We start from the raw sequence: 115,343 nt of genomic DNA on the forward strand, positions 1-115,343 counted from the left end.
TCTGCTGCTTAACGGGATGGGAAAATATTTCAAATCCGTTAAAATGCTCTCATACGCATTTTTCAGTTTCCGGTATTCAATGGGTTTTCTCGCCAATACCCTGCTGTTTTCATAAGTAAGGCTCTCCTGGTCCCTCAGATCATATTCATGATCCAGCATCAAGGTTGTGAGCGCATCATAGTCGATGGAAGTCTGGGACGCAATCAGTTCACCCAGCTCCATAGAGCGGAAGTCATCGGTTTCCCAGGTATAGGAATCCAGCTGGTAATAATTGGGGTTATTGACCAGATAATCCACCATGGTCACTTGAAAAACTGCCAGCAGGCAGATCAGGATTATAATCATAGTTCCACAGCCTTCACATATATTTGTATAAACCATTCTATTCAGGCTGTTATGAAAAAATCCATGATCCGAGTTATTCCGATTGTAGTGCTGCTTCTTCTCTTATGGAATCCGGTGCTGTCCTCCCGCGGAGCCAGAAATGGTCTGGTGCTGTGGGCCGATGTGGTGCTGCCTGCGCTGATGCCGTTTATGGTGTGTTCCAGCATCATCGTTTCCTTAGATGCAATCCATATTCTCACCCGGCCCTTTAAGCCGCTGTGGCATTCCGTGTTTAAGCTGTCTGATGCGGGAAGTTATGTTCTGATGTCAGGCCTTCTCTGCGGCTATCCGCTGGGAGCCAAAAACTGCAGCGAATTTATGGACGACGGCAGAATCACGGCAAAAGAAGGGAAATATCTGCTGGCCATCTGCAATCACCCGAGCCCCATGTTCTTACTGGGCTATACGGTACAGAAACTTCCACCGGGAATTCCTCTGTGGAGATTCCTTGCGGCCGTCTACCTTCCCGTATTCGTCATCTCCTGGATGGCGCGTTCCATGTACGGTATTCAAAAACCCTCCTTCGGGGAATCCGGGAACCACGAAAACAGGCAGTCCTTTGATGAAAGCCTGATGAGCGCATTCGACGTAATGACAAAAATCGGCGGCTATATTATGCTGTTTTCCATTTTAGTGGAATTCGTTAAAGAACTATCCATAGATCCGGTCATAAAGGCAATGTTTTTAGGCCTGATCGAAATGACCACCGGCATCCATGCCATATCCACCCAGATGAAAGGCATTGTCTGCACAGTTTTAATCATTATGTCCGTCACATTTGGCGGAATATCCGGCATCTTTCAGACAAAGAGCGTTATAAAAAATGCCGGATTATCCATCCGGCATTATATCTTCTGGAAGCTGGTGCACAGTTTCCTATCCTGTATTATCTTTCTTCTGTTGGCGCGGCTGGTTCCGGTTCACTAGGAGCCATTCCGCCGGAAAGTTCGTTGCGGTTAGCGGTCACGATATCCAGACTGGATTTCATGGAAGAGAAAAATGCATCAAATCTGCCCTGTGCGCCTTCCATAGAATGAGAAATAATGGCCTGAAGGCTCTTTAACATATCGTCCGTATACTGAACGGCGCTCTGGCGGATATTGTTGGCATCATTCACCGCGCTGTCCACGATGGCCTGTCCCTGCGCATTGGCCTGTTCAACCACCTGATTAGCGGCTTCATAAGCACGCTGCATAATCTCGTGCTCGTTAACCAGTTCATTGGTGTGAGCGGTGGCTTCCTTCAGCATGCTGTCCGCCTGAAGGCGGGCTTCATTGAGAATTGCATCCTGGTTGCTGATAATCTTCTGGTACTGTTTAATCTCATCCGGAATGCGAAGGCGCAGTTCCACTAAAAGCTCCTCCAGTTCTTCCTTATTGACAAGGATTTTTGTATTGGATAACGGCTGGAATTTGCAGCCATCGATGTACTCTTCAATTTCGCTGATTAATTGTTCAATTCTACTCATAATATGTACTCCTCACCTTCTATGCTTGATTTTAAGCAAATTTTTTCTTAACCAATTCTGCAATTTCAGGATGAAGAAATGCGCTGATATCACCGTGATACATAGCAATCTCTTTCACGATACTGGAACTGAGATAGGAATATTTTAAGTTTGTAGTCAGGAATAACGTATCGATCTCAGGGGCAATTACCCGGTTGGTTTGGGACAGCTGTAACTCATATTCAAAATCTGTAATAGCCCTTAAACCTCTTACTATAACATTGGCGTTATTCTTTCTGACGAAGTCGATTAATAAACCATCAAATGACTGAACTTCTACATTCGGCAATTGATTGGTAACACTCTTTAACATATTAACACGTTCTTCCACAGAAAACAACGGAGATTTTGAATTATTATTCAAAACTCCGAGAATTACGCGGTCCATAATTTTAGAGGTGCGTTCAATAATATCATAATGCCCCAAAGTAACGGGGTCAAAGCTTCCCGGATACACAGCTACTGCCATCTTAACAATCTCCTTTGTACACAAATAAATGTTTATTGGTCTTATAGTTTTTAACTTTTTCAACCGTAAAACCCAAAGAGTCCAGATAATCAAGGTTTGTGTTAAGAGAGGCTTCAATGATAATCGTGGTTTCTTCATTAATAAGAGCGGATTTTGACAGGTATTCCATCACATACCGCTCATGCTCATGGTCATATGGGGGGTCCATGAAAATATAATCAAATACATATTCTTTGCCTTCCAGCCGTTTTAAACCGGTCAGCACATCGCAGGACATCACGATTCCACGTTCTTCCAGCTTTGTCGTGGCTAAATTGGATTTAATACAATCCACTGCCTTGGGATTATTCTCGATAAATACGGACAGCCTGGCTCCGCGGCTCAATGCTTCGATTCCGATTCCGCCGCTCCCGCTGAATAAATCCAGGAACTGACAGTCAGCCAATCCGGGCTGGAGCATATTAAATAAGGTTTCTTTAATTCGGTCTGTGGTCGGTCTTGTATCCAAACCATCTATTGTTTTTAAAAGTAAGCGCCTGGCGCTTCCTGCTATTACACGCATAATTTTCTCCCAGTTAAATTTCTTTACTATTATAATATGGATTTTCTTCAGATACAAGGATTATTTCGTACATTTTTCGATACATAGCATTCGTTTGTTACTGTTCACGGCTCCTTGGGCCTCTGCCGTCTGGTCTGGCTCCGCGCGGTATATACAGCCTTTCCTGTGACTTTGCAGGGCATTAGCAATTCTTAACGTGCAGAATTTTTCGTTCAAGGGAAATGTCCACCTGTTTGAGCAGAGCGAGTTTGGACATTTCCCTTGGTTTTTAGAAAAATCCTGCACGTTTAGAAGTGCTTATGCCCGAAACCGGAACAGGAAAGGCTGTATATACCGCGCGGAGCCAGACCAGACGGCAGAGGCCCAAGGAGCCGTGAACAATAACATTCGTTTTTCAGAAAAAAAGAACCCTTAGCTGCCTAAGCAGCTAAGGGACTTTTTTTCAATTCAGACGGTTTTATTTACCTGCCATCTGTCTTTCCTGTGCTTCGATCATTTTCTTAACCATATATCCACCTACAGAACCATTCTGTGCGGATGTCAGATTTCCGTTGTAACCGTTGCTTAACGGTACACCGATTTCGTTTGCTACTTCCATTTTGAAACGATCCATTGCTTCTCTTGCCTCTGGTACATTTGTAGTATTAGAAGATCTGCTTGCCATAATAAAATGCCTCCTTGTTCAACTAATTGTCACTTGTTTGTGACTTGTTTTTTGCTACACTCCTATTATGTGCCTTATGAGAATTAATACACTAGAAGGTTTTTCGTAAAATGTAAAAAACTAGCAAATGTTAAGCCAAACAAAGAAAAGCGGCCAGATTACCGCGTTCATTCCCTGCTTTTCTATGGGAAAACAACAGATCCGAATTGCATCTGGTACATAAATTGGTGGTATGAATATGTTCTGTCCTGACTCCGGCTTCCCGGAATATGATCTCATTCGCTTTCCAGAGGTTCAGCTGATACTTATCCGGGCGGCTGCCGGGAGCCAGAATCTCATCCCATTGGTCTTTTTTAAAATTTTCTTTAAATTCCACGGCCGTTTCTTCTCCGATCTCATAACAGGACTGGCAGATGCTGGGGCCGATGGCAGCGATCATATCTTCAGGCTTAGAACCGTATGCCTGTGTCATCGCATCAATTGTAATTTTTCCCATGCGCCCTGCCGTTCCCCGCCAGCCGGAATGAGACAGGCCGATGGCTTTATGCACAGGATCAACCAGATACAGCGGAACGCAGTCCGCATAAAAAGTCACCAAAGTGATGCCGGGAACATCGGTAATCATTCCGTCCACGTCCTGATAATCCCGTTCTCTTAAAATTCCTTTCCCTGCATCTTCTTCCGTTATCCGCCGCACATTGGTGGTATGAGTCTGCCAGGACAATACCATCCGGTTTAAATCAACCTCTATGGCATCCGCCATTCTTCTATAATTTTCCATCACATGTTCCGGATTGTCTCCCCTGGTAAAGGTAAAATTCAACGTAGAAAACTTTCCCTGGCTGACGCCGCCTATTCTGGTGGAAAAGGCATGTTTAACAATTCCTGTGGCTTCTAACGCCGGAAATGACAGATAGAGCAGCTGGTCTTTGTGTTTTACTTCCAACTCATTGGAATCAGAAGCAGTTATCCATTCTGTTTTCATATCTTCCTCCATTAAAATGCATTTTTAAACAATTGTATCTCTTCTTTTAATATGGAAACCACGTCAAACCGACAGGGCATATCTTCGCTTATACGGTGTTCATACATATAATAGCGGGCGCTCTTCCTGATTCTTTGCTGTTTTTGATAGGTGACCGCTTCTGCAGGATGACCTTTTTTTAAATTGTTCCGGTATTTCACCTCTATAAATACCAGGTATTCCCCATCCCTTGCAACGATATCGATCTCTCCCTGCCGGGTATAATAGTTTCTCTCTATTATATGATACCCTTCTTTTTCTAAATAAGCGGCTGCCATCTCTTCATAGCAGCCGCCTGTTTCCCGTTTGTTCATATGAGTGCTCCAAAATCACACAAAATTTTTAATAAAAGAACGCCTGTGAATCGGACAAGGCCCATATTCTTTAATGGCTTTAATATGTACTGCAGTTCCATATCCTTTATGTTTGGCAAATCCATATTCGGGATAGAGCTCATCGTATTCGACCATCATATGATCCCTGGTAACCTTCGCCAGAATACTGGCTGCAGCGATGGATATGCTCTTTGCATCGCCCTTAACAATCGGAATCTGCATGATATCGATACCTGGTATGGTAACCGCATCGTTAAGCAGAATGTCAGGCGTCACCTTTAATTTGGATACCGCAATCCGCATCGCCTCATAAGTGGCCTGCAGAATGTTAATTTCATCGATTCTGGCAGGACTTACGATTCCTACACCGTAAGCCACGGCTTTTTCCTGGATTTCAGTAAAAAGCAGTTCCCGCTTCTTCTCCGATAACTTCTTCGAATCATTTAAAAAAAGGATCTCACAGTCTTTAGGAAGAATGACCGCCCCAGCCACAACCGGGCCTGAAAGCGGTCCCCGGCCTGCCTCATCGATACCGCAGATATTCGGACAGGCGGCATAGGTCAATTCGTATTCCTTCATGCCTTCTAAGCGCTGCCGCTCCAATAATAGTTTTTCTTCTGTTAATGCTTTTGCCATACTTTTATCCACACTTTTCCAAGTATCTGACTCATCTTCACATTTCCCACATCAGAATCTCTGCTGTCCGAACTAAATCCCCGGTTATCACCTAAGACAAAATATTCGTCGTTGCCCAATAATATGGGATTTTCCGCACGTTTGGGCTTTTCAATTAAATCGCCGTAAGGATCTTCCAGACACTTTCCGTCAATGTAGATTCTGCCGTCTGTTATCTGTACCGTTTCTCCGGGAAGGCCGACCACACGTTTTATATAATGACTGTCATCATCATAACGATACCGGAATACAATCATGTCAAAGCGTTCCGGTTTATGCAGCCGGTAAGACAGCTTCTCCATCAGATAAATTTCACCGTCCGATAAAGAAGGTTCCATAGAATCGCCATGGACGTCTACCCGCTCAACGACATATGTTTTTGTAAGGTGGGCTGAAAAGATTATAATAGTAAAGAAAATCAGATATTTTAATAATTTTTTCTTTTGCATCTCTGCATGCTACTCCTGTTTTGTCTTAGGAGGAAATTCAACCGTAATTCTTCCAAGCTTTCCGCTTCTGAAATCATCAATCAGAATATTCGCCGCTTTCTTTGTATCCGGCTCATTCCCCTTCGCAAGACAGGAACGGACTTTTGCGATATGCTCTAAGGGAGTGTCCAAAGAATCGGCAGTGAATTGATACCGTTCTTCCAGAACCGGAAGATAATGACTGCGCAGAAACTTAAAAAGTTCCAATGCCAATTCTTCCTTGTTCAGAATCTCATCATTGATGGAACCGATAAATGCCAGATGAAGGCCAACTCTCTGGTCTTCAAATTTGGGCCAAAGTATGCCCGGAGTGTCTAAAAGCTCCAGCGATTTATTCAGACGAATCCACTGATTCCCCTTGGTCACGCCCGGCTTGTTGCCCGTTTTGGTACAGGCCTTTCCGGCAAAGGAATTGATAAATGTGGATTTCCCCACGTTGGGAATTCCCACCACCATAGCCCGCACCGGGCGGTTTAATATGCCCCGGCGTCTGTCTCGTTCGATCTTTTCCTTACAAGCTTCCTGAACCACGCCGTTGATCTGTTTTAATCCGGCGCCTGTTCTGGAATTTACCTTTACCACGTGATAGCCAAGCGACTTAAAATAAACGGACCAGGCTTCATTATAAAACTCACTTGCCAGATCCGATTTGTTGAGCAGCACCAAACGGGCCTTATTGGCGCCCAGCTTATCAATCTCGGGATTGCGGCTGCTGACCGGAACACGGGCATCCACCAATTCAATAATCAGATCAATCAGTTTGATGTCTTCCTGCATCGCCCTTTTGGCTTTGGTCATGTGTCCGGGATACCATTGTATATTCATAATAACTCCTTACTTAACGAATTCTATTTCAATCAGGGGATAAAGCTTTAACCATACCTTCCCCAGGATTTGTTTCTTCTTCACATTGCCAATATTGGTAAAACGGCTGTCTTCACTGCCCTCTCTGTTATCTCCGAGGACAAAATATTCATTATCCGCCAGTTTAACCGGATTCTCGGCGAGGCCCGCCAAAGAAACGCGGTTCAAATCATTCTCAGCCTCTAACGGCCGGTCATCAATATAAACAATACCATTCTTTATCTGTACGGTTTCACCGGGAAGCCCGATGACCCTTTTTACATTAATCTTATCGTCATCCCTTTGAAATGCGATGACATCCAATCGTTTTGGACTGCCGAAATCATAGATAAGCCGGTCCATCAAAACCACATCTTCGGATTTTAAAGACGGAAGCATGGAATGGCCTGAAATTGTGATCTGCGAGCCCACCCCATATATCAGAAAACGGGCAATAAAGATCACAACAATAATATCTACAATCCAGCAAACAGCCCTTCTAAGCAGATTTGTCTCTTCATTTTGATAAAAGTCCAATTCAACACATCCTATTCCGGTAAAGAAAAAGGACAACTGCATCAATTTTTGAAAGATACATTGTCCCTTTGTCATGTTTCAGAATTATTTTACTAACTCTTTTACTTTTGCAGCTTTACCAACTCTGTCTCTTAAGTAGTAAAGTTTTGCTCTTCTTACTTTACCTTTTCTTACAACTTCAATATTGTCTACTGAAGGGGAATGTAATGGCCAGGTTTTTTCAACACCGATTCCGTTGGAGTTCTTTCTCACTGTGAAAGTTTCTCTAGCTCCGCCGTTCTGTCTTTTGATAACAGTTCCTTCGAAGATCTGGATTCTTTCGCGGGTACCCTCTTTGATCTTGTTGTATACTTTTACAGTATCACCAACGTGAAATTCCGGTACGGATGTCTTTAACTGTGCAGCTTCAATGTTCTTAATAATATCGTTCATGTGTGAACCTCCTTAATATGTTTGATGTTCTTACATACTGTTTCACGCCTTGGCGCACCGTATCAGCGGACCATCTCTTATTTTTCACAACAATTTATACTATCATGGAAATATGAAAAAAGCAAGTCCTTTTACTCGGTTTTTTCCATATTTCCCAACAGTTCTTTTAAAAATTCCTGCTCCTTTTTGGTAAGGCAGGCATCCTTCAGAAGATCCGGTCTGCGCTCCGCCGTCCTTTGGATGGACTGCTGGCGGCGCCACTCTTCGATCTTTTTATGATGGCCGGATAAAAGGATATCAGGAACCTTTTTATCACGGTAAACTTCCGGACGGGTATATTGGGGATATTCCAGCAGATTATCATGAAAGGATTCGATCTCGGCTGAAGTATCGTTGCTTAAAACCCCGGGAACCAGTCTGGAAATGCAGTCGATCATGACCATGGCCGGAAGTTCCCCTCCGGTAAGAACATAATCGCCTACCGACAGATAATCGGTAGCCACCAGTTCCAACGCCCTCTCATCCACTCCTTCATAGTGGCCGCAGAGAAATACGAGATCCTCTTCCTTCGCCAGTTCTTCGGCAATCCTTTGGTTGAATACTCTGCCCTGCGGTGTCATATAGATGACTCTTGGACGTTTTCCCGTCTTCTCGCACAGCGCTTCATAAGCGTCGCAGATAGGCCCCGGCTGCATCACCATGCCGGCTCCGCCTCCGTAAGGATAATCATCCACATGATTGTGCTTATCCGTGGAATAATCTCTGATATTGACCGCCTCAATGGAGATCAGCTGCTTTTCAACCGCCCGGCCGATAATGCTGGTATTCAAACCTTGAAGCACCATCTCCGGAAATAGAGTTAAAATATGAAAATTCATCGTGCACAGCCTTTCTTACAGGTCTAAAAGTCCGTCGAGGACATGAACCAGCATCGTTTGTTTATCTAAATCCACATCCAGAATGCAGGAAGGGATTGCGGGAAGCAGAATCTTTTTGGAACCGGTATCCACTTCATAAACGTCATTGGCTCCCGTCAGCAGAACATCGGTCAGTGTCCCCAGTTCTTCATTCTCATCCGTAATCACCTTGATTCCAATCAGATCCACAATAAAGTTTTCATTGGCTTCCAGCTTTACGGCATTGTCTCTGGTTACTAAGAGATCTTTCCCTTTGTATTTTTCAATGTCTTCTATATTATCATACCCTTTAAATTTCAGGATAACCATATTCTTGAAAAATTTTACATGTTCGATTTCCAAATCCAGCGTTTCTTTTCCGGTATCTAAAATGACCTTTTTTAACTTTTTAAACCGGTTGGGATCATCGGTGGTCGGGAATACTTTTACCTCTCCGCGCACACCGTGTGTAGACGAGATAACGCCTACTCTTAATGTTTGTTCCATCATACACCTCTCATAGCGAGAATAAAGACCGTCTTCCTTAAAGGCCGGCGGTCTGGAATGTTATTGAATCTCTACAATAACCTTTTTTTCTTCTTTAGAAGCTGCTGCTTTGACAACAGAGCGGATCGCTTTGGCAATTCTGCCTTGTTTCCCGATTACCTTTCCCATATCAGAAGGAGCTACTTTTAATTCTAAAAGTATTTCTCCTCCTTTTACAGCTTCTGTAACGACAACTTCATCTGGATTGTCAACTAGCGCTTTTGCTATTACTTCTACTAACTCTCTCATAGCACTCACCTCTTATTACTGGATGCCAGCGGTTTTCAAAAGCTTACTAACGCGGTCAGTCGGCTGCGCACCTGTTGATAACCATTTCTTAGTTGCCTCTTCGTCAAATTTGATTACACTTGGTTCTACGTTTGGATCATAGTAACCAACTTCCTCGATGAATCTTCCGTCTCTAGGAGATCTGGAATCTGCAACAACGATTCTATAGAAAGGAGCTTTCTTCTGTCCCATTCTTTTTAATCTCATCTTTACTGCCATGTCAATTTCACCTCCTTAACAAATAAACTGATCTATAGTCAAAGGCAGATATCTGCTTTGCTAACTTAATTAAAACGGCAGCTTGAACTTTCCAAGCATTCCGCCGAGGCCGCCCTTTTTCCCGCCGCCCATCATACCAGGAAGCTGTTTCATCATCTTCTTCATCTGGTCGAACTGTTTGACGATACGGTTGACTTCACTAATATCAACACCGGCGCCTTTTGCGATTCTCTGTTTTCTGGATGGATTCAAAATAGCCGGATTGGCCCGTTCCTGCTGGGTCATGGATAAAATAATCGCTTCTACCCGGTCCATGGCGCCTTCGTCAATCTCTGCGCCGCCCTTTATCTGTCCCATACCCGGCATCATATTCATGATTCCGGCCATGCCGCCCATCTTCTTGATCTGGCGCATCTGGTCCAAAAAGTCATTGAAATCAAATTCTGCTTTGCGGATCTTCTGGCTCAGCTCTTTCGCTTTCGCCTCATCAACTTCCAGCTCCGCTTTCTCAATCAGGGAAAGGATATCTCCCATACCGAGAATTCTGGAAGCCATGCGGTCCGGGTAAAATTGTTCCAAATCGGACAACTTCTCTCCCATACCTATATATAAAATTGGCTTTCCTGTTACGGAACGGATGGATAAAGCCGCACCGCCTCTGGTATCGCCATCCAGCTTTGTCAGGATGACACCATCGATTCCAATCTTATCATTAAACATTCCTGCTACATTCACAGCATCCTGTCCTGTCATGGCATCCACAACCAAAATGGTCTGATCCACCGTAACATTCTCTTTAATCTCGACAAGTTCGTTCATCATATCTTCATCAATATGTAAACGGCCTGCCGTATCCAGGATCACCACGTTATACCCATTCTTCTGAGCGTGTTCAACCGCAGCCTTTGCAATGTTCACCGGCTTGTGGTTGTCTCCCATGGAAAATACGGGGACTCCCTGTTTATCACCGTTGATCTGCAGCTGCTGAATTGCGGCCGGACGGTAAACGTCACAAGCAACCAGCAACGGTTTTCTGCCCTTTGCCTTTAACTTGCCGGCAATCTTGGCAGTGGTTGTGGTTTTACCGGCACCCTGAAGGCCGGCCATCATGATGATGGAAATCTCATTGGAAGGTTTGAGAGCAATCTCAGTCGTCTCGGAACCCATAAGGGAAACCAGTTCTTCATTAACGATCTTGATTACCATCTGGCCCGGAGTCAGACTGTTTAAAACATCCTGTCCAATCGCCCGTTCCTGAACGGTACTGATGAACTGTTTTACAACCTTAAAACTAACATCCGCTTCCAGTAAAGCCATCTTGACTTCCTTTAGTGCTGCTTTTACATCGGCTTCTGTTAAACGGCCTTTTCCTCTCAAGTTTTTGAATACATTCTGTAATTTATCGGATAAGCTTTCAAAAGCCATGAAAAACCTCCTAATCTAAGTCTATAGATCGATGATCTCGTCGGAAATCTTCTCTATTCTATGAATCAGTGAAATATCTTTATGTTCCAAATACTCTTTTGTCAGGCAGTGGATCTCCTGCACCATCTTCTTGGTTTCCAGGAATTTATGAACCAGCTGTAGTTTCTCTTCGTATTCAGCCAGAGCCTTGTCACATCGTTTGATAATATCATGGACTCCCTGGCGGCTGATTCCCCGTTCCTGGGCAATCTCGCTTAAAGACAAATCATTGAATACGGCATCTTCGTAAATCTGTTTCTGGTGATCTGTCAGAAGCTCACCGTAAAAATCATATAGCAGTCCTTGCTGGACAATTTTTTCCATACTTAATCACCTGTGTTATCTTACACTAAAACGAGTTGGGTGTCAAGTGTTTTTTCTTGACACCCAAAAAAATATTTTTAAGGCTGTTACTGTTTACAGTCCCGGAGCCTGGCCTGACAGCAGCGGACACCGGGACTGTGAACAGTATTACTGCTGTTTTCCCATTAAATCATATACAATTACAGAGAATGTTTCGATGGCATCCACTAAAACTTTTTCATCAAAATCAAAAGCCGTGGTATGCTGTGCGGAGGCCATATCTGTCACAGAACGCATATAAGTAGCTTTACCGCCATGAGCCTGCACCCGGTTCATCATCAGGGAAATGTCTTCGCTTCCCCAATTCAGTGCATTGGCGACGCTGCTGACGCTAAGGCGCGGCAGATGTTCTTTGACCACATCAGCAATGTGATACAGAAAATCCTCATCGCTGTGCTGGGATTCGGAACCGCCCATCATTACCAGCTCACACTCACATCCGGTCATATCCGCAGCCGCCCGGCAAATTCTTTGGGCCTGCTCGTCCATATATTGATTGATTTCCGTGGTCTCCCCTCTCACCTCGATCCGGATCATCGCTTCATCCGGAATCACATTCCGTCCGGTTCCTCCGCAGATCGTTCCCACATTGACCCTGGTAATGCCGTCGCTGTGGCGCGGAATCGCAGTCAGGTTGATTACCGCATTGGCGGCCGCCACAATGGCGCTCCGTCCATTTTCCGGAAATCCGCCTGCATGAGCGGCTTGTCCGTGAAAGTAAACATCATATTTGGAAGTTGCCAGTGAACCGTAGGTACCGGGCGTAACGTCTCCATCATCCGGACCTTTGCTTGGCGCAATATGCGTTCCTACAAAATAATCCACATCATCCAAATGGCCGTGCGCCACGATTGGCCGCGCTCCTTTGGCCCCCTCTTCTCCAGGCTGGAATATGAGCTTAACCGTTCCATGAAGCTGGTCTTTTATCTTCATAAGCACTTCCGCAGTTCCCAAACCGATAGTTGCATGGGCATCATGGCCGCAGGCATGCATCATGCCGTGATTCTTGGAAGAAAACCCTTCTTTATAAGGACGGTGATCCGGATTCTCATCCTCCACCAGTCCCAACGCATCAATATCAAAGCGGAGGGCTACAACAGGACCTTCTCCACATCTTAAAATGCCGATCACTCCGGTAAACCCCTGTTTGATCTCTTCTGTCAGGTAATCACAGGGCGCCCCCTGCTCCAATGCCCGCCCGGCGTGTTCCATCAATTCTTCTGCAGAAGGAACTCCGATTCTGGCTTCCTCAAGGCAGACCTGCCTTCCTGTCAGGACCTCATATCCCAATTCATCCAAAGTCTTTGCGATAATTGCAGAGGTACGCATCTCAAACCATGCTGTCTCCGGGTATTTGTGAAAATCTCTCCTTCTGGCTCTGCTTTTCTCGTCCAGCGCTTCTGAATATTCGATTATCTTCTGATACATGATAGTTCCTCATTTCTTAAAAAAGTTCCTCAAACGGGACATACAAAAATTTTACCATAAGTATTATGAAAAAACAATTGAAGAAGACGCCTTTCCGGCGTATAATTTAAAGGCTAAGTTACTGTTCAGATATTACCTGGGCTGTAGACAATAGTTTAAACAAACAAATGAATTTTAAAAAGAAAATAGGAGAAAGATATGAAACCTGCACTTATTATCGGATCTACCTGCGTGGATGTGATTATTAATATTGACCACCTGCCAAAAACTGCGGAGAACCTGCGTCCCACTTCGCAAACCATGGCTTTAGGCGGCTGCGCCTTTAATGTTTCCTATATTATGCGTCTTCTCGGCGGCCATCATACGTTTATCAGCCCGGTGGGCGGCGGTACATACGGAGACTATGTCGCAAAACAATTAAAATCAAAAGGAATCCCAGTGGCAATCCGAGTTCCCGAACAAGAAAACGGCTGCTGTTACTGCCTGGTGGAAGCCAATGGAGAACGGACCTTCCTCTCCTATCACGGAGTCGAGTATACCTTCCAAAAAGACTGGATGCTGCCGTACCACGCGGAAAATTATTCAATCGCCTACGTCTGCGGCCTGGAAATCGAAGAATCCACGGGCATTAATCTGATCGAATATTTAGAAGAACATCCGCAGCTGGAAGTCTGTTTCGCTCCCGGCCCAAGAGGCGTCCGGATTAAAGACGGAAAACTGGAGCGGATGATGGACCTTAACCCCATTCTCCATATCAATGAGCAGGAAGCCTATGAACTCAGCGGCAAATCGAATTACAGAGAAGCCGCAAAAGCGCTCTGGCAGATCACCAAAAACACGGTTATCATCACGCTGGGTGAAAAAGGAACTTACTGCCTGGAAAAAAACAAGACTTCCTATCTGGTTCCCGGCACTCCGGCCGAAAACGTGGTGGACACAATCGGCGCCGGTGATTCCCATATCGGAACCATCCTCGCCTGCCTGACCAAAGACATCCCGCTAAGAAAAGCAATCGGCTATGCCAACCAGGTTGCCAGCGCTGTGGTAAGCGTCAAAGGCTCCTCCCTCCCCGAAGACCTGGTTCCGATTCAGATATAGAAAATTGTTATTTAACGGGGTTGGCGAAGGGGGGACGCACAGAATCGGGATACGGAACCGGAAGTCAAAGGTCGGCGGAGCTGTCCGGGCCGGGGAAGGAAGATGCAGCCGGAGGGGATTCGGGATTCGCCCCTAAGAACTACTAAGGCCCGTAAGGACAGAACGAGGCAGGCCAGCGCCATTCGCAGTGAACTCTTGATGACTTCGCTGCTCAGCGGCGCTTTAGAACCTGATTCGGAATTCAGTTTCTACCTGCCTCGTTCTGCCCTTACGGGCCTAAGTAGTTCTAAAGGGGTTCCATACGATCCCCTCCAGCTGCATCTTCCTTCCCCGGCCCGGACAGCTCCGCCGACCTTTGACTTCCGGTTCCGCATCCCGATTCCGTGCTGGTTTTCGCTAGCCTGGTTAAAAACAATATTGGTGCATGGATATTTATGTGGCATCACATTTATATTGATCGTTAAGGGATTTTCAGAAATGCCTTCAGATTTTACTTTAAACGTTAAGGCATTTCGCAAAATGACCTCACCCTTTACATTAAATGGTGAAGGCATTTCTGAAAAAGCCTTCACCCTTGATGTAAATCTTACTACTCCACCAAATCTTTTTTACCCTCAGCGAGCCAAGCAACAGCCGGAAAGAAGGGGAAGCCCAGGCGGGCGGCGGAAGTAATCGGCAAAATGGGATCGTATGGAACCCCTTAGATGTACTTAGATCCGCAAGGATAAAAAGAGACAGGTAGAAACTGAATTCCGAATCAGGTTCTAAGCGCCCCTTGAGCAGTGAAGTCATAAGGAGTTCACTGCGAATGGGCGCGATCCTGTCTCTTTTTGTCCTTGCGGGTCTTAGTACATCTTAGGGGCGAATCCCGAATCCCATTTTGCCGATTACTTCCGCCGCCCGCCTGGGCTTCCCCTTCTTTCCGGCGTACCTTAGTCCACTAAATAAAGATTACCTCACCCTAAAAGGTGAGGGTTCTGGGTTTGCTGGTGAAGGAGGAGAAAGTTGCTGTCGCATCTTTCAGGTAGAATACCTGTGTATTTCCGTCAGTTGGGGAATACATGGACTTTAAGTTGGGATAGGCATCCAGCATGCTGGTTTTGGGCTCTATGCGGTCATCTTCCACGGCTAAAGCCTGAATGCGCAGCCATTCCTTTCCATCAAAGGCACAGATTTCAATTTTGGGATTTTCAATCATTTGTTTTGAAACATCTTTTACTTTACCGGTCTGTATGTAGAGTTTTCCCTCAAACAGGTGAATGGTTCCGAAGGGACGGACTCTGGGCTGGTCTTTGTCCATAGTTGCCAGAAAATACGTGTTGCATTTCTTTAAAAAATCATAAACTTCCTGCATCATAATTCCTCCTTTTGTAAACGTTAAACAGTTTCTAATACTATTATTGTAACACTTGAAACCGGAGAAGCAATAGAAAAAGCAGAAAGTCAGCGCCATTAACATAAAGGGTGGAAGCATTTTTCAAAATGACTTCACCCTTTATGTTAATGGCGCTGACTTTCACCGGATATTCAATTACAAATTATACAACACTCTTCAAACCGAGAGTCTTTTCAATTAACAGCATGACGCCAAGTGTGATCGCCATCAGCAAAGAAGCTAAAGCTGCAATCGTCGGGTCAAAATGATATTCCACATAGGCCATCATCTCGATCGGAAGAACCGTAACGCCTGCGCTGGTTAAAAAGGCGGACAGGGATACGTTGTTAAAGGAATTGATGATTGCCATAATGCATGCGGATACAATTCCTGATTTAATGTTCGGCAAAAGGATATGGAAAAATGTGTAGAGATTTCCGGCTCCTAAGATCCTGGCTGCTTCCTCCATGGAAAAATCAAAATTGGCCAGACTGGAAGTAACCACCCTCATAACATAAGGGATTGACAATATGGTGTGGCCGATTAAAAGGCTTGGCAGCGCCGGGAGTTTAAAGCGGTTTACTACATAACGGAGCATTACGAAACCGAGTACAATCACTGGAATCAGAACCGGTGATAAAAACAGCCCTTTAATCATCTCTTTTCCTTTAAAACGGTACCGGTTTAACGCATACGCGGCCGGAAGGCCCAGAAGCAAGGCGATACCTGTGGCTGCAAATGCAATGATAATGCTGTATTTAGCTGCATTTCCAAATGATTTGACTTTTAATATCTGTTCATACCAGCGCAAGGTAAAACCTTCCCCCGGGAACTTCAGGTATGTGGTGTCGCTGAATGACGATGCCACAATTACCAAAAGAGGTCCTATGAGGAAAATATATACCAAAATGGTTATGATAAGCAGTGATTTACTCTTTTTCATGAAAAACTCCTTTGTTTTGGCAGATTACTGAACGGAGAATAACTCGTTCCAACGAGTTGTCCAGTCTGCTTTATTCTTGTTGATCACAGACCAGTCAGGAAGCAGAAGGCTGTCGATCATTTCTTTTCCATAAGTGAAGTTTGCAGACTGTTCCGGGGTCAGTTCCACGTCTGTTCTGACTGGTGAATCTACGCCGTCTAAAGCTTCTGCGAGCTGAACTTCTTTTGAAATATAGAAATCGATAAATGCCTGTGCAAGCTCTTTATTTTCACAGCCTTTGATGATGTTGATGGTGTTGTAACCACTGAAGGTTCCTTCCGTAGGATCTACCCATACATAATCTTCAGAAGCTGATTTAGCTGCGGTGTAGGAGAAGTCAAGAAGCACGGCTACGGAGATCTCTCCCTGGTTTAACATGGTAATGGTATCGTTTGCGCTTGTGTAGGTCTTCATAACGTTTGGCTTTAACTCTTCCATCTTTTTGAAGATTGCGTCATCATCTGTACCCGGTGTCAGGTTTGCCATCTTCGCTACAGAGTAATAGAATAATGGGCCGGAAGTCGTTGTGATATCAGGGATTGCTACGGAACCTTCCAGTTCAGGATTCCATAAGTCTTCCCAGGAGTTGATTTCGATCGGGCAGGTTGCCTTATCATAAACGATGCCTAAACGGTTAAATGTGTAGGCCGGGCCGTATTCCTCTCCAAAAGGAGCTTTTGCAATATCGTATAAAGAATCTAAATTGGAAAGCTTTGTGGAATCAACCGTATCAATTAAATCTTCATCGATCAGGTCTGCGATAAATGCATCTCCGATAATTACTACATCATAGTTCTTAGGCGTTTCTTTGATCTTTGTAACACGCTCAGCGTTCTTGCCGCCTTCTACGATCAGTTTGCAGCCGGTCGCTTCCATAAATGGATCATATACATTTTTCTGAAGTAATTCTGCGTTAAATGAGAATGTGGAAATCTTCAGCTCCTGTCCTTCAAAAGAAGGCATCTCAGACGCTTTCGCTTTTTCACCTGCTTCGGTGGCTGCCTCGTCTTTTGCATCTGCCGCTGTCGTTGCAGACTGTGCTGCTGTCGTTGGTTCCTCTTTTGCAGAACCACCGCAGGCGGTCAGAGAAGCCATCATAGCAGCTGCCAGAATTACAGATAACATTTTCTTTTTCATAATACGTCTCTCCTTTACTGCTTAAAGCAATATGATTTTATTAGGTGTTAAAGATAAGGTAACCTTATCACCCGTATTGTAAACACTCTCCTGGTCCGTGCTGACCTCAAACTCTCCGATTGAAGTGCGGACATTGTATTGGTTGCGCTTTCCAAGGAATGTATTCACCATAACTTCTCCGGCAATTCCATTAATCACCTGTGCGCCTGCCGGCTGAATCTGAATATCTTCCGGGCGGATACATGCTTTTAACGCATCGCCTGTTGGTTGGTTCTCCACATGGATCACACTGTTGTCGGCAGCCAGATATTTACCGGCCGTATCCGTCTTCTTCAAATCCATAAAGTTTTCAAATCCCACAAAACGGGCGATAAATTCCGTTTTGGGATGGTTGTAGATAACCGACGGTTTGTCCAGCTGCTCGATCACCCCATGATTCATAATAGCTACCTTATCGGAAATCGCAAAACATTCTTCCTGATCGTGTGTGACATAAATGGCGGTAAATCCAAATTTCTGCTGAAGGCGTCTGATCTCAACGCGCATCTTCACCCGCAGTTTGGCATCCAGATTGCTGAGCGGCTCATCCAGAAGAAGGAGGTCCGGTTTAATCACCAACGCTCTGGCTAGGGCAACCCTCTGTCTCTGCCCGCCTGACATCTCTTTCGGGAAACGGTTTTCAAATCCCTTTAAATCCACCGTCTCAAGCATATCCATTACTTCTTTTTTTATCTGGTCCTGCGGCAGTTTTCTCATCTTTAAGCCAAAAGCCACATTGTCGAAAATCGTCATATGAGGGAATAACGCATAGCTTTGAAATACGAATCCAAAATTCCTTTTATGAAGGGGAACCTGGGTATAATCCTTCCCGTCGAAAATAAACTTTCCTGACATAGGATTGGAAAAACCTGCGATCAGGCGCAGTGTGGTGGTTTTTCCGCAGCCGCTGGAGCCCAAAAGGGATACCAGTTCTCCTTTTTCCACCTGAAAGTCCAAATCTTTTAATATTACATTATTGTCATATCCTGCAGTGATATTCTGCAATTCTAAAAGTGCCATTCTTGTCTCCTCTTCTATATGGTTGGATTAAATTTCCTGCTGATTCCGTTAATGACGCTGGATACTAAGATCGTAACCACAATCATAACCACTGCTACTACGGAAGCCTGGGTCCAGTCGCCTAAGGACATGGCCTGCTGATAGATCATGGTAGCCAGCACTCTGGTATCAGTTCCGCCCAGCAGCTGAGGCGTGGTATATGCAGTCAGACAGCCGGTGAAAACCAGCACGCTGCCGGTCACAAGGCCCGGAATGCTTAAAGGCAGTACGATATGTCGGAAAGCTCCCAACTTGGTCGCTCCCAAATTACACGCTGCCAGATTCAAATCCTCTGATATATTATCCATAATTCCGATGAGTGACAAAATCATAAGAGGCAGAAACAACTGGATAAATCCCACAATCATGGAAAATTCATTGTATAACAGGCCGATGGGTTTGGAAACAATGCCAAGGCTCACAAGCGCGGTATTGATAAATCCCTTTTTACCGAGGATTACCATCCAGCTGAAGGAACGGATAACCGGGCTGGTAAACATGGGGAATACGGCCAACGCCATGAGCATTCCCTTATTCTTTGAGTACTTGGAAATGTAATAGGCGGTTGGAAATCCAAGCAGAGCGCATACCACCGTGCTCAACAGGCTCAGGCGGATACTTCTCCAGAAAACCTGCTGGAAATAGATGCTTCCGAATAAGGAAAAATAGCTTTCCAGGGAAAAACTTCCTCCCTCGTCAAAAAAAGTCTTAAATATCAGGGAAAACAAGGGAATCATCATAAAGAACACGATAAACAGACACCCCGGAAGTATAAACAGCCAATAAATCTTCGTCTTTTTCTCAATCAATGGTTCATCCAGCCTTTCTATCACCGTACATTCTAAAAAGAGCTGTTTATTAGGATATTCACTATTATTAAACAGCTCAGCTTATAAATGCAATATTTTTTATCTGTAAAACTAATAAAAATAAAATACCATCCCCAGCGGAAAAAGTCAACCCTTATTTCGACAAAATCAAATCATATCCGCATACTTTGCAGCCTGTTCATTAAACGGAACCATCGCTTCCGACAATTCATTTTTAATGGCATTAAAATCCGCTTTCACCAGTTTTTTTCCGCTGACTAACAGCTCTCCGTTTACAAAAACGGTATCCACATTGGACGCATTGGCAGAATAAACGAGGGCGGAATAAGGATTATAAAGGGGGAACATGTTGGCAGAATCCGTTTCCACCAGCACTAAATCAGCTTTTTTGCCCGCTTCGATTGATCCGATCTCCTTCTCTGCTCCCAATACTTTGGCGCCTCCCATCGTTCCAAGGCCGATAATTTCTTTGGCCGGGAATAAACTTCTGTCTGCGTACCGAGTTTTTTGAAATGATGCGAACAGGCGAAACTGAGTAAACAGATCCAGTGTATTTCCTGAAGACGGACCGTCGGTTCCAAGGCCCACGCAGATACCTGCCTTTACCATATCTCTGACCGGAGTGACTCCCTTTCCTGCCTTCGTATTGGAACCGATGCAGTGGGCTGCTTTTGTCCCGGTTTCCGAAAGAAGTTCTAAGTCGTGGTCAGTCATATGGATACAGTGAGCTGCAATGGTCTTTTCTCCCAAAACACCAAGGCTGTATAAAAATTCAGTGGGTGTTTTATCATAGTGTTCCCTGAAATAACTGATTTCATAATCCATTTCGCTGACGTGAAGGGTATAAAATGTATCGTACTCCCGGGCCAGTTCATAGGCCTTTTTCAGCATCTCGGGGGAATTAGTATTGGTTGCGTGCGGCGCGATAAGCGGAGTAATGAGTTCGTGTCCCTTCCATTTTTCCAGGAATGTTTTTCCGTATTCGAGGCCGCCGTAAGGAGTTTTGCTGTCGCAGGTTTCCATATTTATCACGGTTTCACCCAGATAGCCTCTCATTCCCAGTTCTTCACATGCGTTTGCCACTTCATTTTCAAAATAATACATGTCTAAAACCGTGGTGACGCCGGCTAAAAGCATCTCACATATGGCGTACCGTGCGCCAAGGAACACCAGTTTTGGTGTCATCGCCTCCAATTCCAAGGGGAACAGAAATCTCCTTAAACGGTCGGGACAGTCGTCTCCCATCGAACGGAATGGGATCATGGGAATATGGCTGTGGGTATTGATCATTCCCGGCATCAGTATCTTGTTGGTTCCGTCGATTTTTTTATCATACGGAAGGCCGCAGGAGCCGGTTCCTGTTTTTTCAATCACGGTATCCTTTATTAAAACATAGCCATGATCGAAAACGGTGTATTCGGAATCCATGGTCAGCACAGTTGCATTTTCTATTAATGTTCTCATAATTAATCGACACATACCTTTCTTAAATTTCTTTTTACGGATCTATAATCCGGCGGGCTTTTTTTAGAAACGGGAAAAGAATCCTGCCCCTGGGTTCTTCGCCGCAATAAAAAAATAAGATAAAACAGATATTAATACCATTATATCAGACCGGTATTCATCTGTCCTATCCTATTTTTGTAATATGATCTGACAAGCGCAGATTCAGGAACTGCTATGACTGCCGTTCCTGCATGCGCTGGCAGTTTTCTTCAATCGTCTTATATACATCCGGCGCATCCGTCTCATCACAAATCAGCAGGATGTGGTCTCCTGCCCTCAGTCTTGTATCGCCTTTTGGAATAAATTCCTCTTCTCCTCTTGTTATGGACACGATTAAAGACGCTTTCGGCCAGGTGATCGCGGATACAATCTTTCCTTCCGCCGCAGAACCGTGATAGATCATTCCCTCCACCAAAACCTTTTCTCCTGACGGCTGATGAGGCTTTTTCCATTTCCGGTTGGCTAAAAGGCGGTGAAGCAGCTGGTCATAGATAGGAGCGCACTTCATAATATCAGGAATCAGATAAGCCATCAAAGCTGCCATGGATAAGGTCAGCAGGTGGTTAAACGTACCGGTCATCTCCGTAATCAGGATAATTCCCGTGATAGGAGCTCGGACAATAGCCGAGAAATATCCGGTCATTCCAAGAATCACGAAATTGCTCATATATCCGTTCAGCGATGGGAAGAAACTGCCCATCAGTTCATTGTAAGATCCTCCGATGATCGCCCCCAGCACGAGAAGGGGAAGGAAAATACCGCCCGGCGCTCCCGAACCAAAGCTGACCATGGAAAATATAAATTTCACTCCAAATAAAAGAAGCAAAGCTCCTACTGCCATCTGTCCTTCGGAAATCGTATCCACCAGAGTGTGACCTCCGCCCAGCACTGCCGGATATAAAAATCCCATGGCTCCGGCCACTAAAAACGGAATCAGCACCCGGAAATAAACTTTCGGGATCTTCTGGTACAGCTTTTGAGACTGAATCAGGCAGGTATTGTAAAGTACACCTAAAAGCCCCAGCAGTATGCCTACAATAATCACGTGGCCATAACTGTTGAGCGGCAGCATATTAGGAACATTGAAAGAAAAAATCGGCTGCAGCCCGAATATGTTGCGGGTAATAAAGTTGGCTGTTATGGAAGATGCCATGGTGGAAAGCAGAACTTCCGGAGAAAAGTTTTTATGTACTTCCTCCAAAGAGAACAATACGCCCGCAATGGGAGCGTTAAACGCTGCGGAAAGGCCTGCGCTGGCGCCGCAGGTCATCAGCATCCTCTCTTCCATCCTCATCCGCTTTGTAAGCCTTGAAAATCCCTTTCCCACCATGGAACCCAGCTGAATGCTGGGGCCCTCGCGTCCCAGGGATAATCCGCAGCCGATACACAGCAGAGCGCCTGCAAACTTGGCGGATAAAACCCTCCACCAGGTCTGCTTAATCTCTCCCTGCATCTCCCCTTCCATCTGGGGAATACCGCTTCCCGAGATATAAGGCTCCCAGGTTAACAGCGCCGATACAACGAGAGAAACTGCGATCAGGATTATAAACCAGACGGGGATAAACCAGGTATGGGCTTTTCCGTAGGCAAGTATAAAATTAAGCAGATCAGACGCCCGGTCCAGCAGAATTCGGAAAAGCACAATGGTAAATCCTGCCAGGACGCCTACAATCATTCCTTCCAAAATCAAAAAATATCTGAGTTTCCGAAACCGTTTTAACGAATTAGATATAGTAAAATTGGCTTGCTGCATCATTCTCATCCCCCTGAGGCACTAATCGCTGTATGTGCCTTTTGACTTCACAAGCTTCGGACGGTAACCAGCCTCATTCAGAGCTTTTACGATTGCATTTTTATGCTCCGTACCATAGGCTTCCAGTGTAATTCTCAGTTCCACTGCCGCATTGCGGTTGATGCTGATGAACTGGTTGTGCTCCAGTTTGATTACATTTCCTTTTTCTTTTGCAAGAAGGGTGGAAACCTTAGCCAGCTCGCCTGGTTTATCGGGAAGCAGAACGGAAACAGTGAATACACGGTCACGCTGGATCAGTCCATGCTGAACGATGGAAGCCATGGTGATCACATCCATATTGCCTCCGCTGAGGATGGAGACGATTTTCTTCTTTTCCACATTCATATGCTTTAAGGCGGCTACGGTAAGGAGACCGGAGTTCTCCACGATCATTTTATGGTTTTCTACCATATCCAGGAATGCGACGATTAATTCGCTGTCTTCAATGGTGATGATATCGTCCACATTTTCCTGAATATATGGGAACAGCTTTTCGCCCGGACGTTTTACGGCAGTACCGTCTGCAATCGTATTGATGGACGGAAGGCTGACCACCTGGTTCTGGCGGAGGGATTCCTGCATGCAGTTTGCGCCTGCAGGCTCTACGCCGATCACTTTGATCTTAGGATTTAACAGTTTTGCAAGGGTTGCAACGCCGGTGCAGAGTCCGCCGCCGCCAATCGGCACCAGAATATAGTCCACGGTCGGAAGCTCTTTAATAATTTCCATCGCGATGGTGCCCTGTCCGGTGGCCACATCCAGATCGTCAAACGGATGCACAAATGTATATCCATGCTCGTCCGCTAATTTATATGCATGCTCTAAGGCTTCGTCGAATACGTCGCCTTCCAGAACCACATCCGCGCCGTATCCTTTGGTGCGGTTTACTTTCATAAGAGGGGTTGTATTGGGCATTACAATGGTCGCTTTGATTCCTGCCAGCTTGGCGGCATAGGCAACGCCCTGCGCATGATTTCCGGCGGATGCGGTGATCAGTCCTCTCTCCTTTTCTTCTTCTGTAAGTGTACTGATTTTGTAGTAGGCTCCACGCACCTTGTAGGCGCCGGTGTACTGCATGTTTTCCGGTTTAAAATAAACCTTATTTCCTGTCTGAGATGAAAAATATTCACTGTAAACCAGCTTGGTTTCCTGAGTGACTTTATTTACAACCTCTGTAGCCTCTTCAAATTTCTCCAATGTTAACATAATACATATCCCCTTTGATTTATTTTAGTCATTATGAAACAACGCGTTCACAAATTCTTCCGCATTAAATTTCTGCAGGTCGTCGATCTTCTCTCCGATTCCCACATATTTAACCGGAATTCCCAGCTCGGACTGAATCGCCACCGCAATTCCGCCTTTCGCCGTTCCATCCAGTTTTGTCAGGATAATTCCTGTTATATCGGCAACTTCCATAAACTGTCTGGCTTGTGACAGGGCATTCTGGCCTGTGGTTCCGTCTAAAACAACCAGTGTTTCACGGTAAGCGTCGGGATATTCTTTGTCAATGATCCGGTTAATCTTTTTTAATTCTTCCATCAGGTTCTTTTTATTGTGAAGCCGTCCGGCCGTATCACAGATCAGCACATCCGCGTGTCTGGACTTGGCTGCGGATACCGCATCGTAGATCACGGCCGCCGGGTCTGAACCCTCCTGCTGGGAGATAATATCCACTCCTGCACGGTTGGCCCATTCGGTCAGCTGTTCAATGGCCGCGGCACGGAAGGTATCGGCTGCGGCAAGAACTACTTTTTTTCCGCTGTCCTTTAACTGTCCGGCCAATTTTCCCACGGATGTGGTTTTTCCTACGCCGTTGACCCCGATCACCAGGACTACGGAAGTTCTATGCTCGAATTCATAGGCATTTTCCCCCAGATCCATCTGCTCCTTAATGCTGTTTATCAAGAGTTCTTTGCATTCGGACGGGTCTTTAATATGCTGGGCTTTTACTTTAGATCTCAAATCCTCCACGATAGACATGGTGGTCTGGATTCCAAGATCTCCCATAATCAGGGTTTCTTCAATTTCCTCATAAAAATCGTCATCAATCGCTGAGAATCCGCTGAAAATTGAATCCATTCCTGCAACAATATTATTGCGGGTCTTGGCAAGTCCCTGAACAAGACGTCCAAAAAAGCCTTTTTTTTGTTCTTCCATCTTCTTCTCCTTTACTTGTCTAAGTCATCTTCTATCAGGTTAACAGAAACAAGGGTAGAAACGCCCTTTTCCTGCATGGTAATACCGTATAAACGGTCCGATGCTACCATTGTACCACGTCTATGGGTAATTACAATAAACTGCGTATGTTTGGTCAGTTTATGCAGATAGCCTGCAAAACGGTCGACGTTGGAGTCGTCCAAAGCCGCTTCAATCTCGTCCAAAAGACAGAATGGCGACGGCTTCAGATTCTGAATGGCAAATAACAGAGCGATGGCCGTAAGGGCCTTTTCTCCACCGGAAAGCTGCATCATATTCTGCAGTTTTTTTCCGGGCGGCTGGGAAATAATCTGGATTCCCGCCTCCAGGATATCTTCGTCTTCCATCAGTTCCAGCGTACCGTGTCCGCCTCCGAACATCTCTTTAAACACCTTGTCGAACTCTTCTTTAATCTCCCGGAACTTTTCTTCAAACTGGCGGCGCATTCCCGTATCCAGCTCTTCAATGATCTTTAACAGAGTTTCCTCCGCCTGGATCAGATCATCGTGCTGGGTTTTCATGAACTCATAGCGCTCAGAAATCTCCTTATAGTCCTCAATGGCATTGACATTGACATTGCCCAGAGAACGGATGGAATTTTTTAATGAATCAATCTGTTTCCTGATCTCCGTAAGTATTGTTAATTCTGGATTGCGCAATCGTTCCGCTGAGGAAAATGTCAGTTCATATTCATTCCACATATAGTTTACATGGTTTTCCATCTTTTCATCCAGCTTTTCTTTCTGGCTTTGCAGACGGAACATCTCTTTATCCAGCTGACTGATCCGTTCCGTGATCTCTTCCCGTTTCCGGAAAAAGCTTTTTTGTTTGATCCCTTTTTCTTCTTTTTCCTTTACCTTGGCATTTACCTGGGCTTCCAGGCTTTCCATCTCGTGTACGGTCTCTTCAATCAGTCCTTTTAACCGTTCTATCTCTTTCTGTTTATCGCCGATTATCACATTGGCATCATCCGTGCCGGCCGACAGTCCGGATAATTCTTCTTCCAGCTTATGAATTTCATCTTTTACACGGCGTATATTCTCGGATGAGAAATTCCGCTTTTGGAGAAGTCCTGCCGTAGCTAACTGGGCATTGGCCAGATCCGCCGCATACCGTTCCCTCTCCGTCTTCGCCGCTTCCAGCTGTTTTCCCAATTCTTCCAAAAGCTCTGTGATCTGGCTGTTTCTGTTTTCCAGCTCTTCCAGCTCTGCTAAAATGTCTTTCTGGCTGGCTGTTATATCAGTTACCTGTTCTTCCAGCTGCAGGTTCTCCTTCACCAGATCCTCTGCGGATTCGGCGATTTCATTCTTTTTGTCTTCCAATTGGCTGATATTCATCTGGATGGTATTCTGTTTCAGATAAGACTGCTGCTTCTCGCCTTTGATTCGTTCCAGTTCTTCCCTTTTTTCAGTCAACAGGCCTTCATTTAAGTTTAAGTCGGCCTGGATCTTATCCACATCCACCAAAGCTTTCTTACACAGGCCTTCCAGCTCATCAATCTCGCGCTTACGCCCCAGCAGGTTGCTGGAATTCTTAAACGCACCGCCGGTCATGGAACCTCCCGCATTTAAAAGCTCTCCTTCCAGGGTAACGATCCTGAGAGAATACTGGAATTTTTTCGCTAAAGCGATGGCATAATCGATGTTTTCCGCCACCACAACGCGGCCTAAAAGGTATTTGGCAAGCCCCTCATACTCGGGAGCCATCTTAACCAGATTGCTGGCAAGGCCGATAATTCCGGGCTCTTTCAATGCCTTTTCCTGGGTAAATGTATTCTTATTGCCGATGCTGGTTAACGGAAGGAAGGTCGCGCGGCCGTATTTATTCTTCTTCAGATATTCGATTAACTGCTTGGCTGTCTGTTCCGAATCCGTAACCACATTCTGAATGCTTCCTCCGAGGGCGGTTTCAATTGCCGTCTCATATTTTTTGTCCGTTGTGATTAAGTCCGCAACAACGCCGTGGATTCCTCTCACACGGTCTTTCACTTCCATCACACGCCGGATGCTGTTTCCGTAACCCTCATACCGTTCAGCCAAATTACGCAGGGATTCCAGCTTTGTATAGTTCGTGTGGTATTCCTGCTGTTTATTGTTTAAATTGCGGGTCAGCCTGTGCACTTCCTGGTCAAGCTCCTGAGCTTTGGCTTCCGCAGCTTCCTGGGCAAGGCTTAATTCATTGATCACATCATTGATTTCCGACAATGATTTCTGTTCAATCTTTAACTGTTCTTCCTGAACGGATTCATCGCTTTTAACCTTTAAAATCCTTTGGCAGACTTCCGCTTTTCTGACATTCACCTGTTCCAGCATGGCCTCATACCGCTGCTGCCTGGCTGTCATCGCCGACTTTTCATTCAGCGTATCGATAATGCTGCTTTTTCCGGATTCTATCTTCTGATCCAGAAGCATGATATGTTCATCTTCGTTGCGGAGCGTCTCTTCCGCCTTGGACTGGCTTTCAAGAGCGCTTTGGGACTGGGCTTCAATGGCAGCTTTTTCTTCTTCAAAAACCTGAATCTGGCCTTTTTTCTCCCCGATCTCCGCTTCAATTGTATGTACACGGGCGCTGATGTGTTCCGCATTCATCTTCTCCGTGTTGATCTGTTCGTTCAGCACGTTTATCTGACCCTGAAAATTGCCCTTCATAATATTGGCATTACTCAGGTCTTCCCGGGCTGTTGTAAGCGTTTCATCTAATTCGGTCAGATAAGTGTCAAGCGCATCGTATTCCGCCTTCATCCGGTCCGAATTCTGTCTTGTTTCATCCAGATCCTTGGAAACGATCGTCTCTTTTTTCTCCAGCTCGTTCTGCTGCAGGCGGATCTGCTCTGTTTCCATCAGGAACAGATTCACATCATATGTTTTTAATTCCTCTTTTAACCGGAGATACTCTTTCGCCGCCTCTGACTGGCGTGCAAGAGGCCCTACCTGCTTTTCAAGTTCCGACAGAATATCGCTGACACGAACCAGGTTTTGTTTTTCATCATCCAGTTTTTTCTGTGCGATCACTTTCCGGCGTTTGAACTTAACGATACCGGCGGCTTCGTCAAAAAGTTCCCGCCGTTCTTCCGGTTTCCCGCTTAATATCTTGTCAATCTGGCCCTGTCCGATAATGGAATATCCCTCTTTACCAATACCGGTATCATAAAATAATTCGTTGATATCCTTTAAGCGGCAGGCGCTTCCGTTAATCATGTATTCACTTTCACCGGAACGGTAAATTCTTCTGGATACCGTCACTTCATCGTAATCGATGGAAAGCTGGTGGTCTGAATTATCAAGAGTGATCGCAACGTATGCAAATCCCTGGGGTTTACGCATCTCGGTTCCGGCAAATATGACGTCCTGCATGCTGGCGCCCCTCAGCTGCTTGATACGCTGCTCTCCAAGCACCCAGCGGACCGCATCCGCAACATTGCTCTTGCCGCTTCCATTCGGACCTACAATACCGGTAATTCCGTTATGAAATTCGAATAAAATTTTATTGGCAAAGGATTTGAAACCTTGTATCTCTATGCTCTTTAAATACATGTTTTCTCCCACATACTTTTTAGTTTTAAGATTCCGTTATAGGCGGCTACCTGTTCCGCAGCCTTTTTCGTCCGCCCCTCGCCGTGGCCGATCTCTTCCCCGCCGATTCTGGCGCAAACCTCAAAAATCTTATCATGGTCCGGTCCTTCTTCTCTTAACAGTTCATAGGACAGCGGAGTTTCATATCTGCTTTGAACCATTTCCTGTAAAATAGTCTTGCTATCATAAAAGAGCTGTTTATGTTCGATATCATTGAGTATAAAGCGATGTATAAACTCTTTTGCATTAGCAAAACCACCGTCCAGGTAAATTGCGCCGATCAGAGCTTCCATAGCATCTGATACAATGGAACTGCGGTGCCTTCCTCCGGTCGCATCTTCTCCTTTGCCTAATAACAGATATTCCCCTAAATCAATATCTGCGGCACAATAAGCCAGAGTCGATTCACATACAATACTTGCGCGGATTTTAGTGAGATCCCCTTCGGGTGATTTGGCATAGTTGTGAAATAAAAAGTCGCTGGAAACGACTTCCAGAACTGCGTCACCGAGAAATTCCAGACGTTCATTGCATCTGAGCTTGCTCCATCTGTGTTCATTGGCATAAGAACTGTGGGTCAATGCCTGTGAAAAAAGAGACTTGTCCTTAAACTGGTATTGGATTTTTTCTTCCAGTTTATATAATTTACTCTTCATATATACCTCCTTTTCCTTATTTTATCCATAAAATTGCCGAAATCCGGGAAAACCGGATATTAGTATGCCGACAAGCATCAACTTGCCGGCATATCTGGACTTATTATACTGCTTAGTTTAATGCATTCTTAATCTGGTCTACAGCATCTCCTACGGAAACGATCTTCTCCGCCGCCTCGGTTGGGATCTCGATATCGAATTCCTCTTCAATTCCCATAACGATCTGGAAAATATCCAGTGAGTCAGCGCCTAAATCATCCACAAATGTGGTTGACAGACTGATCTCATCCGCCTCAACGTTTAATACCTCTGCAATAATCCCTTTTAACTTCTCAAATTCCATACCTTACCTTCCTCTCTTAAACTAAACTTTCTTTTATTTTTTCGTTTATTTTTTGTTTTTTAAATGCAACGCACTGAAGTACGGCATTGCACACTTCCGTAGCTTTCGAATTGCCGTGAACTTTTACAACAAGACCGTTCAATCCCAGCAGCGGAGCGCCCCCATATTGACTGGCATCAAAACTCTTGAGAGTAGTTTTTAAAGCGGGTTTCACAAGCAGTGCGCCGATCTTGCTTCTTAAAGTGGCCATCATGCCGTCTTTTACTTTGCTGATCAGTACAGCGCCTACTCCTTCATATAATTTAAGAATGACATTTCCAACAAAAGCTTCGCAAACGATCACATCTGCTGCTCCATGCGGGATTTCTCTGGCTTCTATACTGCCGATAAAATTAATATCCCTGCATTCCTTTAACAGCGGAAATGTTTCCTTTACCAGGGCATTGCCCTTTTCCTCTTCCGCACCGATGTTGACAATCGCAACCCTTGGTTTCGGAATATTCATTACGTGTTCCATGTAAATCGATCCCATCTTAGCAAACTGAACCAGATGGGAAGCTCTTGCATCTACATTGGCTCCACAGTCGATTAATAAAGATACTCCTGTTTCCGTGGGTATTAACGGTGCTAACGGAGGCCGTTCCACGCCTTTAATCCTGCCCACAATCACCTGACCGCCTACAAGAATTGCGCCGGAACTTCCAGCCGATACAAATGCATCCGCTTCCTGGCTCTTCACCATGTTCATTCCAACCACAATAGACGAATCCTTTTTCTTTCGTATTGCGTTCACAGGAGGTTCTTCCGTTGCAATCACTTCGGAAGCATGACGGACCGAGATCTGATCCTTATTATACGTATGCTTCTCCAGTTCCTTTGATACAACATCTTCCTGCCCTACCAGGATTACTTTTACCTCCTGGCTTAAAGAAACCGCCTTTACAGCTCCTGCTATAATATCAGCCGGTGCATAGTCACCACCCATAGCATCTACAACTACATTAATCATCTATGATTCTCCCTTCGGTAATAGACTCATGATAATCTATTACTTAATATACTAGATATCATTCTATAAATCAACAATATTTTATAGAAAAACAATCCTGTATTTTTCATGCCCAAAAGCAGCCGTTTTGATGAAACATTTCAGTTCTACCCGAAGATATTTCAAATTCGGTTCATTTGTAATCAGAATATAACCCTGCCTGCAAAATAAAAAGCAAAAAGAGCCTGATGAGGCTCCTTTCGGATTTTATAAATATGTAAAATTCTTTTTCTTTTAACGTTCTGCCCTGCGGATGCAGTCCGTAAGAATCCTGCATAGCTGCGCCACGTCTAACGGCTTGCTGACATGAGCATTCATTCCGGCCGCCAGCGCAGCAGAGATATCATCGTTGAACGCATTGGCTGTTGTCGCGATGATAGGAATTGTAACTGCCTGAGGATGGCCGGAAGCGCGGATATGCCTCGCAGCCTCATGCCCGTCCATAACCGGCATCTGTATATCCATCAGAATGGCGTTATAATCACCGGGTGATGAAGCGAGGAACGTATCCAACGCCTGTTTCCCATCCTCCACACAATCCACTGCCGCGCCATTCATACGCAGCAGTGTTGCTGCAATTTCCCGGTTAAGCGCGTTATCCTCCGCCATCAATAACGTAAAGCCTTCCAAAGGTCTGCCGGCAGTTTTTCCTTTCCCGTCGGCAGAAGGCTGTCCTTTGTACTCTAAAGCCGCTTTGATGGCAGAATAGACGGAAGAACGGTAAAGCGGTTTTGGTAAAAATCCATTGACGCCGGCCGCCCGCGCTTCTTCCTCCACTTCAGAAATATCATAAGCAGAGATCATCACGATAGGGACTTCATTTCCAACCTCTCTGCGGATACGGCGGGTCACTTCAATGCCATCCATATCCGGCATCTTCCAGTCAATGAGGCACAGATCGATATCACGCCCTTCTCGGTGCGTCTCTTTCACCTGCTCCACGGCCTCGGCTCCGGACATACGCCATTCCGCTCTGATTTTAATTTTTTCCAGAAGAACAGCCGTCTGTTCACAAACCTGCTGTTCATCGTCCACAATCAGCGCCTGCAGTCCCTGCTGTGCGAAATCGGGTTCCGGAAGACAGCTCTCTTCCCCTTTTTTAAATGGCAGGTCTACAATGCATGTGGTTCCTGCTCCCGGTTCACTTTCTATCTGTATCTGGCCTCCCATCAGTGTAATCAGATTTCTGGTGATGGACATTCCAAGACCGGTTCCGCCATAGCGTTTTGCAATGGATGCGTCGGCCTGTTCAAATGGCTGGAAGATTTTCTCGACGGCCTCTTTTGTCATGCCAATACCGGTGTCCGAGAGAATAAATCGGATAACATCAGCCGTATTTCCATTCCTGTGACGTGAGACACTGAGGTGGATACTTCCCCCGGGTGCGGTAAACTTTACCGCATTGGAACTTAAATTTAAAAGAATTTGATTAAGCCGCAGTGAATCCCCAATGAATACATCAGCATCCCCAAAGCCTTCCATCGTTTCTGTAAATTCGATTCCCTTCTCTTTCGTCTGGGCGTATACGGTGGATACGAATCCATTAACAAGCTCAAACATATCGAACGGTTCATTCAATAGTGCCATCTTACTGCTCTCAATCTTTGACATATCCAAAACATCATTGATCAGCATCAGCAGGTGCTTGGAAGAAAAGTTAATCTTTGAAAGACAGTCTTCTACCCTGGACGGCTCTTTAACAGATGCCGCAGCAATTGTAGTCATACCGATGATGGCATTTAAAGGGGTACGGATTTCATGGCTCATCCTGGACAGAAACTCGCTTTTTGCCTGATTGGCGCGTTCTGCAGTCATCATGGCATCCTGTAATGCCTGACGTGAACGAACCTCTTCGGTGCGGTCAGAAAATACTGTAATCAGCTGTGATGTTTTCAGCTCGTCCGCCTGATAGACTCGGATCAGCATCCAGCATTTTTCCCTGTTTGGTTTGGTATACTCCACCAGCTTTTCAAACGGTGAAGTGAACTTGTGATCCCTGGCAGCCTTTCGAAATGCCCGGGCATCTTCTTCTTTCATTCCGTCATAAAGGTTTTCCATATCCGTCATTGGAACGCCTAAAATGCGCTCTAAATTAAGCCCGCGGTAGCCAATAACGCCTGTGTCCGCATTCTGGATAATAAATGCGTCGTCAATGCTCAGCGACAGATTATCGAAAAGCTTGCTGCGGTAAATCAGCTCTTTTCGCTGACGGTGCAGCACATACTGGGAAATCAAAAGAACCGCCAGCATCAGCACCATCAGGACGACGGATCCGATCAAATTCGTGGTCCGCAGCATCTCCGCGGTAACACCATATCCCACTTTTTTGGCTTGGGCAATCCCAATGATTCCCTCTGTCTGTTGAAGCGCCAGGTCATAAAGGGGCTGCAGGTGTTTCTGGGCATAAGCCTCGATATCCGTCTCTGTCAGATCCGGCTGTTCACAAAACACCAGATAATCGTCCTGTTCTGCCTTTAATAGCTCCAAAGTACTCTTGAGTGCCTGTACATCTTTTGCATCCCCAAGGTACAGGTCTTCCATCTGCGTGACCGGTTTTTCCAGAGAGAGAATCAGTTCTTCCAGCTTGCCGCCTGCAATTTCCACATCATCTCTGCTGTGGTGGCGCTTCAGCCGTTCGGTACGCAGACTCATCTCCGATACATACAGCTTTACATCACCAGCGGAAATCACCACCTCAAAAGGGTGATTTGATATTATCTCTGCCTGTGCCGCCAGCTTGGTGGAGATACTGATGGTCAAAACCAGAAAGCAAAACATCAGCAAAATGAGAATTGCCGTGCTGATGACGCTTATCTGCTGGCTTAGCTCTATAGAGCCCGCCTTATTTTTCACAAGTTTTCGCATCTATTTGACTCCTCGCTTTTCTGGCCGCACTCGAATCACTTCCGGATATCTGCGCCCAATCTTTTTCTTCCCCGTCCCACCCATGTCTTATGAGAATTTATATAGAATTACCACATTGATTATGATTTTCAATTGTTCATATACAGATTTATTAGAGTATAGCAAAGAAAAAGGAAAATATCAACCTCTCACTAAGAGCAGGAAGGCCAAACTGTTACAAATTGTGGAAATGCAGCAAAAAAAATGATATACTGAATTATTATAGGTAAAATTACCATTGAAAATGGAGGGATCCGATTGAATAATAATACAGATCTGCGCAAGGTCGTTTACAGCGTCCTTCTGACACAAATACAGTTTGGCATCTATCATTATGAAGAAAAACTCCCCACCATCGAAGAGACCAGCATGCAGCTTTGCGTATCGGTCGATACGGCGCGTGCCGCATACTTAAAACTTAAAGAGGAGGGATATATCACTCTTTTGAAAAATGTGGGCGCTACGGTAAAAGTTAAATACAGCCCTGCGGAAACAGAGGCGTTTATCCAAACCTTCTTTTCCGCGCGCAAGAGCGCAATGCTGGATTTAGTTCACTCTATGCTGCCTCTATTTGGCAGCGCTCAATGGATCGGGCTGAGGAATGCGTCCCATGAGTCCCTGCATATGATGGAACAGCTTTTTCGTCAAGAAAAGCCTGCGGCCCCATATGCGATACTGGACTACCTCAATCAAAAATACATTCCTCTTGGAAATACTCTTCTCATGCGTCTCGTCTGGCAGATCTTCATGTTTTTACATGACCCCTTTTTCTGTATCGAAGAAAATCTTCAGTACTTTGACAATTCTGAAGATTATACGCCTAAAATTCTGTCACTTTGGAGAAATAAAGACTGGTCCATGCTGCGAATTGAGGTGGATCATTCCATAGAGAGGCTGTCTTTCGCCCTTTCCCAGTTTTATGAGAATAAAATCGACGGGATTCCGGAGGGAAAAGAGATTGCATTTACATGGAGCTCCTACAAAAAAAGCCATCAGCTCTGTTACTCTTTAGCTATGGAACTGCTCATATCCATCAGCCGCGGAGTATATCAGGCTGGAAGTCTGCTTCCTTCCCAAAAGGAACTTGCAGAGCAAAAGGGCGTTTCTCTCAGTACGGTACGCAGAGCGCTTGACCTGCTAAGCAGTGTCGGGGCGATAAAATCCGCCAAATATGTGGGCACGGTAGTTCTTCCTTTTGATAAAGCCACAGAGAACAGCGATTTTACCAAACCGGTTCTTCAGAGACGTCTTTTGGATATGGTGGAAAGTCTTCAAATTTTCGCATTGTCCTGTAAAGACGTATCCCTGATCACCCTCAATTCTCTTGATTCCGGTTCCGTTGAACTGCTGTGTCAAAAACTATATGTTGTTAAAAAATGTCAGCGGGGTGAAATTTTATCTTATTTCATACTGGACAGGATTGCAGAATTGGCTCCCTATCAGGCAATCCGCACCATTTATTCTGAGCTGTTACGTCAATTCTTTTGGGCCTATGCGCTCCGCGGAATGAATAGAAGCCAGGAAACCATTCATACGATCTACGCGCCTCACTTTGATGCGCTGATCAGACCTTTGGAAAAGGGGGATTTTGCCCAATTCTCCGCCAATTTGGAAGTGTTCATGATTGATGAACTCAGCAGGACCGTAGACACTTTGTCACAGCTTGGCATTACAGGAGTGGAAAACATTTTAATTCCTGACAGCATATAATTAATCCGGCAGGAACCTGAACGGCCTCGACAGAGTTTCTTTTGTATGCTATGATTAGTGCAAATAATTTAGGATATGGAGGTGCGTACCATGCAGGAGGATTTATGCCGGGCAGCCTGTCAGCTAATACAGGATTTGATGGAGGCGTACATTTCAGGAGATCCGGAAAGAATAGCGGGAATATTTCCGTATCTGTCCCACGATATCCTGGTAGTTGGTACGGGAAAGCATGAATTTTATAAAAACTTTAATCAGTTGATTCAAGGCTTGGAGAAAGATCAGGAGGAGGCCAAAGGGATCGAATTTAACATAGCGAATGAGTGGTTTAATGCAAAGCTGGTGAGCGAGGATACATGCATTGTTTTCGGAGAATTTGAGGCATATGAAACCAATACCGGAGACAAACAGTTTATCATCAATATGGAAACCCGTATCACTTCTACTGTTCACCGGGAACCGGGCGGAAAACTTATAATCGACAGCCTTCATCAGTCGGTCCCATACATTTACCAGGAGGAAGGCGAATACTACCCTAAAACATTTGCCAATCGGGCGGAAGAAGCGCTTCGCCGCAGCGCAGCCTTAGAACGAGACGTTCAGCTGGATTCCATGACTGGATTGTTCAACCGTAAATATACGGAATACCATATTAACCGTTTACTAATTGAAGAAAAAGTAGACGGTTTTTTATTTTTACTGGATTTGGATGAATTTAAGAAAGTCAACGACATGCACGGACATCAGGCCGGTGATGCACTTTTAAAGAAGATTTCCGCAGTTCTTGCTGAGAATATCCGGGTCAGCGATATCGGAGGCCGTATGGGCGGAGATGAATTCATGCTCTTCTTCCCCAATCAGCGGGGAAGAAAAGAGGGCGATCGGATTGCCCAAAGGCTGATCGGGGAGACAAGGCAGGTCTTTGCAGAGATGAATTTGGGTCAAAGCTGCTCGATCGGGATTGCCGCCATTCAGAAAGGAAATCTGACCTTCGAAGAAGCATACCGCAGGGCTGACGAAGCGCTGTATGAAGCGAAGGGAAAAGGAAAAGGTACCTATTGCTGGTATGAAGAAGAGAAAATGATGTGAGCTGTCAATGAACAATAAGCCCAAAATTGTAAAGCTGCAAAAAACAAAATTCTTCCTTTTGGAAAGAGCCTTGATTTTTGCAGCTTACAAATCCGTTTTCTATACCGTTTGTTTTTCCTGTCTCAGCAGTTCCTCTACCCGATCAGCAGAAATTCCCGCCTGCGCCGCATAATCCAGAATACAGGAAAGCTGCTCTCTGAGATAGTTTTCCGGCTCTTCTTTTGCAATGCCGATAACAATCTTATATTTCTGATACAGCTTAGGTGATTTTATTGACATTTCCTCTACAAATTGCTCCAATGGAATATCGGCAATCATAACTTCCCCGGCTCCTGCCTGATGCATCACATCCTCTGCCGCTCTTTTTTCCACTTCTGATATACCTTTTGGCACACAGACGGCAACCGCCGGCTTTCTAAACGTTTTTTTCCCAAAAGCCTTATTGAGCAAATAAGAAAATAGCTTAACCGCCACCATATAATCCGCTACAATACCCTGACGCAACGGAGAGGATACCAGAATATTCTCTTGTGGATTTTCTACCAGCCGCTCCGCCTCTGTTCCTACTGACACGATTTTTCCAAATTCTTTATGATACGCTACAAGAGATTTCTCTTTTAACACAACTCCCCTGTCCTGCACATAAATTAAAATATCGGCCGGTTCATACATTCTAAAATTTTCCTCAAACATTTCTTCTTCACCTCGATGGTTTATGACATCTAAATTGTTGCTTTCAAAACGAATGACATAATATGTCTTCCATCTTTAACAGATAGTTGAGAATAACTATTTCTCTTTTTCGTCCCACACCCCATTTTCATCAACATGGAACCCGTCCGGTGTAATCGTGTTTCGGTACAGCTTTCCTCTCGTGCTGTCCGGTTCATAATTGAAATAGTAATGGAACTACTGCCTAAACCACCACTCGATCCTCCGCCTGAACTACTGGAGCTGCCGCCTGCATAATTGGCGGTCACCACCATACCGATGCGTTCAAAGTTTTCGCCTTCCATATAAATGGTTTTCGTTGGCCCAGTTGTTATCTCACGCAACTATCCTATCACAGGAACCGTAATCCGTAAATATGGAGACCAGATTCTTTCGCCAAAAAACAAGGCTCTTCCAAAAAGGAAGAACCTTGTTTTTACGCGGCTAACAAAGTCAATCTGCGTTAATTACTGTAATTAGTCAACACAAATGATTTCTTTCTTATTATAAATGACCGCCACTTTGATTATTTCATATCCCTCATCCCACATCTGTTCTCCCTACTGTCGATAGATTGCAGGCTATTGACATAGAAACTATATTATGATATGTATTTTTCTAAGAGACTCTAATTAAGGAAACAGGAAAGAGCCGAAACCGGCAGATTGCCGTACATATAAGAACAGATACAGATATACTTAAGTCGGAAGGACAAGGGAGGGGTTTTATGACAAGCCAGATAATGACAATGGAATGCTATTTTTCAGAATCCATGGCTACCATTGACATGCGATACACCTCCCATGCCCAGTATGAGATGTTCCTGCTGTTAGACGGTGATGTGACCATGCTCATTAATTCCTGTAAATACAGGATTACTCATGGAGCACTGGTGCTGCTTACTTCCAAGGATTTGCACATTTCACTCAACAATATCTCCACTTGCTACAAACGCATCACCATCATGTTCGACCCCAAAGGGATGCAAATGCTCTGCTCCCCTTGCACCAATCTTTTTAACTGCTTCAACAGCAGTCCGTCGAAGGAGGGCAATATATTTTACCTGAATGAGGCGCAGATTGATACCTTCGTCCGCTATGCCGAGATCATCAACACCTATCAGGCCTCCATTGCCTACGGCGACGACCTGAACTGTTTGTCTGCGTTAATTTCCCTAATGATATTCGTAAACAAGGCATACCCAGACAAGGCATCCCTTAAGCCTATGCCCTGCCCTCCTCTGATCAGGGATATGGTGGATTACATTGATGCACACATTGCCCTTCCTCTGACCGTGGAAAATTTGTGCAGGGAGTTTTCCTATTCCGAAAGTTATGTCAGCCAGCTGTTTTCCAATCATATGGGCATCCCGCCTAAGCGTTTTATCCTCACCAAAAAAATCGCCTATGCCATGGAACTGATTAAAGCAAATCTATCCATGACACAGGTTTGTGAAAAATGCGGCTTTTCCGACTATAGCAATTTTAGCCGTACATTCAAGCAAATTGCAGGATGCTCCCCCCGGCAATGGAAGAACCTTAGCTGATTTACTCTACTCCCTGCCAAGAATCCTGCTGCCTGAGTCGCTGTCCGTATACATCCGGGCATGGGCATGCTCACGCAGGATGGATGCAGGACATGCCTCAGAAATCTCTCCGCAGATCATCCGTTCCACAGCCTCCGCTTTCGTTATGCCGGGTACAGTACAAAATAGATATTTCGCCGCCATCAGTCCTGGAATCGTAATGGTAAGCGCCTGCTTGGGTACTTCGTCAATGTGGGCGAAGCATCCATCATGTACCTGCTGGTTTCGGCATTCCTCATCCAGCGTGACCGCCTTGACCATGGCATCATCTCTAAAGCTCGCCACGCCGGGATCATTAAAAGCAATGTGACCGTTCTCCCCTATGCCCAGCAAACAGACATCCGGGGGATATTGCCGCAGAAGAGCACTGTAACGGTCTGCCTCACCAGGATTATTGCCGTCCAGCAGATTCACCCTGCAAAAGGGCTTGTGATCAAACAGGGCAGCCTTTAGGAAATTGCGGAATCCTGCGGGGTGAGTCTCCTTCAGTCCCACATACTCGTCCATATGGAAAGCATTGATGCGGTTCCAGTCTATATCCGGTTCGGAGGCAAAAGCGCCCAATACTTCATTTTGCGAGGGTGCCGCCGCAAATATAATGTTTACCTCCTTCTGCCCTTCCAATAGCTTCCTCACACAGGCGGCTGCCTCCCTACCTGCGCAGCATCCCATAGCATCACGGGTGTCAAAAATGCGTACATATAACTTGTCACAGTAAAAATCCTTAATAACAGACATATTCTATCTCCTTCATAAAACACAGTATATCAGCCTTTTTCTGCGCCTATCGTCACTCCTCTGGTAAAGTATTTCTGGAAACAAAGAAACACAATCAACATGGGCACCGCTCCCACAAAAGCCCCGGCCAGCTTATAAGCAATATTGGGATTGGACTCGGTAAACAATGTAGAGACACCTACCGGAAGGGTATAGGACACTTTCCTGGTAGCTGTGAGCATCTGCCACAGATAGTTGTTCCAGCCCCTCACGAAAGACAAGATGAACAATGCACCCATGCCGGATTTACATAACGGCAGAATAATGGACAAGAAAATACGCAGTTCTCCGGCGCCATCAATTCTTGCAGATTCCCGGATGCTGGAGGGCAAGGCATCGATAAAGCCCTTCATCATAAACAGGCCTATGGCGGAGGCAATGGACGGAACGGCCATACCTAAGCTGGTATCCATCAGGTTCAGGCTTTTGGTAATATTGAACAAGGGCACGATCAGAATCTCCGTGGGCACCATAATGGAAAGGATGAACAGGCCATAAAGCCATTTTTTTCCATAAAACTGCAGTTTGGAGAAGGCATACGCTGCCATTGTGCCGGTAACTGCGGTGAAACCGGCAGTAAGCAGGGATGTGACCATAGAATTTTTAATCCAGAGCCAGGCCGGATTTTGCAGGAATATCTTCTGGAAATTCTCCACGGTAAAGTACTCCGGGAAGAAAGTGGGCGGCAGCCGGTACACCTCGGTCTGGGTCTTAAAGGAATTTAACCCCAGCCAGACGATGGGATAGACAAATACCAATGCCAGAAGGGTAACCAGCACAAGGTTAACAATCTGATAAGCACCCAAGGACTTGGCTTTTTTTAATATATGTCTCATCATACACGCTCCTTACATTTCTTGAATCATCTTCTTCATGCGGGGAATGGAAATAACCACCGCAACAATAAACATGATGACGCCACAGGCACTGGCAACGCCCATCTCATTATAGTTGAAGGCATTGAGATATAGATAATACATCATGGTGGTGGTTCTGTAATTGGGTCCGCCGGCGGTAAGCAGCCGGATAATGGCAAAAATCTTCAGCACAGCCACTACATTGGTGACAAAAATATAATCTGTGGTACCCCGTACGCTTGGCAGCAGAATATAGCGGATTTTCTGAAACCGGGTGGCTCCATCGATTTCCGCAGCCTCCAGCATCTCTGTGGAAACCCCCATCATGGCTGCCAGATACAGCACGATGGCCGTACCAAGATTCGTAAAGACCACCGCCACGCATACCGTGCCAAAGGCCAGATTGGGATCTCCCAGAAAGTTTACCGTGCCAAATCCCATTTTCCGCAGGAGCCAGGGAACCACCCCTGAGGTGGTATTTAAAAGACAGGCCCAGACCACGCTCATGACTACCATGCTGCAAATATTGGGAATGTAATATGCGGCACGGACAAAGGACATATACCGAATGGATTTGTCAAAAATCGTACTGGAAATCCAAATGGAAAAGATAAATGTCAAGGAAACGATGATAATGACGAATCCCAGGGTATTCAATACGGAGAGGATGAAAGTGCTGTCTGAAAACAGCTCTATGTAATTATCAAGACCGCAAAAATAGGATGTACGAAAGGTTTTATGCTGCAGGCTGGTCCAAATTCCGTTAACCAGGGCATATGCCATAAACACCCCGAAAAAAATGGCATAGGGGAGGATAAACCCATAACCGATAAGCGCCTCCCCTACCCGTATGCCTCGAAATCTTTTCTTTTTCATGATAATCCTCAACTTTCTAAAGAACAACAATACATTTATTTACTATGCCAAGAAGGAGAAACGGGTATGGTACTTTGAAAGCGGCGCCAGGAAAGCCGAAGCCTCCCCGGCGCCATACTTTCAAAAATTTGGTTTTTAGGAAACCCGCCTTACCGGAAGATGGAATCCTTCTGGGCTTTCTCAATAATCTGATTGGCTTCCGCAGCATAATCGTTCAATGCTTCCTTAGGAGTCTTGTCCCCGGCGTATACCGCCTGCAGCTGAGGATACAAGGCATTGCGCAGTTGGGTATAGGCGATGGTGTTGTTGTTGAAGTTCACAATGTACTGCATGGCATCCAGATACGCCTCCTTCCGTGAATCCGTATCTGCATCGGAAGAGATCATAGACTCCCGGACAAATCCCATACGAGACGCTTCCTTCATCAGGTTCGGCTCGGTATTCAGCCATGTCAGATAATCCTTTACCACCTGCTGGGCGGTTTCATTGCCCGTATCAATCACACAGAATCCGTAGACATAGGAGAAAACCTGGGGGTTCTCCTCACCGGGGATATATGCCACCCTTAAATCATACTCCGGACTAGAGCCGGCGTTCATGGCATCCTCAGCAACGAGCACAGTGCCCTGCTGGAAAGGAGCGATGGCTGTAAGCAGATTATTCATATTGGCCCGCACCTCGCTGGACTTGACGGTAGAGGGGTCGGCATTGGTATAACCGGCATCGTAGATATCCTTGAGGTATTGCAGTGCCTGAACGGCCCGCTCGTCCTCGTTAACTATCACTTTGCCATTCTCATCAAACCATTCGGCCCCGAACATGCGCAAGAAAAGCTGATTCCAAGTGTCACCGTCAGTTCCTTTGCACCATACATTGGTGGGGACAATCCCTTCGTCCAGGTTCTCTTTCAATGTCTTGATGATAGACAGGTAGTCATCGGGACTCCAGTTTGCAAAGCTGTATTTATCACCGATGTAATCATCCAGTCCTGCCTGCCGGAACATATCCGCATTGTAAGCCAGAAATCCCAGCCCCTGTGCGAAAGGATAGCAATACACATTGCCATTCACTGTCACCAGATCCCAAACAGTATCGGCAATGTCGGACTGCACCTCCTCCGGTATCGCATCGTCCACAGGTACATACAGGCCGTCATAGGTACGGGAACCGACGGAGAAGAAAGAGCCAAAAATAACATCCGGCAGCTCCCCTGTCTGCATAGCAGTGGAAATCTTTTCATCCCTTTCGGCGCTGGGATAGGTCAGGGTACTTACATCGTTGATGGCTGCTCCTGGGTAGGAAGCGGCGAACCTGGCCCAGGTCTCTTGGAAGAACTCCTCCTGGGTGTAGGTGTTGCCGTTATCAGCAGTGAATTCCCAGTTGGGGTCGGACCAGATGGTAATATCAACCCGTTCGGAAGGGTCGGTGTTCACCACGGAAGGCGCCTCGGTGGGACCACCGTACTGGAAAACATAATGACCGAAATCGGTGGCAACGGACTCAGCGGATACAGCAGCCGGAGAAGCCGATTCTTCAGCCGAAGCCATCTCTTTACTGGCAGTGTCGCCGGAACCGGAGCATCCGCAAGTCAGAATCATAACTGACGCAATCAGGAAAGACAATGTTCTTTTCATTTTCTAATCTCCTCTTTTTTATTTTTTATCACTGCTAATTTATAGTACCATTCATTAGAGAGCGGACCAGCGCTTCAGTGGCGTCTGGCTGGCAGGCATTTTGAAAAAAATCCCTTACTTTGACAAGTACATTACCCAGTGCCTGCAGCTGTGCCTCATAACAGGCTCCGCCGATATGGGGAGTAAGAAGAAGGTTTTCATGTTTTTTTGCATATTGCACCAGCAGATTATCCCCCACATTCCCCCATTCCCCGGCGATGACATCCCCTGCAAAGCCCCGGACAATGCCGCTGTCCATGGCATGGATCAAATCAGGTTCGTTGATAATTCCTCCCCGTGAAGTGTTGATGACGATCATGCCGGGTTTCATCTGATGGAAGACATCTCTGTTCAGTAAATTATGGGTACTTTCGTTTAAATGAATATGCAAAGAGATTACATCACTTTGGGAGAGCAGTTCCTCCTGGCTTACCCACTCCACATCCGGACTGTCTGAAGGGCAGGTATCATAGGCTATGACCCGCATACGCAGTGCCTGGGCGTATTGCCTCATAATAGTACCCAGACGGCCATATCCCCAGATGCCCATGGTCTTGCCATTAAGCTGATGGCCCTTATAGGCCTCTCTGTCCCAGATTCCCTGCTTCACGGCATCAAAAGCCCAGGGGAGCCTGCGCTCCAGAGCCAGGAGAAGTCCCAGGGCAAGCTCGGCAGTTGCTGTCACATTGTCCAGGAATTCCCGGTCATTCTTCATGCCGTAAACGGCAATGCCCTTTTCCCGGGCGATATCCAAATCGATATGATCCAGCCCGGTGGTGACAGTAAAAACTGCCTTTAATTTTTTCCCCTGCTCTAAAATTTCCCGGTCGGTGCGAACCTCCAGCGGGCATATATAGCCATCGTATTCGGATATACAGGACATAATCTCCTCCCGCCGGGCAGGCACCACATCAATATGCACCAGGTCTTTTAGCTCATCAAAGAGCGTTTCCATTCCAACGATATTCGTTGCCGCTAATAATTTGTACATATGTTTCTCCTATATCATCATTCAGCCTTATTGCGCTGTTTCCGTATTTTTCTGTACTATTGCACGCTCGTAATGCTGCATACATTAGGCAGTACACGAAGGAACTCCCCGTCACTCATTTGTTCGATCCCTTCCAACTCAGGATGGGCGAGGAGACGGGCGGCTTTTGCCGTATCCAGAAAAACTTCCAGTTTTTGTGCTACCAGCTCCGGCGTCAAAACATCCGGATCCACTCCTTTTAAAATCAGGTCAAAACCAGCAGCAGTAAGCACATCCCCTGCTACATACACCTCTTCCATACGGTCAGGACTAATCCCTCCGGTAATAAATGTGGGACAGTAATTAAATGTGGGCGCGGCGTGAAGTTTCCTGGTGAAATCCGTCCCCGGTCCGGAATGCTTGATAAATGTGGCGCCCGAACGCATCTGCCGCAGCGCTTCACCGCTGCTTTCAGCAGAAGGTATCATCAAATGGGTATCCCGGTAGCCGCGAATCGTCCCATCACAAAAGGGCAGCATGGACACAAAGCCATCCACAAAGGGCGCAAGCTCCTCCAATGTCATCAGTTGAGGGAAACGGGGCTTCATAGCCCGTACAATGTTGGGAGCGTCTATGGTACTTCCCGCAAGTACGGCGCATTCCGGGAATTTTTTCTTTAGCCCTGGCAATACCCTGTGGGCATCTTCCCGCCGCAGGGTATATTCCATAGCCCGGACTCCCGCCAGCCGCACCCCCGCCAGTAAAGTTTCCGTGTCAAAGTCATCTTTGACAAAAATAGGGATAAAAGCCTGTTGGTATACCAGACGGTAATTTCTTAACAACGGATAATTGTCCTTTTTTAATTCCATGTTCAAGCCCTCTTTTTTCTACACTATTTTCTCGATTGCTTCCTTAGCCTCTTCTCCAACAGTTCCACGCACAGCAGGGTGTTTCGCAAAATGTGATAGGGATCCTTCACCGGCAGGGCCACCACCTTCTCCTGGGGCCTGCCGTCCCTCATGCGGATCTGGATCCACTCCCGGATTTCCCGGTCCGGATTCGGGAAAACATCATAGGTGTAATCAAAAATCCTATAGAACCATTGAAGCAGCTCAGGATCTCCGGTACGGTCATACAAAAGCAAGGTGGTGTAAAGCGCTTCGGAATGCACCCACCAAAGCTTGCTTCCCCAGTCATCCCGCACCAGATGCATTTGCGGCTCATTCTTTGCATCGCCCACATCACCCTCCATGCCCGGCTTCCCATCACAGGTGATAAAGTGGTACAGCCCTCCAAACTCCTTGTCCCAGCCAGTTTCCAGGGTCTTTTTGGTGATGGCTGCAAGCTTATCAAAATAGCGGCTGTCGCCCCGCTGATCCATAGCCTCCAACTGGAACCACATATCCTCCAGAGTATGTCCCGGATTAATATGCTGTCCAAAGAGATTCTGCGAAAAACCTCCCTGGGCATACTTGAATTCATGCACCAGGTTATTTTCATCGGTAAATTCCTCAAACACGGAAGAGGCGCAGTGATCGATGCAGGAGAGAATCTTTCCGCAGTAATCCACATCGAATACCTTTGCTGCCTCCAAAAGCTCGGTGCTCACATTAGTCAATCCCATGGGCTTGCCGTGATCCTGATAGTCAGTGGAAAGAGGATAGGGCATGGAATGGTAACTGCCTTTTTCATATCGGTCCAGGATAGAATCATACAGCTTCTTTGCAAACATCCAGCTCTCCGGGTCATTGGCAGCCAAGGAGTAGCGGGCCAGCCCGCTGGCCACGAAGCAGTCCGCCGCAATACCCGCATCCAGCGCATCACATCCCTTCGAATACTTAGGCGTACCATCCGCTTCCAGCAGGAAGGCACAGCGCCAGTCATCCTCCCCAATCAGCACATTCTTCATCAGGAAATCCCGGCCGTTCCTGGCATACTCAAGGAATGTCTTCCGCTGCGCCTTAGTAAAGGTTCCTCCCTCCATCTGGGAGAGACGGGAAAAAACCCACACAAAACGTCCCTGAGACCAGACATACTTATCCCTGGAAATCAGCCGGCTCCCATCATTGGTAAAACAATTAAAATACCCCCCGTTTTCTCTGTCAAGGCAACGGGGCATCCAGAAACTTAAGAGCTCGTCGGTCAACTGGTTGCGAAAAAAGCCCAGCAGGCTTCTTGTCTCATTGCGATCCATAGTCATACTCTCCTTTCCGTATATCCCACAAAGTTTACAGCCCGTCTCTTACGATATTGCCCTTTGCCATAATAAAGACAGGAAAAAAGTTATCATCCAAAATTAGTAAATCCGCGTCAAAGCCAGCCTGAATACGCCCCTTGTTCTTCAATCCAATGCGATGGGCGGGAGTATCCGTAAGCATCCTCACTCCGTCTTTCAAAGGAATACCTGCATCTACCACTGTCCGAAGAAGCCGATCTGTTGTGGCTACACTGCCTGCGAAGGCGCTTTCATCCGGCAGCTTCATCACCCCGTCCTTATAGATCATGGCAGTACCGCCGGCATAAACGACTTCCCCCTCCTTTACCTTCCAGCCGGCAAAACGCTGGGCATCGGTAATAAGCTCCACTCTGTCAGCACCCTTCAGACGATATGCCAGCTGAATCATGGTATGGGGGAGATGGCACCCATCGGCAATTATCTGCGTGCTTAGCTCGTCCATCACCAGGGCAGTCTCCACTACGCCGGGAATGCGAAAGCCTTTGACCCTCTTAAATGTGGAGCACGCGGAATACAAATGAGTAACATCACAAAAACCATGGACAACGGCCTGGCGCACATGTTCCTCACTGGCGTCGGAATGGGCAATGCTTACCGCCACCCCTCGGGCAGTCAATGCATCTGACAATGCGAATGCCCCCTCCAGCTCCGGAGCGATGCCAACCATGCGTATGTCCTCCGCCAATTCCAGCATCCACTGCCAGCTTCCTTCAGAGGGGGACATTATAGCTCCGGGCTGCTGTGCCCCCGCCTGCCTGGGGGATAAGTAGGGTCCTTCTAAATGAATCCCGGCAATCGTGGCTTTAGAGCGGGCGCTTCTCATTGCCTGCTTCACCCCAAGGGCAGCCTTATTCATTTGTCCTGCCGGCGCACACTCTATGGTGGGAAGAAGGGTTGTGGTGCCATACACCAGATGGGCATTAGCCATAGTAATGATGGCATCTTCCGTGCCCTCCAATGCCTGTGATCCGCCGCCGCCATGCACATGTAAATCAACAAAACCGGGACACAAAATTCTCCCTCCCGCATCAATCACCATCGCTCCCTCAGGAGCCTGAATACTTGGAGCCACTTCGATAATCTTCCCCTCATCTACCAGGACACACCCGGAATATTGAGAAAAAGGGCTGACAACCATGGCATTTTGGAAACAATAAATCACTGGCAATCCCTCCTATTCAAATAATATATGAATATTATATACCATACGTTTTCGCAATGACATTGCAATATATTTGAATAATATTGCGTTTTTTATGATTGTTTTTTTATCCGTCCAAAGCTCCTTTTTGGGTTATTATGAAATAGTAATAATATGATAAAACCAGAAATGCCGAATAATTGCAGGAAATCTCCACATAAAAAGGACATCCGCTAAGGATGCCCTTTTATAATATAATCCAGCCCCAAAGGATACTGGAGTGACACGATTTTATTAAGTTGTTATTTATGAGCTAAACTGCTGGAATGAAGTCCTGTTGCTTCTCCTTTCATTGGTCAAGACACAGTTCAACTGTTGGAAAATTTCATCTCTTCACCAAAAGGCGAAAATCAGGCAAAAAAACAAGGCTCTTCCGAAAAGGAAGAACCTTGTTTTACACGGCTAATAAAGCCATTTTGCGTTAATTACTGTAATTAGTCAACACTGATGATTTCTTTCTTGTTATAAGATCCACAAGCTTTGCAAACTCTGTGTGGCATCATAAGTTCTCCGCATTTGCTGCATTTAACTAAATTTGGAGCGCTCATCTTCCAGTTTGCTCTACGTTTATCTCTTCTAGCTTTTGAAGATTTATTCTTTGGACAGATAGACATGGTTACACCTCCTTAAACTGATTAAAAATATCCTGGATCAACGACATTCTTGGGTCTAGCGAACTCCTATCACAGCCGCAAGTCTCATGATTGAGATTCGCACCACATCTATTACAAATCCCCTTGCAATCTTCATCGCACAGGACTTTCATAGGTAAGTTCAGCAGCAGTTCATTACAAACCAGCTGGTCTACATCCAGATTATAACCACTTACGTAGGGTTGTTCATCCAGTTCTTCGATCCGCTCTTCTTCAGTCTGTTTCATATCTAAAGAAGCTTCTATTGATAGATCAAAGTCATTCCTCACCGGGTCAAGGCAACGGCTGCACGGTATCATCAAAGAAAGTTTTGCCTTTCCTTCCAAAAATAAAGTGCGGTCGCCGAGATTCCTGACCTTTAAAGTCACCGGCTCTGCATCGACAACATCATACACACCATCCGGGGCATGAAATTGCTTCATCTCAATATCTTGTACGTAGATCTTCTCTTTTCCTTCACTGGTAAACAACTCAGACAAATTAATAAGCATACAAATCTCCTTACAGATTAAATTCAGGAGCTATACGCACCTCTGCTATTATACATATGTGGATCAAATTTGTCAACAGATTCTTTGATTATTTTACCAATTCCAATGTTTCTCTTGCAATTGCAAGCTCTTCATTGGTTGGAATCAGCATAACTTTCACTTTGGAATCAGCTGCAGAGATCACTCTCTCTTTTCCGCGCACATCATTTGCTTCGTCATCGATCTTAACGCCCAGATATGCTAAGGACTCACAGATTTTCTTTCTTCCTGCTTTGTCGTTCTCACCAACACCGGCGGTAAATGCGATTGCATCCACACCGTTCATGGCTGCTGTATAAGCGCCGATATATTTTATAACACGGTAAACGAATGCGTCAAGAGCAACATCTGCAAGATGATTGCCTTCTGCTTTTGCGTTCTCGATATCGCGGAAATCGCTGGAAATTCCACCGCTCATGCCTAAAACGCCTGATTTCTTATTCAGGATGTCTAACATCTCGTTAACCGTTTTGCCTTCTTTGTTGCAGATGAACTGAACAACAGCCGGATCGATATCACCGCTTCTGGTTCCCATGATAAGGCCTTCAAGAGGTGTAAGTCCCATGCTGGTATCCACACATTTGCCTCCGATGGAAGCGGAAACGCTTGCGCCGTTTCCAAGATGGCATACGATCACTTTTGCTGTTTCAGGATCTAAGCCGCCGAAACGGATTGCTTCTTTAGAAACAAAGCTGTGGCTGGTTCCGTGGAAGCCATATCTTCTGATGCCGTATTTCTCATAGTATTCATGAGGAATTGCATACATATAAGCTTTCTCAGGCATTGACATACCAAAAGCGGTATCGAATACTGCTACGTTCGGAGTTCCCGGCATAGCTTCTTCACAGGCTTCAATACCCATTAAGTTTGCAGGATTATGAAGAGGTCCTAAATCGAAGCAGTCGCGGATTACTTTTTTAACATCTTCATTTACAATGATGGAATCGCTGTAAATGGTTCCGCCGTGAAGCACGCGGTGTCCGACTGCAGAAATCTCGCTGGTATCTTTGATAACGCCGTATTCCGGATTCTGAAGAGCGTCCATAACCATCTTGATCGCAGTTGTATGAGTCGGCATTGGGCTTTCCACCACATATTTTTCTTTTCCTGCCGGTTCATGTGTTAATTTTGATCCCTCGATACCAATTCTTTCGCATAAGCCCTTTGCGATTACGCTTTCGTTGTCCATATCAATTAACTGATATTTTAATGAAGAGCTTCCGCAGTTCAATACTAAAATTTTCATAGTTGTCACTTCTCCTTATATTCTTAATCGTTCATCTGAGCCTGTACGGCTGTAATTGCAACAACGCCTACGATATCTTCAGCGGAACATCCTCTGGATAAATCATTAACCGGTTTTGCAATACCCTGGCACATCGGGCCGTAAGCTTCTGCTTTTGCAAGTCTCTGTACTAATTTATAACCGATATTTCCTGCATCTAAGTCCGGGAATACTAATACATTGGCCTGTCCGGCTACTTTGCTTTCCGGAGCTTTTGAAGATCCGATGCTTGGAACGATTGCTGCGTCTAACTGAAGTTCTCCGTCAAGAGCCAGTTCAGGAGCGGATTCTTTAGCGATTCTGGTTGCTTCCACAACTTTTGTCACATCATCATGTTTTGCGCTTCCCATAGAGGAATGGGATAACATAGCAACTTTTGGTTCCTTCTCAACTAACATACGGAAGCTCTCTGCGGAAGAAATAGCGATTGCAGCCAGTTCATCCGGGTTCGGGTTCTGGTTTAATCCGCAGTCAGCGAATACGAAAGTACCGTTCTCGCCATATTCACAGTTTGGAACTTCCATTAAGAAAAATGCGGAAACCAGTTTGGTGCCCGGTTTTGTTTTAATGATCTGTAAGCATGGTCTTAATGTGTTTGCTGTAGAATGGCAGGCGCCGGATACCATACCGTCGGCATCTCCGTTTTTAATCATCAGACAGCCGTAGTATGCATAATCTTTCATCATAGTAGCTCTTGCATCTTCCGGTGTAAGTCCTTTTGATTTTCTCAGTTCTACGAATAAATCCACATATTCCTGTGTCTTTTCATAAGTAAATGGATTAACGATGGTTGCCTTGGAAATATCTAAGCCTTCGCTGTTAGCAGCCACTTCTTCAGGTGTACCGATAATAATCAGATTTGCTAAGTCTTCCTTTAAAATCTGTTCAGCGGCTACAAAAGTTCTTCTGTCCATGGACTCAGGAAGAACGATAGTTTTTTTGTCATTTTTTGCTCTTGCTTTAATTACATCAATAAATCCCATGATATAATACCCCTTTCATCTTTTCGCATTTATCTATATTATATACCACTTGTTTTTTGTATACAAGCCATATTTTTCTATTTCCGTGTATTTTTTTTCGTCCAAACAATAATCCTTTACCATAGGAGGATTCTTTCGTATAATAAATCTATTAAATTGCGAGCAGAAAGGTAGGCAGTATGAAGATTGTCGGTTTAATTGCAGAATATAATCCGTTTCACAACGGTCATTTATATCATATCCAAAAAGCCCGGGAATTAACCGGAGCCGATTACGTAATTGTTGTGATGAGCGGAGATTTTGTCCAGCGGGGCACTCCTGCTGTCTATGATAAGTATACGAGAACCCGGATGGCTTTAAAATCCGGGGCTGATCTGGTTCTGGAACTTCCTGTCCTGTTCGCGACCAGCAGCGCGGAAGATTTCGCCGCCTGCGGAGTGGCTCTTTTGGACTGTCTGGGCGTTGTGGATTCCATCTGCTTTGGCAGTGAATGCGGGGAAACAGAACCCTTATCCCGGATTGCCCGGGTTTTATCTGAGGAACCGGAGGAATATCAGGAATTGTTAAAAGGTTATGTCCGTTCCGGCCTGACATTTCCGGATGCGCGCGCACAGGCACTTACGTCCTGGCTCTCTTTGAGCGATGAAGAGAGCCGCCTTCTGCTCTCTCCCAACAATATACTCGGCATTGAATACATGAAAGCCCTTATAAGGAGAGAAAGCCGGATCAAGCCGGTAACTGTAAAACGAAACGGCCACGGCTACCACGATCTTTCCCTGGCCGGTGAGTTCGCATCGGCAACCGCCATCCGAAAACTGTTAGCCGACCCGGACGGGCTCAGTTCCATCGCTTCCCAGGTTCCGGAACAGGTGCTGGAAGAAATTTTACAGGGTCTTCCCGTCTTTCCTGACGACCTGACGGAAATTCTCAACTATACGCTTTTATCCCTGGTTCAAAGCGGCCGGAACCTGACCGAATATCTGGATCTGTCCGAAGAACTGGACAGCCGTATCCGCAGTCTTCTTTTACAGTATCAGACCTTCAGCAACCGGATCGGCGACTTAAAGACAAAACAATATACCTACAGCCGCATCAGCCGCTGCCTCCTTCACCTGATTTTAAACAGCAAAAAAGCGGATGCAGTCCGATACAAGGAACTCGGTTACTGTGGCTATGCCAGAGTGCTGGGATTTCAAAAAAAATCAGCGGAGATCATGACCGGTATCAAAGAACACGGTTCGATTCCGCTGATTACAAAGCCTTCTTCGGCAAAACAGCTGGTTGACGCCGCATTTTTACCCATGTTGGAGCAGGATTTATACGCGTCCCACATCTATAGCTCCATCCTTTTTTCGAAATACGGTACTTTGGCTAAAAATGAATATACCAGGCCCTTTATCACCGTTTAACTGTTTAAAAGCAGTTTGGCAAGCGTTGGCTGCACATGGAGAAAATCAAGGATTTCCTGAATTTCTTTTTGGTTATCCTTGCGCTCTCCCTGTTTAACTGCCCGGATCAGAATATTCTTGGGCGTATGTTCCATATCGATGAATTCCAGTATCTGAGTGCGGTACCCCTGATTCTCCAGGATTTCGGCTCTCAGCGCATCGGTATATAATGCGGCCATCCGCTCCTTAATCAAACCGTACTGGAAAACAGGCTTCATCAGCTCGTTCTCCATCTGTTTGTTCCATTCATGCTGGCAGCAGGGCACCGAAAGGATAACCGAAGCGCCCCATGTCACCGCTTTCGCCAGCGCATAATCCGTCGCCGTATCGCAGGCATGAAGGGTAACCACCATGTCCACATGATCCACGCCTTCATAAGAGGCGATATCTCCATGGTAGAAATTCAGCTTCTCAAACCCATATCTCTCACTCAGCTGGTTGCACCTGTTTATCACATCCTGCTTTAAATCCAGGCCAATGATGCGGACCGGATATCCTTTTAATTCCTTCAAATAATAATACATCGCAAATGTGAGATAAGACTTTCCGCATCCGAAGTCAATGATCGTCGTCTCTTTACTTTTATCCAATCGCGGTATAATATCTTCGATAAACTCCAAAAAACGGTTTATCTGGCGGAATTTATCATATCTGGAACGAACCACCGCCCCCTCTGATGTCATGACACCCAAATCCTCTAAAAATGGAACCGGACGCCCCTCTTCCAGCACATACCGTTTTTTACGGTTGTGTTCTAAAACAGGCGGCTTGGCGGTCATCTTGGGCTGGGCAGTCTTGCTGCATTTCACCGTAACCGTCCCTTTTTTGCTCACCAAAACACTTCCGTTTCCGATCTGCGACGTGATCTGAGCCTGACGGAACCGGTCTTTTAACAGGTCCATGATGTAGTTCTTCGCTTCTTCACAAGACAGGTTTTTGTGAAATGCCTGCTTCCCAACAAATTCCTCCGCCTGAAACGTCAGCGCTCCCCGCAGCAACAGGGGGCGCACCTTTACTTTCATACAGCCTTCTTTGCTGACCGGATTGCTGATAATGACCTGAAGCAGACGGTCATTTAAAAAATATTCCAATGTGGATTCTAATCGATTATCTGTTATCAATGGTTTTACTCCTGTTTTATATTCTTGTTTCATCATAACATAAAAACCACCTGTCAGCCAGGTGGTTTTCCATTAGTTTTCTTTGTCTACCCAGCTGCTTCTTAAAAGCTCCGGATATTTCTCCAGATGGGCATAATCGTTAAACCGATGCAGATTAAACCGGTTCTTATCCGGGGAATATTCCAGTTCCGTAATGCTGCAGTTTTCCAGGCCGTTTCCGATCATCCGCATCTTCGCCAGATCCAGGCCGATCAGATAGGCGGTAAGGCTGCGTATCACACCTCCATGGGTCACAACGGCGGCCCGTTCATATCCGCTCTGGGTGATCTCATAGAGAACCGGAAGCACCCGTTTTACCACATCGGCTCCGCATTCGCCTCCCGGATAGGGAAGGTCTTCTTCCATCCGGTCCTGCCTGATCTTAAAGTCAACATATTTAACCGCAATCGCTTCGTCGGACATGCCCTCCATATCTCCAAAAGAGATTTCACGAAGTTCCGGGCGCACGATATGATCCACGTTCCAATAGAGATTGACAGCCTGGGCCGTCTGTACCGCGCGAAGGAGATCGCTGGAATAGACGATTTGGGGATTGACCTGTACAAGGCGTTCACCGACTAATGCTGCCTGCCGGTAACCTTCCTCTGCCAGATCCACATTAACATTACACAACTTACTGCACTGTCTTCCGTGCCGTATTAAATAAATCCTCATATCCGCAGCTCCTAATTTTTGAAACTGTGGATCGGAGCCGGAATTCTTCCGCCTCTTGTTACGAACTTTTCACAGGAATACGGGTTAACAGGCATAACAGGCGCATATCCTAAAAGTCCACCGAACTCTACGGTATCGCCTACATTTTTTCCGATAACAGGAATCAAACGGACTGCCGTAGTCTTCTGATTGATCATTCCGATCGCCGCCTCATCCGCAATAATGCCTGAAATGGTTGTGGCCGGAGTATCTCCCGGAATTGCGATCATATCCAATCCTACGGAGCAGACGCAGGTCATCGCTTCCAGTTTTTCCAACGTCAAAGCTCCCATGGAAACCGCGTCGATCATGCCCTGGTCCTCGCTGACCGGAATGAACGCGCCGCTTAAACCGCCCACGTAAGAGGATGCCATCACGCCGCCCTTTTTCACCTGGTCATTCAGCATTGCAAGCGCCGCCGTAGTTCCCGGAGCACCCACGCGTTCCAGTCCAATCTCTTCCAGAATCTCAGCCACGCTGTCGCCAATGGCAGGCGTCGGAGCCAGGGAAAGGTCGATGATGCCAAACGGAACGCCAAGGCGTTTGGAAGCCTCCTGAGCTACCAGCTGGCCCACGCGGGTGATCTTAAATGCCGTTCTCTTGATTGTCTCACAAAGAACTTCGAAATTCTCGCCGCGGGCTTTTTCCAGCGCCACCTTTACAACGCCAGGGCCGCTGACGCCGACGTTGATAATGGCATCCGCCTCCGTCACGCCATGGAACGCGCCCGCCATAAACGGGTTGTCATCCGGCGCATTGCAGAATACCACCAATTTTGCACAGCCCAGGGAGTCATTTTCCTTTGTGGCCTTTGCTGTTTCTAAAACGATCTGTCCCATCAGCTGTACGGCGTCCATGTTAAGGCCTGTTTTTGTGGATCCCACATTTACGGAGCTGCAGACACGCTCGGTCACTGCAAGAGCTTTTGGAATGGAGCGGATCAGATTTTCTTCCGCCGGCGTCATGCCTTTGCTTACCAAAGCGGAATATCCGCCGATGAAGTTAACTCCTACTGTCTTAGCCGCACGGTCTAAGGTCTCTGCCAGGGTGACAAAATCTTCCGGTGATTTGCATGCGCATCCGCCGACTAAAGCGATTGGGGTAACGGAAATACGTTTATTGACAATCGGTACGCCAAAATCACGGGCAATGGCTTCTCCTGTGGATACCAGGTCCTTCGCATAGGTGGTGATCTTGTTATAGATCTTTTCGTTTAATTTATCCAGATCATTATCGCAGCAGTCCAACAGGCTGATACCCATGGTGATCGTTCTGACATCCAGCTTTTCATGATCAATCATATTGTTGGTTTCAATCACTTCAAACATATTTAACATAAGATTTATCCATCCTTTTCGGTCGTATTTAATTAGATTCTGTGCATCTTTGTGAAGATTTCTTCTCTTTGGCATTTAATTTTTACGCCGATTTCATCTCCGATTGCTTCTAATTCTTCGGAAACCTGTTCAAATGGTTTTGTAGCCTTGTCCATATCAACAATCATCATCATGTTAAAATATTCCTGAACGATGGTCTGTGAGATATCCAGAATATTGATCTGCGTTTCCGCCAGATAATTGCAAACTTTGGCGATAATACCAACTGTGTCTTTTCCTACTACCGTAATGATTGTCTTGTTCATAATTGTTCTCCTCTTATATGGTTATTAATTACAGCGCAATAATCTCAGACATCTGGTCACGCTTTGCAACCGCGATGGAAAAATCAGATGCGTGGAATGGATTATCACCCTGGTTTATCTCCAGTTTTACTGTTTCATAGGCCAGTTCTTCATAATTATTCTCTTTGCTCAGATGGCCTAACAGGATTTTTTTAATATTATCATGTAATATGTAGTTCAGAAGCCGTCCGGCATTTTCATTGGACAGATGACCGTGATCGCCTAAAATTCTGCGTTTCAGATAATAGGGATAAGGTCCGGTCTGAAGCATATTGACATCGTGGTTGGACTCCAGCAGCAAAGCGTCCAGCCCCTGAAGGTGGTCGATGATGTACTGGTCATAATGGCCCATATCCGTGGCAACCGCCACCGATTTTTTTCCGCACTGAATGCGGTAAGCCACCGGATTCGCCGCATCGTGATCGATGGAAAATGGTTTCAGCTTCAAATCGCCGATCTCAAAATCCACATCCGGCTGGATCGGATGAAATAATTCGGTTGGATACTGCCCTAAGGACTTCATAGACGCGATTTCTTCCAGCGTTTCTCTCGTGCTGTAAATCGGCACTCCATATTTTCTCGCCAAAACGCCTAAACCTTTGGTGTGATCGGAATGCTCATGGGTGATTACGATTCCGTTGATCTCACTGCCTTTTACTCCGATTTCATTTAACCCCTGCTCAATTCTTTTGTTGCTGATTCCTGCGTCCACAAGGATGTGGCTGTTATCCGAGCCAACATATATACAGTTTCCGCTGCTCCCACTGGCTATGCTCACTAATCTCATCTGCTCAATTCCTTCTATTAATTAAGATAATATCTCTTTTAATTGTTTTCTTACATCGTCCAGGCTTTTGTTGTTGTCAATCACCTGGCTGGCACAGGAAAAAAACTCCTGTTCACGCGGCTGGCTGTCCATGATGCTGATGCTTTTTTCCGCCGTATAACCACGGTTCTCGGCAAGGCGCCGGATACGGTTATCTCTTGATGTATAAACATACCATAATTCATCATAAATGTCATCCACATTTTTTGTCAAAAGCGCGGCTTCCACCACGATTAAAGAGGAGCCGGAAGCTGCGATCTGTTCTTTTACCGCTTTCCATACAAGGGGATGGATAATGGAATTAATCGTTTTTAAAGCAGTCTGATCCTTAAAAATCAAATGCGACAATTTTCCTCTGTTAATGCTCTTATCCTCGTCTAAAAACTCCGTTCCCAAAGCCTCAATGATCCGCTGATACCCTTCCTGGCCCGGCTCTTCCAGCCGCTTTGCTACTTCGTCCGCCTGAATTACCTCAGCGCCGTATTCTTCCTTCAGTATTTCCAGGATGCGGCTTTTTCCTGAGCCAACTCCGCCTGTAAGTCCGATGACTCGTTTCATATCTGAGATTCTCCTTTTACCTGAATTCCGTTTTTCAATAAAAGCTCAGCCGTCATCCCGTTTCCATCGACCAGCTTCCGGCTAAACGATCCGTCATAGATGCGGCCGCAGCCGCAGGAAGGGCTTCTCTCTTTTAAAACCGCGCAGCTGCACTGATAGAGTTTTGCCAGCTTCAGCGTTTCCATGGCCCCTTTTTGGTAGTTTTCCGTCACATCGGCCCCATTTTTCGTCACAACTTTATCCCCGGACCGTTCTGCCGGATCTCTGGGCGTTGCAAGACCTCCCATAATTTCAGGACATACCGGAATGAGCGTATGTTCCTCCATCAGCTTTTTTATACCTTCTGTTAAAGCGCCGGTTCCGTCATAGCGGCACTGAACGCCTAACAGGCAGGCACTGACTAATATATTCATCCAATCACCTTTTTCTTTTGTTATTTTGCATCAAACCATGTGGCTCCGTCATGGGCTTCCACTTCCAACGTCACCTTTAACTCAGCCGCATGTTTCATCTTATCTTCCAAAATACCGGTCACAATCTCCTTTTCCTCCAGATACGTTTCAACTAAAAGTTCATCGTGTACCTGCAGAACAATTCTGGATTTCAGGTTTCTGGCCCTCAGTTCTTTATCCACTGCGATCATGGCGATCTTCATAATATCAGCTGCCGTTCCCTGAATCGGAGAATTCATGGCAACCCGCTCTCCAAAGGATCTCTGCATAAAATTGGCTGATTTCAGCTCCGGTATCGGCCTTCTTCTTCCAAATAAGCTGGTCACATATCCCTGTTCCTTGCCCTCTGACACCAGTTTATCCAAAAATTCCTTAACGCCCGGATAGGTCTCAAAATATTTATCAATATATTCCACCGCTTCTTTTCTGGAAATGCTCAAATCCTCACTCAAACCAAATGCGCTGATTCCGTATACGATTCCGAAGTTAACCGCCTTGGCATTTCTTCTCTGCAGGGAAGTCACTTCCTCTAACGGGGTGTGGAACACTTCCGACGCGGTTATGGCATGAATATCCTGAGCGTCCCTGTATGCATTGATTAACCGGTCATCTCCCGACATATGGGCCAGAATTCTCAGCTCAATCTGAGAGTAATCGGCATCCACAAACACATATCCCTCCTCCGGCACAAAGACTTTCCTGATAGCCCGTCCCAGTTCCATACGGATTGGAATGTTCTGGAGGTTGGGTTCCGTGCTGCTGATTCGCCCGGTGGCCGTAATTGTCTGGTTAAAGGTTCCGTGAATTCTTCCGTCTTCTCCAATGTAGTTCGCCAGGCCTTCGGCATAAGTGGAATTCAGCTTGGTCAGCTGACGGTAATCCAGAATCATCCGCACCACCGGATAATCCACCGCCAATTTTTCCAAAACATCCGCTGCGGTAGAATAGCCTGTTTTTGTCTTCTTCCCATGAGGGAGTTCCATATGCTCAAACAGGACTTCTCCCAGCTGTTTCGGAGAATTGATATTAAACTGCTCTCCTGCCAGCTCATAGATCTCCTGCTCTAATTTGGCGATCTTAACTTTCAGATTATCTCCGTATTCTTTTAACGCCTCTTTTTCAACCTTAACACCGGCCGCTTCCATATGATAAAGGCTGTAAATCAAAGGCATCTCTATATTGAGAAACAGGTCATACATCTCTGTTTCTTTTAATTTCCGAATCAAAACAGGAGCCGCTTTCCATGCAATGTAGCCCATATAGCAGCAACAGGTCACCGCGTTTGCTTCTCCGTCTTCCAATGCCTTGCCAAGATCATTTTTCCCAAGCAGATCCAGCTTTGAAGGCACCGTCAGACCCAGATAATCTCTTGCCAAATCATCATAATCATAGGTATCTTTTAAAGGATTTAAAAGATATCCGGCCACCCCCGCGTCAAATGCCGGACTGTCATAATCCAGCTGCAAATACGGCAGCTGTTTTTTCAGGTTTAATACGCTCACTAAAGACAGCTGTCCGCATAGCTCTCTCACTTTATCATATAAATATTCCATTGAGATGAATCCGAAAGCCCGGATCACGTAGCAGTCTTCTTCTCCAAAGCAAAGGGCAAGACCGGCATTTTTACCGTTTCCCTGTATTAGCTGAAGTCCCACATGGTCAGCAACGGATGCCTTTTTCCACAACTCCTCCACTTCGGAGAAATCGTCAACCATCTTAAAATGAGATTCTTCCTCGTTGCTCTCAATGGCATCTTCTCCGAATCTGGCAATCAAGCTCTTAAATTCCAGACGTTTCATCATCTGATATGCTTCCGGCGTATATAAATTGCCGATCTTCGCGTCTTCTAAAGAAAATTCAACCGGACAGTCAATGCAGATCGTTGCCAAAGTTTTGCTGATCTGGGCCATATCATAATGTTCCCTAAGCGCTTTCTGGGCTCTGGGCGGTTTGATTTCATCTATATGCTCATAGGCATTTTCAATGGAATGGTAGGCAGTGATCAGGTTTGTAGCTGTCTTTTCTCCGATGGAAGGAACTCCCGGGATATTGTCGGAACTGTCTCCCATCAAAGCTTTTACATCGATAAATTCTTCCGGCGTCACCTGGTATTCCCGTTTCACATCTTCCGGATAGTAATCATAGATTTCCGTGCCGCCGCGGCTGGTCTTGGGAATCCGGATCTTGATCCCGGTATCGGACAGCTGAAGCAGATCCCTGTCTCCGGACACAACGGATACTTCAATTCCCATAGCCGCATTCCGCTTTGCCAGAGTTCCCAGAATATCGTCGGCTTCATATCCGGCAAGGGAAACCGTCGGCACGCCCATGGAGGCCAGAACTTCCTTTAAAACAGGTACCTGTTCTAACAGCTCTTCCGGCATGGGTTTTCTGGTTCCTTTGTATTCTTCATACATCTTGTGGCGGAATGTGGGCTCTTTCAAATCAAAGGCCACGGCCAGATGATCGGCCTGTTCTTCTTCTAATATCTTAAACATGATGTTAAGGAATCCATAGACTGCGTTGGTATGGAGGCCTTCTGAATTGGTCAGCTCCGGGATGCCGTAAAAGGCGCGGTTTAAAATGCTGAATCCGTCTATTAAAATTAATTTGTTCATATGGTTGGTTCTCCTGTTTTCTTGTGGTTTTTTGGGGGAATTGATGTTTTATGGAGGTTTTTACATAAAGTCATTTACATGAAGCGTGAAGGCATTTTCGAAAATGCCTTCACGCTTCATGTAAAAAGTTAAAAAATCCCCTGCTGAATCCATATTCTGAATTGCAGCAAAAACATAACAATTAAGCTCATCACGCACAGCGTGTTAACAGCATACTTCATGATCTTTACTAACATCACGCTGTATAACCGCTGCTTAGAAGCCGTAATTGCAGCTTCCAATGCTCCTTTTATATTGTAACTTCCTGTGTCAGTGTCTAACTGGCGGATACCGATCTCTACTGTATAATATATCTCCAATTCTTCCCGGCAATTCGCACATTCATCAATATGTTCCAAAAAGCCTTCTAATTCTTCATCTGTCAGTTGATTACGTATATATGGCATTACCAAAGCTTCCGCTTCTTTACAGTTCATCAGCTGCACCGCCTTTCAAAAGTCTGTACCTATCATACAATAATTTTGATTTTTTTTCAACGAAAACACTTGCCAAATGGAAAATCCTGTGATAGAATAATGAACGTTGTATGAGAGCAATAAGCCGGCCTGTCGGAATGGCAGACGAGGTGGACTCAAAATCCATTGATGGCAACATCGTGCGGGTTCAAGTCCCGCGGCCGGCATTACACCCTTGGCAGGGAGAAAGTCTTGGAAGCCTTGATTTTACTAGGTTTCCGGGGCTTTTTTCTTTTGGAAATTATACTTTAGCAGGCTAAAGGATTTGTGTTCCTTGGGGAAAATGTGTTCCTTGATCATTTAGGATACTTTTCAGCTTTCATTTCTTTTATCATTTGGGAAACAATATTGACTTTTTGCTCCGCGCTGCTGATATCGTAAGTGTAATTTCTTTCATTAACTTCTAACTATTATTATCAATCGTATTTCTAATATCCTTTATTCCCCTTTTGAAATTTTTATATAGAAAAGACACACTAGAAAAAATGACTTTTTAATTGTATTTATATGATTAACTCAAACTCCGAACACAAATATGTATAGATATTATTCAAATGTCAATATGGAATTCCCCGCATAGACGAACGCAATTCACAACAAATCCTGCCAATCACGCAAATAAGCTCACGAAGACTAGGTATAACACAAATGCGTAACACTTCTATATCAGATCCGTAACACTACTAATAGTATAATGAAAAAACAATAAATTTTATTTATAGGAGGAATGGAAAAGGAAATGAAGAACTTCAGAAAAATTTTAGCAATGATGGCAGCATTTTGCATGCTGCTAAGTATCAGCACTCCCATAACAGCCAAAGCGGCCGAAGGGAAACTGGTGGTGGAAGGGAATGTCACTCTTTCAGGTGGAAATGGTAATATAGAAGATGTATTAATTACAATCAAACATGGTTATATGACTGATGGCCCGGTGGTAGGAACAGGACATCCTGATGCAAACGGACACTATTCTATCGAAACAACTGTTTCTTCGTATGGATTTCTTGCACTTATCGTGAAACCTGAGCTTGCCGGATACGACAACTATTCACCGTCATCAAATATCTATCCCGGCCAGAATAGTGCTGACCTGCTGCTGATTGCAAACGGGACACCAACCACATTCAGTGTAAGCGGCGCGATCACAATGAATGGGGCTGCGCTGCCTTATGACTTATGTCCGATCGTAAACTTTGAGGTACCGGCAACTTCGGGACATAAAGAGCTTCAGGCTTGCGGCGGAAACTTTAATTGCAATGGTTTAGCAGGAAATAAAGTAATCATCACACCTCATCTCGAAGGGTATAGCTTTACGCCGGAATCGATCACTATTGAGAAAATTGACAGGAGCTATAATGATGCTAACTTTGTGATGACAAAAAATGAGGTAATAACCGAAACCCCTGAAATTCCAGAAACCCCGGAAACACCTGAAAATAACGAAAGTACAAAAAATACTGTTACCCTATATTTTATGACAGGCTCCTCGCCCTCTGAGCCTGGAGAGGTATTTGAACAGTTTGAAGTGGCAAAGAATTCCAGAGGGAATACTACTACACTTGCAAAAACAATTAAATCCAGAGTCCCTTCAAAAGATGGTTATAAATTTAATTATTGGCAGGAAGCCAAACTGAGTGATCCGTCCGTTCTCGGAAATCAACTTTACACGGTTATTTGGACAAATGACACCGACCAGTATATTTATGCTCAGTATACTAAAGTTGAAGAGCCGGAAACATCTGAGAGCAACGACAATACTGTTACGCTTTATTTTATGACAGGCTCTTCTCCGTCTGATCCTGGAGAGGTATTTGAACATTTTAAAGTGGCAAAGAATTCCAGAGGGAATACTACCACTCTGGCAAAAACAATTAAATCCAGTGTTCCTTCAAAGGATGGTTATACATTTAATTATTGGCAGGAAGCCAAACTGAGTGACCCGTCCGTTCTGGGAAATCGGCTTTATACGGTTATTTGGACAAATGACACCGATCAGTATATTTACGCTCAGTACAAATAAAATATGAATTAGGAATGAATAAGGTGGCCGGGATTTACAGTTTATGCTGTCCCGGCCATTTGTCATTTACAGCAAGAAAATTGTAATTTCAGTAACATTTTTTTAACAGCAAAAAGGTGCGAAGCCTTAATATATCGGGATTTCGCACCTTATCTATATATTAACAAGCCTTAGAAGCAATCCAATATTCAAGCAGAATTTACCTCTGTTCCCGTCTGGCTGAAACCATACTTACCTCATTGTTTTCGTTTCGCATAATTTCAATAGAAACATCATAGCCATCCTTTATTTTCCATATAATATTTAAGCTTGACGGTGCTTCTGTCTCTTCTGATACATATATTGTCCAAAGATCTCTGTCATAAATGAAGGTCAGTGTATTATGAGCCTCTAAGTATGTAATTCCAATATCCGAATATCCCATATGTTTTAAAGCCTCTTTATATGGCTCGTTAAGTTTTATTCCACGAAATTCCGGTTGATATAAATCCGGCTTGAAATCTACTGGTTCCCCGATACCATGATGTATCATATGCAGCGATTTATTTGCAAATATTACCTGGCTCAAACCGGATTCTCCCAAATTTTTTCTAAACTTTGCATTTCCTGCTCTGTCTTCATTTCCATCACTTTTATATGCATAATAATCTTCTGTGGGCTCCACCGAATTCTCATTAATTTTAACATCATCAGGATCATCACAAGGATAGGCAGCGATTGCATCTGATAACTCAGACATCCAAAATGGTTTGCCATTGACCGTTATTTCTTCCGGTTTTATGAAATCGCCAGTAAATAACAGAGCTATTATCTCAGAACGAGCTTCCTGCCATGCATTTTCATCCGTTTCTTTTATGGAATCCACCAACGCCAACCCCTCATCTATTTCTCCATGTTTGGCATATAAAACAGCTTGGTGAATTTTCCTTTCCGTTAACAATGTCTGATTTTCGGAAGATTCTAATAAATCAACAACTATACGTTCCATTTCCAATGCTTTTTCATATTCACGCTGCGCCTCAAACAACTTTGACAAATAAATATAAGCATCTGTATTTGCAGGATCAATCTCAATCACCTTATTAAATGCTATAATAGCCTCTTCGTACTTCATCTCCTCCAAATACCTATGGCCTAATTCTAACTGTTTTCTTATAACTTCCTCCGGGCTTTGTTTACAGCCAGCTAACAAAATCAAGCACAAGATTCCCGTTAGAAGCTTAATTTTATTGGCAAATCGATTTACATTTTTCATATTCTTTCACCCCTCACGGTTTTCAAATTCCCCTGGCATCATAGTATCATTTATTACGACGGATTTCAACGAATGAGCCATTTTATCACTATATTTATTACCACCATTTCCCAACAGTAAGGTAAAAAAATAGGCATACAGGATTTTTCTATCCGATATGCCCATTAGCTTAAAATAGTTTCACATCTGCTTTAAGTGATGCATTTAGAAATCTTACTCTTGTATTATTCTTTAACAGTTCCATCTGTAAAAACAATTTGTGTAACTGTATATTCAAACTTCAAATCCTTATAATCCGTATTGTATAATTTCATATGATCATCCATGAACTGATTAACGGAAAAACGTAAACTATCTATAGTCACAGTTTGACCAACAGAGAGCGTTTGACCTGTAAAATCACATTCTGATGATATAATTTCTTTTCCAAACAAATCCTTTATCGTTAATATCCCTTCAATTCCCTGTATGTCTTTATCCGTGTGATTGGTTACATCAAATATCAATGGACAATACAACTGACTATATTTCCCAACTGTGGAACTTTTATCTGTAACAACAACACTTATATCCCCCTCCTGTAAAACTGTTTCTTCTTCTATTTTATTTATTGATTCTTGTAAAGAATCTGCCCTTTTCTTTTCAGAGTCCAATTCAACTGATAAAGATTCGTTTAATGATACCAGACTTTCTTTCTCTGCATTTATACTTTCCTTTTCTGCGTCCAGGCTTTTAATCTGTGCCGCTAATGATTCATTTTGTATTTGCAAATCCTTTGAGTTTCCACATCCAGTCAATAAAATACTAATAAACCCACCCAGAATAAAATATCTTATTTTCATACTTTTCCCCTTTTTCGTAAGAATATTTTTTATAATTTCATTATAGCTCTTTTTTCTAATATTTCATATACTTTTGTAATTATTTTATCTCTGCTATTTACAGATTAACCATTGTAAGCAGCCAGCTATAGAAATAAGCCTGACAACAAGTGTCAGGCTCATTATAGATAGCGCAAAATCCATTTTCTCGCTATAATACCGTCTACATTGAAAACACAATAAAAAATATTATCCCATCCTATAACAGAATCCTGTAATATCCCCTCGCAATCCGCATCCCCGTATGTGCCTGTCTCATCACTACCTCCACCCGGTTGCTGAATAAATTAAGCTCAGTGAAACAGCCGCCGCTCCAATCCTTTCCAATAACGGGTTCATCCGTTTTAAGATCCGACGGGCAGACACTTCCATCATTGATATACAGGTTACGAACGTTTTTATCATATTCCACACATCCGCATGGCACAATCGGCGAAACATGGGTATGGCCCGAAAGAAACACTACATTTCCTATCTCCTCCACCTGATTCTGCAAAATACTGTCCTGCGCAATATAAGGCGCCTTTTTGCTTCCGTCACGCTGCGGATTATGTGCCAGCAGCGGTGCATGACACATAATAATATGGCGTTTGTGTGAGGAATGTTCCAGATAGTTTTTCATCCATTTAAGCTGCTCGCCCTTTTCGGGAAAGAAAAAATTCTTCTGGATATAATTCGGATTTAGGCCGATCAAATCCAGCTCTTGATTCAGTGAAACAGCAAATGCCCCAGTATCACTGTCCTCAAACTCGAAACGGTCTCCCTGCCTTTGCCTGAGCCATGCCTCAAAGTTCCGGTAGCACAAGCTGTCACCTTTCCCGGTATCATGATTTCCGGATACGGAAAATATCGGAATGTCGGGAATCATTTCCGTTATGCATGTTTTCAAAAATTCGTATTGGTCTTCCCGACTGTCATTAGCCAGATCACCGGGAAACAACACCCAATCGGCATCCTTTATCAGGCTGAGCGCATGGCGGAAACGGCCTGGTTTATTTCTCATATGAATATCGCTCATCAGCACAATTTTCGCAGACGGCTTATCTTCTTCTGAAATTTCTCCGGCATTTTCTTTTGGCAGATACAAAGCGGGAATTTCCACCATCTGTACCGTAAGTTCTTCATAATCCGCACGACAGACTACCGCGCAGACATGTGTGGCCTCCGGCGGAATCGAACGGCCGCCGCGTAAGGAACAGGTTCCGCTTCCATCTGCCTGCAGAGGGATCACAGCAAACGAAGTATAATTTGCCAGCGCCCCTTCTTCATTGGCCCAATAGAGGCATATGAACTCCCCCTCCGGGCATTCCACCCGATAGTTTCCATCTGCCAGCCCTGGTGTATTTAGGCTTATATTCAGATCAAATTCTCCCATCCAATCCGCCTTCCGCTACATAATTAACCCGTATTTTAAAAATACCGACGGGGTTCTCTGAACAGCCTGGTCGAGAAGTTCCTGGTCTCCGCCGCGTATTTTCTTATACAGCTTCTCGTCAAGCACAATGGGTTTTCCTATCTCAACATTTCCGCAGTATTGAAAATCCGGATTTAAATGTTCCAGAAATGCCAGCAAATACCTCAGATCTATGCTTCTCCATGTCTTTGTAAAGAAACCCATGCGGGTCTGATAAGTCCCCAAAAATAATTCCTCCCCCATCGTTTCCAAATCCTGCTGCAGCGTTTCACGGGTAGTGTTAAGACCCTCATAATTGATATACTCCACGTTGCTCTCCAATTCACTAATAAGCATTTCCTATCCTCCATTTTTTCAAATTCAGCAAAAATCCCATAGAATGCAGAGATTAATTCCCTTTAATTTTGTAACTGCAACATTGGCTGGCCATACTCTTTTTTCCTCTTTCCGTTTATTTCATCCATTATACTCCAGTCGGACGGAATATAGTCCTGCACTCAGAGGACTTTCGCTGTACTGACAACACGCATGCCGCTAAAGAATTTCCTGATATCTTTCTTTAAATTATACAAAATTCCTTTCATTTTGTATATCGTTTCTTTCTCAAACCACACCACAACCGAAAAAAGGGAGAAACGGATCAGGGCCAAGTCATGCGCCCCCTTCTGTTTCTCCCTCCTCCCAGCATAATTTACTGCTTATAGCAAGGATTCTATAGGAACATATTAATAATTAAAAGCTCAATCACCCCCACTCCGGCCATGATCATGGAAACCGTGGTCTTACATCTGAGCTGATCCTTTATCTCCGTCACCCCGAACATTCCATTGAATACCCAGAATCCGCTGTCATTGAAGTACTGGCAGGAAAGGGCTCCGATACAGCTGGCTTGAGCCAAAAGAACCGGGCTGATTCCCAATACCGGAATCAGCGGCGCCGTCAGGCTGGCCGCCGTAGTGATCGCCACGGTCGCCGAACCCAGAGCAAAACGCATCAAACCGCCAATAATGACCGGAAGCAGGATCGCCGGTATCGGCCATCCGACGATTATCGTGCCAAGCGCATCGCCAATTCCGCTGACTTTTACCACATTGCCCAAAGAACCGCCGGCACCGGTAATCAGCATGATAATTCCCGTATCTTTTATGCTCTCATTCATGATTCCGATCAGTTTCTTTTTAGGCAGCTTATCTCCCAAACCATATACTGCAAGCGTCGTACCGATTCCTAAAGCCACAATTGGATCTCCCAGCAAACTGATGATATGATATAACATACCCCCGTCAATGGACAAAAGGCTCAGTCCCGTCTTACAAAATATCAGCACCAGCGGTACCAAAATAGGTGAAATGGAATGGGAAAGGGACGGCAATTCTTTCGCATCGATGATGGAATCCAATTCTTCCATGGTTTTGATGTATTCTTTTTTAAATTCCATTTTTTCATAGGTGCCGTCATCAAGCGGTATTTGATAAATCTTTTTTCCTATCCATTTTGCATAGATAATAGCTGCAATAAATATAGGGATGGATAATGCGGCGCCCACAATTATCATATATCCGATATCCACTCCCATGAGTCCGGCCGCCGTTAAAGGGCCGGGCGTGGGCGGAACCATGGCATGAGTGCATTGAAGTCCGCAGGCCAGGGCCAAGGCCAGCCCTATCAGTGATTTTCCGGTTACTTTAGAAAGAGCTTTACATAACGGTGCGAAAATAACGATAGCCGAATCCGCAAATACCGGTATCGATACAATCCATCCGGTAATACCCAAAGCCCATTCTTCTTTTCCTTTGCCAATAATTTTGATAAAAGTATAGGCGAGACGCTCTGCCGCCCCGGTTTTCTCTAAAATTCCGCCCATCATAACCCCCAGGCCGATTATAATTCCGGTACTTTTCAGCGTATTACCAAACCCGTCTTTTATCGCTCCGATCACTTCAGCCGGAAGCATGCCTCCAGTCAGTCCTGCAATCAAAGAAGCCAGAAGAAGTGCAATAAATGTATGTGTTCTCGTTTTTACCACCAATAGAATCATTACTATAATACCTAAGAACAAGCTTAACAACATCCTCGTTTCATGAGTCATATTTTTCCCTCCATTAGCTTTGATGCATGTGAACGCCTTCCCCTTAAATTAATTTTTCTTCACACTTCCCGCCTCCACGGAAGGGTCTCCTTTCGGATCTGTCGTAGATTTTCTGTTCTGATCGAAGGCCAGCTCCCCTTCTTTAAGCAGTTTTATGGCATTAATCTGCCCATTTCCACGCACCGGCTGAACGGCTCCGTTATTGATCGGATCTGAATATTTTTTATAAAATTCAAAAAGAATATTTCTCATTTCCTCCACAACCGGTTCCGTATCCGGCATGCCATACAGATTATTGTCTTCTCCGGGATCTTTAAGCAGATTGTAAAGTTCATGCTTTCCCGTCTCATACCGGTGTATATATTTCCATTCTTTTGTACGGCTCATCCTTACCGGCCCGTATTCATCATATACTACCAGAGCGTGATGCTCCTCCATCTCTTCGCCTCTTAATATAGGGGCAAAACTCTTCCCCGCAGTCTCCCCCTCTTTATAAGGATTTTCCAAACCGGTAAGTTCCATCAAAGTTGGGAAATAATCGTATTGGCTCACCATAGCCTCTGACTTTGATCCGGGCTTAATTACGGAAGGCCAGCTGATAATCAGAGGCACTTTAATGGATGTTTCATACATATTCAAATCCATGGTGGCATTTCCCTTTCCCCAGATTCCGTGATGACCGCAGTTGAACCCGTTATCCGAAGTGAATATTATGATCGTATTATCCCTCATCCCCAGCCGCTCAACTTCTGCCACAATTCTTCCGACCGCCCGGTCCATGGCGGTAATCGCTGAATAATATCCTTTTAAACAAGCTTTTGCATCTTCCCTGTTGTACCGGTAAACAGCATTGGGGCGGATAACGCCTTGAGGAATATCATCAAAATCACAGTCCTCATAAAGGTCCAGTATCTCTTTCGGATGTTCCCCATCCACCCACGGATTATGAGGAGCCGTGAAATGAACGCTTAAATAAAATGGATTCTCCGTTTTGACCGTCTCATTCAAATAATCAATGGAATCGTCCGCAATGCAGTCGGTCACGTATTTGGACTCATATATGAGCTCGTCATTTTTAACCATCGGAGCGTTGTAATAATGTCCGGCACCTTTTAAATGTACGTAGGTATGATCCGGAAAACGATTTTTGACCGCATACACATCCCCCAGATGCCATTTCCCACTGAGCGCACATTCATAACCGTTTTCCTTTAAAATTTCAGGATAAGTGATGAATCCCTTCAGATAATCAATCGCGTGTTCTCCATAATGCCCAAGCCGTATCCAATCCTGAACTCCATGCTGTGAAGGGGTTTTTCCTGTTAAAATAGTCGCTCTCGCCGGAGAACACACCGGCGATGCGCAAAATGAATTGGAAAATGTCATACCCTCAGCTGCCAGCCGGTTGAAATTAGGCGTGATAATATGTTTATTGCCCGCATAGCCCATCGCCCAGGCCCCTTGGTCATCGCTTAGCATAAAAACAATATTCGGTCGTTTCCTATCTTTACTTGCCATTTTTCTTTCCTCCTGAATAAGTTCTCTAAAGGTATTAGGTAGTACCTTTAAATTGATAAGAATACATACCGATAAATCCGGTATGCATATTCTTTAGTCGATATTCTGCTTTTTTGTCTTAACATTCATAATGGTCATTCTCATATGCTCATCCATGTATTTCTCCGCATCTGCAAAATTCCGTTCCTTCAGCGCGTCTAAAATCAGCCTGTGATATTTTAAAGCGCCTTTGGCCCCAAAGGCATTCTGTATCAGCACCTGCTTGGGATAAAGAGCTTCCCTGATCAGTTTATACATGTTTGTAATCAGTGAATTCCCTATGGACTGCGCTATGAGGCAGTGAAATTCAATGTCGATTCTTGTAAAATCCCTCATATCGCTCAAGCTATTTTTCATCCGTTCGTAATTTTCCTCTAAACTCACGATTACATCGTCTGTCATGCGCTCGGAAAGCAGTCTTATATTGCCGGTTTCAATCACACGTCTGAATTCGTAAAGCTCGCAAATCTGATCCTCTCCTACTGTGAGCAATGGGATCACACTGTTAAAATAACTTTCCAGTGACAAATCACTCACAAAAGTACCACCTCCATGTTTTGATTCCAATATCCCCTGTCCGACCAGACGCTGCACCGCATTTCTGACTGAAATCCGGCTTACTCCCAAAGATTGAGCGAGTTCCACTTCTGATGGGATCTTGGAACATGGCATCCATTCCCTGCTGATAATGTTATTCATTATCTGTTCATACACTTCTTCTGATATACTTGCCTTTTGAATCTTTGATATTCCCATACAAAACTCCTGTTCACAACTTTTATATAGGTATTACCTATTAGTTAATACAATAACACCTGTAAAGCAGAATAGCAATTATTTTTTAGGCTGTTATCCTCTCATCCCCTTCCCGCCTCATGAACACCGGAGTTATGTATGGTATAACTTTTGCTCTCAGAAAAGACTTCACTTCCCCATCAGCGTTTCAACCGCTTCTTTCAACGTAGTTTCATCCCCTACATTCCCCGGGAAAATAACATACGGAGTGAGTGGAAATCTGCTTTCTTTCCCTGTCTGCCATACCGGAATCCCCGGTTTAATCTGTCCCAATACGTTCGCTTTTTGCACCTTCAAAGCCTTGGTTCCCACATCGCTTGAAGTGATTCCGCCTTTGGCGATAACAAACCCCGGCGTAAGAGTCAGCCTTCCCACCAAAGACTGTACCGCATCGGAAATCTTCACGGAAAGCCGGAGCTCATCCTCTTTATTGCCGGTATCCGCAGTGATCAGTTTTCTGCTGGTATAACAGCATACAGTTTTTCCGCTTCGAATACATGCTTCTTCCTTTTCCACACAGCGCCGAATCTCCTCTTCAAAAGCCGCATCATCACCTACCAAAGCAGCATTCAGTTCTATAAACTCAATATCCTCCAATTCCTTCAGGCTCTCCACCTGTTTTGTGGTCTTATCCGTATGAGATCCAACAACAATAATACCTCCGTTATTAGTTTCCTTCACAATCATCTGCGCTCTGGTTAAAAGCGGCTGATCCGTGACTCCGCCCATCACCTTTACAATTGCGGCTGCCGTCCGCAGCATAAACACCTTCCCCTTTGCCATGGCGCGGTATAGTGCCACACAAAACACTTTAACATCCACGTAATCTATGGCATTGACAATAATTTTATTAAAATCCTTCACGTCCAGAAGCTGTTTTTCAATCTTATCCAGATTCAGATTACGGATATCTTCTAAAGAAATGCAGATAACATCTTCCTTTTTATAAGCCCCCTTTGTCTTCTCCTCCACGTATTCCGGCATGCTAGCGGCCGTATATCCAAAGGTCTTGTCTTTGGCAAATTCTGTCTCATTGGCCGGAACCAGCGTTTCCCCATACTTTACATAATGAATATTATTGATGGTATATCTTCCGCCTTCCTTAAAAAATGGGCAAAGAATCTCTCCATCGATATTCTTTCCGGTATTCTTCTCATAACATTCCTTCAAAATCACGGTTTCCAACGGATAATGTCCCCGCAGTGTGCTGTCGCTCCTGCTGATAAAGAGATATTCTTTCCCTGATTCTTTGGCCGCTTCATCAACCACTTGGGCGATCTCCCTCTGAACCTTCGCCGTCTGCTCTTCTGTCAGTCCACGGGAATTAGTCAGGATATAAAAGAGATTCTTCTCTTCCGCAAATGCCTGCTCCATACTCTCTTTCTGCCAATTTGTATACACGGAAATGTCATGTACGGTCTGAACACCGGTGGGATCATCATCCAAAACCACAATCTTTTTTTTATTTCCCGCAATTTCCCGGTTCAGCAGCAAATCCACAGCCGCCTCATCCAGTTTTTTATATGAATTTAAAATATCTGTGCTGACTGCCATTAAAATTCCTCCTGTGATTCCACTTTCTTTACCTCGATATCCGCCAATTTTTCAAAATACTGTACGATTCCGCCATGGTCGTCCTCCATATGTCCATGAATCTTCAATGTCTGCAAAATCTCATACAGCTGAGCGGTATATGGAATTGGGACATCCAGTTCATGCGCAGTATTCACCACATTTTTAATGTCCTTATGATTAATCCGGATTGGCCCTCCCGGCTTAAAATTGCGATCCACAATCATCGGAACCTTTGCGTCTAAAACAGCGCTTCCTGCCAGCCCCCCGCGGATCGCTTCATAAACTTTTACTGGATCGGCTCCCGCCTTAGCCGCCAGAACAAAAGCCTCGGACACAACGGCAATTGTATTATTTACGATAATCTGATTGGCAAGCTTAGTCACGCTTCCGCTTCCGGAACCTCCTATCAGCAGTGCGGAAGATCCAAGAATATCAAAATACTTCCTCATCCGGTCAAAATCCTCCTGGTCCCCTCCGGCCATAATAGCAAGAGTCCCTGCAATTGCCCCCGGCTCACCGCCGGATACCGGAGCGTCCACAAATCCTACCCCTGAAGCTTTCAGTTTTTCGTAACATTGTTTAGACTCCACCGGAGTAACAGAGCTCATATCGCAGATAACACTTCCCGGCTTAATTGTGGATGCCACGCCATTTTCATCAAACAGAATTGATTGGACAATAGCGCCTGTCGGAACGATAATGATCACAGTGTCACACATTTCCCCAATCTTTGCATAAGACCCTTCTTTTGCTCCTGCTGCCACAACGTCAGCCACTGCTTCCTTATTCAAATCTGTTACCATCAGATCAATTCCTGCTTTCAGCAGGTTCTTTGCCATCGGCCTTCCCATAATCCCTAAACCAATAAATCCAACCATATACTCTGCTCCTTTTTATTTTCTTGCATACCGGTATGTAACTGTTACTATTATACTATTACATACCGGTATGCAAGTCAATATTTAAATTTATTTTGGCGTTATATCTAAATTATTTAATATTTATTGTTTATAATTACTATATTTTTAGTCTTTTTCTCATATGAGTATTGTTATTTTTTTAACTTCTTTTTTGTTTTTCCGTTGACGCAACTCATAATATGTAGTATTCTAAAAGCATTATAAGAAAGGGAAAGTGTGACTATGCCACGGCCAAACTTTAAAATACTTCAGCAGCAAGCATATGAATACATCAAAGATCTGATTTTAAATCAGCAGATACAGTATAACCAGATTTACTCGGAATCTAAAATTGCATTAGAGATGGGAATATCGCGGACGCCCGTCCGCGATGCGGTTCACCGCTTATACCAAGAGGGGCTAATCGATATTATCCCTAATAAAGGCTTCTCTCTTCACAAGATGGATCAGCGCGATGTCATTGAAACCTATGAAGTCCGCTCTGCAGTGGAATGCTATTGTTCCCGCAAAGCCGCTATTAACGTTCATACCGAACCTGTTCAGGAGCTGCTGAAGCAGCTGGATATTTCTTTGAAGCATCAGAGAGAAATTCTTGAAACCGATCAGAATGTCTCCTCTTTTGCAACGGAAGATCAGCATTTTCATTATCTTCTGGTATCATACAGCAATAACGAGGCGCTTTTGGAGCTATTCAGCCAGTATATGTATAAAATTAAAAAGCTGGCATGTTCTTCTTTACAGCACGAGGGCCGCATGGAGGCCACCGTAGATGAACATCAAAAGATTTGGAACGCAATACGGGATGGCAATATGCAGGAGGCTTATGATGCTACGCTGCTTCATATGGAAATGCCGCTAGGCATTAATTTGGAAAGCGTTTATGACTGTGTACACGAAGATTTACATAAAGGGTGAAGGCATTTTCGAAAATGCCTTCACCCTTTATGTAAATTTTTACGGTTTACAAATCCCACACGGCGAATACCCTTGCTCAATCAATTCATCTCTGCTCCCCGTATACGTTTCCTTATTTTCTTCCTTCATTTTATCCACACCGGAACATGACGGATCATGAAATTTATGAGAATTTGTATTTAAAATGTATGTATTTTCCTCAACGGCATCCGCTTTCTTTCGTTCCGTTTCTGAAGTTCCCGAATCAGCCAGCCGGCTTTCCCCCGTCTCATAATCAATGGCAACTCCGTGCTGGACATTATAAACAAATACATTAAAAAGAATTCCTTCCCCTTCATCTTCTACCGACTGGGCTTCCATCAAAACACCGGATGCGACTAAATTATCGCCTATAAAGATGGGAGTAACCCGGTAAAGCACATGATTTTTTGTTTCTTTAATATAGTCGGCCACCATGTTTTCAAACGGAAGCATGCCGTCCACATTCATAGAACGGGTTCCTGTAATCAGATTCTTTTTATTTGCATTTTCTGCCGTTAACTGGTATCCGATTAAATGACATCTGTTATATAGGTATTTTCCATCCACGAAGTCATATTTTACAGTCTGCCAGCCGGTCGGCTTCACCTGACCGATATTTCCCCGCTTTTCCGTCGGCATTAAATCAGTGCCGATGTTTGAAAATGCAGGGCCGCATCTGCCCAAATCATCCAAATCGCTGTATAGTTCAAATGACTCTTCTGTAAAATCCCCTTCTGTAAAAAATGGATTGTTATTGTTGATGACCACATAAGGGGAGCCGGTATACTCGGGAATATCAGCGGAAGAAAAAGATTCCATCGTGGCCGCCGTCTGGTTGGACGCAGGTACAGTTCCCTGAGAGCATCCTGAAATCAGAATTACTGCGGCGAATAAAATTGTTATAAAACTAGTTTTTAATTTTGTCATATTTAATTTTGTCATAATTATGTCAGCTATAATCTGCTGTTCTCCTTTACTGCTATTTAAATCTAAATTTGATATTCGGACGCCGCCGGATCTATGATAACCGAGTATATATCTCTTCCGTTATCTTTTCATGGGAATAGCCCTGAAAATCCTTCTGTCCGGTTTGCTTCCACGCTTTCATATCCAAAGTAAAATAAAGGTCTGCCGGATATATTCGGTTCCATTTAAATAATATGATTTTTTCAATACGGTTCAGATAGGGACTGATATCCCTGTCTTCTATAAAACAATAGTCGTTTTCTCCTGCTTTTTCCAGAAATGCTTCATCTGCGATGGCGTTTTTTAACGAATCATCCGTAAACTGCTTGTAAGAATAGGCATTCATCCATACGTTACCCGAGCCGGCAAGTTCCATAATGCGTTCCCGCACCTTCCTGTCCTGACTCTGACGCCGGTGGTTAAACATCATTCCGTTCTTATCATCTATACATATGACTGCAATCATGCTTTTATCAATTCCTTTCTTTTTTTGAATTCAGCACATTACTTAATTTATTACAAAATCGTCAGATACTACTTGTGACTCCCCGTTTTGACTGTCGGTAAACTCCTTTGAAAAACGGTAATATCCCGGCTGAAGAGTTCCGTAGATCTGCTCCAGATTTATTTTCTGTTCAGCACTTTTTCCAGGAGCCAGGATGTATGCCAAATCATTCCAGCCCACGCCTTCAAGAAGAGGGATTTCTTTTAAATCCGGGCCTTCAAAGCGTTCAAGCAGCGGCTGTTCTCCATAATAAAATTCTTTTGTGCTTTCGTTGTTCACAGTAAAGATCAGTTCAAGGCCCGAACTGCCTTTTTGAAGCTGACTTTGGGCAAAAATATCGATTCCGGTGCCGCAAATATACATAAGAAAAGCAGATGATGATTCTTCACTCAGGCCAAATGCCGCATCCGTCTTAAATGCCGCCGCATACTCTTCCGTTTTCCCATCTTCAAACAGGCAATCCAGAAGAAATCCGCGGATAATGCCCGCAGGCTGATACGCTTCCGGATTATTGGAGTACATGGCGTTTAAGTTTACATCAACATATATCGAATAGCGTCCCTCTTCCGCCGTTAAACTCCTCACATTGATTTTATCCTCAGAATATTTCGGTTTCCCGCTTTCATCCAGTATAATATCAGAAAGAGTAACCGAAACCGGGGTTCCATCATCAGGAAAATCCAAATTTAATCTATTTCCGAGAGGTATGTACCGGAGTCTCTCCTTTTCCGTCAGCCATTGAAAAGACTCTCTGCCTTTACCGGATGGGATGTCATTAACTCTGTCGTTTGAATCATAAGAAATTGAGAGCGGCGGAGTATTTTTATTTTGAACCGGTTGTTCTTGATTAATAGTATCTGCTTCTGTCTTTTCATCGGTAACGGCGGTTACTACAACATTCGGGGATTCCTCTGCATCTTCAATGATCTCCCCCTCCGAATTTACCAAATAGATTGCATATACCTCATTGATCTGTGCCGGATATGTTTCAGCTATGATTCCGTCGTATACGATACGGACAGTTGTTCCCTCTTTCATTTCAGGAACTTTATGGTTTGAATTTGTAATGCTGCTTGCAAGGATCCGGTCTGAGCTCTTTAACTCTTCAGAGCCTTCAAATGGCTCTACAAGGATGGATTTTTCATGTATTTCCAATACAGTAGCATTGAAATAAGCGTCCGTTTCTTTCTCAGAACAGCCCGTTAAATACCAAATACTTATGACAGCTAAAATTGCCAGTATAGATAAATGCTTCATAACATTTCCTCCTGAATAAACGTATACAATTGCATTTGTCCGTTTTAGTTTACTCCATATGGTCCAATTCGCCGACTGACTTCTGGCTGAATCGGACGGTTACCGCATAAACATGTTCATATTCCTGCTTTTCGTATTCTTCCGGCTTAAAGAAATAGTCCACATCGTAGGAACGAATTGTATCCTTGTCAGTTAAAATCTGTATCACTAAGGGAATCTCCTGTTCGTAAGAAAGTTCTGTCATATTATTAAGCATTGATGTCACACGTTTCATATTCTCTAAATGCTCTTCCGGTTCCGTAGTATATTGGGTCGATCCACTGCTGTTCTCGCTTTGAAGAGATATTCTCAAACCTTCACCGACTGTTTCAAATTTCAAAGCTAATCTTCCCGACTCATCTGAGAACTGCTGCCCTCCTGCGCCGGAAATCAGCTCCCATTCTCCGTCGGACAATTGATAGGTATTAAATTGAACACTTTTTACGGTTTTATCCAGTTTAAAATCATAGATGCAAGCCTCATTGCCGACTCCCAGCAATTGACTGATTTTTTCCTCCTCCTTAGAAAGCTGCGCCTTTTCAATATACATATCCGGTTTCTTTGGTTGAGAACTGCAGGCAGCAAGCGATAACAGAAATACAGCACACAGCATTCCGGCCATAACTTTTCTCATTTTATTAATCCTTTCTCAACAAATTTATGACGCTTCATTTATCACTCCATACCAGTCATGTACAATGGAATTACATTGATAACCGGCTCTTCATATGGATGAACGTTTTTGATGGCAGACAGCGTTTCTTTTACCCGTCCGGTAAGGCAGGTTACCTCCACCTTCAATTCCTTTTCCGTACTAATGGTTCCGCAGCTTCCTATATAGGGGGAGCTTCCTTCCAATGGACGCCAGCAGCCGGTTACCGGACTATAGGATAAGCAGCTGTCATAATTTCCAATATGGCCGGCATCCACATTTTGCAGCGCTGCCTGCAGCATTTCCAAATGGGATTCCGGTATAAAAATTTCTATTTTACAATAGGTAAAAGCTTCCATATTTTCCTCCGTTTTAATAATGAATCGATAATTTCTTCTATTATATCATAGCGGCTGCCGGTAATCCTTTCATTTTTCTTATTCTTATTCCGCTCAATTTTACGAATTTCTGTTATCCTTTAATAATCTTTTAGAGCGGATGACAGGAAAAAACAGGTCTTTTATGATTATAAACACAAAAGGCCTGTTTCGCATACATCCTCAAATCCTATTTATCACATATAAAATGCATTTGTCAGTAATTCCTATTTCAATCATCATCCTCTTCTTCATGATCGTCATCATGATCGGAATCGCCGCTATCGGAATCATCTTCCTCCTCATCGTCGGCTTCCTCGTCTGTATCATGATCCTCGTCGTCTGAGTTATCATCTGAATCATCGTCTGAATCTGCATCTTCTTCTGAATCGCTGTCTTCTTTTTCCTCTATTTCTTTCTCCTCATGGGAATCATCATCTTCGCCGTCTGAATCCCCCTCATCTGAATCCCCCTCGTCCGGTTCCTCATCTTCCTCATCGTTCTCCTGCTGCACAGGATATTCCCTATCCGGTACATAAGCAGGTGTTGAAGCTGGCGGCAGGTTCATTTCCGGCGCTTTCTCAAGTTCTGTTTCTGCAGTTGAAGTTTCTTTAGGTTTCGGTTTTTTTGTTTCCGATTCCGTTATTTTCTCCTCTCCCTCATACAAAACTTCGATTTCATCGAGAGATATTCCCCGTTTTTCAGCCAGGTCAATCAGCGCTTCTACCCTCATGGAGGCTAAGTCTTCTTCCTTCAGAGAGGAGTCCTGTTTCAGCAAAAGATTAATAAACTGCTGCCGTCCCTGCGAAATATGATATTGATCTGCCTGCTTTTCCGTTTCGGCATCTTCATTCAATTTCTGCATAAAGAGCTTGGGTATGATTCCATAATCTGCCAGCGCGCCAGATACTGCAGCCGGAAGTTCGGTCTGAAGCGCGTGATAAGCTTTTTGACTTTTGCTGTTGACGGACAAAAGTATTACATTCTTTTCATCTGTCAGATATCCCTGAACCGCCAGATCATCAACCAGGCTTTCCACCATTTCCGCAATATCCCATCCTTTATAATTACGTCCTTCCAAAAGCTCTTTGGCTTCCTGGTTGTTTGCTTTGACCGCCAACACCTTATCCCTGCGGTTCACCCGGACTTCCAGGCTGGGGTTTACATCCACATTCACAATACTGTATACCATTTTAAACTGGGTAAACCATCCGGTTCCAATTAATATTAAAAAGCATGCGCAGGCTAAGGCCAGGCTTTTCATATGACGATACACTGTGACTTTTTCCTGCCTTGTTATCTCATCATGTTCCTGCATTCGGACAACGGGAATATCGGCAATTTCACGAAAGGACGGATGCGGCATCTGTTCCATGGAACGTTTTAATGAATCCTCTATTTTCCTGTTCATTTGCTCCCCTCCTGCCCTGATAAATACTTTCTTAACTTTTTGAGCGACCGCTGGTAACGTGAAAGCACCGTTGAAAGAGGCACCCCCATCCCTTTTGCAATTTCATGATGTTTCATTCCCGATAATGCGTGGAGCAGGAGTATTTGACGTTCTTCTTCAGATAACAGTTTAAATGCCGCTTCCAGAATTAACTTGTCTGTCGGATCGGTTATATAGGAAAAATCTTTTCGATTTTCCAGCTCACCATCCTCTAAAAAGACTGATCTGCCATTCTTTTTTTGAAGATTATGCGTCAAATTACGGGCAATCGTGAACATCCAGGCCAATGGTTTTCCCTGTGGCCGGTATAAATGGGCGGCAGCACGGATCTTCAAATAAGTGTCCTGCACGATATCCTGGGTATCTTCCGGATTTTTTAAGATGGAAAATACATAGGCGTAAATAGCCCGCTCCGTCAGGATGTACAGCTCCTCAAACGCCTTTCTGTCCCCATTTCCAATCTTCTCAAACAGCTTTTCATCGATTTTTAATCTGACTCCAAATCCGGATTGCGGCTCATCTCCCGTTACCATAAAGAATATCATGCGTTAAATATCCCCTCTCCTGCCCTTTGGTTCTATCATAATGGGAAAATTAATCCATTACAATCTCTTTTTAAAAGCTGGCCTCACTTTCCGGTCAGACAATTATTCAGGCTTGAGATTCTTTGGGTTCAATCGTCATCTCGGTCATCGTCGTCTTGATCGTCATCGTGGTCATCATCTCGGTCATCGTCATCGTATCGGTCGTCATCGTATCGGTCATCATCATCGTATCGGTCGTCGTCATCATCTCGGTCGTCGTCATCATCGTATCGGTCGTCATCATCATCTCGGTCATCATCATACCAATCATCATCAAAATCATCATAAATATCTTCCATCACATCAAAACTGACCCCATTTTCTTTAGCCATCCGCATCAAATCATCCATTTCCATAGATGCCATCTCTTTTTCGCTCATTCTGTCATTTTTAATTCTGATTTCATGAATGATATACATTTTTCCGGCCGATATCTTATATTCTTCCGCCTTTCTCTTCAGCTGTTCTTCAACCGTAACTCTGTCTGCTGCAATTCTTGCATCCAAATGGCGTTCGTCAAGATAATCTGCTATTAATTTGTCAACCCGTTCTCTTGCTTCTTTTGACGCCAGTTCATCCTTTAGCGTAATTCGGACGTTATTTCCATATTTCTTACCCAAATACCCTTCTGCAATCAGTTTGTCTGCCAATTCCTCCACCACATCATCCAAATCATCTTCTTTTAACCGGTAGCCTGATAAAAGTTTTTTAGCTTCGTCATTCACAGGAGTAACCGATAAAACATCATCCAGATGTTCTGTCTTTATTTCAATTCTGACCCGCTCTTTTCCCGCATCCTTTGCCGCTCCCAATACGCTGGTTGTCATCATCATCGAACATAAGCTGACGGCTGCCGCTAATACAACATATTTTTTCATCATAACAAACACTCCTTCTCTTTAAAATTCATTTTTGTTTTCTAGGTTCTTACACCTATATAACAAATGGGGTGTTTGTTTTATCGCATGGAAAAAAATATTTTTTAAAAATATTGTTGTATCAAATTTTGCTTTAACTTTTTACATCAAGGGTGAAGGCATTTTCGAAAATGCCTTCACCCTTGATGTAAAAAAACCGCTTCCATTTACAAAATCTTCCGAATACTTTCATACACCAGAATTTCTCCGCCGCCAATCTCCTTCTCATCATGATAATGCCCAAAATACCATTTTCGAAAGCTGCACCGATTCTTAATTCTTTCAAAAAATTCCGTCAAAGAATCCTCTTTATAGCTCCCCCGCGTAATAAGAGACTGCGTGCTGCTGGAACAGCAATGGGTAATAATAAAATCCACCGTCCAGTCATGCTCCTCTAAATTTCTGATCCCCTCCTCATATTCCGCTTCCTCCGGCATTTCTTCTTTCCACCAGGATACATGATTGACCCGGTAGCATAAGAGTTCTTTCCTCAGTCTCTTTTTCTGCTTAGCGAAATCAGGAGCAAAAGGATCCAATATCCCGCCTTCAATATCATGGCTGGACGCCCCACCAAATGTAAAGAACCGGCAGCCGTCAATCCGGTATATCTGCCCGCGCATCAAATGAATGATGGACGGCGTAATAAACTGTACCTTACCGCCCTTCCAGCTGACCGACGGATATTCCTTCAATAAATCATAATTTTCATGGTTGCCATCCACCCATAACGTAGTAAACGGCTTATTTTCCAGCCATTTTCTCCAATATAACTGCTCCCTGCTGTTATCCCAAAAACCAAAATCTCCGCAAATAATCACATAATCGTCTTTTGTCATATAACGCTGCTGGGGAAATTGTTCCGTATTAAAACGCCTGTAATCCCCATGGCAGTCCCCTGTAATATAGATCATTTTCTTTCTCCCCATAAATACGTGCTTACCAGCCATTTTAACCATAGCTTACCATATATCCGGGCACAAAAAAAGATCTGTTTCCTTTCATTTTGGAACCAGATCTTTTTTATTATTTTCAATCTAAGCCGTCTGCATTTCCTCCGCCGGAATCTCTTCCAGCATGGCTTTTAATTCATTCAGGGATATTCCCTTTTCCTGCATAATTGCATGAACCGCTTTAAATTCTTCCTGACTGATCAGGTTTTTCAGATTCTCTTCCTTTTCTTTCATCGTTTTCAATGCATCCTGATACTGTTTGATCGCAGTTTGGACTTCTGACAGCTCGTCCTGCAGTTTTTCCAATTCTGATTTTCTTACTCCTCTTGGCATAACCGGTAGCTCCTTTTATTAAGTATTTTTGTAACCCGTAATTGTGAGGTTGCCGGACAATTACGTATTTTTAATATACCAGACCCTTACATATTAAAGGTAACTATGGTCCACCTGTTATTCTGCTGCATAAGAAAACAAGGGCAGTTCGTCTTTCTCCTATAGTAGCTTTCCGTAATTTTTTGATAAAAACGGTATTTTAAAAGATTCGTACACACAGGATAGATGGTCATAGATATCTCCTTTCAGGTCTTTATAATAAATCTTATGTCCTTGAGAAGAAAAATATGACAAGTTTCCTGTTCATTTTGCGATCTTAATGTTCTGCTAATCTGCGCCCGCATACAGGACAGTATTTCAGCGTTCCAAAAGGAATCTGTCTGCCTTTCAGATGAAGAACTGCCTCTCCCGTTTCATTTAAAACAACCGAATACTCTTCCTGTTCAAGAAATGGCTTTTTTCCATGACAGGCTTCACAAACTGCCGTCTGTTCCTCATCGATCAATTCGTATTCCTCTTTAGAAAGCGACATCGGAATGCCGGACAGAGTTCTCACATGCACTCCGCCGTACCAGGTATCTTCCACGGTAAAAATATCCCCGTCCTTATAATCCTCTGAAAAATCATTTAATTTACAAACCACCTTAATGCGGCTTCCTTTTTCTGCCTTCATTTCATCATCTCCCTCATTCATGTATCCACAGTTTACGTGCTTTTATATCAAAATGCAATCGTTTCTCTGTAAAGATTAAACATTTCGTAAGAAAAACATCAAACGGAATCCATAAATCTAAGCTATAATAATAAACAATAATTACAAATGAAAAGGAGGGGTTCCCTATGAAAAAAGCGGCTTTCATTCTTTTGCTTGCTTTATCCTGTACCGCCGCATTATCCGGCTGTAAATCAAAGCATGAAAAGATCGATCTTTCTACCATACATACAACGGCTGCTCCCGAAAGCACACGGGAAACCATGGCAGAGCCGACTATAGAAACAGAAGCTCCGGGAACAAAAGAATCAAACAGCACTTCAGAATCTTCTTCAGGAGCAAAAGCTGCAGTCAAAGCTGACATCAGCAAATATACTTCCGGCAAAGTTGTCATTGAATATCCCGTGGTTTCCAATCTGGACGATCCTGAAAAGGAAAAAGCGGTCAATGAACTGCTAAAATCCAATGCCATATCCCTTGTCAAAGATGGCGAAACAGACGAAGCAGCCACAACGGTCAATGTCAAATGCAAGATCATTTCCATCAACCGGAAACGTTTGACCGCCACCTATACCGGATCATATACCGCAGAAAATGCTGCATATCCTGTGAATGTCTTCTATACGAATACCGTGGATCTGGCAAAATGTGACAATCTTGGCTTTAACGATTATTCCGACGCCTATACCATGGCAGGATATGTGCTTTCCAATGACTGCACCTTTTATAATGTGAATGCGGAACTGGAAAAATCATTGATGGAATATAAGAATACTCAGGATATCGACTATTATACAAACCTGTTCAACAAGGCGGATTTCGGCAATTCCGACACATTTCCGGAATCGTTCAGTTATGAAAATCAGGGAGTTGTATATTTTTCCATCCCGGTTCCCCATGCCCTTGGTGATTATGCTGTAATTAAATTCACAACTGAGTCGAAATAGATTGATATTTGTCTCCTTTTTTGATAGAATGTCAAAGATGTATACAAACTATTCTAAAAAAGGGGTATTGAATATGAATGACTCAAAGAAATTGACATCCAGGGACTATTTGCTCAGTATTCAGCATTTGTTCGCCATGTTCGGCGCGACAGTATTAGTTCCTCTTCTAACCGGTTTGAATCCATCACTTGCACTTTTCTCCGCAGGTGTGGGCACATTAATTTTCCACCTCTGTACTAAGTTTAAGGTTCCTGTTTTCCTCGGATCTTCCTTCGCATTCCTGGCTGCTGTAAGCTCAGTGATACGGCCGGAAGGAACGATTATCCCGGAAAACGTTCCTTTAGCACAGGGTGGAATTATTTTTGCCGGTTTGATCTATCTGCTCTTCTCCGCAATCGCATATGGAATCGGCGCAGAAAAGATTAAACGGATCTTTCCTCCTGTTGTGACAGGGCCTGTTATTGTCGTAATCGGTATCAACCTGGCCAGCACAGCCATCGGCGACGCTACCGGAAACTTAGGACTGGCTGACGGCCTGACCCCGGAAGTGGGCTTAAATCTGGCCATCGCTTTATTCACGTTGGCTGTGGTAATCATCTGTTCTATCTGTGCAAAAGGATTTTTCAGACTGGTTCCGATCTTGATCGGCATCGCCTGTGGATATCTTCTCTGTATCATTTTATCCTGCCTGGGCATTTTCCACATGGATTATTCCGCGATTGTCAATGCGGCCTGGATCAACGTTCCATTCCGCACTACAGATATCAACGGCGTTCCATTTATGAGCCTTCCGAAATTTGAACTGGGCGCAATTCTCTCCATCGCTCCGATCGCTCTCGTCACTTTTATGGAGCATATCGGGGATATCACCACCAACAGCACGGTAGTTGGAAAGGATTTCTTAAAAGATCCCGGCCTTCACAGAACCCTTTTGGGAGACGGTATGGCAACTCTTTTCGCCGGATTTATCGGAGGACCTGCCAACACCACATATTCAGAAAATACAGGCGTTTTAGCCACTACAAAAAATTATAATCCCCGGCTTCTGCGCATGACGGCGGTATTTGCCATCATCCTTGGCCTGTTCGGAAAGGTTGGAGCGGTTCTCCAGACCATTCCTGGTCCGGTAAAGGGCGGCGTTGAAGTCATGCTCTTTGGAATGATCGCAGCCGTCGGCATCCGTTCTTTAGCTGAAGCGGATCTGGATTTCACACACAGCCGCAACTTAACCATCGTCGGTTTAATCCTGGTATTCGGCCTTGGATTTGCACAGATGGGCGGCCTGACGCTCAACTTCGATTCTTTCTCCCTGAACATCTCAGGCCTCTTTATCGCAGTTGTCATCGGTGTTCTCATGAACCTCATCCTTCCAAAGGGAACGGATAAGATACAAAACGCATAATTTGAAAAACTATTAAAGGAGAAACAGCACTATGGAAAACGTAACAATCATCAATCACCCGCTGATCCAGCACAAAATCTCAATTTTAAGAAATAAGGCAACCGGAACCAACGAATTCCGCGCCTTAACGGAAGAAATCGCCATGTTAATGGGCTACGAAGCGCTGAGAGATCTTCCATTAAAAGACGTAGAGGTGGAAACACCGCTTGAAACCTGTATGACCCCAATGATCGCAGGTAAAAAGCTGGCTGTGGTTCCCATTCTCAGAGCCGGTCTTGGCATGGTAAACGGAATCCTGGCCCTTGTTCCATCCGCAAAGGTAGGCCATATCGGTTTATACCGCGACGAAGTAACCCACGAGCCTCATGAATACTATTGCAAACTTCCAAGCCCGATTGAACTGCGCACCATCGTGGTTACCGATCCAATGCTGGCAACCGGCGGCTCCGCCGTTTCAGCCGTTGATTTCATCAAACAGCACGGAGGAAAAAACATCAAATTCATGTGCATTATCGCCGCTCCGGAAGGCGTTGCCCGCCTGCAGGAAGCTCATCCTGACATCCAAATCTACATCGGACATGTGGACCGTGAGTTAAACGAAAACGCTTATATCTGCCCCGGTCTTGGAGATGCGGGAGACAGAATTTTCGGAACAAAATAAGCAAATTATCATATCCGCAACGAAAAAAGCAATACAGAACTGCCGGCACCCCGGCATTCTGTATTGCTTTTTTATATCACTTATGATTCAAAGCGCTTCGCGGCAACTTCTCCTCTCGCCTTGTAGATTGATTTTTCATCCACACATCCCCTCACGCTGGACAGAGGATAGATATTGGATTCCCTTCCGATCACCGTGCCAGGATTCAATACGGAACCGCATCCCACTTCCACGTTGTCCCCGATCATCGCTCCGAATTTCTTCATTCCCGTGACGATGTCCCCATCCTCTGCGTGGACCAGAACCAGCGCTTTATCTGACTTCACGTTGGAAGTAATGGAACCGGCTCCCATATGGGATTTATAGCCCAATACGGAATCGCCTACATAATTATAATGAGGAACCTGAACCTTGTTGAACAGAATCACATTTTTCAGCTCTGTGGAATTTCCCACAACAGCCCCGCTGCCCACAACCGCATTGCCGCGGATAAATGCGCAGTGGCGGATCTCAGCCCCTTCGCATACGATTAACGGAGCCGTCAGGCAGGCCGTAGGCGCCACTTTTGCAGTCTTATGTACCCAGATTCCCTCTCCCGGCTGGTCGTATTCCTCAGGAGACAAGGTTTTTCCAAGTTCCAGGATAAACGCTCCGATCTTAGGAAGAACTTCCCACGGATATTCCGCCTGTTCAAGCAGTGGTTTGGCAATTGTCTGGGAAAGGTCGTATAAATGATTGATTGTCATCTGATTTTTTTTCATAATTCTTCTGCCTCTACTTTCCTTTTTTATAATTTACTGCTGCTTTATCAAAATATTCCCTTAGCTGGTATTGATTATTGAGCTTCAGCACCCCATAAGTGCGTCCGGCCACAAAACGGTCCAGTTTTTCCATATACTCATCCGGCGTAATGGTTCCTTCCGCCACGTAAGTGAGCCCCTTCTCCCAGCTGGCCGTCAGTTCCGGATTCAGCAGCTGTTTGATGGACGCATTCACCACATCGAAGATAATCTCGCCTAAAAGCGTGGGCGTAATAACCTGAGTTTTTCCATTGAGGGCCAGATATTTGATATTGACCAGTTTTTTCAGAATTTCCGCCCGGGTTGCACTGGTTCCGATTCCGCTTCCCTTTATCTGGGCGCGCAGTTCATCGTCTTCAATCAGCTGTCCCGCATTTTCCATAGCCAGAATTATGGAACCCGACGTGTAGCGCTTAGGCGGGGATGTCTCGCCTTCTTTGATATTCATTTCCGTAACCGGCAGCACGGTTCCCTTTTTCAGAGCCCCCAGCATCTTTACAAATTCCGGATTATTGATATTATCCTGGTTCTCCGGTATCTCTTCTGCCTCTTCCTTGCTCTCCTCCTTGGCTTCCGCCGCCTTCTTACGCACAGAAGACGTATCCGCCACCTTCAGATACCCCTGATCCAAAAGCACGCGGAAACTGGTGTAAAAATGTTCCCGGTCCACCACCATCTCCAGTGAAAACTTCTGATAAATGGCCGCCGGATAAAAAATGCTCAAAAACCTTCTGGATATCACCTCATACACCTTCATAGCCAGCGGTGCAAGGCTCCTGAGAGCCCCAAATCCCTGTCCTGTGGGAACAATGGCATAATGGTCCGTGATCTGCTTATCATTCACATAGCGGGTCTTTGCGATATTTTTAAAGCTCCCCTGTTCCAGAACTTCTGCGGCAAATTCCTTGACCGGCTCAAAATTCCTCAGGCCTCCGATATTCTTATGAATCTCCTTGGCTACGGCCGTGGAAAGAACCCTGGCGTCCGTTCTCGGATAGGTGACTAACTTCTTCTCATAAAGCTCCTGGACAATCTTTAACGTCTCATCCGGGCTGATCTTAAACATCTTGGAACAGTCGTTCTGAAGCTCTGCCAAGTTGTATAAAAGAGGAGGATTTTTCGTCTCCTTCTTTTTCTCGATTCCCGTTAAGGTACCTTCAACCGGAGGCTGTCCCATCAGGGCCGCGATCAGGTCTTCCGCGTATTTTCTCTCTTTAAATCCATTTTCCTTATATAAAAACGGGGAATTAAAGTAACGGGAGCCCTCCGCAGCCTTCCATTCACATCCAAACTTCATTCCCTGTGAATCGAAATCCGCTATCACGCGGTAAAATGGTGTCTTAACAAAATCCCGGATCTCCCGTTCTCTTCTCACCACCATGCCTAAAACGCAGGTCATAACCCGTCCTACGGAAAGCACGGTCCGGTCGGTCTTCATATAATTGGAGATGGACGGGCCGTATTTTAAGGTTAAAAGCCTGGAAAAATTGATTCCCATCAGATAATCTTCCTTCGCCCTTAAATAAGCGGACGCCGACAGATTATCGTATTCGCTCCAATCCTTCGCCTCCCGGATACCCCTTAAAATCTCTTCCTCGGTCTGTGAGTCGATCCAGACACGTTTGCGGGTCTTATTCTTCACTCCTGCCATCTGATCCACCAGACGGTAAATATACTCTCCCTCACGCCCTGAGTCCGTGCAGATATAGATGGTATCCACATCTTCACGGTTTAAAAGGCCGCTTACAATCTTAAACTGTTTCGCAACGCCTTCAATAACCTGGTATTTAAATTCCTTGGGGATAAATGGCAGAGTTGACAGACTCCAGCGCTTGTATTTGGGATCGTAGGCTTCCGGATAACTCATGGTTACAAGATGTCCCACGCACCAGGTGACGATGGAATCCGACGATTCCATGAATCCGTCCCTACGGCTGGCATTGATTTTCAACGCATTGGCAAATTCCTGTGCCACACTTGGTTTTTCTGCTATATATAGTGATTTTGACATGTAATTCCTCATTTCATTGATTCCTAGAACCTTATTAGTATACCATTGAACTTCCGGAATGGCAACGTTTTACATCAAGCCTGAAGGGATTTTTGAAAAAGCCTTGACGCTTTAACATCGAAGACCAGGTCTTCGAATGTAAAACGTCAAGGCTTTTTCAAAAATCCCTTCAGGTTCAACTTTAAATAACAGAAAACTTATAAATCGTCGTAGTCTTATACTCATCCCCTGCCTTCAAAATCGGAGATGCAAACTGAGGCTTATTCACCGCATCCGGAAAATACTGGGTTTCAAAGCAATATCCGCCTCTTGGCGCATACTGCACACCGTCTTTTCCGGTAACAGGAGGAGTCATGGAATTGGCCGTATAGAACTGAACGCCGGGAAGATCCGTATAAACTTCCATCACCCTTCCGCTCTTCTCATCCATAGCTTTTGCAGCCAAAGATAATTCTCCGGCCGGATGGTTTAACGCCCAGTTATGGTCATAACCGCCGGCAAACCGGAGCGGTTCATAATCCGCGTCAATATCCCGGCCGATCGGCTTCATCTCAGTGAAATCCATAGGGGTTCCCTTCACCGGAACCAATTCTCCGGTAGGAATGGACGTGCTGTCTGCAATGGTAAATGTATCCGCATCAATCCATACCAGCTGATCCGTCGCATTGCCGGACTGATGTCCGGAAAGGTTGAAATACGCATGATTGGTCATATTCGCCACCGTATCCGCATCCGCAACCATATGATAATCAATCTTTAAGCTGTCGTCAGGGGTGAGCGTATAGCTGACGGTCACATGGGCGTTGCCCGGAAATCCCTGGTCCCCATCGGGGCTGAACAGATAGAATGAAAGCCTGGTTCCAAGTTCATCTTCTGAAATGGAAGCCTCCCAGATTCTGTTTCTGTAGTAGTTAAGGCCGCTGTGAAGATTATGGATACCCGAAGAGTTCTTATCCAGCTCATATGTCTTACCATTGATTACAAAGGAAGCATTACCAATCCGGTTTGCATTTCTTCCAACCAACTCGCCGCAATGTCCGATGCCTAGGAGCCATTTTTCAACGGTGTCGTAGCCAAGCACCACATCGTCCATCTTTCCGTCCTTATCCGGCACAAACATGGTCTGCCAGATTCCTCCTAAATTAATGAAGGAAGCAGAAACGCCATGATCGTTGGTCAGCGTATACCGGATAACCTCTTCCCCGTTTTCCATTTTGCCTATCTGTTCTGTTTTGTATGCCATGTGACATAACCCCCTTTGGTCATTATTTAACTTTTATTTTGCCTGGATATATCCCTGTGCTGTTAAAAGTTCGGCACATAATACGGCGCCGCCTGCCGCACCGCGCACGGTGTTGTGAGAAAGTCCTACGAATTTGTAATCGTATACGCTGTCCTCACGAAGGCGTCCTACGGAAATACCCATGCCATTTTCAAAATCCACATCCATGGTTACCTGAGGACGGTTGTCCTCTTCTAAATACTGGATGAACTGTGACGGTGCGCTCGGTAATTTTAACTCCTGAGGAAGTCCTTTAAACTTCACCAGACGGTCAATCAGCTCTTCCTTTGTCACTTTCTTTTTAAATTTAACAAATACGGCGGCCGTATGTCCGTTTAATACGGGAACGCGGATGCACTGGCAGGTGATTACCGGTGAAGATGCTTTCACAATCTGACCGTTTTCAATCTTGCCCCAAAGCCTTAACGGCTCCTGCTCGCTCTTTTCCTCTTCTCCGCCGATATAAGGAATGATGTTTTCCACCATCTCCGGCCAGTCCTTAAAGGTCTTTCCCGCTCCGGAAATCGCCTGATATGTAGTGGCAACTACTTCGTATGGTTCAAATTCTTTCCAGGCTGTCAAAACAGGAGCGTAGCTCTGGATCGAACAGTTTGGCTTAACGGCAATAAATCCTCTCTCCGTACCAAGACGTTTCCTCTGGTCTTTAATCACTTCAAAATGCTCCGGGTTGATCTCCGGCACCACCATAGGAACATCTGGTGTCCATCTGTGGGCACTGTTATTGGAAACAACAGGTGTCTCTGTCTTTGCATAAGCTTCTTCAATCGCTTTGATCTCGTCTTTGCTCATATCCACGGCGCTGAAAACGAAATCCACGCTGGCAGCAACCGCTTCCACTTCATTGACATTCATAACAACAAGCTTTTTCACTGCTTCCGGCATAGGAGTCGTCATTTTCCAACGGCCGCCAACCGCTTCTTCGTAAGTCTTTCCTGCGGAACGCGGACTTGCTGCAACAGTTACCACCTCATACCATGGATGGTTCTCAAGTAATGAGATAAATCTCTGGCCTACCATGCCAGTTGCACCTAACACACCTACTCTTAATTTCTTTTCCATAACTACAACTCCTCATATGCAAATTTTGTTCTTAGATATCCTATAACAACTTGAGGAAAAATGCAATATTTATTCGCGAGAAAAATACATTTGTACGCATCGCACGCACATTCTTCATTCTTTCTAAAAAAATGCACGTGTGACACGGAGAAACAGATGGATATTTACAATCTGACTTTACTTCCTTTGCCATCCCGCCTGCTTATTTTAAGTTTATTCAGATAAACGTCTTTTCCTTTGTACTGGATAACCGGATTTTCACCGATCAGATAGAGGGATTCCAGTTCCTCATCTTTCGTGAGCTTGATTCCCCGCACTCCGCGGCTGTTTTTCTTCATCACAGGAATTTCTTCCAGCATAAACCGGAGGAACACATCTCCACTGGTCTGTATTACCACATCGGTCTCTTCCCCCACGACCTGTATACTGGAAATCATATCTCCATCCAGCAGCTTGGTGGCCGCAACCGTCCGGTTATTGGTTTCAAATTCCTCGGCCGGAACCTGCTTTACCAAAGCGGATTTCGTGGCGAACAGAAGTTTCTTTCCGCGGATTGCTTCCGTGCTGGTTAAGAATATGATCCGCTCTTTGTTGCCGTCATACTTGCTTAAATTGTCAATCGGAGTTCCCTTATCCCGCAGCTTTCCAAACGGGATGTCCATCACCTTGATCTGATGCAGATTTCCTGTGTCAGTGAATAAACACATCTTATCCGTATTCATGCAGCGGAAGGAATAGGGATATTCACTTTCCACCGTCTCCAGATTCCTGTCGTAAATGGAGCGGTCCATCACCTTGCAGTAGCCGAATTTATCCATCACCACAGCCACTTCCTGTACGGTGACCGCAGTTTCATCATAAACGGCTTCTTTTCCATCCTCTATCCTGGTTCTTCTCGGAGTGGCAAATTCTTCCTTAATTCCCTTTAAGTCTTCCTTGATAATCACATCCATATATTTTCTGTCGCTTAATATATGCTTATATTCTTTGATCTTTTTCAAGGTTTCCCGGTATTCTTTCTGAAGGGCCAGAATCTCCAAACCAATCAGCTTGTAAAGGCGCATCTCCAGAATTGCGGAAGCCTGTTTTTCCGTAAAGCAAAGCTTTTTCGCATCCTCTTCCAGAGCGGGAATCTTAAAGGTGATATTGCTGGTATCGCCCATCATCAGGCAGGCTTTTGCATCCTTTAAGTTTTTAGATCCTCTCAGGATCGCGATGATTAAATCGATCACATCACAAGCTTTGATCAAACCTTCCCGAATTTCCTTCTTTTCCAGCTCTTTTTCTAAAAGGGCGTTGTATTTGCGCTCTGCATTCTGATACTGGAAATTCAGATAATTTCTGAGAATGCCTTTTAAGTTTAATGTCTCCGGGCGGCCGTCCGCAATGGCCAGCATGTTGACGCCGAAGGTGTCCTCTAACTTTGTCTTTTTATAGAGAATATTGATGATCTTTTCCACATCTGCGTCTTTTTTCAATTCCAGAACGATGCGGATTCCCTCTTTATTGGACTGGTTGGAGATATCCACTACGTCAGTCAGCTTCTTTGTCTCCACCAGCTCTGCGATGTCCACAAGGCATTTATTAATGCCTGCGCCGATCATGGTATAAGGGATCTCACTGATTACCAGCTTGTCCTTATCCGCTTTTCGTTTTCCCAGTTCCACTTCAATCCGCCCACGGAGCTTGATCTTGCCCACACCTGTCTCATAGATGGACGGCAGATCTTTTTTGTTGGCAATAATTCCTCCCGTAGGGAAATCCGGGCCGGGCATATACTTCATCAATTCTTCTGTGGCAATCTCCGGATCGTCGATATATGCCATCACGGCGTCCACCACTTCTCCCAGATTGTGAGGAGGAATGCTGGTGCTCATGCCGACCGCAATTCCTTCGGCCCCGTTGATTAAAAGGTTGGGCACGCGCACCGGCAGCACTTCCGGCTCTTTTTCCGTTTCATCATAGTTAGGCACGAAATCCACGGTTTTGTCCAGATCTTTCAAATAGACTTCTTCCGCAAACTTTTCCAGCCTGGCTTCCGTATAACGCATGGCCGCAGCCCCGTCGCCTTCGATGGAACCGAAGTTTCCGTGACCGTCTACCAAAGGCATTCCTTTTTTAAACACCTGTGACATGACAACTAAGGTTTCATAGATGGAGCTGTCGCCGTGAGGATGGTATTTACCCATGGTATCGCCGACGATACGGGCCGATTTCCTATGGGGTTTATCATGGTTGAGGCGGAGCTCACTCATATCGTAAAGAACTCTTCTCTGAACCGGCTTTAAGCCGTCCCGGGCGTCCGGAATCGCTCTGGCGGTGATAACGCTCATGGAATAGTTCATATAGCTCTTCTGCATCTCTTCCGAATATTCTGTTTTGATAATCTTTTCAGGCATAATCTTTCACGTCTCTCCTTTTTAAGCGTCAATTTCCGCCTCATCGGCATGTTCATAGATAAATTGTCTTCTCGGCGGAACATCGCTTCCCATCAGCATCTCAGTGATCTCTGAAGCCATTCTGGCGTCCTCGATCTCCACCTGCTTTAAGACACGGCTTTCCGGGTCTAAAGTGGTTTCCCACAGCTGCTGCGCGTCCATCTCTCCAAGACCCTTATAGCGCTGAAGGGTGAAGTCCCCGCTGTGGGTCCTTCTGTATTTTTCCAATTCCTTTTCATCGTACAGATACTGCTCCGGCCCCTTTTTAGGGATCACTTTAAAAAGCGGAGGCATGGCGATATAAACATGCCCGTTATAGATCAGTTCCGGCATAAACCGGTATAAAAATGTCAGAAGCAGCGTATCGATATGACTTCCGTCCACATCGGCATCCGTCATCAGAATGATCTTATTATAGCGGAGCTTGGACAGATCAAAATCATTGCCGTAACCTTCGGAAAAGCCGCAGCCAAAGGTGTTGATCATGGTCTTGATTTCCGCATTAGCCAAAACTTTATCCATAGAAGCCTTTTCCACGTTCAAAATCTTTCCGCGGATCGGCAGAATGGCCTGATACTGGCGGTTTCTGGCCGTCTTGGCGGAACCGCCAGCAGAATCTCCTTCTACGATGAAAATTTCGCATTTTTCCGCATCCCTGCTCTCGCAGTTGGCCAGCTTTCCGTTGCTGTCAAAGGAAAACTTGGATTTGGTCAGCATATTGGTCTTGGCTTTTTCTTCTGCCTTTCTGATCTTGGCCGATTTCTCCGCACATGCGATCACGCCCTTTAACACTTCCAGATTGCGGTCAAAATAGCGCTGCAGTTCATCGCCGGCCACGGTAAAAACTGCCTTCGTAGCGTCTGCGCTGGCAAGCTTCGTCTTCGTCTGTCCCTCGAAAATAGGGTCCGGATGTTTTACGGCCACAATCGCCGTCATTCCATTTCTGGTATCCGCGCCTGTAAAATTGGAATCCTTTTCCTTCAGAATTCCCAGTTCCCGGGCATAGCTGTTGATTAACTGGGTGAACTTCGTCTTAAAGCCAACCAGATGAGTGCCGCCTTCCTGAGTGAAGATATTGTTGCAGAAGCCCAGAATATTTTCCTCAAATGTATCCACAAACTGAAGCGCCACCTCCACTTCGATCTTGTCCACCTCTCCTTTGAAATAAACGGGATCGTGAACCGGCGTCTTTCCTGAATTCAATTCTTTTACATAAGAAATGATTCCTTCCGGCTCTGAAAACACGATGCTTTCCTCTTCACCGGGACGTTTATTCTGATAGTAAATAGAAAGTTTCGGATTTAAATAAGCGGTCTCATGAAGTCTGCTCTTCAGCCAGTCCGCTTTAAAACGTGTTTTCTCAAATATCTCACTGTCCGGTAAAAAGTTGATCTCCGTACCGGTCTCTCTCGTCTTTCCAATAATAGGAAGAAGCCCGTCAATCAGCTCCACCACAGGACGTCCTTTTTCATAGGCATCGTGGTGTATGGCTCCATTTTTATAGACTTTTACATCCATCCGGGCCGATAACGCATTGACAACCGATGATCCAACCCCGTGTAATCCTCCGCTGGTCTTGTAAGCGTCATTATCGAATTTTCCTCCGGCATGAAGTGTGGAAAGAACAATACGCTCTGCCGACATTCCCTTTTTATGCATCTCTACCGGAATGCCCCGGCCGCTGTCCTTTACCGTACAGGAACCGTTCGCCTCAAGAGTGATCCATATCTTGTCGCAGTATCCTGCCAGGTGCTCATCTACCGCATTGTCAACGATCTCATATATTAAATGGTTCAGGCCTTTGCTACCAACCCCTCCAATATACATACCCGGACGTTTTCTGACGGCCTCTAAGCCTTCCAGAACTGTAATACTATCCGCATTATACTGTGTTTTAGCCATGATATTCCTCCATATTTTGTATATCCGCTGCAAGGCGGATATCTGCATAATCTTTAATATTATACACTTAAATTCCCTGATTTGGCAAGTTTACTCTAGGCCGATTTCCATTTATTCCCTTACCAATTCCCAGGGAATTTATGTTATTATCATTTTGTAACAATTATGTAACATTAACGTAATATTTTAGGAGGAAACTACCATGAGAAAATTATCCGTTTATGCATTATCTGCAGCAACTGTTTTTAGCATTACCGCTTTAGCGCCCATGACATCCCAGGCCGCTGTGACTACATACAATCTTCAGGGCGGAAAGGGGGCCGTTGTCGTAATCGGAGGAAACAACGGAGACTGTCAGACCCAGTTTCCCGGATTTCCCGATTTTAACAAACCTTGGTTCAATACTCCTGGAGCCAATATTCCGGATATCAGCCTTCCGTCGCCAGAATTTCCAACCCCGGACGGAGGTATGCAGGACACCCTTCCTGAAAACCCGGGAAATGGCAGCTCCAGCTCAGACGCCTATGTATCACAGGTATTAAACCTGGTTAACCAGGAACGCGCCAAAGCAGGTGCAGCGCCGCTCACTTTGGATTCCAAAGCCACACAGGCCGCACAGCTTCGGGCCCAGGAGATCGAGCGCTCATTCTCCCACACCAGACCGGATGGAAGCAGCTTCAGCACCGCTCTCACCGCATTTGGAGTTAATTTCAGAAGCTCCGGAGAGAACATCGCTTACGGACAGAATTCACCGGAATCTGTAATGAACGGATGGATGAACAGCGCCGGACACCGCGCCAATATCCTGAATTCTTCCTTTACCTCCATTGGTATCGGACATTACAAAGGAGCAAACGGAGTGGATTACTGGACACAGTTATTCATCAATTAATCTTTATTTAACTGGCTAAGGTACGCCGAAAAGAAGGGGAAACCCGGGCGGGCGGCGGACATGATAAGAGATAGGGGATTCGAGTTTCGACCCTAAGAGGTACTAAGGCCGCCAGAAACGGAAAAAGGCAGAGCGGTGCCCATTCGCAGTGAACTCCTGATGACTTCACTGCTCAAGGGGCACCTCAAATACTGATTCGGAATTCAGTATTGGTCTGCCTTTTTCCGTTCCTGCCGGCCAAGTACCTCTAAGGGTCTGCAAACGATCCCCTATCTCTTATCATGTCCGCCGCCCGCCCGGGTTTCCCCTTCTTTCCGGCTGTTGCTTGGCTAGCTGAGGATAAAAAAGATTTAGTAGAAGGAGTAATTTTTACATCAACCATGAAGGCTTTTCCAGAAATGCCTTGACGATTTAATGTAAAGGGTGAAGTCTTTTCGTGAAATGCTTTGACGTTTAAAGTAAAACCTGAAGACATTTCAGAAAATCCCTCAACGATCTATGTAAATTTGGCCTTACGTAAATACCAATGCAATAGCATTGTTTTTAACCAGACCAGCGAAAACCAGCCCGGAATCGGGAGGCGGAACCGGAAGCCAAAGGTCGGAGGGGCTGTCCGGGCCGGGGAAGGAAGATGCAGCCAGATCGGATCGTATGGAACCCCTTTAGAACTACTTGGACCCGTAAGGGCAGAACGAGGCAGGTAGAAACTGAATTCCAGATCAGTTTCTAAAGCGCCACTGAGCAGCGAAGTCATAAAGAGTTCACTGCGAATGGCGCTGGCCTGCCTCGTTCTGTTCTTACGGGTCTTAGTAGTTCTTAGGGGCGAATCCCGAATCCGATCTGGCTGCATCTTCCTTCCCCGGACCGGACAGCCCCTCCGACCTTTGGCTTCCGGTTCCGCCTCCCGATTCCGGGCGTACCCCTTTCGCCAACTACGTTAAATAACAATTTTTATGTAAATATTATTGAGCTGCAGATGAGCTTTCTTCTGTTAAAGTAGCACCTGCTGCCTCTGCCATCAATGTTGCACCTTCTGTAAAGTCAGTGGACACGATTGTAAGCGCTTTTGTCATATCTTCCATAAGCTTCTGGTTTTCTTCCTCTGTAGGAGTTTTTCCGCTGGCTTCCATCTCCATGGCTGATACAACGATATCCAGGTAATCAACCATAGCATCACAACCGCTCTTATATTTAGCCTGAGCTTCTGCATAAGCTTCCGGAGCCTGAATTGCTGCAAATTCTACGAATGGAGCTTTTAATTCTTCCATCAATTTTGCGATACCTTCTGTATCAGAAGGGTCCATAGTTGCTAAATCAGCCTGAACTTTTGTGGATACATCAGTCATAGCCTGACCCAGTTCTTCAGCCTTTGCAAGGTATTCGTCCTCTGTTAAAGCCTCTCCTGCTGCTTCAGCTTCTTTTTTTGTCTCTTCTTCTGTTGTTTCAGCCGCTGTTGTAGTCTCTTCCGTTGTTTCCTCTGTTGTTGTTTCCTCTGCTGTTGTCTCTGCAGCTGCTTCTGTTGTTGTTTCAGCAGCTGTAGTCGCATCGGCTTTTTTACCTCCGCAAGCTGTTACAGATGTTGCCAGCATAGCTGACATTGCTAATACACACATACCTTTTTTGAAATTCTTTCTCATAATACAAGTTCTCCCTTTTGTCGTATATATTCGATTTTGTGCAAACGACATATGCATTATAGCAAATTACTTTTTATTTGCAAGGCTATTAATAAAAAAGTAAGATTTATTTACATTATATTAAGTTCTCCTTTGATATTTGGCCTTAATACATAGAATTCTCAAACTTTTAATGATATACTGGTTAAAAATAATACATATATTTCGAAATGGAGGAAAATTTAATGCCGGATAAAATGATGTATGCAGCCGTTTATAAGGGTCATGGAATCATTGAATTAGAAAAACGGGCTGTTCCCCAAATTGTACATCCTCAGGATGCCATAATAAAAGTGACCTTAACGACCATTTGTTCCAGCGATATCCATATCAAACACGGCAGCGTTCCAAAAGCTGTGCCCAATACAATTCTCGGTCATGAATTCGTAGGTATCGTTGAACAAACAGGATCTGATGTCAGAAGGTTCAAGCCTGGCGACCGTGTTGCGGTCAATGTGGAAACCTTTTGCGGGGAATGCTATTTTTGTAAACGCGGATTTGTAAATAACTGCACTGATGAGCACGGCGGCTGGGCGCTTGGATGCCGGATTGACGGAGGACAGGCTGAATATGTGAGAGTTCCATTTGCAGATAACGGCCTTACAAAAATTCCGGAATCCGTTTCAGACGAAGCAGCCCTCTTCACTGGTGATATTCTTTCCACCGGATTCTGGAGTGCAAAACTGGCGGAGATAAAGCCGGCGGACACCATAGCAGTCATTGGAGCCGGTCCAACCGGATTGTGCACATTAATGTGTGCCCGGCTCTATGGTCCCGGCAAAATAATTGTCATCGACACTTCGGAGGAACGGCTGAATCTGGCCAAGCGCTCCGGTTTGGCAGATGTGATTCTCAATCCCGGACGTCATAATGTGGAACAGGAAGTCCTGCGCCTGACACAGGGCCGGGGCGCAGACGCAGTACTGGAAGTTGCCGGCGGAAAAGACACCTTTCAAACAGCATGGAAAATTGCCCGGCCTAATGCGGTTGTGTGCATAGTCGCATTATATGAAGAAGCACAGGCCCTTCCATTGCCTGAAATGTATGGAAAAAATCTGATTTTTAAAACTGGAGGAGTGGATGCCTCCAACTGTGAGGAGATTTTAAAGCTGATTGAATGTAAAAAGCTGGATACCAGTTGTCTGATCACCCACCGCACCTCTCTAAAGCATATTATGGAAGCTTACGAGGTGTTTGAAAATAAACTGGACCAGGTGATAAAATACGCAATTACCGTATAGTGTCTTTCCCAGCATGAAAAAAGGAAGGTTATCATGATATTTCAGGTTCTTTCTTGGCTTTGGGTGCGGGACTGTGCCGGAGGGGTAATATCCCAGTGTACCGCCATCTGGATACGAACCGTAAAAATGAACGCGGCTGGCGAACACACGTATTTTGTGTCCGCCAGCCACGTTCATTTTTACGGCGAGTAGGAAGCACGGCGGACACGGGATATTACCCCTCCGGCACAGTCCCGCACCCAAAGCCAAGAAAGAACCATATTTCATGCATCAGCCTTCCTTTTTCTTCTTTATTATGATGCCTTACTGGCCTCCATACGTCCAATATCCAATCTTGGAATATTTTTTCGTCCGGTCACTCCATATGATTCCATGGTGATTTTAATGGAGGTGAACGGCAGCGGTATCTTATAGTGATCCCATCTTCTGCTCAGACTGACCGACTTGGAATAATCTGCTTTCGCCGCTATAAAATCCTTTTTGCCTGTTTCAGACAGGTAAAAAGCCAGCGTTTTCGGTATATGTCTCGGTCCAAGAGGGCCGTCGAGAGCTACTGCCAGAATTTTTTCCGTTTCTTTCGCCGCTCCCGTTAAATCTTCCATAAAAGTTCTGCATCTGTTTCCATCCGGCAGCCGAATTGCCTCGCCATGGCAGCGTTTTAACAGATACTCGATATAATCGCCCCTTTCATCTGCTGTCACAATTACAGATATCTTCTGCTCTCCCAGCATTTTTTTCAGCAGCAGATTCATAATATAGCTGTCTTCATGCCAAAATCCAATCACCGCTCCATTTTTCAGATTTTCCGGCAGTTCCAGTTCCAGATGAACCGTTTTCTCAAGCAGTCTTAAATAAGCGTAATAGAGCCGGCATAAACATGCCTTTCCCCACTCCTTCATATTCCTTCTCCTCTTTCCGTTCTATCATCTTGTAATACTGGTGTTCTGCCATCTTTGCGACCCCTTCTGCACGAAATCCGCAGGCCGTGCGGAAGGCTTCCTTTGAAAGTTTTTGATACATCATTTTATCTTCCATCATCGACGCGACAGCTGCCGCCCAAGCGGTCTCATTTTCTTCTGTCATAAATCCGTTAACTCCATGTTTTACCACATCCACGACTCCGCTGGCTCTCACGGCCACCACCGGGCATCCTGCGGCCATGGCTTCTAAAAGAACAATTCCCTGGGTCTCAGACTTGGATGCGAACAGAAATCCATCTGCAGCATGCAGATAATGGCGCACTTCCGAATTAGGCAGTTTTCCTGTAAAAATGATCTGTTCTTCTATATTAAGTTCTTTGACCATCCGTTCTAAGTTTTTCCGCTCCGTGCCGTCTCCAATAATCATAATCCGGAAGCCTCCTCCGGACCGTTTTTTCAGCTGAGCCGCCCCTTTTAACAGAAACTCCAGATTTTTTTCTTTTTCCAGCCTTGCGGTAGTTGCGAACAGCCAGGCAGATCCGCCTTTCAGATACTGTTCCCGGATCTTTCCGGAACGTTCCGGATTTACCTCAAACCCTGATTCATCTAATCCGGTAGGCAGCACGCTGATCATTGTTTCCGTTCCATGTTCCATCAAATATTCTTTCATGGTATTGGTCGGGGCAAATATCAAGTCACATTGGTTGGTAAATTCCTTCATACATTTGGGAACAATATTCTGTTTCATATATCTGGCCACTTGATTGACCGGATAAGTTCTGTTTTCCATTTCCCGGTATAACTTAAAATAGTGGAGATATTCCTCATACCGTGTGTGATAAGTGTATGCCACCGGAATATTGTATTTTTTTCCCAGATAAACCGCGGTCTGTCCCATAAGAACCGGGTGATGGACATGAATCACATCGAATTTTTGTTCTTTAAAGCACTGTTCGATCCGTTTGTCCAGACAATGTCCGACTACCAGCCCTTTTTCCGGTTTATGATATAAGATTTTATACCGCACTACAAATTCTTCCGGCTCACATCCTTCCGCCTCCGGCGCAAACACGGTCACCTCATGCCCTAACTCTCTGAGGCTGTTTGCCAGGCGTTCCACAGAGATGGGAACCCCTCCGATAAATGGTTTATAATTATTCGTAAGCATTGCAATTCTCATCTTTCACCCTCCTATGAAAACAGCTGAAACGCCTTGTCACCCAGCATATATCCGGCTCCGATCAGGAAAAAATTCCACACAAAGATTCCCATAGCCGAACTAATGCTGTATTTAACAAAATTCATTCGAATGACTCCGGCCGGAATTGATATCACGGTCCGAATTACAGGAATCAGTTTACTGATAAAGATGCCAACCGCACCTTTTTTCTCCAGCAGCAAAAAGTTCTTCTCTATAACCGGTTTCTGCTTTGGAAACTTTTTCAAGTACCGTTCCAAAAACAATTCACCGCCGATTCTTCCAATTCCATATAAGATCCAGCTTCCAAGCAGCCCTGCGAAAAGAGCTAATATCATAGCCGTCAGGAAACTGATGTCCCCTTTTGCGGCCCATATACCGGCAAGCGGCATGATGATACCGGCCGGAAATCCGGGAAGATTGAGATATTCCAATAAAACAATTACAAAAATAAATAATGCGCCATATTGTAAAAAATACTGAGACAGTACCTGTATATCCATAAAGATCAACCTCCTTGTTGAGTTAATCATAAAGGAGGTTTCTAAAAAGGCACTTTAGAAAAAACAAAAGATTTTCTAAAGATTTTTTACCCGTTCTTTCGTAAACGGATATTTTTGCAGACCATGTTTTGTACAGTAAAAGTAGAGATTTCCTCCTTTCCGCATAAGCGGCAGATAAAATGACGGGTCCTGCTCCGGGTAAAATCTGGTAAGCAGCATGCGGTCTCCATACACATAGGCCGCAAAAAGTATATAGTGTTCTTTGCTCATCTCATGGTTAAACGTAATATAATAATTGTTGTCCATAACCTGCACCGATGCCTGATGCTCTTCGTCATTCAAATCTGCTGCCAGCGGATGCAGACGGCGTCCACAGCAGGAAACCGCGGTTTTCCCTGTGCTTGTAATAATATTTCCGCAATTCGGGCAGACATAAAACTGTATTAAATCAATTTTCCCTGCATCGGGAAAATTGGGTTTTAATTCTCCCTGAAGCAGTTTCAGGATATCCGCGCCAAGCACCGCAGAAAGTTCCTCCCATAAGCTTACATCCGGGCAGCCTAATCCGCACTCCCATTTTGAAATCGTTTTATTGCTGATATTTAACTGCTCCGCGACCTGTCTCTGGGTCAATCCGTTTTCCTTGCGTAACTGTAAAATTAAGTGTCCAACTTTTGCACAATCCATTTTCTTTCCTTTCTCTGAGAGCTTTTGATTACGATCGCAGAAGTTACGATTATTTTCTTAGCCGCCGTAACAGCCGCCTCTCTCATCTCCAAATTTTCTCCGCTTGCGGATCGGCCGCAAGGCATTTTTCCCTCAACGCCTCCAATTCGTCCTTATGATCCGCTTTGGGGTCATCGTATTTCAGAACTTTTAACACTGCATATTCAAATGTATCTTCTCCACATCTGTTCCAAAGCTCCTGCATCCGTTTATTGGGATGACCGCCCATCAACAGCTTAAAGTGGTTGCTGTTGTAGTCTGCTTTTGTATCTTTGGAAATTCCTAAAAATGACTGCCCGGTGCATTTACAGCGAAAGGAGATAACCCCCATCTCCGGATTCCGGTTTTTCCATTCTGTCAAAAGTTCCTTTTTTCTTTTTATATCCATTATCTTCACCTCATAATCAGTTTACCCGAAAGAGTCTCCGGTGGCAATCCACGCTCCGTAGACAACAAAGATATTAAAGTAAAGGGTGAAGGCATTTCGGAAAATGCCTTCACCCTTTACTTTAAAATCTCACATTGTTTTTTGCAGAAGTATTTTGAAAACTAATAAAATGGCTGCATAGATACCTAAAACTGCTAAAAGAGTTCTAAGCACAGTCAAACTGATGAATCCTCCCACTAAAATTCCGATATACAATCCCACCATCACCGTATAACCTGCATATGCCCAGCATCTCAATCCGATCATGCGGTTTCTCTCATCTGTTTCGTAAATTTTCTGTTTCTTCTTCAATTCCGGATTTTTCAGATACCGGATATTCTTGATAGCAGTCATAATGCCGGCTCCGATTAAGCCGCATCCTGTCCCCAGATAAAAGCCGGTGATTGAATCACGATATCCCGGCTCCAAAAAAAGTACCGGTAAGTTAGGAGCCATAAACGACAATGCCACTGCAGCCGCTCCCAATACCGCAAACAGAATTCCCAATACAATTCTGGTTTTACACCGTTTATCAAAATCAATATTATTTTCAACAAATAATTGTTTTAACCACATATTCATTCCTCCTCTTCATATAAAAATATCTCTTCAATGCTTTTTTCAAAAAATCTGGCTATTTTAAAAGCCAATTGGAGGGAGGCATTATATTTTCCATTCTCCAGCGATATAATGGTCTGCCTCGTCACGCCTAAAGCGGATGCAAGTTCCTCCTGAGTCACCTTGTTTTGTTTTCTGAATTCCTGTATTCTCGTCTTCACATACACCACTCTTTCCTGTTCTATTTTAAAAAGTAATGTTTCCTTTACATTTTTAGTATAGCACGCTTTACATTAATTGTAAAGCTTATTTTACATTTTTATTTATCTAACGGCAAAAATCAGGTCTCTGTCAATAGATTTCTTTATAAGCCGCAGCGAATCAGAACCGCACCTGCTAAGAGGCCGATACCGATCAATGTCTCGGCTCCCGCTATTACCAGCTGTTTTCCCGCTTTTATAAGCTCAGATTCCGCATAAGCTCTGGATGGGTAATCCTCACAGACATAAAATCTTTCATTAAACTCTTTGTCAGAAACATTCAGATGATAACAGTTTTTATTATATACATAGCATCTCTCATAGACCGCAGCACATCGATTAAAGCTCATACGTTCCACTCTTTTGGCGTGAATATCATCAGAAAACCGGATCTCTTGAAACCGGTCTGGGAAATGTATGGTCATACATCGGTATTGCATATATGAATATTTTGCCAAAATAATCATCGCGCCTCCAACCAATATCAAAAACAACATAATAATAATTTCTTTATACATAAAAATATCCCCCTTTATTAAGCTGAATGAATTCACAAACCGTTAATCAGCACCATCAATAATTTTATAGACTGATTTTAACAAATAATCAGGCACGGTTTGGCAACTTTTGACAAAATGCACACTTCCGGGTATGAGTGACAGATAAAGGAAGCTCGCCGCAGATAATGTACTTGACAAATATATGCAGCAATGTTATAAGTGTATATATAAGATATATACAATCATAACATTGAAATGAGGTGACATTTTTTGAATATTATAATCAGCAATTCCAATGGAAAACCGATCTACGAACAAATCACCTCACAGATAAAGAATGAAATCATCTCAGGCCATCTGTCGGCAGGTGATCCGCTGCCTTCCATGCGAATGCTGGCAAAGGAACTCCGAATTAGCGTAATTACTACCAAAAGAGCTTATGAGGATTTGGAACGAGAAGGTTTTATCTGCACCGTAGTGGGAAAAGGAAGCTTTGTAGCTGAGAAAAACATGGAATTTGTCAGAGAGAATCAGTTAAAGGCCGTAGAAGAATCCATACAAAAGGCTGTGACTGACGCCAGAGCCGGCGGCATCACATTGGGAGAATTGATTGATATGCTGACTATCATTTATCAGGAGGATTGAATATGGACAATGCAATCGAGATCAAAAACTTATGCAAATACTATGAAAATTTTTCGTTGGAGAATGTGTCCTTCTGTCTTCCGAAAGGCAGCATTATGGGACTTGTAGGGGAGAATGGAGCCGGAAAATCCACCATAATTAAAACAGTTCTGGGATTAGTTTATCCAAGTTCAGGTGAGATAAATGTTCTGGGTCATAAAGGCATCCCTGATAAAGAAGTGAAAGAACAGATCGGCGTAGTCTTAGATAATTACGGTTTTTACGATGGACTGAAGATAAAGGACGTCAACCGTATTATGAAGGAGCTCTACAGGCAGTGGGATGAAAAACAGTTTCAGGAATATAGAAACCGCTTTCATCTGCCGGATAATAAAAAGCTGAAAGAATTTTCCAAAGGGATGAAACAGAAGCTGTCTCTGGCACTGGCCTTATCCCATAAGGCCAGCCTTCTGATCCTGGATGAGGCAACAAGCGGATTAGATCCCATCGTCAGGGATGAAATCCTAGATATACTGCTGGAATTCATACAGGATGAAACTCATTCCGTATTGGTTTCTTCCCATATAATCAGCGATTTGGAAAAGGTTGCGGATTACATCACCTTTATCCACAATGGTAATATAGTATTTTCAAAAAATAAGGATGAACTTTTAGAAAACTATGGCGTGGTCAAATGTACGGAACAGGATTACAAAGCAATGGACAAAACCCATGTGACAGCTGTGAGAAGCAGCCGATTTTCTTATGAGGTGATGATAGATAATAAAAATGAATTTATTTGGAAAAATAAAGACCTGATCGTGGATAACACTACCCTTGAGGAAATTATTCTGTTTAAGGTAAAAGGAGGGATGATATGAGGGCATTGATTATTAAAGATTTACTGAATTTAAAGTCTTATTTTAAACAACTGATTTTTATTTATGGATTCTATCTGGTTTTCAGTCTGATGGGTGTATGGGATATTTCGTTTTTTATCAGCATTGCAACCTTGCTCGGGGCCATGATGTTCATTTCCACTATGAGTTATGACGAAATGTCCAGATGGGATGCGTTCGCAATATCCTCTCCCATTTCACGAAAGGATCTTGTAACATCAAAATATCTGCTGATGCTCTTGTCTCTGTTAGGCAACACAGGCTTCAGCCTGCTGATCGGAATACCGATAATGCTAATTCAAGACAGTCTGGCCCTATCAGAACTGCTGGCTTATACGGGAATCATAACTTTAGTTATCACGACCGGCTTTAGTATCATTCTGTATCTTGCCTTTAAAGTAGGAATTGAGAAAGCCCGGATCGCCATGATGGCCGTTTTCCTTGTTCCCACCGCACTCATTTTTATCTTAGGAAAAAATATGAACCAACTGGGCATCAGCATAAAAAACATAAATTGGGAACAAATGTGGCCAGCCCTGGCTGCTGGTGCCGCACTCACAACTATTGTGGTAATTCTGGTTACGTACTGTTTATCGGTAAAAACGGTACAAAAGAAAGAATATTAATAATAAGGACTAAACGTTTCTCACCACCAGTTAATTATTAGTTAAATGAAAAAGCCAGCATATTCTAAGCCAAATTCAGATAGCAAAACACAAAAAAACCTCGATATAATCGAGGTTTTTTCTTCAGCTCCCGGCCGGATTCGAACCGGCGACCTACGCATTACGAATGCGGCGCGCTACCAGCTGCGCTACGGAAGCGACTAAAAATGCTTTGGACAGTTATCCAAAGCACCAAATGACCTATCCGGGAATCGAACCCGGGTTTCCGCCGTGAGAGGGCGGCGTCTTGACCGCTTGACCAATAGGCCCTTTAAAAGGTATCGAATCGAGGCGACAAGATTCGAACTTGCGACCTCTGCGTCCCGAACGCAGCGCTCTACCAAACTGAGCCACGCCTCGATACCTTTGATAGTATAATATGAATTGTTGTAATTGTCAATGAATTTTTGAAAATTTTTCTAGAAAATAATTTTAACCCATTTCCACCAGAGAATATCCCAGATCATCCAGGATTTCAGATGCCCGAACCACACATTGTTCGTCACCTTCTATGATCACCGTCTTGCTGTCAAGATCAATAAAATGTTTAATCTCAGCTTCCGTCAATGCCTTTTCAATTCTGGATACGCAGTGCCCGCACATCATTTCTTCACATTTAAATTTTTTCATGGTCTTCCTCCTTGGAATCATTATTTCATCAATTTTTGAATAGTTTTACAAAGTTCGTCTACCACTTCTTCATTCCCCGCCCTGAGTTCCTCCACCACGCAGGACTTGATGTGGCTGGATAGCAAAATCTTATTAAAGCTGTTGAGCGCAGCCTGAACCGCCGATACCTGAATGAGGATATCCACGCAGTAACGCTCTTCTTCGATCATATTTTTAATTCCACGAATCTGCCCTTCGATCCGGTTTAAGCGTGTAAGCAGATTTTTTTCTTCCGAATATTCCCTATGCTTATGTTTGCAGCATTCTTTCTCTTCCGTCATTTAAGTCATCTCCTATAATTTTAATGTTTTAAGCCGTAAAGCATTGCCCACTACGCAGACAGAACTAAGCGACATGGCGAAACCTGCGATCATCGGATTTAACAGCGGGCCGCCAAACAGATAAAGCGCGCCGGCTGCCACAGGAATTCCCAGGCTGTTATAGAAAAAGGCCCAGAAAAGATTCTGTCTGATATTGCGGATTGTGGCCTTGCTCAGCCTGACGGCATGGTAAACGTCCATCAAATCCGATTTCATCAGCACCACATCTCCTGATTCGAGTGCAATATCGCTGCCCGAACCGATTGCAGTGCCAACATCAGCCTGTACAAGAGCCGGGGCATCATTGATCCCGTCCCCGACCATCATGACAGTCTTTCCTTCTGCCTGCAGCCCGCTCACCGCCGCTGCCTTGTCCTCGGGAAGGACCTCGGCTATCACATGGTCAATGTGTGCCTGTTTTCCTATATATTCCGCAGTCTTCCGGTTATCGCCGGTCAGCATAAAAACCTGCACTCCCAATGATTTTATCCGGTCGATGGCCTGAACGCTGTTCTCCTTAATCGTATCAGCCACGCAGATCATCCCGGTCAGACTTCCATCTTCCACCACATACATCGGTGTCTTACCCTGTTCTGCATAATGATTCGATTGTACCAGAATTTCTTCATCTAATCCAACATTTTTATCATCTAAAAGCTTACGGTTTCCGATCCACACGGTTCTCTTATGAAAATGGGCTTCAATACCGCTTCCGGTTATGCTCTGAAAGGAATCCGGCTGCTCCAGATTCAAGTGATTTTCCACAGCAACTTCTACAATCGCAGCCGCCAACGGATGTTCTGACATCCGCTCACAGCTTCCCGCCGTCAAAAGCAGTTCTTCTTTTGAAATGTCAGGATCAAAAACAGCTATATCGGTCACTTTGGGCTTTCCTTCTGTAATGGTTCCCGTCTTGTCCAGTACAACCGCATCGACTTTGTGGCAGATTTCCAGCGCTTCGCCGCTCTTAATCAAAATCCCGTGATTTGCCCCCACTCCGGTTCCAACCATAATTGCGGTGGGCGTCGCAAGCCCCAAGGCACATGGGCAGGCAATCACCAATACGGCCACAAAAATCGTCAGCACAAAGGATAACTCCTTTCCTCCCAAAAGCCACCATAGCAAAGCTGCCGCCACGGCGATGCCCATGACCGCAGGGACAAAAATCCCCGCCACCTTATCTGCCAGCTTAGAGATCGGGGCCTTTTTGCCCTGGGCATCTTCAATCAGCTTAATAATTTTTGACAACGTGGTATCCTTGCCCGTTCTGGTAACTTTTGACTCCATCGCCCCGTTATAATTCATGCTTCCGCCGATCAAAACATCCCCGTTTTCTTTTTCCACGGGAATGCTTTCTCCGGTCAGCATGGATTCGTCAACGCTGCTGCTTCCCTTTACCACAACTCCGTCCAAAGGGATTCTGCTGCCCGGTTTTATCAGAATATGCTGTCCCGGTTTTACCTCTTCTGTGGGCACTTCGCGCTCCTGCCCATTTTCCAGCAGAACAGCCGTGTCCGGCACAAGGGCCATCAGCTTTCGTATGGCCTCAGAGGTTTTTCCCTTGCTGCGGCTCTCCATATATTTTCCAAGCATGACCAGGGTGACCACAACCGCGGCCGATTCATAATACAGATGATGCGCATTCATCGGGCTGCGATGTACCGTAAGTGTCATAATTAAGCTATAGAAAAATGCGCTCCCCGTGCCGATTGCCACCAGGGAATCCATGTTGGGATTCCCTTTAAAAAGGGATTTTAATCCCACCACATAAAATTTCTTTCCGCAGACCAGCACCGGTATGGTGAGGATCAGCTGGGCATAGGAAAAATTGCGGGGATTCAGGCCCATATCGATGAAAGCGGGCACCGGCAGGGGAAATGGTACCATATGACCCATAGAAATATAAAGCAGCGGCACCGCAAAGCAAACAGCGATGATGAGACGGCGTTTAGACTCTTTAAGCAATTCCTCCTGATGAGCGAACTCTTCTTCCTCCGGCTTACCGCCGTCATTTTCCGGAATCAGATAAGCCGCAAATCCGGCCTTTTTCACCTTCTCCATAATCATTTCGGAAGTTACTTTCTCCTCATCGTAAGTGATTGACATCCTATTCGTCGTCAAGTTGACATCGCTTACCTTCACGCCTTCCATCTTGCGGGTCACACGCTCCACCGCGCTGCTGCAGGCCGCACACGACATGCCGGTTACATGATATTGTTCTGTTGTCATACAGCCCTCCTTTTATAAAAAAACATCTCATCCAGGCATATGCCGGGAAATATGATCGTATTTAATTACCAGCTTCCTTATCTATATAGTTTAGCTGGAAATCGAATAAATATTATCATACCTGATTTTTGACAATATTTTCATAATAAGGCGGATTCAATCTTTTATTTACAAAAATTGAACAATAAAACAGCCGGAAAGAGAGAGTATCCAAAGCCACTTCCGATCCCTCTTCCCGGCTTTCCTGCTATAAAAAATCCCTTACAAATCAAACAGCGACAGCTGATTGGACTCCGGCAACTCTCCCAAAAGTCCTAAATCTCCCATCAGATCGCAGACCGTCTTACTGACCTTCGTCCTGTTTCTGAAATCCTCTCTGGACAGGAATTTGCCGTCCTTGGCCGCATCCACAACCGCTTCAGCCGCCTTGTCGCCCAATCCGTCAATACTGCTGAGAGACGGCATCAGTTTCTTATCAATAATCTGAAAATGATTCGCCTTCGCCTGATATAAATCAATGGGTGTGAACTCAAAACCTCTGGCGTACATTTCCTGAACGATACGCATATCTCTCAGCGTATCCTGTTCTTTCTTGGACAGCGTATCCATTCTCTTTTTATAATCCGCCAGATAATATTCCAGTTTATCACGCCCCTGGCACATCAGTTCATAGCTGAATCCATTTGCACGGATGCTGAAAAATGCGGCATAATAGGCCAGCGGATAGAACACTTTACAATATGCGATACGCCACGCCATCATTACATAGGCCGCCGCATGCGCTTTCGGGAACATGTACTTAATCTTTTTACAGGACCAGATATACCAGTCCGGAACCCCATGGCTGGTCATCTCTTCTTCCCATTCCGGTTTTAAGCCCTTTCCCTTTCGGACGCTCTCCATGATCGTGAAAGAAAGTCCCTCTTCCAGCCCCATCTGGATCAGATAGATCATGATATCATCACGGGTACAGATCGCAGTCTGAATGGTGGCTTTTCCCTCCTGAATCAAGGTCTGGGCATTGCCCAGCCAAACGTCCGTACCATGTGCCAGTCCGGCGATGCGGACCAAATCGGAAAAATATTTGGGCTGGGTATCGATTAACATCTGCATAGCGAAATCAGTACCGAACTCAGGAACTCCCAAAGCGCCCAGCTTACATCCTCCGATATCGTCCGGTGTAATCCCCAGCGCAGAAGTGTCCTGAAACAGCGACATAACCTCCCGGCTGTCCAGCGGAACGTCCTTAACCGGATCGAATCCGATCAAATCCTGCAGCATACGGATCATGGTCGGATCATCGTGCCCGAGAATGTCCAGCTTCAACAGGTTGTGGTCAATGGAATGGTAATCAAAATGGGTGGTGATCGTTTTGGTGGTCATATCGTTAGCCGGCCTCTGCACCGGAGTAAAGGAATAGATCTCTTCCCCCAAAGGAAGTACGATAATACCGCCGGGGTGCTGTCCGGTCGTTCTGCGGACTCCCACACACCCCTGCACGATTCGGTCGATCTCACAGTTTCTCTTTCTGACGCCCCGCTCCTCGAAATAATTCTTCACATAGCCGAACGCCGTTTTATCAGCCAGAGTACCGATGGTTCCGGCACGGAACGTCTGGCCCTTTCCGAAGATAACCTCCGTATAATCATGGGCCTTACTCTGATATTCTCCGGAGAAGTTAAGGTCGATATCCGGCTCCTTATCTCCCTTAAACCCAAGGAATGTCTCGAACGGGATATCAAATCCGTCTTTTTTTAACGGAGTGCCGCAGACCGGGCACACCTTATCCGGCATATCGCAGCCGGCCATACCGCTAAATTTCTTAACTTCATCAGAATAGAAATCATAATAATGGCATTTTTCACAGTAGTAATGAGGACTTAACGGATTTACCTCCGTAATTCCCGACATGGTGGCTGCAAAAGAAGATCCTACCGATCCACGGGAACCAACCAGATAGCCGTCCTCGTTAGACTTCCAAACCAATTTCTGCGCGATAATATACATAACCGCAAATCCATTGGAAATGATGGAGTTCAGCTCTCTTTCAAGGCGCTCCACAACGATCTGAGGCAGTTCTTCCCCATACATATTGTGAGCCGTATCATAACAGATCTTTCGCAGCGTGGCATCCGAATCCTCGATGACCGGCGGACACTTATCCGGGCGGACAGGGGATATCTTTTCACACATATTGGCAATTTTCCTGGTATTGGTAATCACCACCTCTTCCGCTTTGTTGGGGCCGAGATACTGGAACTCCTTTAACATCTCTTCCGTGGTTCTGAGGAAAAGAGGCGCCTGGTCGTCGCAGTCGGAAAAGCCCTTACCTGCCATCAGGATTCTCCGGTAAACCTCATCCTCAGGGTCTAAGAAATGGACGTCGCAGGTAGCGCAGACCGGCTTTCCGAACTGCTCTCCCAATGTAACGATCTTTTTATTGATTTCAATCAGGTCCTCTTCCGTCTTCACGGAACTCTTTTCATCCCTGAGCATAAATGCGTTGTTGCCCAATGGCTGAATCTCCAGATAATCATAGAAATTCACAAGCCTTGCAATTTCCGTATCCGGAGCGCCGTTTAACACAGCTTTATAAAGCTCGCCCGCCTCGCAGGCCGAGCCGATAATAAGGCCTTCCCGGTTGGCATTCAGCACGCTTTTTGGAATACGCGGATTACGCGCGTAATAATCAATGTGGGAACAGGAAATCAGCCGGTACAGATTAATCCGTCCAACATGGTTTTTAGCCAATATGATCACATGGTGGGTGGGAAGCTTTTTAATCACGCTGGGCGACATCTCGTTAAGCGCGTTCAGCTGGTCTAATGTCTCGATTCCCCGGTCCTTCAGCATCTTGACAAAGGCCACAAAAATCTCCGCCGTAGCCCCCGCATCGTCCACGGCCCGATGATGGTTTGCCAGAGATATATTCAATGCCTTCGCCACCGTATCCAGTTTAAAACGGTTCAGGTTGGGAAGCAAAAGGCGGGCCATGGCCACCGTATCCAGGATCGTGGGCCGGCAATCAATTCCCAGGCGTTGTGCGTTGTACTTGATGAATCCGGTATCGAAATCCGCATTATGGGCCACCATCACGGCGTCCTTGCAGAATTCCAGAAACTCCGGCAGAACCACATCGATCTTAGGCGATGAGATCACCATATTATCGTTGATCCCCGTCAGCTGTTCAATCTGAAATGGAATCGGAACATCCGGATTGACAAACGTGCTGTACCGGTCAATGATCACGCCTTTTACAACCTTGACCGCGCCTATCTCTATAATCCTGTTCTTCTTAGGGCTGAAACCCGTAGTCTCGATATCAAATACCACATAAGTATCGTCCAGGCTCTGATTCTTAGAATCCTCCACCATCTGTTTCAGATCGTCCACCAGATACCCTTCCACCCCGTAAATAACTTTAAATTCGTCCCCTTTATCCAGGGCATGATTGGCGTCGGGATAGGCCTGGACATTGCCGTGGTCTGTAACCGCGATGGCAGGCATTCCCCACTTTTTAGCCCTCTTTACAATATCCTTGACCTCGGAAACTCCGTCCATATCGCTCATCTTGGTATGGCAGTGCAGTTCCACCCGCTTTTCTAAGCTATTGTCCACCCGCTTGCTGGTAAAATCCTCGCATTTTTTAATTCCCCATACCGAACCGAGTGTCAGCTCGCCGTCGAATTTATCAATGGTGGTAATTCCGTTGATCTTGATGAAATTACCGGGTATGACCGCCGCCTGAATATCTTCCAGCGCCTCGTCCTTTGCGAACATCTTGACTGTTATGGTATCCGTAAAATCGGTGATCGTGTAGATGACAATGGTTTTTCCGCTTCCCAGAAGGCGGCTTTCCACTTTTAAAATCTTGCCGCGCAGGGTTACAGCCCCCATCTCTCCGTCAATCTTATCAATGGTTATGAAATTGTCCTCAAAATCTTTTCCGTAAAGCACATCCGGGTTATCCGTCCTGCGCCTGTATGTATTTTTATCCTGATAAGTCTTTTTGAACTTTGTATCCTTTTTCTCATCCTGATTTTGTTTTGGCGCAGGCTTTCCATCCCCGCTCTGCTTTGAAGCGTTCTTTCCATCCTCTGCGCCGGATGCCGCCTTTTTGTCGTCTCCACCGTCTTCCGCCTTTTTCATCAGGGCGGTTCTCTTAATCATTTCCTCGCCCTCTTTTATCATCTGGGCTTCTTTTTTCTCACTCAGCGCATTCTTCTGTGGTTCCGTGTATTCATAGATCACATCCACCGGCAGGCCGCACCGTTCGAAAAAGATCTTTTCCAATATATCTTTCAGTTCCCTTTCCTTTTCCCGGGCCACAAGCGTATCCTCTACGGTCATTTTAAGCTTGGTCTCTTCCGGGAATTCCATTTTGGACTTTCGGAACATGTTATATTCAATTATGCTGTAATTCTTCAGTTCCATCAAAATACTGTCTTTATACACCTTTAAAAGCTTTTGAGGGGTATACTGGCTGGACAGATGGAATTTTTCGATAATCTTAATAGAGAGCTGTTTTCCCGGGAACAATTGGTTCTTAATTCCCGTCTCCAGCCCATATATATTCTGTTTATGGATCAGTCTCGGACTGACAATATAAATGCGAATAGAGCTTCTATCTCTGGTGGTGGATATCTTATCCACCTGAACCAGATTTAAAAGCTCACGCACCTCATCCGTTATATGTAGATCCGGAAATACTTCTAAAAATGATTTTGCCATGCCTTTTCATCACCCGTTACATCTTCTTTAATTCTTCCCTAAGGGCATTCAAAAGCTGATCCTCAGGAAGCTTCTTAACAACTTCTCCTTTGCGGATCAAAAGTCCTTCTCCAATTCCGCCGGCTATCCCGATATCCGCCTCTTTGGCTTCGCCAGGGCCGTTGACCACACATCCCATAACTGCTACCTTGATGTCCAAGTCCTCAAACTCCGCAGCCATCTGTTCCACCTGGTTTGCAAGGCCGATGAGATCGATCTTCGTTCTGCCGCAGGTCGGACAGGATACCACTTCGATGCCGCCTTTTCGAAGGCCCAAAGTCTTTAATATCATTTTAGCGGTCTTAATCTCTTCCACCGGAGCCCCTGTCAGGGAAACCCGGATGGTGTCTCCGATTCCTTCATTTAAAATAATTCCCAGCCCCACTGAGGACTTTATATTTCCGGCTGTCAGCGTACCTGCTTCCGTAATTCCTACATGGAGAGGGTATTTCGTCTTTTTCGCAATAATTTCATGCGCCTTAACACACATCATCACGTCAGAAGACTTGATGCTGATCACCAGATTATCATATCCCATCTTTTCGATAATGGAAACCTTATCCAGAGCGCTTTCTACAATCCCTTCCGCCGTCACTCCGCCATACTTGGCCACCAGGTTCTTCTCTAACGAACCGCTGTTAACGCCCACGCGGATTGGAACATTATATTCTTTCGCCTTATCCACAACGGCCTGAACCCGCTCTAAGGAACCGATATTGCCCGGATTAATGCGGATTTTATCCGCGCCGCATTCGATGGATGCGATCGCCAGGCGATAGTCAAAGTGAAT

General features: G+C 44.9%; 115 protein-coding genes and 4 tRNA genes (2 of these 119 running past the window's edge). 19 read left to right on the forward strand and 100 right to left on the reverse strand.

Annotation, left to right across the window (positions count from 1 at the left end; all coding sequences use genetic code 11):
* A protein-coding gene (locus C0033_RS00555) for a peptidoglycan DD-metalloendopeptidase family protein (protein ID WP_103225926.1) crosses the window boundary here: on the reverse strand, window positions 1–345 show its 5' end (the start). 459 nt of this gene lie to the left of the window's left edge; 345 of the gene's 804 nt are visible here — the first part of the coding sequence; the start codon lies at window positions 343–345; its stop codon lies beyond the left edge, outside the window.
* A gap of 63 nt (window positions 346–408) precedes the next feature.
* Here C0033_RS00555 and C0033_RS00560 point away from each other — a divergent pair, with 63 nt between their 5' ends.
* Window positions 409–1,311 (forward strand): nucleoside recognition protein, encoded by a 903-nt coding sequence (locus C0033_RS00560; RefSeq protein ID WP_347501000.1) that lies wholly within the window; start codon window positions 409–411, stop codon window positions 1,309–1,311.
* Here C0033_RS00560 and C0033_RS00565 read toward each other — a convergent pair.
* The 18 genes from C0033_RS00565 to C0033_RS00650 form a co-directional block, all read right to left on the reverse strand.
* Window positions 1,271–1,852 (reverse strand): vacuolar family H+-ATPase subunit H, encoded by a 582-nt coding sequence (locus tag C0033_RS00565; protein WP_103225928.1) that lies wholly within the window; start codon window positions 1,850–1,852, stop codon window positions 1,271–1,273. The two genes, C0033_RS00560 and C0033_RS00565, sit on opposite strands and share 41 nt — an antisense overlap.
* Window positions 1,853–1,883: 31 nt before the next feature.
* Entirely contained in the window at window positions 1,884–2,360 is a 477-nt protein-coding gene (gene coaD / locus C0033_RS00570) for a pantetheine-phosphate adenylyltransferase (RefSeq protein ID WP_103225929.1), read from the reverse strand.
* A gap of 1 nt (window position 2,361) precedes the next feature.
* Window positions 2,362–2,922 carry a 16S rRNA (guanine(966)-N(2))-methyltransferase RsmD gene (gene rsmD / locus C0033_RS00575; protein WP_103225930.1) on the reverse strand — a complete coding sequence of 187 codons (561 nt, stop codon included), beginning with the start codon at window positions 2,920–2,922 and terminating at the stop codon, window positions 2,362–2,364.
* Between the two features lie 457 nt (window positions 2,923–3,379).
* Window positions 3,380–3,586, reverse strand: coding sequence for an alpha/beta-type small acid-soluble spore protein (locus C0033_RS00580; RefSeq protein WP_103225931.1), 207 nt, complete (start codon window positions 3,584–3,586; stop codon window positions 3,380–3,382).
* Between the two features lie 130 nt (window positions 3,587–3,716).
* The gene (pgeF, locus tag C0033_RS00585) at window positions 3,717–4,571 is read right to left on the reverse strand and encodes a peptidoglycan editing factor PgeF (protein WP_103226168.1); all 855 of its coding nucleotides are present in this window, start codon (window positions 4,569–4,571) and stop codon (window positions 3,717–3,719) included.
* Between the two features lie 11 nt (window positions 4,572–4,582).
* On the reverse strand, window positions 4,583–4,924 hold the full coding sequence (locus C0033_RS00590) for a YraN family protein (RefSeq protein ID WP_103225932.1): 342 nt from the start codon (window positions 4,922–4,924) through the stop codon (window positions 4,583–4,585).
* A gap of 15 nt (window positions 4,925–4,939) precedes the next feature.
* A complete protein-coding gene (locus tag C0033_RS00595; RefSeq protein WP_103225933.1) occupies window positions 4,940–5,581 on the reverse strand; it encodes a ribonuclease HII in 642 nt (213 codons plus the stop codon).
* Window positions 5,566–6,069 carry a signal peptidase I gene (gene lepB, locus C0033_RS00600; RefSeq protein WP_103225934.1) on the reverse strand — a complete coding sequence of 168 codons (504 nt, stop codon included), beginning with the start codon at window positions 6,067–6,069 and terminating at the stop codon, window positions 5,566–5,568. The genes C0033_RS00595 and lepB (C0033_RS00600) overlap by 16 nt, the downstream gene beginning before the upstream one ends.
* A gap of 9 nt (window positions 6,070–6,078) precedes the next feature.
* Entirely contained in the window at window positions 6,079–6,933 is an 855-nt protein-coding gene (gene ylqF / locus C0033_RS00605) for a ribosome biogenesis GTPase YlqF (protein WP_103225935.1), read from the reverse strand.
* A gap of 9 nt (window positions 6,934–6,942) precedes the next feature.
* Window positions 6,943–7,563, reverse strand: coding sequence for a signal peptidase I (lepB, locus tag C0033_RS00610; RefSeq protein WP_347501001.1), 621 nt, complete (start codon window positions 7,561–7,563; stop codon window positions 6,943–6,945).
* Between the two features lie 9 nt (window positions 7,564–7,572).
* The gene (gene rplS / locus C0033_RS00615) at window positions 7,573–7,920 is read right to left on the reverse strand and encodes a 50S ribosomal protein L19 (protein WP_103225936.1); all 348 of its coding nucleotides are present in this window, start codon (window positions 7,918–7,920) and stop codon (window positions 7,573–7,575) included.
* A gap of 131 nt (window positions 7,921–8,051) precedes the next feature.
* Complete coding sequence (gene trmD, locus C0033_RS00620) at window positions 8,052–8,798, reverse strand: tRNA (guanosine(37)-N1)-methyltransferase TrmD (RefSeq protein ID WP_103225937.1); 747 nt, start codon at window positions 8,796–8,798, stop codon at window positions 8,052–8,054.
* Between the two features lie 15 nt (window positions 8,799–8,813).
* A complete protein-coding gene (gene rimM, locus C0033_RS00625; RefSeq protein ID WP_103226170.1) occupies window positions 8,814–9,323 on the reverse strand; it encodes a ribosome maturation factor RimM in 510 nt (169 codons plus the stop codon).
* A gap of 60 nt (window positions 9,324–9,383) precedes the next feature.
* Window positions 9,384–9,611 (reverse strand): KH domain-containing protein, encoded by a 228-nt coding sequence (locus C0033_RS00630; protein ID WP_103225938.1) that lies wholly within the window; start codon window positions 9,609–9,611, stop codon window positions 9,384–9,386.
* Window positions 9,612–9,626: 15 nt separating this feature from the next.
* On the reverse strand, window positions 9,627–9,869 hold the full coding sequence (gene rpsP / locus C0033_RS00635; protein ID WP_103225939.1) for a 30S ribosomal protein S16: 243 nt from the start codon (window positions 9,867–9,869) through the stop codon (window positions 9,627–9,629).
* A 69-nt stretch (window positions 9,870–9,938) separates the two neighbouring features.
* Window positions 9,939–11,294, reverse strand: coding sequence for a signal recognition particle protein (gene ffh, locus C0033_RS00640; RefSeq protein ID WP_103225940.1), 1,356 nt, complete (start codon window positions 11,292–11,294; stop codon window positions 9,939–9,941).
* A 21-nt stretch (window positions 11,295–11,315) separates the two neighbouring features.
* Window positions 11,316–11,657, reverse strand: coding sequence for a YlxM family DNA-binding protein (gene ylxM, locus C0033_RS00645; RefSeq protein ID WP_103225941.1), 342 nt, complete (start codon window positions 11,655–11,657; stop codon window positions 11,316–11,318).
* 147 nt (window positions 11,658–11,804) lie between these two features.
* Window positions 11,805–13,124 (reverse strand): amidohydrolase, encoded by a 1,320-nt coding sequence (locus C0033_RS00650; protein ID WP_103225942.1) that lies wholly within the window; start codon window positions 13,122–13,124, stop codon window positions 11,805–11,807.
* A 198-nt stretch (window positions 13,125–13,322) separates the two neighbouring features.
* Between C0033_RS00650 and C0033_RS00655 the strand changes: the two genes are divergently transcribed.
* From C0033_RS00655 to C0033_RS00660, 3 genes are read left to right on the forward strand one after another with little or no spacing between them, the layout of a single operon-like run.
* The gene (locus tag C0033_RS00655) at window positions 13,323–14,222 is read left to right on the forward strand and encodes a PfkB family carbohydrate kinase (protein ID WP_103225943.1); all 900 of its coding nucleotides are present in this window, start codon (window positions 13,323–13,325) and stop codon (window positions 14,220–14,222) included.
* A 20-nt stretch (window positions 14,223–14,242) separates the two neighbouring features.
* Entirely contained in the window at window positions 14,243–14,368 is a 126-nt protein-coding gene (locus C0033_RS27570; protein WP_278320733.1) for a hypothetical protein, read from the forward strand.
* 49 nt (window positions 14,369–14,417) lie between these two features.
* Window positions 14,418–14,894, forward strand: coding sequence for a hypothetical protein (locus C0033_RS00660; protein WP_180994507.1), 477 nt, complete (start codon window positions 14,418–14,420; stop codon window positions 14,892–14,894).
* Between the two features lie 289 nt (window positions 14,895–15,183).
* Here the strand turns inward: C0033_RS00660 and C0033_RS00665 are convergent, their stop codons facing one another.
* The 14 genes from C0033_RS00665 to C0033_RS00730 form a co-directional block, all read right to left on the reverse strand.
* Window positions 15,184–15,576 carry a pyridoxamine 5'-phosphate oxidase family protein gene (locus C0033_RS00665; RefSeq protein ID WP_103225945.1) on the reverse strand — a complete coding sequence of 131 codons (393 nt, stop codon included), beginning with the start codon at window positions 15,574–15,576 and terminating at the stop codon, window positions 15,184–15,186.
* A gap of 184 nt (window positions 15,577–15,760) precedes the next feature.
* Entirely contained in the window at window positions 15,761–16,540 is a 780-nt protein-coding gene (locus tag C0033_RS00670; protein ID WP_103225946.1) for an ABC transporter permease, read from the reverse strand.
* A 24-nt stretch (window positions 16,541–16,564) separates the two neighbouring features.
* Window positions 16,565–17,716: an ABC transporter substrate-binding protein gene (locus C0033_RS00675; RefSeq protein ID WP_103225947.1), complete on the reverse strand. Its 1,152-nt coding sequence runs from the start codon at window positions 17,714–17,716 to the stop codon at window positions 16,565–16,567.
* A 21-nt stretch (window positions 17,717–17,737) separates the two neighbouring features.
* Window positions 17,738–18,775 (reverse strand): ABC transporter ATP-binding protein, encoded by a 1,038-nt coding sequence (locus C0033_RS00680; protein ID WP_103225948.1) that lies wholly within the window; start codon window positions 18,773–18,775, stop codon window positions 17,738–17,740.
* A 14-nt stretch (window positions 18,776–18,789) separates the two neighbouring features.
* Window positions 18,790–19,623, reverse strand: coding sequence for an ABC transporter permease (locus C0033_RS00685; protein ID WP_207656845.1), 834 nt, complete (start codon window positions 19,621–19,623; stop codon window positions 18,790–18,792).
* Window positions 19,624–19,791: 168 nt separating this feature from the next.
* Window positions 19,792–21,108 carry an amidohydrolase gene (locus C0033_RS00690; RefSeq protein ID WP_103225949.1) on the reverse strand — a complete coding sequence of 439 codons (1,317 nt, stop codon included), beginning with the start codon at window positions 21,106–21,108 and terminating at the stop codon, window positions 19,792–19,794.
* Window positions 21,109–21,322: 214 nt separating this feature from the next.
* Window positions 21,323–22,906, reverse strand: a complete 1,584-nt coding sequence (locus C0033_RS00695) for a ClC family H(+)/Cl(-) exchange transporter (RefSeq protein WP_347501004.1) — start codon at window positions 22,904–22,906, stop codon at window positions 21,323–21,325.
* Between the two features lie 18 nt (window positions 22,907–22,924).
* Complete coding sequence (gene ilvA, locus C0033_RS00700; protein ID WP_103225950.1) at window positions 22,925–24,148, reverse strand: threonine ammonia-lyase; 1,224 nt, start codon at window positions 24,146–24,148, stop codon at window positions 22,925–22,927.
* Window positions 24,149–24,172: 24 nt separating this feature from the next.
* Window positions 24,173–25,102, reverse strand: a complete 930-nt coding sequence (gene ftsY, locus C0033_RS00705; protein ID WP_103225951.1) for a signal recognition particle-docking protein FtsY — start codon at window positions 25,100–25,102, stop codon at window positions 24,173–24,175.
* 11 nt (window positions 25,103–25,113) lie between these two features.
* Window positions 25,114–28,674, reverse strand: coding sequence for a chromosome segregation protein SMC (gene smc, locus C0033_RS00710; RefSeq protein WP_103225952.1), 3,561 nt, complete (start codon window positions 28,672–28,674; stop codon window positions 25,114–25,116).
* A complete protein-coding gene (gene rnc / locus C0033_RS00715; protein WP_103225953.1) occupies window positions 28,665–29,369 on the reverse strand; it encodes a ribonuclease III in 705 nt (234 codons plus the stop codon). Before rnc ends, smc begins: the two co-directional genes overlap by 10 nt.
* A 112-nt stretch (window positions 29,370–29,481) precedes the next feature.
* Complete coding sequence (gene acpP, locus C0033_RS00720; protein ID WP_103225954.1) at window positions 29,482–29,712, reverse strand: acyl carrier protein; 231 nt, start codon at window positions 29,710–29,712, stop codon at window positions 29,482–29,484.
* Window positions 29,713–29,728: 16 nt separating this feature from the next.
* Window positions 29,729–30,721 (reverse strand): phosphate acyltransferase PlsX, encoded by a 993-nt coding sequence (gene plsX, locus C0033_RS00725; RefSeq protein WP_103225955.1) that lies wholly within the window; start codon window positions 30,719–30,721, stop codon window positions 29,729–29,731.
* 273 nt (window positions 30,722–30,994) lie between these two features.
* Window positions 30,995–33,625, reverse strand: coding sequence for a response regulator (locus C0033_RS00730; RefSeq protein WP_103225956.1), 2,631 nt, complete (start codon window positions 33,623–33,625; stop codon window positions 30,995–30,997).
* A gap of 297 nt (window positions 33,626–33,922) precedes the next feature.
* Here C0033_RS00730 and C0033_RS00735 point away from each other — a divergent pair, with 297 nt between their 5' ends.
* Window positions 33,923–35,374 (forward strand): GntR family transcriptional regulator, encoded by a 1,452-nt coding sequence (locus C0033_RS00735; RefSeq protein WP_103225957.1) that lies wholly within the window; start codon window positions 33,923–33,925, stop codon window positions 35,372–35,374.
* Window positions 35,375–35,464: 90 nt separating this feature from the next.
* A complete protein-coding gene (locus C0033_RS00740; RefSeq protein WP_103225958.1) occupies window positions 35,465–36,460 on the forward strand; it encodes a diguanylate cyclase in 996 nt (331 codons plus the stop codon).
* A 99-nt stretch (window positions 36,461–36,559) separates the two neighbouring features.
* Here C0033_RS00740 and C0033_RS00745 read toward each other — a convergent pair whose 3' ends face one another.
* Both C0033_RS00745 and C0033_RS26700 read right to left on the reverse strand, forming a co-directional pair.
* Complete coding sequence (locus C0033_RS00745; RefSeq protein WP_103225959.1) at window positions 36,560–37,153, reverse strand: rod shape-determining protein; 594 nt, start codon at window positions 37,151–37,153, stop codon at window positions 36,560–36,562.
* A gap of 29 nt (window positions 37,154–37,182) precedes the next feature.
* The gene (locus C0033_RS26700) at window positions 37,183–37,476 is read right to left on the reverse strand and encodes a hypothetical protein (protein WP_146043714.1); all 294 of its coding nucleotides are present in this window, start codon (window positions 37,474–37,476) and stop codon (window positions 37,183–37,185) included.
* A gap of 422 nt (window positions 37,477–37,898) precedes the next feature.
* Here C0033_RS26700 and C0033_RS00750 point away from each other — a divergent pair, with 422 nt between their 5' ends.
* A complete protein-coding gene (locus tag C0033_RS00750; RefSeq protein ID WP_103225960.1) occupies window positions 37,899–38,717 on the forward strand; it encodes an AraC family transcriptional regulator in 819 nt (272 codons plus the stop codon).
* 6 nt (window positions 38,718–38,723) lie between these two features.
* Here C0033_RS00750 and C0033_RS00755 read toward each other — a convergent pair whose 3' ends face one another.
* From C0033_RS00755 to pta, 12 genes are all read right to left on the reverse strand, one after another.
* Window positions 38,724–39,494: a glucosamine-6-phosphate deaminase gene (locus C0033_RS00755; RefSeq protein ID WP_103225961.1), complete on the reverse strand. Its 771-nt coding sequence runs from the start codon at window positions 39,492–39,494 to the stop codon at window positions 38,724–38,726.
* Between the two features lie 29 nt (window positions 39,495–39,523).
* Window positions 39,524–40,369, reverse strand: a complete 846-nt coding sequence (locus C0033_RS00760) for a carbohydrate ABC transporter permease (RefSeq protein ID WP_103225962.1) — start codon at window positions 40,367–40,369, stop codon at window positions 39,524–39,526.
* A gap of 12 nt (window positions 40,370–40,381) precedes the next feature.
* Window positions 40,382–41,266 (reverse strand): sugar ABC transporter permease, encoded by an 885-nt coding sequence (locus tag C0033_RS00765; RefSeq protein WP_103225963.1) that lies wholly within the window; start codon window positions 41,264–41,266, stop codon window positions 40,382–40,384.
* Between the two features lie 149 nt (window positions 41,267–41,415).
* Window positions 41,416–42,900: an ABC transporter substrate-binding protein gene (locus tag C0033_RS00770; RefSeq protein ID WP_103225964.1), complete on the reverse strand. Its 1,485-nt coding sequence runs from the start codon at window positions 42,898–42,900 to the stop codon at window positions 41,416–41,418.
* Between the two features lie 34 nt (window positions 42,901–42,934).
* Window positions 42,935–43,930, reverse strand: a complete 996-nt coding sequence (locus C0033_RS00775) for an NAD(P)-dependent oxidoreductase (RefSeq protein ID WP_103225965.1) — start codon at window positions 43,928–43,930, stop codon at window positions 42,935–42,937.
* Between the two features lie 56 nt (window positions 43,931–43,986).
* Window positions 43,987–44,778: a hypothetical protein gene (locus C0033_RS00780; protein WP_103225966.1), complete on the reverse strand. Its 792-nt coding sequence runs from the start codon at window positions 44,776–44,778 to the stop codon at window positions 43,987–43,989.
* Window positions 44,779–44,801: 23 nt separating this feature from the next.
* Entirely contained in the window at window positions 44,802–46,103 is a 1,302-nt protein-coding gene (locus C0033_RS00785) for an AGE family epimerase/isomerase (RefSeq protein ID WP_103225967.1), read from the reverse strand.
* 34 nt (window positions 46,104–46,137) lie between these two features.
* Window positions 46,138–47,307 (reverse strand): N-acetylglucosamine-6-phosphate deacetylase, encoded by a 1,170-nt coding sequence (gene nagA, locus C0033_RS00790; RefSeq protein WP_103225968.1) that lies wholly within the window; start codon window positions 47,305–47,307, stop codon window positions 46,138–46,140.
* 473 nt (window positions 47,308–47,780) lie between these two features.
* The gene (gene rpmF, locus C0033_RS00795; protein ID WP_004068723.1) at window positions 47,781–47,960 is read right to left on the reverse strand and encodes a 50S ribosomal protein L32; all 180 of its coding nucleotides are present in this window, start codon (window positions 47,958–47,960) and stop codon (window positions 47,781–47,783) included.
* A 2-nt stretch (window positions 47,961–47,962) separates the two neighbouring features.
* Complete coding sequence (locus C0033_RS00800; RefSeq protein WP_103225969.1) at window positions 47,963–48,490, reverse strand: DUF177 domain-containing protein; 528 nt, start codon at window positions 48,488–48,490, stop codon at window positions 47,963–47,965.
* Between the two features lie 88 nt (window positions 48,491–48,578).
* On the reverse strand, window positions 48,579–49,775 hold the full coding sequence (locus tag C0033_RS00805) for an acetate kinase (RefSeq protein ID WP_103225970.1): 1,197 nt from the start codon (window positions 49,773–49,775) through the stop codon (window positions 48,579–48,581).
* A gap of 23 nt (window positions 49,776–49,798) precedes the next feature.
* On the reverse strand, window positions 49,799–50,797 hold the full coding sequence (gene pta / locus C0033_RS00810) for a phosphate acetyltransferase (RefSeq protein ID WP_103225971.1): 999 nt from the start codon (window positions 50,795–50,797) through the stop codon (window positions 49,799–49,801).
* Between the two features lie 179 nt (window positions 50,798–50,976).
* On the opposite strand from pta, the gene C0033_RS00815 reads away from it, so the two are divergent.
* Entirely contained in the window at window positions 50,977–52,206 is a 1,230-nt protein-coding gene (locus C0033_RS00815) for a nucleotidyltransferase (RefSeq protein WP_103225972.1), read from the forward strand.
* Here C0033_RS00815 and C0033_RS00820 read toward each other — a convergent pair.
* From C0033_RS00820 to C0033_RS00860, 9 genes are all read right to left on the reverse strand, one after another.
* Entirely contained in the window at window positions 52,203–53,402 is a 1,200-nt protein-coding gene (locus C0033_RS00820; protein WP_242984381.1) for an SAM-dependent methyltransferase, read from the reverse strand. The genes C0033_RS00815 and C0033_RS00820 overlap by 4 nt on opposite strands.
* A gap of 36 nt (window positions 53,403–53,438) precedes the next feature.
* Window positions 53,439–54,080 (reverse strand): histidine phosphatase family protein, encoded by a 642-nt coding sequence (locus C0033_RS00825; RefSeq protein ID WP_103225973.1) that lies wholly within the window; start codon window positions 54,078–54,080, stop codon window positions 53,439–53,441.
* An 11-nt stretch (window positions 54,081–54,091) separates the two neighbouring features.
* Entirely contained in the window at window positions 54,092–55,456 is a 1,365-nt protein-coding gene (locus C0033_RS00830) for a PFL family protein (protein WP_103225974.1), read from the reverse strand.
* 32 nt (window positions 55,457–55,488) lie between these two features.
* Window positions 55,489–55,761 (reverse strand): ACT domain-containing protein, encoded by a 273-nt coding sequence (locus tag C0033_RS00835; protein WP_103225975.1) that lies wholly within the window; start codon window positions 55,759–55,761, stop codon window positions 55,489–55,491.
* Between the two features lie 28 nt (window positions 55,762–55,789).
* The gene (locus C0033_RS00840) at window positions 55,790–56,587 is read right to left on the reverse strand and encodes an MBL fold metallo-hydrolase (protein ID WP_103225976.1); all 798 of its coding nucleotides are present in this window, start codon (window positions 56,585–56,587) and stop codon (window positions 55,790–55,792) included.
* Window positions 56,588–56,608: 21 nt separating this feature from the next.
* Window positions 56,609–57,184, reverse strand: a complete 576-nt coding sequence (coaE, locus tag C0033_RS00845) for a dephospho-CoA kinase (protein WP_103225977.1) — start codon at window positions 57,182–57,184, stop codon at window positions 56,609–56,611.
* A complete protein-coding gene (locus tag C0033_RS00850; RefSeq protein WP_103225978.1) occupies window positions 57,181–57,597 on the reverse strand; it encodes a DUF523 domain-containing protein in 417 nt (138 codons plus the stop codon). The genes coaE and C0033_RS00850 overlap by 4 nt, the downstream gene beginning before the upstream one ends.
* A 20-nt stretch (window positions 57,598–57,617) precedes the next feature.
* Window positions 57,618–60,254: a DNA polymerase I gene (gene polA, locus C0033_RS00855; protein WP_103225979.1), complete on the reverse strand. Its 2,637-nt coding sequence runs from the start codon at window positions 60,252–60,254 to the stop codon at window positions 57,618–57,620.
* Between the two features lie 128 nt (window positions 60,255–60,382).
* Complete coding sequence (locus C0033_RS00860) at window positions 60,383–60,730, reverse strand: zf-HC2 domain-containing protein (RefSeq protein ID WP_103225980.1); 348 nt, start codon at window positions 60,728–60,730, stop codon at window positions 60,383–60,385.
* Window positions 60,731–60,853: 123 nt separating this feature from the next.
* Between C0033_RS00860 and C0033_RS00865 the strand changes: the two genes are divergently transcribed.
* Together C0033_RS00865 and C0033_RS00870 are read left to right on the forward strand one after the other, a co-directional pair.
* Window positions 60,854–60,936: transfer RNA gene (locus C0033_RS00865), tRNA-Leu, on the forward strand.
* 560 nt (window positions 60,937–61,496) lie between these two features.
* Window positions 61,497–62,789, forward strand: a complete 1,293-nt coding sequence (locus tag C0033_RS00870) for a hypothetical protein (protein WP_103225981.1) — start codon at window positions 61,497–61,499, stop codon at window positions 62,787–62,789.
* Between the two features lie 199 nt (window positions 62,790–62,988).
* Here the strand turns inward: C0033_RS00870 and C0033_RS00875 are convergent, their stop codons facing one another.
* The 9 genes from C0033_RS00875 to garR all read right to left on the reverse strand — a co-directional run bounded on the left by C0033_RS00875 (window position 62,989) and on the right by garR (window position 73,233).
* Window positions 62,989–64,044 carry a hypothetical protein gene (locus tag C0033_RS00875; protein WP_103225982.1) on the reverse strand — a complete coding sequence of 352 codons (1,056 nt, stop codon included), beginning with the start codon at window positions 64,042–64,044 and terminating at the stop codon, window positions 62,989–62,991.
* Window positions 64,045–64,268: 224 nt separating this feature from the next.
* Window positions 64,269–64,886, reverse strand: coding sequence for a hypothetical protein (locus C0033_RS00880; RefSeq protein ID WP_103225983.1), 618 nt, complete (start codon window positions 64,884–64,886; stop codon window positions 64,269–64,271).
* Between the two features lie 238 nt (window positions 64,887–65,124).
* Window positions 65,125–66,300 (reverse strand): metallophosphoesterase, encoded by a 1,176-nt coding sequence (locus C0033_RS00885; RefSeq protein ID WP_103225984.1) that lies wholly within the window; start codon window positions 66,298–66,300, stop codon window positions 65,125–65,127.
* A 15-nt stretch (window positions 66,301–66,315) separates the two neighbouring features.
* Entirely contained in the window at window positions 66,316–66,675 is a 360-nt protein-coding gene (locus C0033_RS00890) for a hypothetical protein (RefSeq protein ID WP_103225985.1), read from the reverse strand.
* Between the two features lie 376 nt (window positions 66,676–67,051).
* Window positions 67,052–68,428 (reverse strand): gluconate:H+ symporter, encoded by a 1,377-nt coding sequence (locus tag C0033_RS00895; RefSeq protein WP_103225986.1) that lies wholly within the window; start codon window positions 68,426–68,428, stop codon window positions 67,052–67,054.
* A 48-nt stretch (window positions 68,429–68,476) separates the two neighbouring features.
* On the reverse strand, window positions 68,477–69,946 hold the full coding sequence (locus C0033_RS00900) for a sulfatase-like hydrolase/transferase (protein WP_103225987.1): 1,470 nt from the start codon (window positions 69,944–69,946) through the stop codon (window positions 68,477–68,479).
* A gap of 93 nt (window positions 69,947–70,039) precedes the next feature.
* Complete coding sequence (locus C0033_RS00905) at window positions 70,040–70,741, reverse strand: FadR/GntR family transcriptional regulator (RefSeq protein WP_103225988.1); 702 nt, start codon at window positions 70,739–70,741, stop codon at window positions 70,040–70,042.
* A gap of 168 nt (window positions 70,742–70,909) precedes the next feature.
* On the reverse strand, window positions 70,910–72,334 hold the full coding sequence (locus C0033_RS00910) for a four-carbon acid sugar kinase family protein (RefSeq protein ID WP_103225989.1): 1,425 nt from the start codon (window positions 72,332–72,334) through the stop codon (window positions 70,910–70,912).
* Window positions 72,334–73,233, reverse strand: a complete 900-nt coding sequence (gene garR / locus C0033_RS00915) for a 2-hydroxy-3-oxopropionate reductase (protein WP_103225990.1) — start codon at window positions 73,231–73,233, stop codon at window positions 72,334–72,336. The genes C0033_RS00910 and garR overlap by 1 nt, the downstream gene beginning before the upstream one ends.
* 264 nt (window positions 73,234–73,497) lie before the next feature.
* Between garR and C0033_RS00920 the strand changes: the two genes are divergently transcribed.
* A complete protein-coding gene (locus C0033_RS00920) occupies window positions 73,498–74,190 on the forward strand; it encodes a GntR family transcriptional regulator (RefSeq protein WP_103225991.1) in 693 nt (230 codons plus the stop codon).
* Window positions 74,191–74,229: 39 nt separating this feature from the next.
* Here the strand turns inward: C0033_RS00920 and C0033_RS00925 are convergent, their stop codons facing one another.
* From C0033_RS00925 to C0033_RS00975, 11 genes are all read right to left on the reverse strand, one after another.
* Window positions 74,230–75,153 (reverse strand): DNA/RNA non-specific endonuclease, encoded by a 924-nt coding sequence (locus C0033_RS00925; RefSeq protein ID WP_242984382.1) that lies wholly within the window; start codon window positions 75,151–75,153, stop codon window positions 74,230–74,232.
* Window positions 75,154–75,229: 76 nt separating this feature from the next.
* Window positions 75,230–75,643, reverse strand: a complete 414-nt coding sequence (locus tag C0033_RS00930) for a ribonuclease Z (protein ID WP_103225992.1) — start codon at window positions 75,641–75,643, stop codon at window positions 75,230–75,232.
* A gap of 42 nt (window positions 75,644–75,685) precedes the next feature.
* Window positions 75,686–76,939 carry an immunoglobulin-like domain-containing protein gene (locus C0033_RS26785; protein ID WP_180994509.1) on the reverse strand — a complete coding sequence of 418 codons (1,254 nt, stop codon included), beginning with the start codon at window positions 76,937–76,939 and terminating at the stop codon, window positions 75,686–75,688.
* 49 nt (window positions 76,940–76,988) lie between these two features.
* Complete coding sequence (locus tag C0033_RS00940) at window positions 76,989–77,612, reverse strand: hypothetical protein (protein ID WP_146043715.1); 624 nt, start codon at window positions 77,610–77,612, stop codon at window positions 76,989–76,991.
* 41 nt (window positions 77,613–77,653) lie between these two features.
* Window positions 77,654–77,989, reverse strand: coding sequence for a cytochrome C biogenesis protein (locus tag C0033_RS00945; protein WP_103225994.1), 336 nt, complete (start codon window positions 77,987–77,989; stop codon window positions 77,654–77,656).
* Between the two features lie 250 nt (window positions 77,990–78,239).
* Window positions 78,240–79,418, reverse strand: a complete 1,179-nt coding sequence (locus C0033_RS00950) for a hypothetical protein (protein WP_103225995.1) — start codon at window positions 79,416–79,418, stop codon at window positions 78,240–78,242.
* The gene (locus tag C0033_RS00955) at window positions 79,415–79,990 is read right to left on the reverse strand and encodes an RNA polymerase sigma factor (RefSeq protein WP_242984383.1); all 576 of its coding nucleotides are present in this window, start codon (window positions 79,988–79,990) and stop codon (window positions 79,415–79,417) included. Before C0033_RS00955 ends, C0033_RS00950 begins: the two co-directional genes overlap by 4 nt.
* 140 nt (window positions 79,991–80,130) lie before the next feature.
* Window positions 80,131–80,922 (reverse strand): hypothetical protein, encoded by a 792-nt coding sequence (locus C0033_RS26790; RefSeq protein WP_180994510.1) that lies wholly within the window; start codon window positions 80,920–80,922, stop codon window positions 80,131–80,133.
* A 203-nt stretch (window positions 80,923–81,125) separates the two neighbouring features.
* On the reverse strand, window positions 81,126–81,884 hold the full coding sequence (locus C0033_RS00965) for a metallophosphoesterase family protein (protein WP_242984384.1): 759 nt from the start codon (window positions 81,882–81,884) through the stop codon (window positions 81,126–81,128).
* Between the two features lie 108 nt (window positions 81,885–81,992).
* Window positions 81,993–82,241, reverse strand: coding sequence for a hypothetical protein (locus C0033_RS00970; protein ID WP_103225998.1), 249 nt, complete (start codon window positions 82,239–82,241; stop codon window positions 81,993–81,995).
* A gap of 316 nt (window positions 82,242–82,557) precedes the next feature.
* Window positions 82,558–82,914, reverse strand: a complete 357-nt coding sequence (locus C0033_RS00975; RefSeq protein ID WP_103225999.1) for a hypothetical protein — start codon at window positions 82,912–82,914, stop codon at window positions 82,558–82,560.
* 167 nt (window positions 82,915–83,081) lie between these two features.
* Between C0033_RS00975 and C0033_RS00980 the strand changes: the two genes are divergently transcribed.
* From C0033_RS00980 to upp, 3 genes are all read left to right on the forward strand, one after another.
* Window positions 83,082–83,900, forward strand: coding sequence for a hypothetical protein (locus tag C0033_RS00980; RefSeq protein ID WP_103226000.1), 819 nt, complete (start codon window positions 83,082–83,084; stop codon window positions 83,898–83,900).
* 73 nt (window positions 83,901–83,973) lie between these two features.
* The gene (locus tag C0033_RS00985; protein WP_103226001.1) at window positions 83,974–85,302 is read left to right on the forward strand and encodes a uracil-xanthine permease family protein; all 1,329 of its coding nucleotides are present in this window, start codon (window positions 83,974–83,976) and stop codon (window positions 85,300–85,302) included.
* 31 nt (window positions 85,303–85,333) lie between these two features.
* Window positions 85,334–85,963, forward strand: coding sequence for a uracil phosphoribosyltransferase (gene upp, locus C0033_RS00990; protein WP_103226002.1), 630 nt, complete (start codon window positions 85,334–85,336; stop codon window positions 85,961–85,963).
* 80 nt (window positions 85,964–86,043) lie between these two features.
* Here upp and C0033_RS00995 read toward each other — a convergent pair whose 3' ends face one another.
* The 6 genes from C0033_RS00995 to C0033_RS01020 all read right to left on the reverse strand — a co-directional run bounded on the left by C0033_RS00995 (window position 86,044) and on the right by C0033_RS01020 (window position 95,476).
* On the reverse strand, window positions 86,044–86,724 hold the full coding sequence (locus C0033_RS00995) for a UDP-N-acetylglucosamine pyrophosphorylase (RefSeq protein WP_103226003.1): 681 nt from the start codon (window positions 86,722–86,724) through the stop codon (window positions 86,044–86,046).
* Window positions 86,725–86,737: 13 nt separating this feature from the next.
* Window positions 86,738–88,774 (reverse strand): DNA topoisomerase, encoded by a 2,037-nt coding sequence (locus C0033_RS01000; RefSeq protein ID WP_103226004.1) that lies wholly within the window; start codon window positions 88,772–88,774, stop codon window positions 86,738–86,740.
* 181 nt (window positions 88,775–88,955) lie between these two features.
* Window positions 88,956–90,017 carry an aldose epimerase family protein gene (locus C0033_RS01005; RefSeq protein ID WP_103226005.1) on the reverse strand — a complete coding sequence of 354 codons (1,062 nt, stop codon included), beginning with the start codon at window positions 90,015–90,017 and terminating at the stop codon, window positions 88,956–88,958.
* A 33-nt stretch (window positions 90,018–90,050) separates the two neighbouring features.
* Window positions 90,051–91,136, reverse strand: coding sequence for an aspartate-semialdehyde dehydrogenase (gene asd, locus C0033_RS01010; RefSeq protein WP_103226006.1), 1,086 nt, complete (start codon window positions 91,134–91,136; stop codon window positions 90,051–90,053).
* 164 nt (window positions 91,137–91,300) lie between these two features.
* Window positions 91,301–93,535, reverse strand: a complete 2,235-nt coding sequence (locus tag C0033_RS01015; protein ID WP_103226007.1) for a DNA topoisomerase (ATP-hydrolyzing) — start codon at window positions 93,533–93,535, stop codon at window positions 91,301–91,303.
* Window positions 93,536–93,556: 21 nt separating this feature from the next.
* Window positions 93,557–95,476, reverse strand: a complete 1,920-nt coding sequence (locus C0033_RS01020) for a DNA gyrase subunit B (protein ID WP_103226008.1) — start codon at window positions 95,474–95,476, stop codon at window positions 93,557–93,559.
* Window positions 95,477–95,678: 202 nt separating this feature from the next.
* On the opposite strand from C0033_RS01020, the gene C0033_RS01025 reads away from it, so the two are divergent.
* Complete coding sequence (locus tag C0033_RS01025; protein WP_103226009.1) at window positions 95,679–96,368, forward strand: CAP domain-containing protein; 690 nt, start codon at window positions 95,679–95,681, stop codon at window positions 96,366–96,368.
* An 806-nt stretch (window positions 96,369–97,174) separates the two neighbouring features.
* Here C0033_RS01025 and C0033_RS27575 read toward each other — a convergent pair.
* Window positions 97,175–97,300: a hypothetical protein gene (locus tag C0033_RS27575; protein WP_278320734.1), complete on the reverse strand. Its 126-nt coding sequence runs from the start codon at window positions 97,298–97,300 to the stop codon at window positions 97,175–97,177.
* Window positions 97,301–97,330: 30 nt separating this feature from the next.
* Complete coding sequence (locus C0033_RS01035; protein WP_103226011.1) at window positions 97,331–98,005, reverse strand: hypothetical protein; 675 nt, start codon at window positions 98,003–98,005, stop codon at window positions 97,331–97,333.
* 224 nt (window positions 98,006–98,229) lie between these two features.
* On the opposite strand from C0033_RS01035, the gene C0033_RS01040 reads away from it, so the two are divergent.
* Window positions 98,230–99,285 carry an alcohol dehydrogenase gene (locus C0033_RS01040; RefSeq protein WP_103226012.1) on the forward strand — a complete coding sequence of 352 codons (1,056 nt, stop codon included), beginning with the start codon at window positions 98,230–98,232 and terminating at the stop codon, window positions 99,283–99,285.
* 293 nt (window positions 99,286–99,578) lie between these two features.
* Here the strand turns inward: C0033_RS01040 and C0033_RS01045 are convergent, their stop codons facing one another.
* From C0033_RS01045 to C0033_RS01080, 8 genes are all read right to left on the reverse strand, one after another.
* Window positions 99,579–100,184 carry a hypothetical protein gene (locus C0033_RS01045; protein ID WP_103226013.1) on the reverse strand — a complete coding sequence of 202 codons (606 nt, stop codon included), beginning with the start codon at window positions 100,182–100,184 and terminating at the stop codon, window positions 99,579–99,581.
* Window positions 100,123–101,385 (reverse strand): glycosyltransferase, encoded by a 1,263-nt coding sequence (locus C0033_RS01050; RefSeq protein ID WP_103226014.1) that lies wholly within the window; start codon window positions 101,383–101,385, stop codon window positions 100,123–100,125. The genes C0033_RS01045 and C0033_RS01050 overlap by 62 nt, the downstream gene beginning before the upstream one ends.
* 11 nt (window positions 101,386–101,396) lie before the next feature.
* Window positions 101,397–101,906 (reverse strand): DedA family protein, encoded by a 510-nt coding sequence (locus tag C0033_RS01055; protein ID WP_103226015.1) that lies wholly within the window; start codon window positions 101,904–101,906, stop codon window positions 101,397–101,399.
* A gap of 75 nt (window positions 101,907–101,981) precedes the next feature.
* Window positions 101,982–102,593, reverse strand: coding sequence for a helix-turn-helix domain-containing protein (locus C0033_RS01060; RefSeq protein WP_103226016.1), 612 nt, complete (start codon window positions 102,591–102,593; stop codon window positions 101,982–101,984).
* An 82-nt stretch (window positions 102,594–102,675) separates the two neighbouring features.
* Entirely contained in the window at window positions 102,676–103,020 is a 345-nt protein-coding gene (locus tag C0033_RS01065; RefSeq protein WP_180994511.1) for a GIY-YIG nuclease family protein, read from the reverse strand.
* Between the two features lie 129 nt (window positions 103,021–103,149).
* Entirely contained in the window at window positions 103,150–103,635 is a 486-nt protein-coding gene (locus C0033_RS01070) for a hypothetical protein (protein ID WP_103226017.1), read from the reverse strand.
* A gap of 2 nt (window positions 103,636–103,637) precedes the next feature.
* The gene (locus tag C0033_RS01075; RefSeq protein ID WP_103226176.1) at window positions 103,638–103,838 is read right to left on the reverse strand and encodes a helix-turn-helix transcriptional regulator; all 201 of its coding nucleotides are present in this window, start codon (window positions 103,836–103,838) and stop codon (window positions 103,638–103,640) included.
* A 143-nt stretch (window positions 103,839–103,981) separates the two neighbouring features.
* Window positions 103,982–104,395 (reverse strand): hypothetical protein, encoded by a 414-nt coding sequence (locus tag C0033_RS01080; protein WP_103226018.1) that lies wholly within the window; start codon window positions 104,393–104,395, stop codon window positions 103,982–103,984.
* Between the two features lie 252 nt (window positions 104,396–104,647).
* Between C0033_RS01080 and C0033_RS01085 the strand changes: the two genes are divergently transcribed.
* Genes C0033_RS01085 through C0033_RS01095 form a run of 3 tightly spaced genes read left to right on the forward strand, consistent with a single transcriptional unit; the run spans window position 104,648 to window position 106,526 of the window.
* Window positions 104,648–105,022, forward strand: coding sequence for a GntR family transcriptional regulator (locus tag C0033_RS01085; protein ID WP_103226019.1), 375 nt, complete (start codon window positions 104,648–104,650; stop codon window positions 105,020–105,022).
* 2 nt (window positions 105,023–105,024) lie between these two features.
* Window positions 105,025–105,882 (forward strand): ABC transporter ATP-binding protein, encoded by an 858-nt coding sequence (locus tag C0033_RS01090; RefSeq protein ID WP_103226020.1) that lies wholly within the window; start codon window positions 105,025–105,027, stop codon window positions 105,880–105,882.
* The gene (locus C0033_RS01095; protein WP_103226021.1) at window positions 105,879–106,526 is read left to right on the forward strand and encodes an ABC-2 transporter permease; all 648 of its coding nucleotides are present in this window, start codon (window positions 105,879–105,881) and stop codon (window positions 106,524–106,526) included. The genes C0033_RS01090 and C0033_RS01095 overlap by 4 nt, the downstream gene beginning before the upstream one ends.
* Before the next feature lie 125 nt (window positions 106,527–106,651).
* Here the strand turns inward: C0033_RS01095 and C0033_RS01100 are convergent.
* From C0033_RS01100 to ispG, 8 genes are all read right to left on the reverse strand, one after another.
* Window positions 106,652–106,724: transfer RNA gene (locus C0033_RS01100), tRNA-Thr, on the reverse strand.
* 38 nt (window positions 106,725–106,762) lie between these two features.
* Window positions 106,763–106,834: transfer RNA gene (locus C0033_RS01105), tRNA-Glu, on the reverse strand.
* 17 nt (window positions 106,835–106,851) lie between these two features.
* Window positions 106,852–106,925 (reverse strand) — tRNA-Pro (locus C0033_RS01110).
* Between the two features lie 72 nt (window positions 106,926–106,997).
* Window positions 106,998–107,195, reverse strand: a complete 198-nt coding sequence (locus C0033_RS01115) for a heavy-metal-associated domain-containing protein (protein WP_103226022.1) — start codon at window positions 107,193–107,195, stop codon at window positions 106,998–107,000.
* A gap of 20 nt (window positions 107,196–107,215) precedes the next feature.
* A complete protein-coding gene (locus C0033_RS01120; protein WP_103226023.1) occupies window positions 107,216–107,515 on the reverse strand; it encodes a metal-sensing transcriptional repressor in 300 nt (99 codons plus the stop codon).
* Window positions 107,516–107,527: 12 nt separating this feature from the next.
* Entirely contained in the window at window positions 107,528–109,783 is a 2,256-nt protein-coding gene (locus C0033_RS01125; RefSeq protein WP_103226024.1) for a heavy metal translocating P-type ATPase, read from the reverse strand.
* 261 nt (window positions 109,784–110,044) lie between these two features.
* Window positions 110,045–114,514 (reverse strand): PolC-type DNA polymerase III, encoded by a 4,470-nt coding sequence (locus C0033_RS01130; protein ID WP_103226025.1) that lies wholly within the window; start codon window positions 114,512–114,514, stop codon window positions 110,045–110,047.
* Window positions 114,515–114,530: 16 nt separating this feature from the next.
* Window positions 114,531–115,343: the 3' portion of a flavodoxin-dependent (E)-4-hydroxy-3-methylbut-2-enyl-diphosphate synthase gene (ispG, locus tag C0033_RS01135; RefSeq protein ID WP_103226026.1), read on the reverse strand. Its footprint extends 240 nt past the window's final position; the window shows 813 of its 1,053 coding nt (coding positions 241–1,053); its start codon lies off the right edge, out of view; the stop codon is at window positions 114,531–114,533.

It is taken from the genome of Clostridium sp. chh4-2 (assembly GCF_002899675.1).
Classification (GTDB): Bacteria; Bacillota; Clostridia; order Lachnospirales; family Lachnospiraceae; genus CHH4-2.

Coding starts and splice junctions, on each gene's coding strand:
- C0033_RS00560 (WP_347501000.1), top strand. CDS start 409: ATGATCCGAGTTATTCCGATTGTAGTGCTGCTTCTTCTCTTATGGAAT.
- C0033_RS00565 (WP_103225928.1), bottom strand. CDS start 1,852: ATGAGTAGAATTGAACAATTAATCAGCGAAATTGAAGAGTACATCGAT.
- coaD (WP_103225929.1), bottom strand. CDS start 2,360: ATGGCAGTAGCTGTGTATCCGGGAAGCTTTGACCCCGTTACTTTGGGG.
- rsmD (WP_103225930.1), bottom strand. CDS start 2,922: ATGCGTGTAATAGCAGGAAGCGCCAGGCGCTTACTTTTAAAAACAATA.
- C0033_RS00580 (WP_103225931.1), bottom strand. CDS start 3,586: ATGGCAAGCAGATCTTCTAATACTACAAATGTACCAGAGGCAAGAGAA.
- pgeF (WP_103226168.1), bottom strand. CDS start 4,571: ATGAAAACAGAATGGATAACTGCTTCTGATTCCAATGAGTTGGAAGTA.
- C0033_RS00590 (WP_103225932.1), bottom strand. CDS start 4,924: ATGAACAAACGGGAAACAGGCGGCTGCTATGAAGAGATGGCAGCCGCT.
- C0033_RS00595 (WP_103225933.1), bottom strand. CDS start 5,581: ATGGCAAAAGCATTAACAGAAGAAAAACTATTATTGGAGCGGCAGCGC.
- lepB (WP_103225934.1), bottom strand. CDS start 6,069: ATGCAAAAGAAAAAATTATTAAAATATCTGATTTTCTTTACTATTATA.
- ylqF (WP_103225935.1), bottom strand. CDS start 6,933: ATGAATATACAATGGTATCCCGGACACATGACCAAAGCCAAAAGGGCG.
- lepB (WP_347501001.1), bottom strand. CDS start 7,563: ATGACAAAGGGACAATGTATCTTTCAAAAATTGATGCAGTTGTCCTTT.
- rplS (WP_103225936.1), bottom strand. CDS start 7,920: ATGAACGATATTATTAAGAACATTGAAGCTGCACAGTTAAAGACATCC.
- trmD (WP_103225937.1), bottom strand. CDS start 8,798: ATGAATTTTCATATTTTAACTCTATTTCCGGAGATGGTGCTTCAAGGT.
- rimM (WP_103226170.1), bottom strand. CDS start 9,323: ATGGAACAAACATTAAGAGTAGGCGTTATCTCGTCTACACACGGTGTG.
- C0033_RS00630 (WP_103225938.1), bottom strand. CDS start 9,611: ATGAGAGAGTTAGTAGAAGTAATAGCAAAAGCGCTAGTTGACAATCCA.
- rpsP (WP_103225939.1), bottom strand. CDS start 9,869: ATGGCAGTAAAGATGAGATTAAAAAGAATGGGACAGAAGAAAGCTCCT.
- ffh (WP_103225940.1), bottom strand. CDS start 11,294: ATGGCTTTTGAAAGCTTATCCGATAAATTACAGAATGTATTCAAAAAC.
- ylxM (WP_103225941.1), bottom strand. CDS start 11,657: ATGGAAAAAATTGTCCAGCAAGGACTGCTATATGATTTTTACGGTGAG.
- C0033_RS00650 (WP_103225942.1), bottom strand. CDS start 13,124: ATGTATCAGAAGATAATCGAATATTCAGAAGCGCTGGACGAGAAAAGC.
- C0033_RS00655 (WP_103225943.1), top strand. CDS start 13,323: ATGAAACCTGCACTTATTATCGGATCTACCTGCGTGGATGTGATTATT.
- C0033_RS00665 (WP_103225945.1), bottom strand. CDS start 15,576: ATGCAGGAAGTTTATGATTTTTTAAAGAAATGCAACACGTATTTTCTG.
- C0033_RS00670 (WP_103225946.1), bottom strand. CDS start 16,540: ATGAAAAAGAGTAAATCACTGCTTATCATAACCATTTTGGTATATATT.
- C0033_RS00675 (WP_103225947.1), bottom strand. CDS start 17,716: ATGAAAAAGAAAATGTTATCTGTAATTCTGGCAGCTGCTATGATGGCT.
- C0033_RS00680 (WP_103225948.1), bottom strand. CDS start 18,775: ATGGCACTTTTAGAATTGCAGAATATCACTGCAGGATATGACAATAAT.
- C0033_RS00690 (WP_103225949.1), bottom strand. CDS start 21,108: ATGAGAACATTAATAGAAAATGCAACTGTGCTGACCATGGATTCCGAA.
- C0033_RS00695 (WP_347501004.1), bottom strand. CDS start 22,906: ATGATGCAGCAAGCCAATTTTACTATATCTAATTCGTTAAAACGGTTT.
- ilvA (WP_103225950.1), bottom strand. CDS start 24,148: ATGTTAACATTGGAGAAATTTGAAGAGGCTACAGAGGTTGTAAATAAA.
- ftsY (WP_103225951.1), bottom strand. CDS start 25,102: ATGGAAGAACAAAAAAAAGGCTTTTTTGGACGTCTTGTTCAGGGACTT.
- smc (WP_103225952.1), bottom strand. CDS start 28,674: ATGTATTTAAAGAGCATAGAGATACAAGGTTTCAAATCCTTTGCCAAT.
- rnc (WP_103225953.1), bottom strand. CDS start 29,369: ATGAAGAGTAAATTATATAAACTGGAAGAAAAAATCCAATACCAGTTT.
- acpP (WP_103225954.1), bottom strand. CDS start 29,712: ATGGAATTTGAGAAGTTAAAAGGGATTATTGCAGAGGTATTAAACGTT.
- plsX (WP_103225955.1), bottom strand. CDS start 30,721: ATGATTAATGTAGTTGTAGATGCTATGGGTGGTGACTATGCACCGGCT.
- C0033_RS00730 (WP_103225956.1), bottom strand. CDS start 33,625: ATGCGAAAACTTGTGAAAAATAAGGCGGGCTCTATAGAGCTAAGCCAG.
- C0033_RS00740 (WP_103225958.1), top strand. CDS start 35,465: ATGCAGGAGGATTTATGCCGGGCAGCCTGTCAGCTAATACAGGATTTG.
- C0033_RS00745 (WP_103225959.1), bottom strand. CDS start 37,153: ATGTTTGAGGAAAATTTTAGAATGTATGAACCGGCCGATATTTTAATT.
- C0033_RS26700 (WP_146043714.1), bottom strand. CDS start 37,476: ATGGAAGGCGAAAACTTTGAACGCATCGGTATGGTGGTGACCGCCAAT.
- C0033_RS00750 (WP_103225960.1), top strand. CDS start 37,899: ATGACAAGCCAGATAATGACAATGGAATGCTATTTTTCAGAATCCATG.
- C0033_RS00755 (WP_103225961.1), bottom strand. CDS start 39,494: ATGTCTGTTATTAAGGATTTTTACTGTGACAAGTTATATGTACGCATT.
- C0033_RS00760 (WP_103225962.1), bottom strand. CDS start 40,369: ATGAGACATATATTAAAAAAAGCCAAGTCCTTGGGTGCTTATCAGATT.
- C0033_RS00765 (WP_103225963.1), bottom strand. CDS start 41,266: ATGAAAAAGAAAAGATTTCGAGGCATACGGGTAGGGGAGGCGCTTATC.
- C0033_RS00770 (WP_103225964.1), bottom strand. CDS start 42,900: ATGAAAAGAACATTGTCTTTCCTGATTGCGTCAGTTATGATTCTGACT.
- C0033_RS00775 (WP_103225965.1), bottom strand. CDS start 43,930: ATGTACAAATTATTAGCGGCAACGAATATCGTTGGAATGGAAACGCTC.
- C0033_RS00780 (WP_103225966.1), bottom strand. CDS start 44,778: ATGGAATTAAAAAAGGACAATTATCCGTTGTTAAGAAATTACCGTCTG.
- C0033_RS00785 (WP_103225967.1), bottom strand. CDS start 46,103: ATGGATCGCAATGAGACAAGAAGCCTGCTGGGCTTTTTTCGCAACCAG.
- rpmF (WP_004068723.1), bottom strand. CDS start 47,960: ATGTCTATCTGTCCAAAGAATAAATCTTCAAAAGCTAGAAGAGATAAA.
- C0033_RS00800 (WP_103225969.1), bottom strand. CDS start 48,490: ATGCTTATTAATTTGTCTGAGTTGTTTACCAGTGAAGGAAAAGAGAAG.
- C0033_RS00805 (WP_103225970.1), bottom strand. CDS start 49,775: ATGAAAATTTTAGTATTGAACTGCGGAAGCTCTTCATTAAAATATCAG.
- pta (WP_103225971.1), bottom strand. CDS start 50,797: ATGGGATTTATTGATGTAATTAAAGCAAGAGCAAAAAATGACAAAAAA.
- C0033_RS00815 (WP_103225972.1), top strand. CDS start 50,977: ATGAAGATTGTCGGTTTAATTGCAGAATATAATCCGTTTCACAACGGT.
- C0033_RS00820 (WP_242984381.1), bottom strand. CDS start 53,402: ATGATGAAACAAGAATATAAAACAGGAGTAAAACCATTGATAACAGAT.
- C0033_RS00825 (WP_103225973.1), bottom strand. CDS start 54,080: ATGAGGATTTATTTAATACGGCACGGAAGACAGTGCAGTAAGTTGTGT.
- C0033_RS00830 (WP_103225974.1), bottom strand. CDS start 55,456: ATGTTAAATATGTTTGAAGTGATTGAAACCAACAATATGATTGATCAT.
- C0033_RS00835 (WP_103225975.1), bottom strand. CDS start 55,761: ATGAACAAGACAATCATTACGGTAGTAGGAAAAGACACAGTTGGTATT.
- C0033_RS00840 (WP_103225976.1), bottom strand. CDS start 56,587: ATGAGATTAGTGAGCATAGCCAGTGGGAGCAGCGGAAACTGTATATAT.
- coaE (WP_103225977.1), bottom strand. CDS start 57,184: ATGAAACGAGTCATCGGACTTACAGGCGGAGTTGGCTCAGGAAAAAGC.
- C0033_RS00850 (WP_103225978.1), bottom strand. CDS start 57,597: ATGAATATATTAGTCAGTGCCTGCCTGTTAGGCGTTCAGTGCCGCTAT.
- polA (WP_103225979.1), bottom strand. CDS start 60,254: ATGAACAAATTAATTTTAATAGACGGATTCAGCATTTTAAACCGCGCC.
- C0033_RS00860 (WP_103225980.1), bottom strand. CDS start 60,730: ATGAACTGTAAAGAAGCGGAAGCTTTGGTAATGCCATATATACGTAAT.
- C0033_RS00870 (WP_103225981.1), top strand. CDS start 61,497: ATGGAAAAGGAAATGAAGAACTTCAGAAAAATTTTAGCAATGATGGCA.
- C0033_RS00875 (WP_103225982.1), bottom strand. CDS start 64,044: ATGAAAAATGTAAATCGATTTGCCAATAAAATTAAGCTTCTAACGGGA.
- C0033_RS00880 (WP_103225983.1), bottom strand. CDS start 64,886: ATGAAAATAAGATATTTTATTCTGGGTGGGTTTATTAGTATTTTATTG.
- C0033_RS00885 (WP_103225984.1), bottom strand. CDS start 66,300: ATGGGAGAATTTGATCTGAATATAAGCCTAAATACACCAGGGCTGGCA.
- C0033_RS00890 (WP_103225985.1), bottom strand. CDS start 66,675: ATGCTTATTAGTGAATTGGAGAGCAACGTGGAGTATATCAATTATGAG.
- C0033_RS00895 (WP_103225986.1), bottom strand. CDS start 68,428: ATGACTCATGAAACGAGGATGTTGTTAAGCTTGTTCTTAGGTATTATA.
- C0033_RS00900 (WP_103225987.1), bottom strand. CDS start 69,946: ATGGCAAGTAAAGATAGGAAACGACCGAATATTGTTTTTATGCTAAGC.
- C0033_RS00905 (WP_103225988.1), bottom strand. CDS start 70,741: ATGGGAATATCAAAGATTCAAAAGGCAAGTATATCAGAAGAAGTGTAT.
- C0033_RS00910 (WP_103225989.1), bottom strand. CDS start 72,334: ATGGCAGTCAGCACAGATATTTTAAATTCATATAAAAAACTGGATGAG.
- garR (WP_103225990.1), bottom strand. CDS start 73,233: ATGGTTGGATTTATTGGTTTAGGGATTATGGGAAGGCCGATGGCAAAG.
- C0033_RS00920 (WP_103225991.1), top strand. CDS start 73,498: ATGCCACGGCCAAACTTTAAAATACTTCAGCAGCAAGCATATGAATAC.
- C0033_RS00925 (WP_242984382.1), bottom strand. CDS start 75,153: ATGACAAAATTAAATATGACAAAATTAAAAACTAGTTTTATAACAATT.
- C0033_RS00930 (WP_103225992.1), bottom strand. CDS start 75,643: ATGATTGCAGTCATATGTATAGATGATAAGAACGGAATGATGTTTAAC.
- C0033_RS26785 (WP_180994509.1), bottom strand. CDS start 76,939: ATGAAGCATTTATCTATACTGGCAATTTTAGCTGTCATAAGTATTTGG.
- C0033_RS00940 (WP_146043715.1), bottom strand. CDS start 77,612: ATGAGAAAAGTTATGGCCGGAATGCTGTGTGCTGTATTTCTGTTATCG.
- C0033_RS00945 (WP_103225994.1), bottom strand. CDS start 77,989: ATGGAAGCTTTTACCTATTGTAAAATAGAAATTTTTATACCGGAATCC.
- C0033_RS00950 (WP_103225995.1), bottom strand. CDS start 79,418: ATGAACAGGAAAATAGAGGATTCATTAAAACGTTCCATGGAACAGATG.
- C0033_RS00955 (WP_242984383.1), bottom strand. CDS start 79,990: ATGGTAACGGGAGATGAGCCGCAATCCGGATTTGGAGTCAGATTAAAA.
- C0033_RS26790 (WP_180994510.1), bottom strand. CDS start 80,922: ATGATGAAAAAATATGTTGTATTAGCGGCAGCCGTCAGCTTATGTTCG.
- C0033_RS00965 (WP_242984384.1), bottom strand. CDS start 81,884: ATGGGGAGAAAGAAAATGATCTATATTACAGGGGACTGCCATGGGGAT.
- C0033_RS00970 (WP_103225998.1), bottom strand. CDS start 82,241: ATGCCAAGAGGAGTAAGAAAATCAGAATTGGAAAAACTGCAGGACGAG.
- C0033_RS00975 (WP_103225999.1), bottom strand. CDS start 82,914: ATGAAGGCAGAAAAAGGAAGCCGCATTAAGGTGGTTTGTAAATTAAAT.
- C0033_RS00980 (WP_103226000.1), top strand. CDS start 83,082: ATGAAAAAAGCGGCTTTCATTCTTTTGCTTGCTTTATCCTGTACCGCC.
- C0033_RS00985 (WP_103226001.1), top strand. CDS start 83,974: ATGAATGACTCAAAGAAATTGACATCCAGGGACTATTTGCTCAGTATT.
- upp (WP_103226002.1), top strand. CDS start 85,334: ATGGAAAACGTAACAATCATCAATCACCCGCTGATCCAGCACAAAATC.
- C0033_RS00995 (WP_103226003.1), bottom strand. CDS start 86,724: ATGAAAAAAAATCAGATGACAATCAATCATTTATACGACCTTTCCCAG.
- C0033_RS01000 (WP_103226004.1), bottom strand. CDS start 88,774: ATGTCAAAATCACTATATATAGCAGAAAAACCAAGTGTGGCACAGGAA.
- C0033_RS01005 (WP_103226005.1), bottom strand. CDS start 90,017: ATGGCATACAAAACAGAACAGATAGGCAAAATGGAAAACGGGGAAGAG.
- asd (WP_103226006.1), bottom strand. CDS start 91,136: ATGGAAAAGAAATTAAGAGTAGGTGTGTTAGGTGCAACTGGCATGGTA.
- C0033_RS01015 (WP_103226007.1), bottom strand. CDS start 93,535: ATGCCTGAAAAGATTATCAAAACAGAATATTCGGAAGAGATGCAGAAG.
- C0033_RS01020 (WP_103226008.1), bottom strand. CDS start 95,476: ATGGCTAAAACACAGTATAATGCGGATAGTATTACAGTTCTGGAAGGC.
- C0033_RS01025 (WP_103226009.1), top strand. CDS start 95,679: ATGAGAAAATTATCCGTTTATGCATTATCTGCAGCAACTGTTTTTAGC.
- C0033_RS01035 (WP_103226011.1), bottom strand. CDS start 98,005: ATGAGAAAGAATTTCAAAAAAGGTATGTGTGTATTAGCAATGTCAGCT.
- C0033_RS01040 (WP_103226012.1), top strand. CDS start 98,230: ATGCCGGATAAAATGATGTATGCAGCCGTTTATAAGGGTCATGGAATC.
- C0033_RS01045 (WP_103226013.1), bottom strand. CDS start 100,184: ATGAAGGAGTGGGGAAAGGCATGTTTATGCCGGCTCTATTACGCTTAT.
- C0033_RS01050 (WP_103226014.1), bottom strand. CDS start 101,385: ATGAGAATTGCAATGCTTACGAATAATTATAAACCATTTATCGGAGGG.
- C0033_RS01055 (WP_103226015.1), bottom strand. CDS start 101,906: ATGGATATACAGGTACTGTCTCAGTATTTTTTACAATATGGCGCATTA.
- C0033_RS01060 (WP_103226016.1), bottom strand. CDS start 102,593: ATGGATTGTGCAAAAGTTGGACACTTAATTTTACAGTTACGCAAGGAA.
- C0033_RS01065 (WP_180994511.1), bottom strand. CDS start 103,020: ATGGATATAAAAAGAAAAAAGGAACTTTTGACAGAATGGAAAAACCGG.
- C0033_RS01070 (WP_103226017.1), bottom strand. CDS start 103,635: ATGTGGTTAAAACAATTATTTGTTGAAAATAATATTGATTTTGATAAA.
- C0033_RS01080 (WP_103226018.1), bottom strand. CDS start 104,395: ATGTATAAAGAAATTATTATTATGTTGTTTTTGATATTGGTTGGAGGC.
- C0033_RS01090 (WP_103226020.1), top strand. CDS start 105,025: ATGGACAATGCAATCGAGATCAAAAACTTATGCAAATACTATGAAAAT.
- C0033_RS01095 (WP_103226021.1), top strand. CDS start 105,879: ATGAGGGCATTGATTATTAAAGATTTACTGAATTTAAAGTCTTATTTT.
- C0033_RS01115 (WP_103226022.1), bottom strand. CDS start 107,195: ATGAAAAAATTTAAATGTGAAGAAATGATGTGCGGGCACTGCGTATCC.
- C0033_RS01120 (WP_103226023.1), bottom strand. CDS start 107,515: ATGACGGAAGAGAAAGAATGCTGCAAACATAAGCATAGGGAATATTCG.
- C0033_RS01125 (WP_103226024.1), bottom strand. CDS start 109,783: ATGACAACAGAACAATATCATGTAACCGGCATGTCGTGTGCGGCCTGC.
- C0033_RS01130 (WP_103226025.1), bottom strand. CDS start 114,514: ATGGCAAAATCATTTTTAGAAGTATTTCCGGATCTACATATAACGGAT.